This is a genomic window from Pseudoalteromonas sp. ATL1, from assembly GCF_058933015.1.
The window spans coordinates 115343-230000 of record NZ_JBZYXL010000001.1 but is presented as its reverse complement, the minus strand read 5'-3'; the positions used below and the strand labels follow the sequence as shown (position 1 = coordinate 230000).

The window sequence follows — 114658 nt, the reverse complement described above, 5'->3', positions numbered from 1 at the left end:
ATTTACTCCTTAAGCTGACGACAGCCGCAGTGACCAGGTGGCTGGGACTGTTTATTAAAAACACAGCACTGTGCAAAATCGTAAGATGACGTATACGGTGTGACACCTGCCCGGTGCCGGAAGGTTAATTGATGGGGTTAGACGTAAGTCGAAGCTCTTGATCGAAGCCCCGGTAAACGGCGGCCGTAACTATAACGGTCCTAAGGTAGCGAAATTCCTTGTCGGGTAAGTTCCGACCTGCACGAATGGTGTAACCATGGCCACGCTGTCTCCACCCGAGACTCAGTGAAATTGAAATCGCAGTGAAGATGCTGTGTACCCGCGGCTAGACGGAAAGACCCCGTGAACCTTTACTACAGCTTGGCACTGAACATTGAGCCTACATGTGTAGGATAGGTGGGAGGCTTTGAAGCGGTGACGCCAGTCATCGTGGAGCCGACCTTGAAATACCACCCTTGTATGTTTGATGTTCTAACTTAGGTCCCTTATCGGGATTGAGGACAGTGCCTGGTGGGTAGTTTGACTGGGGCGGTCTCCTCCCAAAGAGTAACGGAGGAGCACGAAGGTTGGCTAAGTACGGTCGGACATCGTACGGTTAGTGTAATGGTAGAAGCCAGCTTAACTGCGAGACAGACACGTCGAGCAGGTACGAAAGTAGGTCATAGTGATCCGGTGGTTCTGAATGGAAGGGCCATCGCTCAACGGATAAAAGGTACTCCGGGGATAACAGGCTGATACCGCCCAAGAGTTCATATCGACGGCGGTGTTTGGCACCTCGATGTCGGCTCATCACATCCTGGGGCTGAAGTCGGTCCCAAGGGTATGGCTGTTCGCCATTTAAAGTGGTACGCGAGCTGGGTTTAGAACGTCGTGAGACAGTTCGGTCCCTATCTGCCGTGGGCGTTTGAGAATTGAGAGGGGCTGCTCCTAGTACGAGAGGACCGGAGTGGACGAACCGCTGGTGTTCGGGTTGTGATGCCAATTGCATTGCCCGGTAGCTACGTTCGGGATCGATAACCGCTGAAAGCATCTAAGCGGGAAGCGAGCCTCGAGATGAGTTCTCACTTTAACTTTAAGTTAACTGAAGGGCCGTTGAAGACTATAACGTTGATAGGCTGGGTGTGGAAGCGTAGTGATACGTTAAGCTAACCAGTACTAATTACCCGTGAGGCTTAACCATACAACGCCAAAGTGGTTTAAGCGACAGAAGTTAGTATTAACTAAAGTAGATTTTTACGAATTATCAGAATTTTTCCAGATTTAAGCAAAGTGAAGGTCGCGACAGCAGTGTTGCTTGATATTCACCTTGCGCAAATGAAATGCTCAAGCAAAGCTTGAAGTCATTAACCATTTGCACTCCAGTTTTCCTGGTGACTATAGCGTTTTGGAACCACCTGACCCCATGCCGAACTCAGAAGTGAAACGAAACAGCGTCGATGATAGTGTGGCAGCTGCCATGTGAAAGTAGAACATCGCCAGGTCCTCATAAAAGAAAGCCCGATTCGAAAGAGTCGGGCTTTTTTGCGTTTGGTGCAAAAGTGCTAAATCGTCTCAGGGGAAGCTGAGATTATGTACTTTGATGAAGAGACGAATTAGCGCAAGGTGAAGTAATCAACCTTCGCTGTTGTTGAGGGGAGAGAGTACCTCAGCAGCAGCTAAACTGACTCACTTCACCTTGCGCAAAAGGAAACGCCCTCACTACATTCATTGTCGTAAATCCTTTGCACTTAACTCACATAAAAAAACCGACGATAAAGTCGGGTTTTAGAATTAAGAGGGCGTTCAGAATTCTGTGTCAGCTAATTTTGGCTAGATATCTAAGACATCATCCAAGCGCCCATCAAAATGAATCGCCAGTTGAGACAATGTCATATTCCAGTTTTGAATTGGCATTGTCCATTTCTTAGAAGCATTCAATATCCCAGCATACAGTAGCTTAAGCAAGCTGTTTTCGTTTGGGAAGCCGCCTTTAGTCTTGGTCGAGGGCGTTCAGAATTCTGTGTCAGCTAATTTTGGCTAGATATCTAAGACATCATCCAAGCGCCCATCAAAGTGAATCGCCAGTTGAGACAATGTCATATTCCAGTTCTGAATTGGCATTGTCCATTTCTTAGAAGCATTCAATATCCCAGCATACAGTAGCTTAAGCAAGCTGTTTTCGTTTGGGAAGCCGCCTTTAGTCTTGGTCAGCTTACGGAACTGGCGATGTACAGCCTCGATAGCGTTCGTGGTATAGATGGCCTTGCGAACGTACTCTGGATACTTAAAATAAACGGACAGGTTTGCCCATTTGTTTCGCCAAGAACGGAGCACTATCGGGTAATGTTGCCCCCATTTGGACTCTAAACGCTCAAGTTCTATCTCTGCTGCTTCTTTGCTCACAGCGCGGTAAACTGGTTTTAGATCAGCCATGAACTCCTTTTGATGCTTGGAAGCGACGTACTTCATAGAGTTGCGGATCTGGTGAATAACGCATTGCTGAACTTCTGTATTTGGGTAAATGGTTGCAATAGCTTCAGGGAAGCCTGTCAGCCCATCCACGCAGGCGATCAGGATATCTTCAACGCCACGGTTATGCAGATCCGTTAGTACAGATAGCCAGTAGTTCGCGCCTTCTGACTCAGATAGGTACAGGCCAAGCAGCTCCTTCTTACCTTCGACGTTTAAGCCTAAGATCGTGTACACTGCTTTGCTGACATAGCGGCCATCTTCCTTAATTTTGTAGTGGATAGCATCAAGCCAGACGAACGGATAGAGCGCATCTAATGGTCGTTGCTGCCATTCTTTCAATTCGGGTATCAAACAGTCGGTAACGCCTGTGATGGTAGCCTCAGAAACGTCAATGCCATACATATCTTCAACATGGCCGCGGATATCACGATAGCTCATGCCAAGCGAAAACATGGATAAGATCTTGCGGTCGATCTCATCAGTTAACTTAGTCTGGTTTTTCTTAACTAGCTTTGGCTCAAATGAGCCTGCACGGTCACGCGGGGTATCCAGTTCGAAAGTGCCCACTGAAGACTTAACGGTTTTCTTACTAGAACCATTTTTACGGTTAGGCTGCTCGTCATCTACAAGGTGCTGTTCCAGCTCTGCTTTTAAGGCAGCTTCGGTGATCTGTTTGATAAGAGGGGTTAAGAAGCCATCTTTGCCTGTCAGATCTTGCCCTGACTGAAGGGCTTTAATGGCTTGTTCTAAATCGAAGTCTTTGGTCATGTGTCATTCCTGTTTTCTTAATGATACTGAAATGACACAGATTTCTAAACACTACCTCTTGGTCAGCTTACGGAACTGGCGATGTACAGCCTCGATAGCGTTTGTGGTATAGATGGCCTTGCGAACGTACTCTGGATACTTAAAATAAACGGACAGGTTTGCCCATTTGTTTCGCCAAGAACGGAGCACTATCGGGTAATATTGCCCCCATTTTGACTCTAAACGCTCAAGTTCCATCTCAGCTGCTTCTTTGCTCACAGCGCGGTAAACTGGTTTTAGATCAGCCATGAACTCCTTTTGATGCTTGGAAGCGACGTACTTCATAGAGTTGCGGATCTGGTGAATAACGCATTGCTGAACTTCTGTATTTGGGTAAATGGTTGCAATAGCTTCAGGGAAGCCTGTCAGCCCATCCACGCAGGCGATCAGAATATCTTCAACGCCACGGTTATGCAGATCCGTTAGTACAGATAGCCAGTAGTTCGCGCCTTCTGACTCAGATAGGTACAGGCCAAGCAGCTCCTTCTTACCTTCGACGTTTAAGCCTAAGATCGTGTACACCGCTTTGCTGACATAGCGGCCATCTTCCTTAATTTTGTAGTGGATAGCATCAAGCCAGACGAACGGATAGAGCGCATCTAATGGTCGTTGCTGCCATTCTTTCAATTCGGGTATCAAACAGTCGGTAACGCCTGTGATGGTAGCCTCAGAAACGTCAATACCATACATATCTTCAACATGGCCGCGGATATCACGGTAGCTCATGCCGAGCGAAAACATGGATAAGATCTTACGGTCGATCTCATCAGTTAACTTAGTCTGGTTTTTCTTAACTAGCTTTGGCTCAAATGAGCCTGCACGGTCACGCGGGGTATCCAGTTCGAAAGTGCCCACTGAAGACTTAACGGTTTTCTTACTAGAACCATTTTTACGGTTAGGCTGCTCGTCATCTACAAGGTGCTGTTCCAGCTCTGCTTTTAAGGCAGCTTCGGTGATCTGTTTGATAAGAGGGGTTAAGAAGCCATCTTTGCCTGTCAGATCTTGCCCTGACTGAAGGGCTTTAATGGCTTGTTCTAAATCGAAGTCTTTGGTCATGTGTCATTCCTGTTTTCTTAATGATACTGAAATGACACAGATTTCTAAACACTACCAGAATTAAGCCTGATACGTGTTACTTACCAGCATTCATTTGTTCTATAAACTTATTCGAGTCTTCAATGGAGCGATTCATATCATTAATCAGTGATTGTATATCCGTTTGGAGATTCTTGAACTCGCCTCGGATTGCGGCAATCGCCTGTGCATTTAAATTGTGTTTCAAATACAGTACGTTATCTTTTAGAGAAGCAAGAACAGGTTGCATTTTACTCTCGCTGTTGCGCATAGAGCGCAATAACTTATCAAGTTGACGCTGAGTCTGCTTTAGTTTCTTTTCACTCTCTCGCTTGAGTTTATCGCTTGAATATTGCTCTAACTCATCTTGCCATTCGTCAAACAAGGCTTGTGCTACATCTTCTACTTTGTTGATGTTATTACTGACTTCCTCGGCAGCTGCTAAGCTAGATTCGTAATCATCATTGAGTTGTTCATAAGCGGATTGAAGCTCTCCACCATCAAAATTGATCAGCGTGCTTAATCGTTCCAGCGCAGATTGAAACTCTTGCTGAGACTCTTGTTGAGACTCCTTTGTTTCTTCTACTTTACTGACTAGTATATCTCTTTTATGGATCCCCACTTTCTCCATTGCTGAGTAATAAGCAGTTTGGCATCCTGTGAGCGCTGTCAGAAGTATTACGGCTAGTGTCAAACGTTTCATATTAGACCTATTTCCTGTGCATGTGCTGTAAATTATGTAGGTGATTGCTATGATGTGCAAAGTGTTTTTGAAATAACAGGCGTATATGAACGTTAATTTATCTGATCTTTTTGTCAAAGTTAAACAGCTTATCTTAGCGCAGCCTAAGTGGTGGCACTATTATCTCAAGCGTTGTAGTGAAGACCAAATCACGGTCAATGCTGGATATTTAGCCTATGTCACTTTGCTCTCATTGGTTCCCTTAATTGCGGTGGGTGTTGCAATATTCTCCGCATTTCCTGGCTTTGAGAGTACTCGTGTCGCAATTGAGAACTTTATTTTTAATAATTTTGTACCGACGTCTACCGATTCAATTAAATCTCATATTAGTGCCTTTACTGGTAATGCTAATCAAATGACTGCAGTGGGGATTGGATTTTTAGCGGCGATTGCTTTGTTACTGATCCGAAATGTGGATGCGGCGCTGAATCGCATCTGGCGAGTTGAAAAAAAGCGCCCCCTCATGATTTCGTTCGCTATTTACTGGATGGTGCTCACGCTAGGCCCTGTTTTATTGGGAGCCAGTATTGGTGTAACGTCGTACATTGTGTCACTGGTGGCCTTTGCTGACCAAGGGATCCCTGGTTTTAGTGGTTTTTTATTGAAGCTGCTGCCGTACGGTATTTCTATGGTGGGCTTTATTATGCTCTATACTTTAGTGCCTAACACGCGAGTTTCATTTCGCGCTGCGATACCCGGCGCTTTGTTTGCTGCGATGTTATTTGAGCTTTCAAAAAAGGGTTTTGCAGCATATATCAGTCATTTTCCTTCATATGAAGTGATCTATGGTGCGTTAGCGACGGTACCTATTTTATTTGTTTGGGTTTATCTCTCGTGGATTGTTGTTCTACTAGGTGCAGAATTTACGGTGTGCTTGGGTGAGCGCGATGCATGGTTTATCGAAGAGCCAGAGCCAGAACATGAGGATAGTCCTAGTCTAGATAATTGATAGAGGTGACAATGGCACAAGGGTATATCATTGGTGAGGCGCTTAGAAGCTATCATTTACCTGTTGGGGAGGGTCACCAAATTCACGTTGAAGAGTATGGCTGTGAGGATGGTATCCCTTTGGTTGTTAACCACGGTGGTCCAGGCTGTGGCCTCAATGTTGATACAGCGCATTACTTTAACCCAAAACGCTATCGCATCATTTTATTCAGCCAGCGTGGTTGCGGTGATTCTACCCCTTATGAAGTAAAAGATAATTCCCCTGACCACCTTGTCGGAGACATTTTAACATTACTTGACCACCTAGAGATTAAAAAAGCAGTGATGGCGGGCGGCTCTTGGGGAGCTACTTTGAGCCTACTGTTTGCACATCGTTACCCTGAACGGGTTAAAGGCCTCATTCTTTGGGCCAGTTTTTTGGCAACACAGCAAGATCTTAGTTGGATATACTCTGCAAACGGTGCCGGAGCACAGTTTTATCCAGAAAGTTATCAAATGTTTAGCCAAGGTTTGCAGCATGTTGATGATATTCTTGCCTACTACAGAAATGCACTGTTTAGTGATGATGAGTTACTACAGCATAAAACTGCGCAGCATTGGCATGATTGGGACAGACAAATTACGCTTGCGGCTGCCCTCAGCCGCTATCATTTAGAGCAAGTGAGTTGTGTGACACAACAAGCTAAACTCATGAATCACTATTTTACGCCAGAACTGTTTTTGCAACTGAGTGGTTTGGATCGACCCGTTGATGCGTTAAAACGTATTCCCACTTGGTTTATTCATGGTCGTCATGATCTCGTTTGCCGGTTTGCGCCTGTTCAACACTTGGCAGAAGAGTTGGGGGCACAACTTTACATCTTAGATGGCCTTGGCCACAGTGGTGCAAATGAGGCTTACTTTGAAGCTATCCGTAGAGCTGCAGACCTACTCGCTTGTAAGCTACGTATTTAAATAGTATGGCTTTTCCCTTATAGTGAGGCCTAATTTAAAGCAAGACATGAGGCGCACGTGCAAGGCTTAATACAAAGAGTTACACAGGCTAAGGTTGAAGTAGAAGGGGATGTAGTTGGAGAAATTCAACAAGGTATTTTGTTGCTGTTGGGAGTTGAAAAGCAAGATACGGATGACCATGTAGCAAAGCTACTTCATAAAGTGAGTAATTACCGTATCTTTACCGATCCTGATGGCAAAATGAATCTAAGCCTCAAAGATATTGGTGGCGAGCTGTTGGTGGTGTCCCAGTTTACGCTAGCCGCAGATACCAAAAAAGGCATGCGGCCTAGCTTTTCATCAGCCGCTACACCGGAACAGGCCAAAAGGCTTTATGAGTTATTTGTCTCTCAGGCGGAGCTTTTGGGAATAAAAGTAGCCACAGGACAGTTCGCGGCTGATATGCAGGTATCGCTTTGTAATGACGGGCCAGTTACCTTTAATTTAAGCATTTAGCGTTTTACTGCAATAATATGATTGGCGTAATCTGGGACTGCCTCAATTCGAGGCTTCTTACCGAAATTGGTAATAAGCAAATGTTCCAAGCGTTGTAGCTGCGATTCATGCTCAGACAAAAAGTTGATAAATAGCCATCCGTTGGGATTGAGCGCGGCCCTGAGTAGTCGATAGAAGGGATGCTGAAACAAAAAGAGCGGCGCATCAAACTCACTAAATAAATCCAAAATGATCCAATCGTATTTTTTTTCGGCGTTGAGTGCCGTATCCGCGTCCATACAGGCGACAGAACAGCCCTGTTCAGCGCTAAAATACTTCTTATAGCAATGCACAATGTCTGGGTTATTATCTACGGATAAAACGCGACAAGCGGGATAAACCGCTTGCAAGTAATCTCGGATCGCACCGCCACCCAAGCCCAATTCCAAAACCTGCTGTGGTGCATGGATATTCTGCCAAATTTTCGCAAGTACTTGCAAGTGGGGAAAAAGGAGGTGCTCTGGGTGGTTTCTTTCCACTACAGATTGTAAGGTGTCATTGATCAATAACCAGCGCAAGGTACTGTCTTGCCTAACTTGAATGCTGACGTTGCCATGTTTATGCCAGTAAAGTAAATGGCCTAACTGGTGGCTTTGTTGCACAAACTGGTTAGCGATCGTGCCGCTGGCAGTCACAAAATTATGCATAGTAACATCAGCATAGACCAACATTGATGTAATGCCATAATGTTTAGCATTTTTTACACTTTAAATGAGTCTTCTACTAATAGAGTATGTTCAGATCGAGAGATTTTTAGTAAGGTCCAACGTATATCATCAAGAATAATGAATAACAGGAGTGTATATGTTTAAGGTTAGCTCACCACAAAGTAGTGAAGATTGGCAGGCATACTATCAACTACGTTGGCAAGTATTGCGCGCTCCATGGGAGCAACCAAGAGGCTCTGAGCAGGATGATTTAGAGCAAGAGTCTGAACATTTATGCATTAAAAACAACGAAGGTGAGGTACTTGCGGTTGCACGCTTACATTTCAATACGCAGCAGCAAGCACAAGTACGCTATATGGCCGTCGCGGAAGCGAATCGAGGTAAACATTTGGGAAGTCGTTTGCTACACGAGTTGGAAAAGAGTGCGTGGCGTCAAAATGCTGAAGAACTGATGTTATTTGCCAGAGAACGCGCATTGGCTTTTTATGAGAGTCATGGTTATAAAGTTGTTAAGAAAGCACATTTGGCGTATGACGATATACAGCATTGGAAGATGATTAAGCAAAAACCGTCCGAGCCGGGTTGGTTCAGGCATCCTGACTGGACCCAAGTTCTTCAGGATACATGGCGAGAATCGATCCCGATTAGTGACGCAATGGGTATCAAGGTAGAGAGTTATACTGATTGGCAGTTTTCTACTAAGGCGGATCTTAAAGTCAACCTGAACTTACATAACTCAATGTTTGCAGGTTCAATTTACTCAATGGCGACACTGACCGGTTGGGGGGCTACTTACTTAGCACTTAAGGAGCAAAATTTAGAGGGCAACATCGTGCTTGCGGATGCCAACATTAAATACCTTAAGCCATTAACCACAGAGCCTAAAGCTACGGTGTGCATTGCTGAGTGTGAAGGCGATCTGATGCAGTTGAAAACCAATGGCAAAGCAAAATACCTTGTTCCAGTGAGTGTTTATGATCAGGAAACACTGGTGGCAAAATTTGACGGGACTTTTGTTGTTTTAAGGTAAGTGAAGACGGGCTTTGCCCGTCTTACATAACATACTTAGTTTATTCTAAGCTCGGCGAATAGGGCTTGCTTGTCTCTATCAATCAAGCCCATACTTTGCTAGTTGCTGTGCTAACAAAGTGTGGTGGCCCAGCAGTTCAGCACGCTGTTCAAAAGTATCAATCATCTTTTTCACATCACCATGCTTTTTGGCGGCTGGCGTAAATGCCATAAATATGTCTGTACTATTTACACATCCAGCCACTTTATATTCGTGCCAAACATTTTCTTTTTGCAAAGTATGCTTGGTTGAGTTTTTGGTAAACAGAAAAGCATCAATTCGCCCTTTGCTGAGCATTTTCGCACTTCTGTGAATGTAGTCTTTATTGTATGGCTGGAATACAAATTGATCTTCGTGATTTTCTACAAACCAACTCAGCTCTTCAATAGAGGTGTCGATTGCAATGCCTATTTGCATTTTATTGAGCGAGTCAACGCCACGATACTCCCATTGATTGTGTGCGTTTGTGATGAAACACATTTCTTGGCTGCCGACAGAATATTTTGGATAAAGTAGTTGTGGGGCTTCGGCCTTTGCTGGTGCTAACAATGCGTCATATTTACCGGATAGCACATATTTGATAGCCCGTGACCAAGGGAAATACTCAATTTTGAGTTGGTAGTCGCTGCCTTCATAGAGCGCTTTTACGAAATCAACGACATAGCCTTTTTCTGTGTCAGATGGGCAGATCTGTGGGCACCAATCGATCGCAGCTATCTTAATGGTTTTTGCACTACATGTTGTGCTTAGTATCACGGTGATGATAAAGAAAAATATTTTGGCCATAGCGGTCCTAATCAGCGCGCCAGTATACGTACTAGCTTAATTCTTTATTGTTTTATTTTAATCTAGCTTAATTGCTGTCAATCAGCTGAGCTTTAATCGCTTTTATCTTATTTTTTTAAGTACTGCCTAGGCGTACAATTGAAAACCTTTTTAAATGCCGTGTTAAATGCCGAACTCGATTCGAATCCCAGTTGTTCTGCAATGACTTGTTGGCTGTAACCGGCTTCCATCATTTCTACAGCCCTAAGCCCTCTGAGTTTTTGTTTCCATTGGCTAAAGTTCATATCAAAGCTTTTGTTAAATAGTCGATTGAGCGTGCGTGTCGATGCGCCGACTTCTTCACTCCATTGCTGTAGCGTTTTATTGCAACCTGGGTTGGCGTGCAGCTCTGAAATGATAGGGTTGAGTCTCGGATCTTGCGTTGAAGGGATAAAAAACGCACTCGTTGGTGCAGACTCGAGCCTATCAATAAATACTTGGATAAAACGACGTTTTCGTTCATCCAGTACATAATTTGGATCCCAATCGCAGATCTCAAGAATAATGGCTTTTAGTAGGTCATCCACATGCAATAACTTGGCTTCGGGTCCAAGCAGGTCAATATAATCTCCATCAATATACACACTACGAAAATAACCACCGTATCTGCAGAATGTTTCATGAGGTAAATTGGGCGGTAACCATAAAGCTTGATCAGGTGGGATCACAAAATTGCCAGCGGGCGTTTTTATCGTCATCACACCATTGCTGGTGTATGCCAGCTGCCCCCATGTATGTGCATGTGTATTAACGTGCTGCCAAGGTGGCATAGTTGAGGCGCGTGGATAAACGGGTTTTCCTAAGGTTTTTAGGTTAAAGCGGCTCTTAACGGTCACCCAGTTTGAATCTGTCTTATTAGATAAATTATCTGTCATATTGTTGCCTATTGGTCACTATGAGTTGAGCATACAATGTGTGTTCTATTTACTCAACGTGCTTTAAGGGAAGAAAATGGAGAAGATTGAATCGCAAGCAAAATGGAAAACACCGTTCGGTTTTCTGGTGCTGGCAACGGTCGTTATGGCGTTAACTTTTGCTGCTTGGACCGCCTTGCTAAACAACTTTGCCGTAGAAGCGGCTAGCTTTAATGGTGCAAATATGGGGATGTTGCAGTCTTTGCGCGAGATACCTGGATTTCTAGCATTTACTGTTGTCTTCGTATTGCTGGTATTGGCCGAGCAAACCTTTGCTTTGATCAGCCTGTGTATCCTTTCTATTGGCGTTGCTATTACGGGGTTTTTCCCGAGTGTGTATGGTTTGTACGCCACCACAGTGCTGATGTCGATTGGTTTTCATTATTTTGAAACACTTAATCAATCTTTGAGTTTACAGTGGTTTAGTAAAGACGAAGCGGCTGAAAAGTTAGGTCAATTGCTGTCTATAAAATCAATTGCCTCTTTATGCACTTTTGCATTTATTTGGCTGGCGGTGACATTTTTGAGTGCCAGCTATGAATGGGTATATGTTGTAGCGGGTGGATTGGGGTTCTTGATCACCTTCATTATGATCAGTGCATTTCCGCATTTTAAAGCGCACAGCACGCAACACAAAAAACTGATACTGAGAAAAGAATACAGTTTGTATTATGTTTTATTGTTTTTTGCTGGCGCAAGAAGGCAGATATTTATGGTTTTTGCTGGCTTTTTGATGGTTGAAAAGTTTGGCTTTGATGTCGCGCAAATCACCATGTTGTATATGCTAAACCACGTGGTCAATATCTTCGCAGCGCCGGCAATAGGTAAGATGATTGGTAGAATTGGTGAGCAAAAAGCGCTGACCATTGAATACGGTGGTTTGGCCTTAGTTTTTGTAGGCTACGCATTGGCAGAATCGGCGACCTTTGCTGCGGCACTCTATGTTATCGATCATTTATTTTTCGCCATGGCGATTGCGCTCAAAACTTATTTTCAAAAAATAGCGAGATCGGAAGACATCGCTTCAACAGCTGGAGTGAGCTTTACCATTAACCATATTGCAGCGGTTATCATTCCAGCCAGCTTTGGCATCGTGTGGCTATACGATAAAGCGCTGGTGTTTTATTTTGGCGCGGCATTGGCGGTGTGCTCTTTGGTGATGAGCCAATTCATTAATGTTCACTTACAACGTCATCAGGCTAAATTAGCAGCGTCTGCGTCTTAAGCATTTTCCAGTCCTGTTTGTGGCTTGCGTTTATCACAAGCTGCAAACATTTTAAATTTCCTTACTTTCTCTTTCCGATAACTCTTTCTTTAAATGATCGACGAACATCCGCGTTTTCAGCGGTACAAAGGTCGTTTTAGGGTAGTAAGCCCAAAGCTGTTTGGTCGCAGAATGTAATTGAGGCAGTACGTTCACAAGCGTACCGTTATTAAGCTGCTTTTGGATATAACTGGGAGAAATAAACATCAGCCCCATACCTTGTATCGCCGCTTCAAGTATCGAATCTAAATGGTCAGAGACAAAGTTATAGTGATTGAATTCAAACAATGAGCCATCTGACAAGACGATGTGGCCCTTTCTTTGATAGTAGTTACTGAGTAACATTTTGTGAGATTTCACATCATCAATATTGTTAATTGGCGTATGTGTACGTAAATAGCTTGGTGCCGCAAACAGACGCATTTGATAGTCCAGTAGGCGTGTGCCTTTGTGCGCGGCGGAATCAAATTCGTCATATTGTCGAGTAATAACAAGATCGTGATGTAGATCGGGTGGGGCGCCTGGCGCGAGCACATTGAGTTGAATTTTTATCTGCGGGTAGCGTGCCAGAAATGTTTGGATGCTGGGTAGTAAAATACTGCTGCCGACGGCTAAAGTAGCCGCTATTTTGAGCGTGCCTGCTGGGGCGTTATTAACGACTTGGCTGCATTCCATAACGCGTTCAAATTGCTCAATTAATGCTCGTGCGTCGGGTAAAAAACGGTGTCCTTCCTCGCTTAAATTAACTTGCCGAGTGGTACGCACCAATAGGCTCATACCGAGTTGCTTTTCAAGCCAATCAATTCGTTTGCTCATGGCAGAAGACGTGATATTTAAATTATCCGCAGCCTGCGTGAAGCTATTATAGTTTGCAATGGTTACAAAGCTTTTTACTGCCGTTAGCCAGTCCATTATATATTCCTATCGCGACGTAATGTTGTGCTGATTACAGTGTTTTTGTTCATTAAAGTAAAGTTTATATTAGTACTTCATTGAATAAATCGTGTGTTGAGTATGCTTTTCTTCGCCATGTTACTGTTGTCTTGCTCGCAATTAGCCAGTCAAATATTTTTGCCGGTTTTGCCTCAAATTGCCAAGGACTTGTCACTGTCACAAAGTTGGAGTCAGATGATGATTGCGGGTTACTTTGTGTGTTTAGGGTTATCTCAGCTCGTCGTGGGTCCTTTGCGAGATAAGTATGGTGATAGAGTGGTGTTTCTCGTTGGGCAATTCATATTTGTACTGGGTAGCGTGTGCTGCGCTATTGCTGATTCTGAACTGCTGTTTTCGCTAGGGCGAGTGCTTCAAGGGGTTGGCGCTGCTTCACCGCTGTTGGTCAGTCGCACATTACTGGTGCGAGTTTATTCGGGTGCTCAGTTGAAAAATGCGTTAGGCAGTATGTCGGTCGTTGCAAGTTGTGTGGCGATTATGTCACCTTGGTTTGGTGGGGTTTTAGCAACTTGGTTTAGTTGGCAATGGTTGGCTTGGGGTTTAGCGGGCTATTTTGCTGCTATCGCGATTTTGGGATTTTATATTTTGCCCCATAACACAAAAGTCGTTAAAGCGATTTCATTGCACCCTAAAAAACTGATTCAGCAGTATCAATCACTGATTGTTGCGCCTCAATTTATCGCAATTGCCACATTTAAATGGGTGCCTACTTTTATCTACCTAACGGCACAACTGTATTATCCTTTTGCGCTACAGCATTATTTTCAACTATCACCTGCTCAATTTGGCAGTGTGATGATGTTACCAATGAGTGGATTACTGGTCGGTTCAATTGTGAGTAAAAAGCTTTTCCAACATATGAGCGCTGCGTCGGTAACGGCGATTTTTTGGCCTTTACTTATTTTGAGTGGCGCGTGCTTCTTATTTTTGCCATTTACACTATTGAACGCGTTATTGGCTTATGGCTGTGTCATGATGTTATTTGGTGGCTATTTTGCGATTTATATGCAGTTGATCAATGTGCAATTCGAGGCATTTTCGGGTAGCGCGAATGCACTCGTTGGTGCCTGTGAGCTGTTGATTTTTACCCTGTTAGCGGTGGTTTGTAATGCTTACTTTATTGTAGAACCCGCCGATCTGGGGGGGATCATATGGGGTGTAGCGATTTGTCTCGCGATTGCGTGGTACCGTTTATTTATACCGTGCGACGTCATTCGATATTGGTTTAATTTTGTAAAACATAAAGTTGTAAGGAATAGCTGATGCAGTTTTCAACGCCACGTTTGGCAATGCGTTTAATGGCAATGACAGATCTTCAGGCGAGCTATGCGCATCGCAGTTGCCCACAAACATCACGTTATATTGGTCAACCAGTGACTTTAGAGCAAGCTCGTGCCCGTTTAGAAGAAGGTTGTAAGCCTTGGGGTGGTGAGGAGCATCAACGCCTCGCGCTGGCTATCACCCTACGCAGTGAGGATAAGTTAATAGGGGAGTTGATGTTCAAATATGTGAATAAAGAGAGTCTTGTCGGTGAGATAGGGTATCGATTACACAAAGACTACATTGGTCAGGGATTCGCATTTGAAGCCGTGAATGCGTTCGTGAAAACCCTTTTTAATACACAAGAGGTGATGAAAATAACCGCCTTATGTGCGACAGAGAACACTGCCTCTTGGAAGTTGATGGAAAAACTGGGTATGCAGCGTGAAGGAGTATTACGTTCCCATTTCTTACTTGGGCAGCAAAGAGTTGATGCTTATTGTTACGGGTTATGCCGTTAATATACTTAGCCTAAGTTTAGGACCATTTGAAGAGGAAAAGGGGAGTTATCTCCCCATCTGGTTGGTCATTATTTGAGTGCACTGATCTTTTAGCTATGAATTTTGTTTAGATCCTAGAACTTTCACGGCTTATGTGCCAACGAGCTCTATGTTAATAGCGCTTTCTTTCATCAAAAAGTGACTTTAATCCATCGGCAAATTGTTTCATTTTATCTAGCTTGGTTTTTTTCACGCGAATTTCAACACTGCCGCCAATCACTCGACCTTGTACTGTTATTTTTGGACGCTGTACGGTTGATGTATTGTAAGATAGCTGAGCGCGATTGGTACCCACGTAGCCCATAATATTGGTAGTGTTGGTAATAACATCAATATTTTCAGGTACAATAATTTCATCGCTACCCATAATGCATTTTACGTAAATAGTGACTTCTGGGTGAGTAAAAATCGCATTTCTAAAATCTAATTCGACGCTACCTAAGTAATTGGTCAGATGTATTTCTTTGGGGACAACCCACTCGCCGCTGCGATGATCAGAACTTAAGATAGACGTGATCTGTAAACTTTGAGCGTGATCGGATGAAGCGGTAAACTTGGGTTGCATACGCGCTTGTTTCTCACTGTGATAACGGGGATCTGATTGTAGCGGTAAGTCGGCAACCAAGGTTTGCAGTTGGTTTTGGTCATCTATGCTATAGGCTTTATCTAAACGGCGCTCAAAAGCATCGGCAGATAGTTCTCCATGGCTATAGTTCAAAATTAGTTGATCTATTACTTCTTCTCTTACTGTTTCTAGTGGTCTATCGCTCAAAGGCACTGTCATGGCTCAATTCCCTGTTGATTATTCTGTTTGCATAAATGATAGCAAGTACTGAACCACTTTTTTAGTTCTTTTAAATCAATAGGTTGAGTTGTTTGAAAATATTGGTATGAGCGTAATATGCTAATTGTTAGCAAAATAGCGTAAGTTTTGGGTAAATTTCTATTTAACAACGTACGAGAAAAAAATTGAACAGCGCGTCTGGCGCTGCTCAATTCACTTTTTAAAGCGCTTTAAAGCGAATCGCGGTACCACCGCTGGTGGCTAGATTCAGCGTTAAAGTGTCTTTTGCAGTTACAACACGTTTAACTATATCGAGATCATATGGGTTATTTTTCCATTCGGCCTTTTGACCATCTTGATAAATTTGTGCTTCAAAACGTTGGTCAGGCTCTAAAAAGTCGAGTTTTACGGTGATGCTGCGTGCTTGTTCATCACTGATCGCACCTAAGAACCAATCGTTACCAGAGTAATGTTTATGCTTTTTCTCTTTACGTGCAAAGACTACGTAGTCACCCACTTCACCCGCCAAGGCGATACTTTTTTCCCAATCCGTTGGTACGTCTTTGATAAATTGAAAAGCCCGCGGTTTAGCCATATAGTTTTCAGGCAAATCTGCTGCCATCTGGATTGGGCTGTATAACACCACATATAGCGCAAGTTGTTTCGCTAAGGTGGTTTGTGGGCGATTGGTTTTATCGCCTAAGCCGTTAAAGCTCATATCAAAAATGCCCGGTGTAAAATCCATTGGGCCGGACAGCATGCGAGTAAATGCGAGCATCGGCGTATGCTCTGGTGGATTAGGCGGTGTGCCCCATGCGTTAAACTCTTGGCCGCGTGCACCTTCTCGGCTTAGCCAATTGGGATACGTGCGACGCAGGCCGGTATCTTTGATGGGTTCATGGGTATTGATGCTGATCTTGTATTTTGCGGCGAGTTTGACGTTGTCTAAGTACTCGTTTGCCATAAACTGTCCATCGTGCCATTCGTAGCGTGCAAAGCCGCGTTCATCAATACGCTTGATGTTACCGCCATCCGCCACATAGCCCGTTTTGACTTGTCGTACATTGGCTTTTTCATAAAGCGCAAAAGCGTCTGCCATTTGTTTTCGGTAGTTACTGACATTACCAGAAGTTTCGTGGTGACCAATAAGCCGCGCACCGACTTTTTTGCCGTGTTCACTGATGGCGTTTATATCAAAGTCTGGATAGGCCTCGGTGAAGCTAAATACATCGCCATTAAAGAACCAATCGCCATCCCAGCCAATGTTCCAGCCTTCTACCAGCACACCATCAAAGCCATGCTCTGCAGCAAAGCTTAAATAGGTTTTTGTTTGCTCTGTGGTGGCACCATGTTTTTCACCGCTGCCCCAAGTATTTTTGCCGATGTGCATGCCCCACCAAATACCCAGATATTTGCCCGGTTCAACCCAAGATACATCGCCTAACTTGTTTGGCTCGTTAAGGTTTAAAATTAAATGGGAGTTAAGTAAATCGATGGCTTGATCGCCAATTTGTATGGTGCGCCAAGGTGTTTTAAAATTGGCCATTGGTTTTTACGCGAATGCCATCTGACCAAGGCGTTAAATCGGCGACAAACGTGCCAGGGCGGCGCTGGTTTAACGTCATGGCCGCATAATCAACTAATGCGGCTTCATGCACGCTGATGTGAACACCATCGGCATTTTTCATGGTAAAAGGAGTATGAACATGACTGGCTTGCTGAAGTGGCGTTGAATTGTAAGTATATTCATAACGATTCCAACCACGGGCAGGGATCCACCAAGCGGTGCTCTTGTGACTGTCTGCAAAGTTAAATTCGGTCAGTTCTTTGGTGATGAAAAGCGCGTTAGGCTGGTTTACTTCATAGCGAAAGCCTAACCCATCGTTAAATACTCTGACGCGTAAGGTATATGCCGCTTTGTGTGTTGTTTTATCGGAAAAAGTAACCGCAAGTTCATTATGATGATCGTCAATTAAACGGGCTTCACCCCAAGGTTGTTGCCATGTTTGCTGGTGGCTCGAAGTCGTATTTGCCGTGATCTGCAAATTATCGCGCATAGCGGGTGCACGTTTGAATTCAAAGCCTAGTTTTGAGTCTTTTAAAATCGCTTTGTTGTGAAAGCTCACCTGATACTTTGGTTGCGACTGGTCGTCGTCAATGGTGAACTTGATAGCGCCATCGGGTGATTGCACGGAGTAACTGGCGGCTTGCAGCGCATTGCAGCAAAACGCGCTACACAGAGTCAAGGTGCTTAATAAGCGCATGGTGATCCCTAAATAGTTGTCATAATAAGTGTTTCTTTAGCATACTTTGTGGGAGGGGAAAGTCTGAACTACTTGCATACGTATTCAGTTGAATGAAAAATTGGATGAGCAAGGTCTTATCCATTAACAAAGTAAGTCATTGCATGGCCTATACTTAACGCCAATATGGTATCTATGGAAAGCAGATGAAAAAAATAATGATGTTGCTCTGTTGTCTCAGTAGCTCTAGTCAGGCATTGGAAGTGCTGCTCACAGATCAGCAAAATCAACCAATTAAAGGTGCAGCCGTTTGGCTTGAGGGAGATAAATGGCCCATCAAACAAACTTTTGCGGAACAAGTATTTTCTATGGGACAAAAAGACCGAGCATTTGCCCCCCACCTGCTGGTTGTGCCGCAAGGTGCTCAGGTTGAGTTTCCAAATTATGATTCTATTTTGCATCACGTTTATTCATTTTCGCAGGCAAAACCATTTGAGCTAAAACTGTATCGTGATAAGCCACAAGCGCCGGTTGGCTTTACACACACTGGGGTTGTGGAGCTTGGCTGCAATATCCACGATTGGATGCTGGGCTATATCTTGGTCGTTAACTCGGGGATATTTGGCATTAGCGATGAGCAAGGTCGCGTAAAGTTAGACATGACAAGTACACAACTTGGTAACGGGCAATTACATGTTTGGCATGAGCGTTTTGAGAACCTGAATCAACCAGAGATGAGTGCGTTGACGGTCACCGGAATTGAGCAAGTGGTGCACTATCAAGTCAAGCAATCGTTACTCGAAAAACTAGATTTTCTAACGGACGAAACCGATGAATACGAATAAGCTACTCGTTGCGGGCATGATGACGCTTTTCGTTGCTCAAGCGACGCAAGCGCAATCCATGTCTACGCAAGTTAAAGGGGCCGTTGATATCGGTGTAACCAACACTGCGGATATGCCTGCTTGGTTGCAACAAGGCTGGGGGATTGCCAGGTTTGGTGAAAAAGCCGATGCGCTGAATATCACTCGGGGCGTGTTGTCACTGCGCACTGATGTAAGTTCTGCTTGGTCAATACACGCGGTTGGTCAATATGTGCCTGATCCCAATCATAAATTGGGTATCACTGAGGCCTATTTACATTATCAACCCCTGTCTCAAGGTTATCAATTCAGTACCAAGGTAGGCGGATTTTATCCTCGTCTATCACTAGAAAACCCGGCGATAGGTTGGTCGTCGCCGTACACTTATCATTATTCAGCATTAAACGCATGGTTAGGAGAAGAGGTTCGTACCTTTGGTGCTGAATTTGAATTAAAGCGCGCTGCCCGTCGTTTTCGCTCAAAGCATGATGCGAGCTTGATAGGCGCCGTGTTTAAGGGCAATGATCCAGCGGGCACCATCGTGGCGTGGCGAGGCTTTGTGCCACATGATAGGCAAAGTGTGTTGAATGAGCGTATTGCACTTGCGCCATTGAGTGCATTAAGAGCGCCGCAGTTGCGTCATCAAAGCCAGTATGTTGAACCATTCTCTGAGGTGGATGGCCGTTTTGGCTATTACTTTGGTGTCCATTGGAGTTACCTTAAACGCCATACCTTACGTGCCTATTGGTACGATAATAATGGCGATCCGGCAGTCGTGAACTACACAACGGGCCAATATGCTTGGGATACCAAGTTTTGGAGTTTAGCTTGGCGCAGTAAACTCAGTGCGCAAACGCAATTGATTGTGCAAGCCATGTTGGGGAATACGGCGATGGGGGCAATACGTGGCGTAGACAACGATTTTAACAGTTGGTTTGTGATGTTGAGTCATACCTTTGACGATTATCGCATGAGTGCACGGGTTGAGCAGTCCAAAGTATTGGATAAAGATCATTGGCAATTTGACGAGAATGAAAGTCTTACCCGTGGCGCGACGTTTAACGTACAAAAGTCATTGTCAGAGCATTGGACCTTAGGTGGCGAGTGGCAGTGGATAGCATCCGATGCCTATTCGCGCTTGGCGGTTGGCCGTCCGCTTTCACAGTATGAGCATATATGGCGCGTGACAGCTCAGTATCACTTTTAATAAAACGCCGCAGGATTAAACTGCGGCGTGTTTATTTTTCATGTTAAAAAGTGGCGGGTTAGTCACATAAACGGTTTAAACCATTCAGCGCTGCTACCCGATAGGCTTCAGCCATGGTTGGATAGTTAAAGGTCGTATTAACAAAATACTCGATGTTATTGCCAGGACCTTTTTGTTCCATAATTGCTTGACCGATATGCACAATTTCAGAAGCGCGTTCGCCAAAACAATGCACGCCTAATAGCTCTTTGGTTTCTGCATGAAATAGCAGTTTTAAGCTGCCCACTTCGGTCCCCGTGATCTGTGCTCTGGCAAGGTGCTTAAACTGCGCTCTGCCCACTTCATAAGGAATTTTTGCAGCAGTGAGCTGTTGTTCTGTTTTGCCCACTGAGCTCATTTCAGGAATGGTATAAATGCCCGCGGGAATATCAATGATGAGCTTATCCGCACATTCGCCATGAGCGATGGCATCGGCGGCAATACGACCTTGGTCAAATGCGGCACTGGCAAGGCTTGGGTAGCCTATTACATCACCTACCGCATACACGTTTGCAACGTCTGTTTGATAGTTCTCGTTCACTTTTAACTGGCCGCGGCCATCGGCTTTCAAACCAATTGCTTCAAGGTTGAGATCTTGGGTGTTGCCGGTACGGCCATTGGCAAACAGAATACAGTCGGCTTTTACACGTTTACCCGATTGTAAATGCAATACCACCCCGTCATCGCGCGGTTCTATTTTGGCAAACTCTTCATTGTGGCGAATAACAATACCGCTGTTCCAAAAGTGATAGCTTAATGCATCGGATATTTCAGCATCCATAAAAGCCAGTAGACGGTCTCGCGTGTTGACCAAATCAACCTTTGCGCCTAACCCTTTAAAAATAGAAGCATATTCACAGCCAATGACGCCCGCACCGTAAATTAAAACCCGCTGAGGATTGTGCTCAAGACTTAAAATCGTGTCGCTGTCGTACACGCGAGGGTGTGTGAAGTCGACTTCTGGTGGACGATAAGGTCTTGAACCTGTGGCAATCACGATGGTCTGTGCGGTGAGGATCTCTTGCGAGCCATCCACGTGCTCAACTTTGATGGTGTTGGGGTCAACAAAGCTGGCATTGCCTTGATAAAGATGAATGCGGTTACGCTCGTAAAAACTGCTGCGTAAATTGGACTGTTTAGAAATGACCGTGCTGGCATGATTCAAAATGTCTTGAAAGGTATGACGCTGTGGTCGTTCAGTAAAGCGATACAGTGGATTGGCTTTGTATTCAATCAAGCGGCTAACAGAATGGCGCAGTGCTTTTGATGGGATGGTACCCCAATGTACACAGCCCCCGCCTACGGCTTCTTGGCGCTCGATCACCGCGACCTTTTTATTACTTTTTGACAGGTTCATCGCGGCCCCTTCACCTCCGGGGCCAGTGCCGATAATGATAGCGTCGTATTGAAACGTCTCTTCGACGGGTGCTGATTTTTGCTTTGGCTTAGCCACGGCCTCTCCTCACTGTTTGTCGAGGCCGTCAAATTAACTAAAAGACGGTTTTAACAGCCTCGCATTTAATGCTAACCACGCTTGTTTTTGTGATTGCCAAGCCGCTTCTAGTTCCTGATATTGCTTCATCAGTGCCGACTTGTCGTAATGCTCAAGCATGGAGTCTTTTTTTGCTTCAATTAATTGCTTTTGCACGGTGCAAAATGTCTGTAATTTTTTTAGAAGCAATTCATACTCTTGTTGTAACAATGTAAGCTTATCTTGCGCTAAAGGCAATTTTGCTAGGCGTACTTTCGTCTTGAGTAGCAAGGTTTCTGCCTTGGCTTTTTCAATTCGCTCAACAGGTGTGCGTTTTAGTTTTTTCGCTAAGCCAACAGCGGCCATCGCGCGTATCATCCATTTGGTTGGATCGTAGTGGTACCAACGAATGCCATTGCGGTAGTCACTGGCAAAAATATGATGGAAGTTATGATAACCCTCACCATAAGTGAACAAGGCTAAAAAGCCATTGTCACGGGCGGTATTTTTCTCAGTGTAAGGACGTGAGCCCCAAATATGCGCTAACGAATTGATGAAAAAGGTGAAATGCTGGCTCAATACTAAGCGTAATACGCCTGCTAATAGCAACATGCCTAACACCTCAATCCAACCTGTGGTAAACAATAAGCCCAATGCCAGTGGAATACCAATATTGGTCAGCAGCACTAACTTAAGATAATGGCGATGCTGAAACATCACGATGTTATTACGTTGTAAGTCTCTTGCATTTGAGTAATCGCCATAGCTTTGGCCTTGATAGTCACGTAGCATCCAACCAATGTGGCTAAACCAAAAACCATTGGTTGCCGCATACGGGTCTTTAACGGGGTCGTCTACCTGACCATGATGAACGCGGTGGTCACTACTCCAATGCAGTGCACTATTTTGTAGTGCGAATGCACCACCTAGGGCAAATATCCACTGCATCACAGGGTGGGCGTCATACGCTTTATGCGCCCAAAGGCGGTGGTAACCAGCAGTAATTGATAAACCGGCATAAAACATACACACAACAAAAGCTACCCAATGAGTAGCAGTAAATCCATAGGTAAAGCCGTACCAAGGTACAAGCGTTACAGCTGCCAAAAATGACAAGCTAAAGAATAAAACATTGGTCCAAATGAGTGGTGGTTTTTTCATGATTAAGTCAAGTTAGTTGAATTTCAGCGTACACTTGTACGCTAAAATAATCTTTCATTCTTCCCCCGTCAAGTATTAGACTTGGGTTCGTTTTAAAAAAGTCGCCATTGGAGTGTCAAAATGTCGGGTGTTCGTGCACAACAAAAACAAAAAACTAGGCAAGCGTTAATTGAGGCTGCCTTTAATCAGCTTAGTGCAGAACATAGCTTTTCCAACTTAAGCTTGCGCGAAGTAGCTCGTGAAGCAGGCATTGCGCCTACTTCTTTTTATCGACATTTCAAAGATATGAACGAGCTAGGTTTAACTATGGTGGATGAAGCGGGACTCACTTTACGTCAGTTAATGCGTCAAGCACGTCGCAGAATTGCCAGTGGTGGTAGTGTGATCATCACTTCTGTTGAAACCTTTATGGAGTTTATTGATACCTCCAGCAACCAATTTAGATTGTTATTGCGAGAACGTTCAGGCACTTCAAAAGCGTTTCGTGCTGCCGTGGCACGAGAAATAAAGCATTTTATTTTAGAGCTTGCACACTACCTTGAAACCGAAACCCCGTGCAATCAAATGCATGCCTATATTCAAGCCGAAGCCATGGTGACCTTAGTATTTAATGCCGGTGCCGAAGCCCTCGATCAAGACACGCAGCAGCGTTTAGAACTGACTGAAAGATTGATTTGGCAACTGCGTTATATCGCCCGAGGTGCGAATCATTATGGGACTAATTCTTAACTCGTTGTAAAGCTCTAAGCGTAAGTTCGATCAATAATGAATTTAGTAAATTTAATGTAAATTTTGTTGATCAAAAAAATATTTATTCGTATGCTCCTAAGATATTGGCATGATGCCAAAGCAGTCTTTTACTGTATGTACTCAAAGGATACTGATATGAATAAGCCGCGATTTACACTCTCTCTATGGCTATTTGCTGTTACGACTTATGCCGCAGAACCCCTCTCATTTGCAGAGCAAGTAAACAACAATACAATTGCTGATAGCTACTTTATCTATAACCAAAAATCTGAGCAAATCCCCATTATTGCCTACGCGGATGGAGAAGGTATGGCCTCTCTACTTTTACTGGTATCCAAGGAGCAAGATCCCATAGATGCATTTTATGCTTGGGTTGTCGCAACGTTAGAAGGCAAAAGCTATCAGTATATTGAGGGGAAATCGGGTCTGAAAATCGTTAAGCTAGACAATAAAGCCAGTGAAATTCTCTCTACTTCGCTCAATTCATATGACCCCAGTAAAATATTTTATGAGATAAAGCAAAAGCTGACCAAAGAAAATAGCCTGTTTTACGTAATGCGCTTTGAAGATGAGGCATTACGACAGCCTATTGAACTGTGTTTTATTACCCGTGATGGTTGCACAAAGCAGGCTCGCTTATCTGCTCGCTTGGGGCATAACAGTGAAATCACGTTTACGTTGGTTGATGTAGGAAATTGGTCTTTGGAACCGATGACGCTAAAAATAGAAGGGGCTGTTAACCAATATCTTAAGATGTTGGCTAAAGATTGTTCTGTATCTTACACAGGCTCAGATAAAAGTGTTTCTAAAACAACAGTATGTGAATATAAATAATGGAAGGGATGAATGAAAATGCATGAAAAAGGAAAGTTACTGGCAGTGATATTTGGAATGTGCCTAAGCGCTGTTAGCCATGCGATGAGTGCAAATATGGACGACGCAGTAAGTCAGCGAGAAATGAATAACGAGCAGCCGAAAACGAGAGTACTTATTGGTACTGATAGTAATGAAAAACCCATATGGATGTGTCTAATGTATTCACATATTGCATGCGAAAATATTAGAGAAGTCACCATTAAACACGGGGCTAATGAGCAGCTAATATTTGATATCGCGCGCGTTGATGATATGGCATTTGATGAAACTAAAGCTGCCGTGATCCGTGAAATTCACAAATATACCGAGCAACATGGTTATCAATGCCATATAAACATTGTCAAAAAGCCGGATACAGTCGTTAGGCAGTATGTTTGTATCCGCGCTTAAAGCGACCGAAAGTAGCAGCTAAAGTATTGCGTCCTGTGAAGTTGGTAAGTAGCTGCTACGCCCATTCCCCTTTAAAACTCAATAAATAGCCTACTTCGTAGGCATTACACTCAACCATTTTTACCAATTCAGTACCTAATTTACATTACTTTTTAGTGTGGAATATTTTATTCATCGCAATATCACAATTCGACTGAGTAAAAACTCATGTTTATTTTTTAACCTCATCAAGCACTTACTCAAACGTTAACATTATACACACTTTTTTGTTATTCAATTGTTAAATTTGATGCATTACTCTATCTCCTAAGATAGTCACAACTGTGGCTGGGTTATTCTCCAAAAAGAATCAAAAAGGAGTTGCAATGAATAAGCTTTCGATTTTGGTGGCAGGTAGTTGTGTTGCTTTTGCAGGTCATGCAGCACAGATGCAGCCATTGCTAAATCAAGCACACCTTTGGAATAAGGTTGAGCAAGCGCTTGCGTTAGAAGCCGGTGATACCCAAAAAGATGGGTTTGCAATACATCACAAGTTGTTAAAAAGAACGGGTGCGCAAGGTGAATATGAGCACTATCAAACGTTTGTTGGCCAGTGGCCTGTGTTAGACAGCCGATTTGTGATGCATAAAGATAGTACGGGTAGCACGCAGCAAGCATTTGGACGTGCGCTGGTAAGTACGCATGAAAAAACGCTTTTACCGCCAAAGCGCTTCTTACAATCCAATACTTCGTTATTGAGTGACATTGCTAATCGTTTAGAGATTGCAACCGACAGGGCTGAGCTATCACGTGCTTATCAAGTCAACAAGAGTCAATTGCAAGCTGTGTTGGTCATGAAAATTGCCGATGGCGAACAGGTTTATCGTTATCTTCTGGATGCGAGAACTTTGGATGTGATCAGTCGTGAGCAAGATTTAGATAAGCTCAATGATGCATCCACCCTCGTGGCGGGGGGCGGTATTGGCGGTAATGAAAAGCTGGGGGCGATTTGTTATTCACCCGAGCCTAACAGTATGAACAACTGCATAAATTACCAGTTTGATTCTATGAGTCCAAAAGGAAAAGAGTTGCAGTTTCAGGTGCAGAATGCGGCAATTTTCTCTGCCTTCTCTGGTTATCCGTTCGTTGTGAGCAAAGCGGGTGACACCTGTACGTTGGAAAACCCTTATGTACAAACCATTGATTATTTAAACGATAAATCAGTGGCTGCGAGTTACACCTGTGGTGTGAATAACGAGCATTTCAATAAGCAAGCGATTGAAGATCAATATTACAATTACTTCAGTTATTTAGCGGTGAACGAAGCACATTTCAATGCGGGCGTGGTCATGCAGTTCTACCATAGTTTGTTGAGTGAAATGTACCCAGCGCAAGGGGTCTCGTGTTCGACGTCGGGCTATTGTTTGAAACAACTCAAGCAGAATGTGGGTAACAATACGTTTGGTAATACGCAAGCAAGTTGGGATGACACGCATGTTAACTATGGTACTGGGAACTATGGTGGCACACATTATTTCCATACAACGTTAGATGTTGTGGCGCATGAAGCGAGCCACGCGGTAACGTATTGGAATAGTCGTCTTGGTTCTTCAGGTCAAGACGGCGCGATTAACGAAGCATTCTCAGATATAGCCAGTGTGGCCGTGCTTGATTATTTACAAAGGCATGCGAGCGGTGCTTACACCCAGTCAACACAGTTTGCCGAGCAAACAAAAGATACGCAAGATAGTTATCAGCAAAACCGTAAATGGTGGTACGGCTGGGATGTGATGTATGAAGACAAAGGTGCCCGCTTTTTTGAAATGCCATCGTGGGATGGAGGTAGTATTGACCACTTCAAGGACTACCAGGCAGGTTTATCCATCTATCACACGGGTGGCGTGCTTAGAAAAGCATTTTACGAGCTAGTTAAAACGCAAGGCTGGACAATTGAACAAACATTTAAGTTGTTCTTACGTGCCAATGTTGAGTGTTTTTTCCCGGGTAACAGTATTGCCGATGCGGGACAATGTTTATTATCGCAAACGCGTAACTTTACCGAGTATGGCAGCGAGACGTTGTTGAAATCGCAGCTTGATCAAACCTTGCATTCGGTGGGGATTATTGCCAGTAACTCGCAGTTATCATCATTGGATGTGGACAGCTCAATCAATTACGACACGGTAAAATATCGTTTATCGTCAATCCCTTCATCACAAATAGATAAGTTGGAAGTGCTGTGGGGTGATGGTAACCAAGAAACGTGGCAATCGGGCACAGGCGTTGATATTTATCCGTTCCTTGAACGCGAGCGTAAGGTCAATGAATCTGAACTGATCCGTTTCAAACTGGCCGTGACGAAAAAAGATGGCCAACAAAAAGTAGGTTATCGTCATTATTACAGTCGCGCTGTGGGAGCCGCATGTGAACCTTATTTCAATCAAGGACGTGTTCACACCAACAGTTTGACGGTAAACAGCAATCAATTTTCTCTAGATGGCACACGTTATCAAAGTATTTTGTCCGAGACGGTGACGCTGAATCGTCACAACGAGCATGTTGTAAGTGTGCCAGCTGGCCTCAGTGAACAGCGCGCTACGGTACTCGTGGATAGTAATCGAGACGGCTTATTCACTGCGGATGAGCGTGTATTAGATGGCCAATTAATCGGCTCTACCGGTGAGGTTCGCTTTAAACTACCAGACAATATCAATGCGGGTGTAAGTATGCTACGTGTTGCCATTGGTAGCGAGTACAACTTCTATGATACCTGTGGTCACACCAAACTGGCGCAGGTTGTGGATATTAAAACTCAAATAGATGTGCCTGAACTGCCTATTAGCGCTGGGTTTGACTACCAAATTTTGGCAAACAACGCCGTTAAGTTTACTAATACCTCCGTTGTGAATGAGCTGCGTCAACCTAAATACGAATGGGACTTTGGTTTTGGTGAAACCAGTACGTTGAAAAACCCAGGCACCATCAGTTATCCACAAACGGCTGGCAACTATACCATTGAACTCAAAGTGAGTTATCAAGATGGCAGCAATGAATCGAACGTTGTTCGTAAGTCAATTTCGCTCACAAAGCCACAACAGTGCGTGGTTGGGATCAGCAACCCTGATAACGCCGATGCCCTATACATTGATGACATTAAAATGTGGACTTCCATTCTAGACAGAAAAACGGTGTCAGGCGCCTCAGGAACCAATAGCAGCGCATACAGTGAACTGAACACGGATCTGGAGTTTCTTCGTCGTCAAGAACTGACTGTGGATATTGTCACCAATGAGATCAGTGAAAGTACCGCTAAACGCCTCATCGAAAATCGTGAAACGGACCTGAGATTTACGATTTGGTTAGACCAAGATCGCGATGAAAAATTTGAAGCGGGTGAAGAAAACTTCAGTGATATGAATAGTAACTACACCAAGCATTGCGTGTCGGGGCGCTGCACCATTACGGCGAGTCAATCTCTGTTCTTACCGGACGTGTGGTGGTCATCGAAAGACTATGTGATACGAGCACGCCTTGAAGAGTTACCTCAGGCCAACAAAGGTCAAGATGGCTGTCATAACTTCCACTATGGCGAAGTCACAGACTTAAAATTCACGGTTACACGTTACTAATTATTTCTTTTTCAAGCAGTAAGGGTCCTTGCATCTATGGATGCAAGGCTCCTGAGCCTGTGCTCAAAAAAGTTCAATATGACTATTTACTAATAAAAAAGGGATTAATAAATGAAACTTATCAGCTTATCCGTCGCGTTGGCTCTGGGAGCCGCTTCATCACTGGTTCAAGCGCAACCAGTTGCGACTTCGGCGCAGGTTAACGCCCCAGTACTTAAGATCAATCAAGGTGCTGTCACTACGGACCTTTCGAAAAAGCAGAATATCCAAGCGCTTAAAGCTCGCTTACATAAATATGGTTTGAATGAGCAAAATAGACCTCACCTTTTCAACGTGATCGACAAGCAACATGCGCGCGGATTAAAGAACAAGCTATCGACAGCAGCGAGCATCTCGACTAACGACGGTAACTGTAATGTGCACACGGCTAGCTTATGTTCGTTTTTCAAACATATGGGGGTTGAAGTTGCGACTTTACCGGGTACTAATGAAGAGTATTTGATTGTTTCAGCACTAAACAGTGAGCGCATTAGCACTGACTACACGATGATTGATATCACTTTGGTTAACGAAAAAGGCCAGCCAATCACGTTACCACGCTACTCTGAGTACTTTGGTGATGACGTGGACAATAAAAAGCGTAAATCGATTTATTCAGCGGCACGTTTAAGCGATGCCTTGAACAAGTTACAAAGTGCCGAGCGCATTTATGCCGACGCCTGGGTGACTGTGGTGTACACCGACGCGTTGGGTAACGAAATTGTTGAAGACAAAAACTCAAAAGTAGAGTATTCGAAAGATACGCTATTAGCGCAGTTAGGCTTAGCGGTACCTGAGCTTGCACAAGACGATGCGATGATGAGTACGCAAGATGTGGGCACATTACAAACAGATTTCGGTCCGTCTATCAGTCATCCAAAAGACACAACATCGAAAACGGAAGGTACGCCAGATAACAAGATCATTGTTTGCTTAAATCGCGACTACGGTGACTGTGACTACGAAAATATGTACCCAACAAATACGCCAAATGATCAGTTAAAGTTAAAGATCCCATTTGTTGGTGAATACATGTTGATGGGTAAGGTGACACGTATTTATCGCCCAGATTGGAGCGTATTGGATGCAAAGGTCGAAGCTGATGGCAGTGTAAGCTTAGTGCCAGGTCCAAAAGTCACGAAACCTGAACTAATTGATTTTGGTACAAATATCTTCATTCAAACGAAAGAGGGTGGTGGGGCAACTTCCATTTCTGGTGATCAATACTCAGATATTCAGAACTTCTTTGCTGATAACATTAAATTAGAATACATCCCGTTTGGTCGCCGCACTAAAACTAAACTGTCATGGAATATTCCTCGCAACCAAGGTGTGTTTGGTGATGCCACGCTTTACGGCCGCTACCAAGATGCTAACTGGATCATGAATATTGCGGTAGACAGTGAACCGCGTCCAGGACAGGCCGCTCGTGAAGGCACTATAGTCATCGGTTCTGCTGGTTTAGGTTCTTGGGAAAATATTGATTATCCGCAGATGCAAATCGTGTATAGCTGTCTAGCTGAAGGTAGCATGATCACTGTGCCTAACGGTAAGCAAGTGCCTATCGAAACACTTAAAGTGGGCGATCATGTTTTAGGTGCCAGCCAATACAATACCGCAAATCACTTAGCGCTTGAAATTAAAGATATTTCAGTCGGTGTTGAAGTGCTGCCTATGATTGAGCTCAGAACGCGTTCAGGGAAGAAACTGTTATTGACCGAATCACACCCGGTGATCATGCAATCAGGCGAATCTATTTGGGCTAACGAAGTACAACTGGGTGATCGTATTCAAACCCAAGATGGCATTGAGTTTGTTAGCAAAATCAAAGAAGTTAAGTTCAAAGACAAGGTATACAACCTACGCTTAGGGCGCAGCAAGGATGACCCAAGATATCTGGAAGGCGAAACCTTCAGTATGTTCGCAAACGGTTTCCAAGTGGGCGATCTGGCAATGCAAAGCATCAATGAATTCAAGAATGAAACTGAAACTGAGCAGGATGTTCTGAATCGTTTACCTGAATCTTGGCACAAAGATTACTTAAACAGCATCAAGTAACGGGTATGGCCCGAAAGGGCCATCTCAAGGAGTGAACAATGAAAAAAATGAAATACATGAATTTGCTTATCGCGACCTTATGCGCGTCAACCGCTTTTGCTAACGAGTCGGTGTTAGACGAGCAACTAATGGGCGTTAAAAGTGACAATATCGATGCTGTGCCATTGGGCACTGCTTATTTAAGCAAAGGGCAAAGTTATTTAGGTTTACAGTCTGTTAAAGGTGCGCAAGCTGAACACCTTGGAAATAGCAAAATCGACTTTCGTGTCGGTGTAGATTTGGGTTATGAACAGGCGCTCAAACTCATTGATGGTAAAGTGGATGCGGGCTTTAAATTTCCGGCCGTACGTGTGGATGCGGGTGCCAATTACGCCAAAGATATTAGTGCTGACAAGTACACGGGCACTTACACCGTGTACTCGTCAATGAAACCCAAATCGCGCATGTTAGTGCCAAGTGGCAATATTGGTTTTGAACCAACGCAGGCGGCGACTGATCTTGCGGTTGCACAACCGGGAAACAAAGAAAACAACTTAGGTGATGGCTTTGTACACGGTTTTGCATATGGCTCTAATGTGGTGATCAACATGAAAATTGATTACCGCAACGAGGTAGATAAACGTTCAATTGGTGGTTACTTAAGCGTTGATTGGATCGGCAAGGTGAAGGTTGATGGACAGCTACAAAAATTGGATGACAGCAAACGTCAATCGGTGAAAATCACCATTAGCGGTTACCAAAGTGGTGGTGAGCCAAATCGTTTGTTGAATATCATTCCTAATGGCATTATGCGCTGTACCCTACTTAACCCAGAGCCTTGTTTCCAACTGTTTGAGTCTGCAATCAACTATTTGAAAAATGACTATATCAATCAGTTTGACTCGCTAGATGATTACAATGTCACCGAAGCTTATATCGCTAATTATCAAGATTCGGGTCCAGCACTACAAACATTGGTACCACAGCAAGGGTACGTAGCAGCCAACTATCTCACCAAGTTGGTAGTAAAAGAGTTGACTGCACGTTGGATTGATGAGCGCCTAACTTATCGCCGCGCGAAAAATCTACAACGTTATTACGCATCACAATTTACCAATGAGCAGTTGAATCAATTAAGTGATATCGAATCGGCTAGCCGTAACAATGCTAATTTGTTCGCCGATATGGTGGACTACTGTGAGCAAAACCCTGAGGGCAACTACTGTATCGAGTATGAAGCGGCTAACTTGGCTTATTACAATGATTACAGCAGTTACAGCGACGTATTGAAGTAAGGAAACAACCATGATCAAACGTGTATTAATGAGCACAGCGGTACTGTGCGCATCTGTTGGCGTGCAAGCGAACGATGAACTTGAACAAAACGCAAACTATAACGAAGTAGGCGATTTACTCACCGTATCACAAGCACAAGGGCGTTTTGCTTGGTTAGAAAAGTGCTATGACGGACTTTTGGTGGAAATTTGGGAGCAATCTCATGACACCACTCAGATTATCAGTAAAGAAGAAAAGCTGAAGCAGCTGCGCACTTTATGGTTGTCTAATGACAAGTTAGCAAAAGGACGCGCTCAGTACCTTACATTCGCGAACAGCGACTTTAGCAATCCTTATGACTGGCGAGCGGGTAACAGTGAACACGATGCCTGTAGCACGATGCCGCCAGAGTATGTGCCCGTTGCTTTGCAAACAACGCTACTTGCTAATCAGTATTGTGAAAACCAAAGCTATGACAATGAATGGGAGTGGATCTCTAAAGTCACAGTGGAAGAGTTTGGCCATGAATCAATGAGCCACAGTTACACCGCCGTAACGGGCAAAGTGATCACCTTACCTGCTGGACGCGCTGTAAAAATGTCAGTGACACCGGGTAACAAAGAGCCGCAATATCCTTCGTATGTAGCACTACGAGTATGGATTGATTGGAACCAAGATGGCCAGCTGAGTGAATCTGAAATGGTTTATAAATCAGCGTCAGATGGTGTTTTCCAATTTGCTTTTGAAGTACCCACCGATCTGCCTGAAGGCGTAACGCTGATGCGTGTGGCGACCGATGCTGGTGGCGGCTCCGATGATGCGTGTAAGCGTATTCAATACGGAGAGGTAGAAGATTACTTGGTGACAATTCGTTAAGGACAGAACTATGAAACCTATTTATTCAACGATGCTACTGCTAACACTGGGCAGTGGTACGGCTCTAGCGAAAGGGCCAGACATGACAGCAAAAGAAGGCATTAACTCAGGTTCTGCTATTTCAGGCCTAATTAATGATCATATTGCAATTGGCACAGCGTACGATAGCCAAACAAAACGCTTTTTAAACGTACAACCGGTATCAGGCCGTATTGATGAAACTTTTGGTAACACCGAAGTGACCTTCAAAACCGGCATTGATATGAGCTACGACGACTTGCTTAGCACCCTCAATGGTAGTGTTGATTTAGACGTTAACTTCCCTGTGGTACGCGTCTCTGCGGGGGCGTCACTTGCCAAAGAAATGGCGTCGAGCACTTATTCAAGCTCGTATACTTTCAGTGCCAACAGCACGCCTAAGAAACGTCTGTTTTTACCACAGGACTCGAATGTGGGTTACACCTTGTCTCAAGCTGGCGATGAAATTGCGAATAAGCACCAAGCTAAATTGCAGCAGTTAGCAGGCGATGAGTTTGTAACAGCTATCGAATATGGTGCCAACATCATGGTTAACCTGAAGATTGATTACGGTAGCAACAAAGATAAGTCTGAGATCGGTGGTTATTTAGATGTGGACCTATATGGTGGTGTTTTCAATGTGGGCGGCCAACTGAAATATTTACAAGATGATACGAAGTCATCGGTAAAGATCACGGTGCGTGCTATTCAAAATGGCGGTGATCCAAAGCAGCTGTTGAGTATCATTCCAAACAACATCATTACTTGTTCGCTGGATAACCCAACGCCATGTTTTGATATGTTCCAAGAAGCGGTGAAGTACGCCAAATCAGGCTTTGGGGCACAGCTTAACTCGTTGACTGATTATAATGTTGTGCGTTACTACACCACACGTTATGACAACTCATCACTGGCACTTCGTCCATTGGTCGCAGATTACCAAACTATTCGTAATGCGACTAAGTGGTTGATCAGCGAGCTGGAAGATGACTTTAAGCAAGCGGTTTTAGATGAGCAGCGCGCGACGAGCTTATTGACGAGCTACTATGCTTACTTGCCTGAATCGCAGCAAACGGCAGTTAAAACTATCCAAAACTTAGCCTACGACAATGCGTGGTTCTTGTATAACGCAGCGCAATTCTGTCGTGATAATCCATTTGGTACATCGTGTGAAGACGAAGTGCAAAAAATGAAAGACGACTGTACGCGCCGTGGCAAAACATGTCCTGCAAGCTATGACGTGACACAACTGCAATTACCACAATCAGACCGTTTGGACTGGAAACAGTGTGAATTAGCGCGTCAAGAAGCCGTTCGTGCAGGTGTGGTAAGTGAGGAAGAGAGCGTTAAATATCGCAACATGCGTTGGGCACCGACGTTCATCAACACCAGTGCACCAGCCGTTGGTATTGTGAACTGGCGTTTGTGTGAAGGGGCGTTAAGCACCTATGACACGCAGTTTTAACCTTGATTAAATGCATCCAAAAATAAAAGAAGTGAGTCATCGCTTCTTTTATTTTATTGCTAAGGAGAACCCATGAGATCAATGGTCTTGAATTTTCTGTTGATGTTGGCTGCGTTTAACGTGCAAGCACAGCGCTACTATAGCGATAAGTTTGATGAGCTGGATTTAGGGCGCGCTTTTAATACCGCACTGCATCAAGGTGCAGATAAATGCCTAACTGGTAAAGTGAAGTTTCATTCTAAAACATCTGGGCAATTGGACTATTTACAACGCTTGGATGAAACACAAATTAGACGAAGAACTTTTGGTGAGGTACATGGCGGCGTTAATTTGTTTATTGTGGCAGGCAGTGTATCTACGTCAATCACGCACAGAAACGCAACAGACAATCTCAGCCTGACCTCACAATTACACCTCAAACTATCGCAAGGTCATAGTACGCTAGAAGATAGACAAGTGGTGAAAGGTGCCACACAATGTGGTGATGACTTTATATATCAAGTGAACTACGGGCGCGATTTGTTCATCAATGCAAGATTGCATTTTAAATCGGAAGCGGATTATAAAAAGTTTGTCACCAAAATAAAAATTCGCGTGCTGTTTTTCAAAAAAACCAAAACCAAGGTGAAGGAAATAGAGCGATTTGCACAAAATGCGGTATTGAGTATCGATGCAAACTCTAATGGGCCTTTGACGCCAAAGTTGCAGCAGATCCTCAATAGTAACCCGCAGCATTGCCGCGGTGAAAATATCTCACCTTGTTTAAAAACGCTGCAAGCATTAGCTGACTACGCATTTGGTGGTGAGTTGAGCAATGAACTGAATTCGTTACCTAAACAACCACGCAGTATCATCACCAAAGAGTATGAAGAGTCGGGTCATTTTGATATTGCGCAAACAATTAATATTGAGGATGGCGCCCAGTATGAAGGTATTTGGCGTGGTGTTGAAGAGCGCTATGGTGCCGCAGTGAGAAGACTACAACGCGCAGAAGCATTTTTGGCTGTAGCAACAGAACAAGAGCAAGCTAGTGCGCAGGCAGAATATGATGCAGCACAAGTTAGTTTAAACGATGTGGCACAATTGCGTGATACCTGCTTAGCACAGCCTTGGCTTGGGCAGTGTGGTTAATACAATAAATATGTAAAACGTGCGCCCATAAATAATCATCTTGTAGCTACTTCGAATGCGTGGTACGACGAAAATCAAAGTTATACCTTGGTAGCTACAGTTTCTTAAAGCGTTTTCCTTCTTCTTTATTTCTACTTTCCCTACATTTATTTGAGCAAATTGAGTTGATTATTTTATTTGGAAGCCACTCTGTTTGTGTAGAAAATGACAATGTTGTTGAATTTTATTCACTATTATTTTTTCTGTTTCCATATTAGTTTAATTTTTTATGGCCATAAGGTGGTTATTTAATACTGTAAATAATAAATGTGTGGGACGGGGGATTATGCAAGGACAGAAAGTAAGAACGCCATTTCTAGAGAATCAAGGCCAAGTTCCATTAGAGCGTATTGAGTTTCAAGCAACATTAAAACATGGGCTTGTGTTATGTGGTGATAAATCTAAAAAAAAAGTCGCATTGACATTCGATGATGGTCCTTCTGAGTATACATCTGGATTATTAAAAATATTAAAGAAACATCGTGTTAAAGCCACATTCTTTATGCTTGCGAATCAAGTCATCAAGCGACAGTCGTTGGCAAGAGCCGTAGTACGACAAGGGCATCTTATTGGTAACCATACATTTTCTCATGCAAGAGCTTCATCACATCACAATTTCAGTTTTAAGTATCTACAAGTACTCAAAGCAAAAGAGACAATTCATAAGTTTGTTGGCGTTGATACAGACTTATTTAGACCTGCATTTGGCGACATTACCGATGCGCAGCTGAAATTACTTTCAACGCTTAACTATCAAAGTGTTGCTTGGTCAATTGATACGCAAGATTGGTTCTATCATGATGACCCGCAGCGAATTGCAAACAATGCGTTGGACTACTTGCATCCTGGCGCGGTGATTTTAATGCATGACGGTGGTGGAAATCGCAGCTCAACATTGCAAGCCGTAGATACACTGATTCGCAAAGCCAAATTATCAGGGTATGAATTTGTCACTCTAAAGCAACTAATTAGCTAGAGATGGGTATGGATAAAGAGCGACTAAAAATCGAATTTGGCTATGTGCCAACTTATGGGCTTTGGAAACAGGCCATGATTAAAGGTTGGGATATCTGCGAACAAAAGTATGAATCAATATTAGAGACTAAGCAGCTTCTTCGCGTCAGGCTTGATGGAGATATTATCGCTTATGCAAGTTATGCAATATTTGCTGATGAACTCAGTCTGTATCTGTTGGTCGTTATGCCGAATTATCGGCGTCAAGGAGTCGCTCAACTCTTGTTGTCGACGTTAGAAGAACAAGCAAAATCTCATGGAGTCAGGCAGCTGACTTTATGTAGTCATCAAAGCCAGCCGCTATGGCGTGCGTTACCTGATTCATTAAACGATGCAGTGGCATTCTTCGAAGCGAATGGTTGGCGAAATCATAAAGACTCGCTAGATCAATATCGCAATATCGAGCACTACCAAACGCCCACATTTTTGTTACGCAAACATGAGCCCGAAGCCATGTCTGTCGCGCTGATGAGCGAGGAACAAAAAAGTGCTGTTTTGGCATTTATTGCTCATTATTTTCCACATTGGTATCCGTTTTATGAGCAGCTGGTTTTAGAGGATAAATTTGAAAATGTACTGGTTGTTACTTTACACAATAAAGTTGTAGCAAGTTGTCTTCTGCACTACCCAGGAGAGTATTTTTGTGGTGCAAATTGGCTAAATATATTAGGTGAACATTGTGCTGCGCCTGCCGTGTTAGGTGTGGCAAATGAACATCGAGGGAAGAATATTGCTTATTACCTTTTTGATGAAGCGATAAAGCACTTAAAAAAGCGCGGTGCAAAGTCTGTTTTTATTAACCAGTCTGATGCTGCTGCGATATATGCTAAATATGGTTTTAATACCATTTGGCGTTATGGTGACTACGCGAAGTTAATATGATCGATTAAAGGAGGTGGTTGGTGCTTGATGGTGTTTCAATAATTATTCCTACTTATAATCGTAGTATTTTGCTTGATAAAACGCTGCATTCTTTATCTCATCAACTAACCCAAGGTTTATTTTCTTTTGAAGTGATCGTAGTTGATGATGGCTCAAAAGATAATACGCGAGAGGTGGTTTTTGCATATAAAAATAAGCTCAATATTAAATATATTTTTCAAGAAGATAATGGTTTTAGAGTTGCGCTCGCTCGGAATAAGGGCATTAAGTTGGCCGAATTTGGGCTTTGTTTATTTTTAGACTCTGGGGTTATCGCCCATCCCGAATTACTCATACGTCATTATCAGTATCATAATCGCGTGGAAAACTTAGTACTAATCGGCAGCGCGTATGGCATGCAAGAGTTTGAAGCATCCGATAGGGCGATGCCTCATGACTTTACCGATTTAGACTCACATTTTCGCTTGTTTGAAGCGCTATCATCTCGCTCGGAGTTTTATGATTCAAGAGACCGCTCTCTAAGCCAGCACAATTTATCCTTCAACAATGTAAAGTTACCATGGCTGTTGTGTTGGACTTGCCATTTATCTGTTCCCAAGGCTGCTTTAGAGGCATTACATGGTTTTGATGAGCAATTTATCTCTTGGGGTGGCGAAGATGTTGAATTGGGGATCCGTTTATTTAAATTAGGCTGTCAATTCGAATATTTGCAACCTGCTATGGCCATTCATGCGCCACATGATCGTTCAGCAACGGATAATCAACGCTCCTCTCGGCAAAATTGTCTTTATATTTTCAACAAGCACCCGAGCAAAGCGACTTATTTATTAAGCCATGGTCAGATGGGCTGGGAGTCGGTGTTGTTTCGTTGTCAAACAAGCCCACCACAGGAGCATAGCGAAGCATATGTTTAAGTACGATACCCATGTTGTGTTGTGTCCAGAACAGCACGGAACTCACAGTTGTGATGATATTCATACAACGATGTATACACAGCTGCAAATTGGAAGTGGCGCGGTCATATCGGGCTGCCCGCGTATTTATATCACAGCAATTGACGAGAGAGATGACGTAGCCTCTACGCCATTTACACATGAAGAGATCAAATCAGCAATTGCCATTGGTGATGATTGCTTTATGGATTCTTCTCACCGTGCTGCCTTTCCCAATACGCCGGTAAAACTAACGTGTAATCGATTGGCTGGCGGCGTCTTGGGGAGAATCGAAATTGGTCATAATTGTACGTTACAAGGCACCGCAATTTGCAGTTATGAGCGCATCACAATAGGTAACAATGTGATGTTTGGTCCCAATGTTGTCGTTATGGATTCAAGCGGGCACGCATTGACGGCGCGAGGTCAAGTGGGTGAAGCGCAGCGTATCTCTGTGAAACCCGTACACATCGCAGATGATGTATGGGTGGGGTATGGCTGCATTATCTTGCCCGGCGTGCGGATTGGCCAAGGTGCAGTGATAGGTGCGGGTAGCGTGGTGACCAAAGATATTCCACCTATGGTGATGGCGGCTGGCAACCCGTGTCGAGTGATAAAGCCATTGTAATGTGTTGTCATGATTTAAATAAGGAATGATTTTTGATGTCAGATCTAAACATAGATGTTAATTCACTGGGCGAGTGCAACGAACAGAGTACCTCGTCTTTATCATGTGTCATTCGTGTATTTGAGCAACATGTACAACAAACCCCAGACGCCATTGCGTTAGTAAATGAGCATGAAGCTATCTCCTATGCGCAGTTAGCACAGCGAACCAATCAGCTAGCAGAGCATCTACAAGCGCATCATGTTAAGGCGGACGACAGAGTTGGCGTGTACTTACAGCCATCTAGCGAGCTGATTGTTTCTATTTTAGCGATATTAAAGGTGGGGGCGGCTTATGTCCCTCTTGACTTGTCTTACCCTGAGCAACGTTTAAGTTATATCTTAAATGACAGCAATGTCTTTTTGCTCATATGTGAGCAAAATAATCACGCAAAATTGATGTCGTTACAATTGTCTGCACAGAGGCAAGTGCTCACGCTGGATGCGATAGCAAAGCCAATGATGAAGGTTTCACGGCGTAACGGATCGCAGCAAAAAGGCGCTAAATTTAGCAATAAACTGGCTTACATCGTATATACCTCTGGCTCAACGGGGCGACCGAAAGGGGTAATGGTGACGCACCAGTCGCTAACACATCATATTAAGGCCATCAGTCAGCGCTTAGACGTGAAAACGCATGATCGGATCTTACAGTTTGCCAATATTGGTTTCGACACTGCGACGGAGCAGATCTTCTTAGCCTTACTAAATGGGGCCTGTTTGTGTATTGGCGAGCGAGCACTGCTTGATATCGCTAAACTAAAGCAATGTTTGTTAGTCAACAAAATCACCATTGCCGATCTACCAACTAGCTTTGCTAGCGAGTTATTCACTGACTTGGCAAAAGAGAGTGACTTTGTGCGCAATACGGCTTTACGCGCACTGTTAGTGGGGGGAGAAACATGTCCAAGTTCATTGGTTGAGCGCTTCCAAAAAAGCGAGTTAAGTTCACAATGTACCTTGTATAACGCCTATGGCCCAACGGAAGCGACCATCACATCGAGTTTGTATGCGGTGCCAAAAGATTTCTCCGGCTTGAGCGTGCCGATCGGTAAAACATTACCAGAGACAACATTTTATGTTGTTGATACAGATATGAATTTGCTGCCTACAGGGCAGGTCGGTGAATTACTCATAGGTGGGCGTCGCGTGGCGCTTGGTTATTGGCAGCAAGAACAACTAACCGCTCAGCAATTCATTGATAATCCTTTTGACAATACAAGCCACATGCAGCGTTTGTATAAAACAGGCGATTTGGTTCGCCAAATCGATGATGAAAACTACGAGTTTATAGGCCGTATTGATGAACAAGTGAAAATACGAGGTTTTCGTATCGAACTTGGAGAAATTGAAGCCCAGCTTGTGACCCACCCTGTGGTTTGCCAAGCTGTGGTCATCGTTGATAAAACTCATACTCAGGCTCGACTGATTGCTTATTTGAGCTTACAAAACACCCAGCCTAGTGTGTCGTTGCAAGCTCAACTCAGGGCTTATTTACAAACCAAATTACCCGATTATATGCTGCCGAACGCTTGGGTGTTTATGGACAAACTGCCATTGACCGAAAATGGCAAACTGGCGCGAAAAGGTCTGCCAGTCCCTGAGCAGGCTGATGATAAATCTTTTAGCCCACCCGAAAATCACATGCAACACCAGCTACAAACAATGTGGGCTAAGTTGCTAGAACGAGACGCAGATAAAATCGGTATCGATGATAATTTTTTGTCTTTGGGTGGCAACTCACTACTGGCTTCGCGTTTACTAACGCAACTGCGCGAGCAGTGGCGAGTGGAATTGTCGCTTAAAGATGTATTGGAACAGCTCACTATCCGCACTCAAGCAGACCGTATCAAGCAAGCTGAATCCGCTATCGCACCACAGATTATTGCAAAGCCAGAGACTAGGCAGGCGCCCTTATCGTATGCGCAGCAGGGGCTTTGGCTGATAGATCAGATTTCACCTAATCATACTCAGTACCATATTTGTGAAACCTTGCGGCTGTCAGGGAATGTGAATGAATCGGCGCTAGTACAAGCGCTCACAACGGTCGTATCACGTCATCAAATACTGCGTACTGTGTACATAAGCCAAGGTGGTGCGCCTTATCAAACGTGTTTAGATGTAAAAGAATTTACGGTATCAATATTGGATTTACAGCATCTTGTTGAGGCTGACGCAGAGCTGGAAATACAACATCTACAACAGCAGCAAGCACAACGACCTTTTTCGCTTGAGCGAGAGGTACTATTTCGAGCGCAGTTGGTGCGCTTGGCGGCGCAGCATTATGTGTTGTTGCTCAGTTGCCACCATATCTGTGCTGATGGTTGGTCAATTAATATTTTGATCAAAGAGTTGAATACCTTGTATCAAGATTTTGCCAGTAACCAAGCTGCTTCGTTAGCGCCGCTGCCGGTCCAATACCAAGACTATGCAATGTGGCAGCATCTACATGTTACAGAGCAGGTGTTGGCACCACAGATAGCATACTGGCAAAAAGCACTTTCAGGGATACCTTTGCTACATAGCTTGCCACTCGATTATGTCAGGCCGGATCAGCAAAGTTATCGAGGTGATGTGCTGATTGGTCAAGTGGATAAAGAAACAACACAGGCCTTGAATGAGTATGCCAATGTTCATAATGCAACCCTGTTTATGGTGTTGCACAGTGCATTGAGTGTTTTATTGAGTCGCTACTCGGGTGAATCAGATATCGTGATTGGGACTCCTGTTGCTAATCGTACACAGCCACAGTTAGATGACTTAATTGGCTTTTTTGCTAATACCGTGGTACTTCGCAGTGACTTATCAAATGCCCCGACCTTTGAACAACTTTTGATGCAAAACAAGGCGTCGACACTTGCAGCGTTTGAACACCAGCAACTGCCATTTAATAAGTTAGTTGAAGCGTTAAAAGTCGAGCGCAGTCTGGCTTATTCTCCCGTGTTTCAAGTTTTATTGGTATTACAAAATAACGTCGAAGAGACGTTTGATATGCCAGACATGGATGTGCGAATGGAGAACCCCGTCAGCCCAACCGCCAAATTCGACCTGTCACTGCAGATCACGCCAACCTCAGAGGGGTTAGCGTTGTGCTGGGAATATGCGAGTGATTTATTCAGCCAAGCGCGCATAGCGCGTATGCACGAAAGTATGTTGCGCTTGCTCGATGCCATTTTGAGTTCACCGCAAGTGCCAGTTGGTGCGCTGCCGATCCTAGCTGCTGTTGATGAGCAGCGACTTAATCGCTGGCAAGGGGACGATAAAGAGGTGTCTTACGCGCCGCGCCTTGATGATTTATTTGAGGTGCAAGCGCAGGCCTATCCAAATCGTATCGCTGTGAGTATGGGAGACTTGCAATGGAGCTATCAAGCGCTGAACGAGCAAGCAAACCAATTGGCGAATTTGCTGCTGCTCGACGGTATTTCAGAGGGAGACTTAGTTGGCGTTAGCATGGCACGTTCGCTGAATTTGGCGCTCAGCATACTGGCGATTTTAAAGGCCGGTGGCGTGTATGTGCCTCTTGATGTGGATTATCCAGAAGAGCGATTACGTTATGTGATCCGGGATGCGAATTTGCACATGGTACTGTGTGATGATACGCAATTACAACGGCTTAGCATGTTGTGTGAGGAGACGAATGCGCAAGTTGTCAGCTTAGAGTCTCAGTCGCTACGTGCTCGGTTAAGCATGCAAAACCCACATCGCGTCATGCTGGATAGGCGTAACTTCGATACGCAAGCCATGGCGTATGTTATTTATACTTCAGGCTCCACGGGAAAACCCAAAGGCGTGATGCAAACACATCGGACAATCGGTCATTTGGTCCTTGCTCAGCAGCAACAGCAAGTGCTGAAATTGGCGATGAAAACTTTGCAGTTGGCGTCAATTTCTTTTGATGTGTCGTTACAAGAGCTGTTCACTACTTGGGCAACAGGCGGTAGTCTAGTGGTGCTTGATCAAGCACTACGTTTGGAAGTGGACACCATCGTGCAGATCATGTTTGAACAAGGGATTGAGCGGGTGTTCATGTCGCCCGCGTTGTTAGAGCTTATTGCGCAAAGTGCCTTGCGGCAAAAGCTGAGCATGCCGCAATTAAAGGAAGTGATTGTGGCTGGAGAGGCGCTGCGTATTTCTAAATCAGTACGGTCTTTTTGGAAAACATCACCGTTCCAATTGGTTAACCATTATGGTCCGACAGAATCACATGTGATCACCAGCCACGTGGTGCATGATTTTGACCATGACTCAGCGCCACCGATTGGCCAGCCTGTGGGGGCTCACCTGCTTAGTGTGTTGAATACATCAGGCCATGCAGTGCCGGTTGGTAGCATTGGTGAGTTATGGGTTACAGGTGCCGGTTTGGCACTTGGCTACTTGGCACAACCGGTATTAACGGCCGAAAAGTTTGTTACTCGTGCGTCCGACCAAGGCGTACGTCAGCGTTGGTATCGGACTGGCGACCTAGTACGTTGGTCTGAAAGTGGCTTGCTAGAGTTTATCGGCCGTATCGATCAGCAAGTGCAGATCCGAGGCTATCGGGTGGAGCTTAGCGAGATCAGTTCGGTATTGAAAAATCACCCAATGGTGGCTGATGCGTTTACCCTGCAAGGCGGCCCTCAATCACAGCATTTATGCACTTTTGTGGTACTCACATCGCAAGCGGTTCCCGATGATGAGCAGCTTATGTTGTCATTAAAGCAGTGGCTAGCAGAGTATTTGCCAACCTATATGATCCCCAATCAGTTGCTTCGGCTTGACGCGATGTTGCTCACCCATAATGGTAAAGTGGATAGAGCCGCGTTACTAGAGCGGATGGTTGTGGATGTTGAACATGAACTCGAGACGCCAAAAAATGAGACTGAGAAACGACTGTTAGAGATATGGCAAGCGTTGTTGCAGCTATCTCATATCAGCGTGACGGATGATTTCTTTGTACTCGGAGGCAGTTCTTTAACGGCAATCACGCTGACCACTCAAATTAATATTGGTTTCAACACGCAATTGTCGGTACGAGACATTTTCACCTTGAAAACGATTAGGGCATTGGCCAATGCCATATCGCACTCAACAACCGCGTTTAAATTTGCAGATTATCAAATTACGCCAGCGAACAAAGAACAGCAGGCGACCTGGTTTCCTCTTACCAATATTCAACAAGCCTATTTATACGGGCGACTGGGCAACTTTGAAATGGGCAATGTGGCGACACATTGCTATGACGAAATTCATTTTCGACACTTAGACGTTGAAAAGTTTGAGTGGGCACTCAATCAAATCATCGCCGCGCAACCGACTTTGCGCACGGTTTTTGATCAGCAAGCACAAAAAGTGTTAGCGCACATACCGCCATACCGGGTAATCGCGCATGGAGAGTTATCCGATACTGCGTTCACACAAGTGCGTTTTGAGCTTGCCAATAAAGTATACGACGTTTCTAAGTTTCCACTGTTTGACTTTGCTGTTAGCCAATATCAAGGAGAAACGATATTACACGTCAGCATTGATGCACTGATCATGGACGCGACGAGCCTGAATTTTATGTTTAGTGCGCTGGCAGAGCTGTATAATCAAGCGCCTGATAGTCAAGCACTTCCTCAGCCACCAGCACTACAATTTAGCGATTATATGTTTCAATATGAGCGGCTCAGAAACAGTGAGTTATATACCCAAGCACAAGCGTATTGGCAGTCGCGTCTAGCGGATTATAACTTTGCTGTTCAGTTACCTATGAACACTGAGCCGAGCCGTGTTACGGCCCCCACATTTGCTCGCCGAGTACAAATGATTGAGCCGAAGATTTGGCAACAACTGGAAGAAAAAGCGCGCCAATATCAAATGTCTCCTACCAGTGTCATGCTGTACTTGTATGGTGTGGTGCTGTGTCAGTGGAGTGGTCAATCTTCATTTTGTATCAACCTCACCCTGTTTAACCGACTGCCCCTGCATCCGCACGTTGATGAGTTGTGGGGTGATTTTACCGTGCTGGAACTCTTTAATTTTCAACACAAGCCACACTTATCGGCCCTGCAGGCCATGTCAGATACGCATCAGCAGCTTTGGCAGGATATAGAGCATAACTTGTTTGACGGCATTGATTTTCAACGCTTGATCAGAAAGACCCTAAAGCTAGACCAAAACAGAGCCATCTCACCCGTCGTTTTGACCAGTTTACTGGGCCAAGCGGCGGTACCAGAAAAGAATATGCATGGTTATTTATCTCATGGCTATTCGATTACGCAAACATCGCAAGTGTATCTCGACAACAAGGTCTTTGAGAGTGAACAAGGGGTTGTTATCGAGTGGGATTATGTTGAGCAACTGTTTAGCGCTGAATTAATAGAGCAGATGCAAAATGATTACTGTCATTTAATCAAACAAGTTGCACAACTTGATTGGCAACAGGCGTTACCCACTCTGAAATTACCCATGGCACATCAGCGGCTTATTCAAGCAGCAAATAAAGAGCCTGCCCCTACGTGCGATGACACCTTGGTTTCTTTGTGCCACAAAGGGGCGGCAATCAATCCGCATGGCACAGCGGTGGTTGATGCACAGGGTAAGCATAGTTACCAGAGTATTTTATCGCGCAGTGAGCAGCTTGCCCATTACTTGCACCAAACGCGAGATCCCCAATGTGCATTAATCGCTATTTTAAGTGATAAGGGCGCGGCACAAGTGATTGCCAGCATAGCGATTATGCAAACTGGTGCGGCTTATTTACCCCTGAATGTGGACTGGCCACTTGGGCGTATTCGGCAAGTCTTATCTGAAGGACAGGTTCAACAAGTTCTGGTGACCAACACACAGTTTGAAAACACCATTAAAGGGTGCGCGTGGGAACATGAGTATCAGTGGTTGAACATCGACACTTTGAGCGCGGAGCCGCAGGGCGTTGAGCCCAGAGCCGCATTGCCAAATGTTACTCCTGAGCAGCTTGCGTATGTCATTTTTACGTCTGGCAGTACGGGCAAACCTAAAGGCGTGATGATCTCGCATCAAGGTGCGCTTAACACTTTGGTTGCGGTGAACCAACACATCAGACTCACGCAAGACGATGCGGTGCTTGCTTTGTCTGAGCTGAGTTTTGATTTGTCGGTATTTGATATTTTTTCAGTATTGGCAGTCGGTGGCACCATTGTTTTTCCCGCACAGGCGAGAAGTAAAGAGCCTGGGCATTGGTATGAATTAGTATCTCAATATCAGGTGAGTATTTGGAATACGGTGCCTCAACTGACGCAATTGCTAGTCGATTACGCCACAGATTTTGACTTACCTCTTACCTCATTGCGTGTGGTGATGATGAGTGGTGATTGGATCCCAGTTAGCTTGCCAAGCCAATTGTGGCGATTAAATCCCAACATTCAAGCCATTAGTTTAGGAGGAGCAACCGAAGGAAGTATCTGGTCAATTTGGCACGATATTAACGAAGTACCTAGTCAGTGGCGCGCCATTCCGTATGGTGTCGCAATGCCAGGACAAGCGATGTATGTACTTAACCAAGCAGGTGAACATTGTCCTATTGGCGTATTAGGAGAGATATACATAGGTGGAAAGGGCGTCGCACTGGGTTATTGGCAAGATACAGAAAAAACGCGCGCGCAATTTATTGAGCATGTACAACTTGGCCGTTTGTATAAAACTGGAGATATGGGACGCTGGCACCCTGATGGATACATGTGTTTTGAAGGTCGTAAAGACAACCAAGTTAAGATCAATGGTTATCGAATTGAGCTAGAAGAAATAGCCGCCAAATTGACAGACCTAGCTGGCATTGAACAAGCGCTAGTACGTGTCAAAAACAGTCAGTTAATTGCATATCTGATTGCCAACAATGCAGGTGATGTAAGTCACCTTGAGTTAGACGACGCGCAAACCACCGCATTCAAGCTCAAACAACTTGGTCTGAAAAAACACAATTCGGTGGAAGTGAATTTGCCAGAGCGACAGTTGGACGAGGCGCTGTACTGTAGTCGAAAAAGCTATAGAACCTTTACCGATGCACCCATTTCACTTTCGCAAGAAGCGCTGCAAGCCTTGCTCAAAGCGACATCCGAAGCAGAGGATATGCGCGCATTTATTGAGCCAAATAACAGTTCTGTGTCTCTATTGCAGCGATTGAGCGCAGTGTTAGCGTCAATCAGCGCGATGTCATTTAGCGATAGAGCGCTACCAAAATATCGTTATCCTTCAGCGGGTAGCAGTTATGCGGTGCAAACAACGGTATGTATTGCCACAGCGCAATTCGGGCTTAAAACCGGTTACTACTATTATCACCCAGTGAATCATCAGCTTAGTTATCTTGAGCCGTTGCAAGAACAGGACGTTGTCCGCTCAGCCGTGAGTTTATCATTCGCATTATATATACCCGCAATCAAACCGTTATATCATGAGCAAAGTATCCGATTTGGCTATCTAGAGCTGGGTCATATGCTGTACTTATTATTTGGTGAGGTGCAAAAACACCATTTAAGTGCACGTTTTGAATGTGATGCGCAAGGCTTTGCTTGTGATGGTGTTGAATCGGTGTCATTGGGTCATTTGCATTTAGACTTTGCAACAAGTGCGCAAAATAATGCGCTGTTCCCCGTCGTTTCATTTGATTACTTGTCCCGTACCGCGAATGGCTATCATACGCAAGCGCGTGGGGTTGATTTTGAACACTTGAGCATTTTTGAGCGAGTCGCGACGCAGCAGCAATTACTTGAGTCAGGCAGTGCCTTGATCACCTTCAGTGGAGAGACCTCACAGCCTCAGGCATTGCTGAGTTCAGGCTATTATGCGCAACAACTGAGTGAAAAACTCTATGAACAAAATGTAGGGAGCTGTTGTTTAGGTTTTATTCCTTATCAAGGCGTTAATTATACCATGCTGGTTGGCGGAATTGAGGAGAGAGATAAGCTCGCGAGCGATAGCGACGTATCTGCAACTTCACTAACACAGCACCTCAATGCCCAATTGAGTCAGCATTTGCCTGCCTATATGTTGCCTCAACATTATCAGGTGCTGACGAGTTTACCTTTAAGTGCAAATGGTAAAGTGGATGAAGGCGCGCTGCCTGAGGTTGAGTTAGCACCACAGACATTTATTGCTCCTCGAAATGAACTCGAAAAAAGCTTAGCCAAAGGTGTTGAGCAAACGCTAGGGCTTACGAAGGTTAGTGTTACCGACAACTTTTTCAGCCTTGGTGTCGACTCTATTGTTGCGATTAAGTTGGTTGCGCAATTCAAACAACACGCGTTGAACTGTACGATTGCGGACATTTTTACCTATCCAAGCATTGCGCAGTTAGCGCCACAAGTGAGCGCCTTGGTTGAGCGTGACGTGTATCAGCCGTTTTCCCTGTTGGACAAAGCGGATTTACCTGCGTTATCCGTTTGGCAAGATGCTTACCCGGTAAGCCAATTACAGTTAGCAATGCTTATTGCATCGGCAAGGCATGACTCGCTGTATCACGAGATGACCCTATTTAGCGTCGCACAACCTTTTGAATATGAGATTTTTGAACAAGTATTATACGAGTTGTCGCAGCAGCACGAACTATTGCGTACGGCTTTTCAACCACATCCGCTACATGGCTTTATTGGTTGCGTGTCATCAGAGCCACAGGTTCACTTGACGGTTTACGATCGAGCAATTCACCCGATCCAAAATGAGTTAAATCGTCAGGGTTTTATGCTCGAGCAGCCTGGCTTATACCACGTGGTTGTTGGCGTACTGCAGAGCGGTTCATTTGAAGTGGCGGTGTTATTCCATCACGCATTGATGGATGGTTGGAGTTTGGCAACCTTGACGACACAGCTATTTGAAACCTACCAAGCAAAGTTGCAACACCGAGTTGTTGCACATCGACATGCGTTACCTGTGTATGGGGAGTATGTGGCCAATCAGCGTCGCGCCATAAACGATGCGACGTTACGCGATTTTTGGCAAACGTATTTGGCCGATTATGAACAACCTGAGCTGCCGCTGATCGGCGCAGATAGGGGCGAACCGCTGACGCATAGACGACTTACTCATACCCTCAATAGTGACAGTGCTGATCGATTGGTGAAACTGAGTGAACAATTAGGTTTACCAATTGATGTGATATTTTTAGCGCTATTTGGGCAAGTGTTGTGTACTTTCCAGAATGTATCTGAATTTACGGTTGGGGTGGTCGCAAACAACCGCCTGACACAGCAAGGTGGTGATACTCAAATAGGGCTGTTTTTAAACACCTTACCGATACGTCTGGTCAAGCGTAAAAAAGCGCAGCCCATCGGTGAGTGGTTAAATATCATTGCATCGCAAAAGCATCATGTATTACAAGGTGCTGCCATGCCTTATCAGCAAATTATTGAAGTATGTTCACAAGGTGCGAGTTATCTCGATTGTGTATTCAATTACAGTCACTTTGCGCATCATGCTGCCGATGTGCAATCTATTGCCAGTGCCACGGATATTGCCAAAACTGACTTCCCGCTGGCGTTGGATGTGACCCAGCATGATGGTCAATTTACTTTGTCGTTAGTGGTTCATAATCAGCGTGTTGAACGAGTTGTGGCGGAGCAGCTCATGACTTACTTACAGCATCATTTGATGGGGGTTGTGGCATGTGCACAACAAAATGATGAGATTGACTTTGCTTTAAGCGCAGCGGATAGCCAATTGCTGAGCGTCCAGCAGCAACCGGTTTTTGCCAGTGAAGATAGCATCGTATCTTTGTTTTGCGCTCAAGTTGCGCGTACGCCTGAGCAGCTTGCATTGGTGTATGCCGACACGCAACTGACCTACCGACAATTGGATGACAAGGCCACGTTACTTGCGCATGTGATACAACAACATTATTTATCGTCAGGTCAATTCGATGCTGCGCGAGAAGGTGCTGATACGCCGCTCATTGCGCTCTATTTTGAGCGAAGTGTAGAAATGGTAGTGGCAATGTTAGCGGTACTAAAAGCGGGATGTGCTTATGTGCCTATTGCGATAGACTATCCTGCACAGCGTATTAACTATGTACTCGATAATAGTCGCCCTGTACTGGTATTCACACAGCGCAATCAGCAAGCACAGCTCACATCATTACGACAAGATACACCGACGTTGTGTATTGAAGATGCCCTTGCAATGGAGAGTGTGAACACCCAAGCACTACCGGCGGTATCTCCTCGAGCGTTGGCCTATGTTATTTACACCTCAGGCACCACAGGCGCGCCTAAGGGAGTGATGGTTTCTCAGTACAATGTATGTAGTTTGGTTGCGGCGATTAACGTTAAGTTTGAGATAAATCAGCCGATGAGAGCGCTGCAATTTGCCAGCTATGTGTTTGATGCCAGTGTGTTTGAAATCTTTTCGGCATTGCTAGGTGGGCATTCGCTGTTTATCTGTTCTGATGAGGAGCGTAAAGATCCGCAAGCGTTAAGGTCGTTACTCGTCAAAGAAAAAATTGAATGGGCGACCATAGCACCCGTGGTGCTAGAACAAATCGATAGCCCGGAAGATCTCGCTTTAAAATGTCTGATCACGGCGGGCGAAAGCCCTTCATTAACAATACTGAAAAAGTTTGCTCAAAACTGCACCGTGTATAACGCTTATGGCCCTACGGAAGCGACGGTCTGTGCCAGCGCAAATCGCTTTAGCATGATGGATGATGCGAACAATATTGGCACTCGCATGCACAACTGCCAATTATTTGTGCTTGATGATGAATTAAGTCCTGTGCCAGTTGGTGCCGTTGGTGAGCTGTATATTGGCGGTGCAGGTGTCGCGCTGGGTTATCTTAATCAAGCGCAATTGACGCAGCAGTGTTTTATTGACAATCCATTTGCAAAAGAAAAAGTGGAGTCATCGGAGCGACTCTACAAAACCGGTGACTTAGTGAAGGTTAACCCCCAGGGTGAGTTGCTGTTTTTAGGGCGCAGTGACAGTCAGGTTAAAGTCCGTGGACATCGTATCGAACTCAGTGAAATTGAATTCGCTTTGAGTCAAGTAGAGGCGGTTTCTCAAGCTGTGGTTATCGGAACGAAACCCTCATCAGGTGCAGCACAATTAACTCAGTTACATGCCTATGTTGTGGCTGAGCAACATGCTATTACCACTGAGCAAGTACTGGCGCAGTTACGCACCCAGTTACCTCCTTTTATGTTGCCAAATACCATCACGTTTATCAGTGAAATTCCGCTGACAATCAATGGCAAAGTCGATAAGCAGGCGTTACCTGAACCTGTTGTGGTGTCTCAATATGTCGCACCTGTTGAGCCGCTTGCTTGTCAATTATGTGCCTTGTGGCAGCAGGTATTGCAAGTTGAAAGGGTAGGGGTGAGCGATAACTTTTTCGCTTTGGGTGGCGATTCGATTCGTGCTCTGACTTTGACGAATCAAATGCAAGCATTGTTAGCACCACTTTTCCAATTGGAAGACTTATATCGATTGGAGTCAGTCGCTCGTATCGTCAGTGAATTTTCGGCTCGCTCAGAGAGTTCGGCTCCAGAGCAAATTATCACGATTTAGGAGACAGGATGTACTCGTTAATACATGCATTAAAACAGAGTGAAATCAGTATTTGGCTAGAGCGTGATGAATTGAAATTAGCCTGTGATCCCAACACGGTGGATCAGCAGCTCATTGAGCAGGTTAGAAGCAATAAGCCGCAGTTAGTCGCGTTGTTGGCAGATAATCAGGTATTCTCCAAACAAGCTTTTTGCGAACGCCAGCTGTTTCGCCTGCCCTGCAATCGCAAACAAGCCACCTCTTGTTTGTCCTACGCGCAGCAAAGTATGCTGTTTGTTGAGCGCTTAGTAGAGCAAAATGACGCGTATCATATTCCCTTTCTTGCTCAATTGGGTGCGCAAGTGGATAGTGACCGCTTGCTCGCTGCGATTAACGATTTAGCACAGCGGCATCGCATCTTAAAAACCTGTTATCCGATGGATGAACAGGGCGTTTTTCAACCCCAGTATGTAGCGCAGCCGATAGATTTTGAATATGTCGATGTAGATACCCACACCCAGCTTGAGCAAGCAATCGATGCATGTTCGAAGGCGTCATTCTCACTGGCGAGTGAGCCGCCTATGCGCTGTGTTTTGTTAACGATGCAATCACATCGCTATGTGCTGTTTGTTTGGCATCACATCGCTTTTGATGGTTGGTCACACGGTGTTTTTGTGTCTCAGCTAGTGAACCTTTACGCACAAAATTATGCTCTTAAAGAAGGGGAACAAGCGGGCCATGGTTTACAGTATGAAGACTACGCTGTGTGGCAGCGTCAGAGTATTCAATCTGGCTTACTGGCAAAGCAGTTAGCCTATTGGCAAGCAGAGCTTAGCGGGTATACGCCCTTGGCTTTGCCGTTAGACAGAGTACGTCCAAAACAGCTTGATTATCGGGGTGATAAAGTTGTTTTTGAGTGTGACGCAGCGACGACAGCCCAGTTACGAAATTTGGCCAAAGCGCTAAATACCACCGTGAATGTGGTGATGTTGAGCGCTTTTTATATTCTGCTCTATCGCATCACTGGACAGCAAGACTTGATCCTTGGCACAACATCAGATAACCGTGAACTTGCACAAACGCAAGATCTAATCGGCTGCTTTGTTAACTCAGTTGCTTTGCGCGTGCAATTGCCAGATGGGCACACTATTGGAGATTTGGTTGAGCATGTACATCAGCAGCTAGGGACGGCGCGAGCCAACCAAGCTCTGCCATTTGACGCGTTAGTGGACGCACTAAAAGTGCCAAGAAATGTGGCATTACATCCACTTTTTCAAGTGATGTATAACTTTGAAAATTTAGCCAATGAGTACAATCCCAATGACGCACTATTTGTGGCTGATACTGAGGCTCAACCATCACTCCATTATTGTCCTGCCAAGTTTGATTTAAGTTTGAATATACAGTCACATACAGAGGTCATAAGTGGCGATTTCGTTTTTGCTTGTGCGCTATTTGAGCGCAACTCTGTGGCGCGTTTTAGTGACATGTACCAAATCATTTTGCATGCGATGTTGCAGGGTAGACAAACTGCGGTGCAAGCATTGCCGTTTTTGAGTGATGCACATCGCGCTACCCTGATGTCATGGTCTCAAGTGCATGCTCATTATGATGAGCATATGCCATTGCACAAACGGTTTGAACAGCAGGCGGAGCGTTTTGCTGAGCGCCAAGCGGTTGTCTATGACGATGGTAATGGGCAACAGCAGGCAATGAGTTATCGGTGCTTAAACCAAAGTGCAAATGCTGTTGCACATTACTTGCTAGCACAGCATGGTTCGCTACTTGCAACACACAGCGAGACGAAGCCTGTGTCTATTGCACTGATGTTTGAGCCTTGCAGCGATATGCTGGTGGCACTGTTAGCTATTTTGAAAACTGGCGTGGCGTATGTGCCCATTAACCCCAGTCTACCTGACGAACGTATATGTTTTATGCTAGAAGACAGTGGGGCGTGCATGGTTTTAACAACCAAGGCGCTGGCGTCACGTATCACGCCTCTGGCCAGTACCGCGTTGGTGCTGGCGATGGATGAGCTAAGAGCGGAACAGTGCATTGAGCCCTCATCAGATCACACTCCAAATATTGCTTCATCTAGTGATGATCCCGCTTATATTATTTATACCTCCGGTAGTACTGGGCAGCCAAAAGGCGTGATCCAGCCGCACAAAAATGTATCGAGACTGTTTAGCGCAACGGCAGAGCAGTTTGCTTTTACTGAGCATGATGTGTGGACCTTGTTTCATGCTGTGAGTTTTGACTTTAGTGTCTGGGAAATATGGGGTGCCTTGCTCCACGGCGGCAAACTGGTAGTGCCCGATAAAGCCTGTTTGACCCATACAGCAAAATTTATTGGCCTATGCAAGCGACATAAAGTCACGGTACTCAATCAAACACCGGCGGCATTTTATGTGTTGATGGAGCAGGCTGTTACCCGAGTTGCTGATGTAGCGTCACTTCGCTGGGTGATTTTTGGTGGCGATAAATTGAATATGGCCCAGTTAACGCGTTGGTGGCAGGCTTTCGCCGTTGATGCCCCAAGTTTGGTCAATATGTATGGCATCACTGAAACCACGGTGCATGTGACCGTAAAGCAATTAACACCGCAAATAGAGGGCGACATATCGCCGATTGGCCGAGCTATCGGCGACATGAGCACCCATGTTTTAACCAGTGATAAGCAACTTGCGCCAATAGGCACATTTGGTGAGTTATATGTGGGCGGCGCTGGATTAGCACTCGGTTATTTAAATCGCCCCACATTAACAGCTGAGCGGTTTATAGACTCCTTAGAGATGATGCCAGAAGTTGGCCGTGTGTATCGCACGGGCGATATCGTTCGTTGGCGTGATAATGGCGAACTCGAGTACTTGGGCCGCAATGACGCGCAAGTAAAGATACGAGGTTATCGCATTGAGCTGGGTGAAATAGAACAAGCATTGTGTTCACATCCACATGTCGAGCAGGCCATTGTTCGAGTAGAAAGTCATGCAGGCATGGATGCTTTATTGGCTTATTACGTTTGCAACAACCAGCACATGTGCCAAAGAGATGAACTACAGGACTTTCTTAGCGCTCGGTTACCTGACTATATGGTGCCCAATTATTATCAGATGTTGCATCACATTCCACTCACGGTAAATGGCAAGGTCGATAATGCTGCATTACCGCTAGTGCAATGGCAAGATGAACTCGATTATGTCGCACCGGCCAGTGCGATAGAAAAGAGTTTGTGTCAGATCTGGCAATTACTGCTTGGGTTAGAGCGGGTTGGCGTAGCGGACAATTTCTTTGCTTTGGGCGGCAATTCGATTTTGGCGATTCGCTTGAGTGCCTTGTGTCGAGAACAGCTGAATCGAGAGGTTGCGTTAGCCGATTTATTTGCTTGTCAAACCATCGAAAAACTCGCTAAGCGCCTAGAAAAATCACAACTTTTGCACATTCCAATGAGTGGTCAAGGCAAAGCGCCATTGTCGTTTGCACAACAGCGAATGTGGTTTATTGAACAGCTGGAAGAGGGAAGCAGCCTATATCACATGCCCTACGTTTTGCGCATCGCCGCCGATGTTGATGTGAACAAATTAAAGCAGTCCTTAGAGCACGTCGTAGCCAGTCATGACGCACTAAGCCGAGTACTTTGCCTTGAACCGCTTGGCGAGGTGTACAGTGAGATGAGTGCCCTAACATTGGATGTTAGCGAGCAACAGGTAGCCACCCTGACACAGTTACAGAGCAAGATCGCTCAAGATGTACAAAGGCCATTTGACTTGTTTGCCCAGCTGCCTATTCGAGGGCATTGCTACACACTTCAAAATGATAATTATTTATTGTTGGTGATGCACCATATCGCTTTTGATGGTTGGTCAGAACATTTGTTTTTCAGTGACCTTTCACGGGTTTATCAGGCCATTATGAATGGTAGTGATATGCTCAAGCATACGCCGCGTTTAAGTTATGGCGATTATGCGCGGTGGCAGCACGATTATTTGCAAGCTCAGATATTACTGCAACAGCAAACTTATTGGCTCAAACAATTGGATGGCTATCAAACTTTGCAGATACCCACCGATTTTGTTCGCCCAGAAAAGCCAGATTATCAAGGCGATGATGTGGTATTTACGCTCAGTCAAGGCGACTCTCAAGCGCTGCGCAAGTTAGCCAAAGCACAAAAGACGACTTTGCATAACGTGTTGCTCAGTGGTTTTTACTTGCTCTTGGCCCGTTTAAGCGGGCAAACAGATCTTATTGTGGGCAGTCCAACGGACAACCGTCATCATGCGCAAACACACGATACCATCGGCTTTTTTGGCAATACGTTGGCCTTACGGCAGCGCATAGATTGGTCGTTATCGGTTGGTGATTTTATTGTTCAAGTGAGTCGGACTGTGACGCAGGCACAAACTCAACAAGAGCTGCCTTTTGAACAGCTGGTGGAGTTACTTCAAGTGGAGAGAGACTTATCTCGCCACCCACTCTTTCAAGTGTTGTTTACCTGTATGCCGGCAAAAGCGCCGTGGCCGAGTGATTGGCCAGTCGCACTTTGTCAGCCAAATGAGCAAGGGCTACTTAATCATGCAAAGTTTGATTTGAGCTTGTTTATTCAGGATGACCAAGCAGCCATTCGTGGCACTTTGAATTTTGCGGTGAGTTTGTTTAACCGCCAAAGTGTGACGCGTTTTGCCAACTACTATCAGTGTATCTTGACGGATATGGCAAACGCATCGTCGCAACCAATTAGCTCGGTGCAATATCTGCCAGAACACACCTATCGTACTTTAACGCAGCAGTGGAGTTATCACGCCGGAAGCATACCTACTGGCAATTCATTTCAGTCCAGCTTTGAACAGCAAGTGGCTAAAACCCCTCATGCGATAGCTGTGCGCTTTGGGGATGACTCTGTGAGTTATTGTCAACTCAATGAACGTGTGAATCGACTCGCACACTATATCCGTCGTCAGTACCAAGCTGGTGAGGGATTGATGATAAAGCCCGATACCTTGATTACTTTGTACTTTGATCGTGGCATTGAGATGATCGTTGCCATGCTTGGTGTGCTCAAAAGTGGTGCTGCATACGTGCCGATGGCGTTGGACACCCCAGCCCAACGGGCACAGTTTATTTTGCAAGATACCCAAGCCGTGATGGTGTTATGCGAGCAACAGTATCAGACGCAATTGTCGACGTGGATAAAAGAAGCGGGCAGCACAGCGCAGTTGGTGGTCACAGATGCCATCGACATCGATATTGAAGGCGCTTCGCAAAACCCTGAGCCCATTGCCTGCCAGCAGAGCCTAGCTTATGTTATCTATACCTCGGGTACTACAGGTCAGCCGAAGGGGGTTATGATCCAGCAAGGAACGTTGACGCGATTTAGCCAGATCATGACACGAGTATATCAAAATGACGATAACCCACTGAATATATTAAGTATGACGAGTTATGCGTTTGATATGTTCTGTTCTGAATATCCGCTTGCGTTACTCAGTGGGGGTCAGTTAATTCTCACAACCGCAACCCAGATCATGGCGGATCTCACTCGTTGGAAGGCACACATTCGCCTGATCCAGCAAACGCCGTCACTGTGGAAATTGCTTATGGCACAAATTGGTACCAGTCAGGCGTTTCGCCATATTGATGTGTCAATTGGCGGGGAAAGTGCCAGTGGTGAATTACTCGATGCTATGCAGCGTTGTTTTGCAAGAGTCTTCCAAGCTTATGGCCCAACTGAAACATGCGTGTGGAGTAGCGTTGCACAATATCGAGGTGGCCAAGAACGCAATATTGGTAAACCGTTATTGGGGGAGGCAATCTATATTCTTGACGATCAGCAACAGCCTGTGCCACAAGGTGTCGATGGTGAAATTTATATTTCTGGCATAGGTTTGGCCAAAGGCTATCTCAATCGAGTATCGTTGAATGAGGCACGCTTTGTCACGAATCCATTTTGCTCAACTTCACAACAGACGCATTTACAGCGTATGTATCGAACGGGTGATATAGGGCGCTGGAACTGTGACGGTACAATTGAATATGTCGGACGCAATGACTTTCAGGTCAAAGTGAAGGGATATCGTATTGAGCTTGGCGAAATTGAACAAGTGGTGCAGCGTTTAAGTGGCTGTAAACAAGTGGCTGTGTTGGTTGAATCCAGTTCGCATCAACCACAGCACCATTTCATCGTTGCCTATTTAGTGATGACAGATAAACAGTTAAATGAGGCGCAGCTCAAAGTCGCACTTCAGCAATATTTACCCAGTTATATGATCCCAGAGTACTTTAAAGTCCTTGAACAGTTACCTCTTAACAGCAATGGTAAACTGGACAGGCGTGCTTTGCCACGCATTGAGCCATTAATATCAACGCCCAAGGCAGAGCCACAGAACGCAGTGCAAAATCGGTTGCTCAAAGTTTGGCAGCAGGTATTGGGGAAAATTCAGATAGGCATCCATGACGACTTTTTCAAAGTGGGTGGTCACTCTTTGAACATTGTGCAATTAGTGGCAGAAGCGCAAAAGCACGGCTTTATTTTTCGTTTAAAGGATGTGTACCAACACCGCAGTATTGCCAGTCAAGCATCGCTTCTCAATGAAAAGCGCGGCATACCTGTGTTTGAGGGGCCAAAAGCAGTGTCTGAGTCAGAGTATCTGGTTAAAGCCAGTCCGTTACTGCAAAGTTGGTGGCAGACCACCGACAAAGGGATCGCGAAATCCTGTATTACGAGCGGAGCGGATATTGTGATCGCAGGTGAATGCTCGCACTCGGTATTAAATCGGTGTTTTGATGCTCTATATCAGCAGCATCCAATTTTGCGTACACGATTTGTCGATAGACATGATGAGCTTTGGTTAGCGCTTCATGCGCAGCAACGACCAGTGGTGACACATTTTGATACGCGTGAATTCGAGCATGAAGAGCAAGCGCTGGCCGAACTATTAGCCAAACTTTATGATCCGGGGTTTTTATGGCAAGGCGTCGCACTTCATTTGCGCGATGAACCTGCCAGCAAAATAGCAGTGATCCAACGTCCAAATGAAACACAAATACATGTTTTGGTTGACCATATTTTGTGTGATGGAATTTCCGCTGGGGTGTTACGCAGAGATTTAGAGCAGCTGTATGCATTAGCTTCTGAGCAGCAAACCTTGAGTTTGCAACAGTATGATTATCATTATTTAGATTACATACGTTGGTTACAGGAGGACTACCCGAAAACGGATGACGCGACGCATGCGCAACAGTTTTGGCAGGGATTAGTGCCAAGCTATCAAACGAGTCGATTAGCACATGATAGTAGCTATTTAGGCACCGATTTTGGGACCCCAATTACAAGCCAGTTTGTGTTAGCGCGTTCGACCAGTTTGTCTATCAAGCAATATTGTGCTCAGACCGGACTCACTAAATCTAATGTCCTGTTTACTTTGTTTAATCATGTGATTGCGCACATATTACAACAAAATCGACCTTCCACTGCCATTGTGCTCAGTGGTCGAAATTTGCCAGGCACAGAGCATTTGACTGGCAACTTTGCAGATATTGCATTTTTGCCAATTCCAATTGAACTCGGGCAATTTCAAGCAACCGATTTTGAAAAGGTCACAGAGCTGGTTGAAAGCGCAAGCATTTATCTCAGTACTGATCATCGCCAGTATTTACCACTTGGTGTATCGGCGGCAGACCCTAGAGAGCTGTCGCGACAGCCCAGTACGCCTTTTGTATTCAGTTTTGATGCCTTTAATGAGTTGGATGAACATGACTTAGCGCATATCCAACAAGGAGAAGTACTCACAAGAACCAACACTGGGGCCATGAATTTCAATTGGCTGAGAGTATCGCAATGTGGTGATGACTTGTTAATTACTCTCGATATGGAAGGCCAGTATTACCATCAAGATACATTACGTCACATCATGAAAGTCACAGACCAAGTTTTCGCTGAGGCAATGAATGCCGTGCTTGAAATACCAAAGCTCAATCAGGATGTATCGAAAAATAACGCAGAGTTCATCGGAGTCTAAAATGAAAAATAATGCAGAAAAATTAGTATCCACGTTTTACAAAGAATTTGGCTGGAATACCCACTCTGATGTGACGGAAGATGCTAAAAAGTTTGAAGACTTACGTGAATACGCCGCCCCCTATGTGAGTCGTTGTCGCCAACGCGTCAAAATGCATATCCCGGAATCCGGTGAATGTATTATCGATATGGCATCTGGGCCAGTGCAATACCCTGAGTATTTAGAATATTCAACGGGATATCGTAAACGTTATTGCGTCGACTATTCAGAGCAAGCACTGGCTGGTGCGAAGGAAAAACTGGCGGAACATGGCGAATATTTATGTGGTAACTTTTTGAATATGGATCTGGAGCGCAATTTTTTTGATTGTGCCATTAGCTTGCATACGATTTATCACATTGATAGAGATGAACAAGAATTAGCGGTGCGCAAGCTCGTGGATATTACTAAGCCCGGCAAACCGGTCATTATTGTGTATTCAAACCCTATGCCTTTGATCCGTTATTTTATAAGTCCGTTTGAAAAACTTAAACAGAAGTTATTAGCGTCTCGACAAAAACACACTGATGAGTTGGAACTTTATGTTCATAGACATCCAATAGACTGGTGGTCGCGTTTCGCGGATGTGGGTGAAGTCACCATTTTACCTTGGCGTTCATTTGCCGCGGAGCATCAAAAAGTGCTGTTTCCAAATAACCGACTCGGGCGCTGGATGTTTGCCAAGCTTTTTCAACTAGAGGATTTATTTCCACAGTTTTTTGCGAAATGGTTCCAGTATCCAATGATCATCATTACTAAAAATCATAACTCGGATGGGAAGCTTGTATGAGCGGCCAGTCATTGCAAAGTGCGATGCATAGTTTGTTTGAGTACTTAGAGCAGCAACCTGATACTGCACCAAGCCAAATTGAACGCAAAGTTGCGGTATTGTCAACACCGCGCTCTGGCTCAAATCTGTTTTGTAGTGTGTTACAACAAACAAATAAGTTTGGTCAGCCTCTAGAGTGGATTTGTCCGGGTGTGATGGCGTGTTACCAAGCCTATTTTAAACTCGATGAAATAGACATTCCGCGTTATTTGGATTTTGTGATGCGCAAATCATCAAGCTGTAATCGGGTATTTTCGATTCACTTTCACATAGAGCAATACCAAACGTTATTAGCAGCAGGTTTTGATATATTCTCGCTTAATTTCGATAAGGTCTATTACATCAATAGGGCAGAAAAGTTAGCTCAAGCCTATTCATATGCCAAAGCACAAATTACCCAGCAATGGGCCTCACACTTCGAAGCGGTTGAAAATGTAGAACATGGTATCGCTAAGAGTGAGGTCGTTGACGCTTTATTACGTATCGTTAAGTCGCAGGAGTATTACCAGACACATCTTTCTCCTCGTGTGGATAGGCAATTTGACTACGAAGACTTCTCTGAACTTGCCAAGACTCAAGTATATCAACGGGTGTTGAGTGACCTTGATCTGCAATCCGGCTTACCGTTGACGACTTATATGAAAAAGCAGAGGACGTATAAAGACCTTGCTGAGATAGAAAAGTTGAAACATTACTTAATACCATTTGGATGATTTTCATCCATAAAGTAAAAATTGGTTAAAAAATAATTCTAATCACATATTTCGTTGGTACCTGTGGTTTCATTTATAAAACAGCAGTTGGTTGGATTTTAAATTCCAATTTTTGGCTTTGGTGGGTTTTTATTTTCTTTTTGTGGCGCTTTATCATGGGTTTGTTGGTTTTTTTATGCTTGATCTGGTTTTGTTTCCCATGTTAAAACATAACTAATCCATCAACAGGACTATTGGCTCAATGAAAAACATCACGCTTTTGTCACTACTGCTTAACCTCTTACTGATTAATTTTGTCAGCGGGGCGTAGTGCGTGTAATTGAGCAACTACTTTATAACCCCGCACATAGCGGGGTTTTTTTATTTTTGGGGTGAGGAATAAACAATGCAGGATAAAGTTTGGATTTTTGATACTACGTTGCGTGATGGCGAGCAAGCGTTAAAAGCAAGCCTAACCGAAGATGATAAAGTACAGTTAGCACATGCGATTAGCCGTTTGAATGTCGACGTAATGGAGGTTGGATTTCCAGTTTCTAGCCCTGCTGACTTCAGAGCAGTACAGCGTATTGCAACGGAAGTACGTAACCCCGTGATTTGCGGTTTGGCTCGAGCGGTGAATAAAGACATTGAAGCCTGTGGTGAAGCGTTAAAACCCGCAGAGCGAGGTCGTATTCATACTTTTATCGCAACCAGTCCGTTGCACTTAGAACACAAATTACGCATGAGTTTAGATGATGCCACTGCGATGGCGGTGAAGTCTATCAAACTTGCGCGTAACTATACCGATGATGTTGAATTCTCGTGCGAAGATGCCGGACGCACCCCGCACAGCGATTTATGCCGTATTGTTGAGTCGGCTATTAATGCAGGTGCTTCAACCATCAATTTGCCTGATACCGTTGGCTATGTAACACCTGATGAATACGCGGCGATGATCCATCATTTAATGAACAATGTGCCAAACATCGATAAAGCACGCTTGAGTGTGCATTGTCACAACGATTTGGGTTTGGCGGTTGCCAACTCTATTGCTGCAGTGCAAGCCGGGGCGCGACAAATAGAATGTACGGTAAATGGCATCGGTGAGCGTGCAGGCAACTGTTCGTTGGAAGAAGTGGCGATGATCATGAAAATGCGCCAAGACCACTTAAAGGTGTACACCGATATTCACAGTGAAGAAATTTACCGTGCTTCTCGTCAAGTGGCAAAAATATGCAATATGGCCGTGCAGCCGAACAAAGCCATTGTGGGTGAAAACGCTTTTGCCCACAGTTCAGGTATCCACCAAGATGGCGTGTTAAAAGCACAAAACACCTACGAGATCATGTCGCCAGAAAGCGTGGGCGTGCCCAACAATCAATTAAATATGACCTCTCGTTCTGGTCGTCATGTTATTGAGCATCGTTTGACTGAATTGGGTTATCAAAAGTCAGATTATGACATGGATAGCCTGTATGAGAGCTTCTTAGCTTTGGCTGACCAAAAAGGCACAGTCTACGACTACGACTTAGAAGCCATGATTTACTTCAATCAAATGACTGATGCAGACGACCATTACAAACTTGAGTTTGTTAATTCCACTTCTAACTCGCAATCAGTGGCCAGTTCAACCATTGGCATGACGGTTGGTGGCGAGTCAAAACAAGAAGCCGCAACGGGTAATGGTCCCGTAGAAGCGTCATTCTTAGCGATTGAACGTATTACGGGCATGACAGTTGAAGTAATCGAATACAACCTAGATGCAACCGGGCAAGGCGCAAGTTCGCTTGGTCAGGTCGACATCATAGCCAAATATAATGGCCGACAGTATCACGGTGCGGGTTTAGCCGCAGATATTGTAGAAGCCTCGGTGCGGGCCATGATCCGCGTTTACAACTTGATTGATAGAGCGCAAAAAGTCTCTAGTTTAAAACAACAAAGGAAAGCAGGATGAGCCAAACCAGTTACCAAGTTGCTGTTCTCGCAGGAGACGGCATTGGCCCAGAAGTGATGTCAGCAGCGCTAAGCGTGTTAGATGCGGTCAGTGAAAAGTTTCAGTTCACATTACAATTTGAGCACCATGCCATTGGCGGTGCTGCTATTGACCAGTTTGGTCAAGCGTTACCAAGCATAACGCTGCAAGCTTGTGAGCAATCCGACGCGATTTTGTTCGGTTCTGTGGGTGGGCCAAAATGGGAAAATTTGCCCCCTGATCAGCAGCCTGAACGCGCTTCATTGTTACCGCTGCGCAAGCACTTTGGCTTGTTCTGTAATCTACGCCCGGCACAGTTATTACCGGCATTAAGTTCGGCTTCACCACTACGTGCTGATATTAGTGAGCAAGGCTTCGATATTTTATGTGTTCGCGAACTAACCGGTGGTATCTACTTTGGCGAAAAGGGCCGTGAAGGCAGCGGTGCTGAAGAGTCGGCCTTTGACACCCAGCGTTACTCGCGCTTAGAAATTGAGCGTATCGCTCGCTTTGCGTTTGAGGCCGCAAGGTTGCGTAGCAACCACGTTACATCGGTTGATAAAGCCAATGTGTTAGCGTCGAGTGTACTTTGGCGTGAAGTGGTGACAGAAGTCAGCAAAGATTACCCAGAAGTGACTCTTGATTATATTTATGTCGATAACGCGGCCATGCAGTTAGTGAAGCAACCAGGGCAGTTTGATGTACTGCTATGCGATAACTTATTTGGCGATATTTTATCGGATGAGTGCGCAATGATCACAGGTTCCATGGGCTTACTTCCTTCAGCTAGCTTAAATCAATCGGGCTTTGGTTTATATGAGCCAGCAGGTGGCTCTGCGCCTGATATTGCCGGTAAAGGCATTGCTAACCCAATTGCACAAATTTTGAGTGCAGCACTGATGTTACGTTACTCGCTTGGTCAAGATGAAGCCGCGCGCAGCATTGAAAAAGCGGTTGCAGAGGCGGTTGCGGCGGGTGTGGGTACGCCAGATATTTTTCCGAATTCAGGTTACACCACACAAGACGTTGCACAGGCAATCGTAAGCCGAATATAACTAATTTACAGTGGCAACTTTCGTCGGGTTGCCAGTGATTGATGAGGAAGTAGCAAGTGGCACAAACCTTATATGACAAGATTTGGCAATCTCATGTGGTTGCAAAAATAAATGAGCAAACAGATTTACTATATATCGATCGGCATTTAGTGCACGAGGTAACGTCACCGCAAGCGTTTTCAGGCTTACGTGAGCAAAATCGAACCGTGCGCTGTCCTGAAAAAACCTTTGCCACCATGGATCACAACGTGTCGACCAAAAGTCGCTCTTTGGATGCCGCCAGCGAAGTGTCGAAAAACCAGCTGATGGCGTTAGCTAAAAACTGTGAAGAGTTTGGGATCGTACTTTACGATTTAAATTCTATTAATCAAGGCATCGTGCATGTGATGGGCCCCGAACAAGGGATCACCCTGCCGGGCACAACCATTGTGTGCGGCGATAGCCATACCTCTACCCATGGTGCATTTGGTGCCTTGGCGCATGGTATTGGTACATCGGAAGTGGAACATGTATTAGCAACGCAAACGTTGCAACAGAAAAAAGCCAAGTCGCTAAAAATTCAAGTAAACGGTGTGTTGCGTCCAACCGTGACCGCAAAAGATTTGATCATGGCCGTGATTGGCAAGCTAGGCACAGCAGGTGGCACGGGCTATGTCGCAGAGTTTTGTGGGTCGGCTATTGAAGCATTGTCGATGGAAGCACGCATGACGCTGTGTAATATGAGTATTGAAATGGGCGCGAAAGCTGGGCTTATCGCCCCTGACGAAACCACGTATGACTATTTGAAGGGCCGTCCATTTGCGCCGCAAGGCGCTGACTTTGAAGCCGCTGTTGCTTATTGGCAAACACTTCGTACTGACGAAGGTGCGCAGTTTGACTCTGTGGTAGAGATCAACGCAGCAGATATTCAGCCGCAGGTGACTTGGGGCACCAGCCCTGAGCAAGTGATTGGCATTGATGAAGTGGTGCCTAACCCTGACTTAGAACCAGACTTGATCAAAGCCGATGCGATTCGCAGTGCGCTCAAATACATGGGCTTAGAAGCGGGTCAAAAGCTATCGGATGCGAAAGTAGATACTGTGTTTATTGGTTCATGTACCAATAGCCGCATTGAAGATTTACGCGCCGCAGCACAAATTGTGCAAGGTAAGAAAGTGGCGCAAGGGGTGGAAGCGCTTATTGTGCCGGGCTCAGGTTTAGTGAAACAGCAAGCCGAACAAGAAGGGCTGGCTGATATCTTCAAAGCAGCAGGTTTTGAATGGCGTGAACCGGGCTGCTCAATGTGCTTAGCGATGAACGATGACCGTTTAGATGCGGGTAAACGCTGCGCCTCAACATCCAACCGAAACTTTGAAGGGCGTCAGGGGCGCGGTGGTCGAACGCACCTTGTCAGCCCAGCGATGGCGGCCGCTGCGGCAATTGCGGGCCACTTCACGGATATTAGAGGAGAAGCCCAATGAGTTGTTATCACCAAGGGTTACTAGCACCATTAGATAAAAATAACGTCGATACCGACCAAATTATTCCAAAGCAGTTTTTAACCTCAACTAGTCGTGATGGATTCGACAAAGCGCTATTTTATGATTGGCGTTACTTGGATGATGGCGCACCGAATCCAGATTTTGTATTGAATAAGCCATGCTACCAAGGTGCGTCCATTTTATTGACGCGTGATAACTTTGGTTGCGGTTCATCCCGTGAACACGCGCCTTGGGCGCTGAAGCAGTATGGTTTCACGGTGATTTTGGCCGAAAGCTTTGCCGATATTTTCTTCAATAACTGCGGTAACAATCAGATGTTGTGTGTGGCATTGCCAGCGGCAGTACTTGAGCAACTGTTTGTGCTAACGCAGCAACATGAAGACATTCAAGTTGAAGTTGATTTGGCCAATCAGCAATTAAAGAGCCCATATTTTGACGCGATTAATTTTGAGGTGCGAGAAGACATCAAGGCGCGTTTATTGAGCGGCTTAGATTTTATTGGTGAAACAGAGCAGTTGAACGAACAAATCACCGCCTATGAGCAGCAGTTAAACGCTGAGCGACCTTGGCAATAGAGCAGATAACGCATTTAATTGCTTAAAGCCAAAGAGGCCATTACTCTTTGGCTTTTTTATTTGTGTAATTTCGGGTGAAGTATGAAGAATTGGATTATGGGATCGCTCGCACTAGCGAGTTTTACAGCGTTATCACGTCCCGCGCCCTTGGTGTCTATTCCAACGCATGATGCCTTTTTTAATCACATTGCTCAGCATTGTGGCAAAGCCTATGAAGGTAAAGTAAGCGTTGATAACGCCTCGGGCAGCAGTTCGTTCGCTAGTAAAAAGCTAGTGATGCATGTGCGTCGCTGCGACGAGCAGCAATTACAAATACCATTTCATGTCGGTGATGATGCGTCACGCACTTGGATTATTGCTAAAACGGGCAGTGGCTTAAGTCTGAAGCACGACCATCGCCATAAAGATGGTAGCGATGATGCCTCAACCATGTATGGTGGCCACACTCTGGATGCGGGTTTTGATAATGTGCAGTCATTTCCTGCCGATCAATATTCAAAAGAGTTGTTTGTGCGCCAAGGTATCCCGCAATCGATGAGCAATACTTGGCAAATGTTTATCTATGAAGATACGTTTACCTATCGTATGGTCAGAGAAGGGCGAGAGTTTCGCGTAGATTTTGACTTAACCAAACCTATTCCAGCCCCCGCTGCACCGTGGGGCTATAAAGACTAAAAAGAAATTCGCAACAATATGTTTTAGTGACTATTTTATAGATAGTCACTAAAACGCCGACCCTTTCGGCGTATCGTAAAAGGATACGTTATGCCAATCTCTGAGCGACAAAAACAACTCGTACAACAAAGCTTTGCTAAGGTTGAACCAATCGCAGAGCAAGCGGCTGAGATCTTCTACGCCACCTTATTTGAATATGATCCTTCACTAAAACCGCTATTTAAAAATAGTATGAAAGCACAAGGTCAAAAGCTGATGGCGACCTTGAAGGTGGCAGTGGCGGGTTTGGATGACTTAGATCGTTTGATCCCGGTTCTTCATAAATTAGCAGAGCGCCATGTTGATTATGGTGTGCAGGCCAAAGACTTTACACCTGTTGGTAATGCATTGTTGCATACACTAAAAGTAGGTTTGGGTGATGATTGGAACCCAGAGCTTCGCCAGGCTTGGGTGGATGTGTTTAGAGTCATTGCCAAGGTGATGAAAGCCCATTCGTTTACCGAGCATTAAAGATGGATTAATGCGGGCTCTTTGACAACAAAGCGCCCTGCGTCTGTTTCCTTGCTATTTAGTTTCCACACACTTTATTTCCACGGTTAAATCGTTTTGATAAGGTCGCGGTTGTGTCGGCAACTTTTCAAATGTTTGTACGCCTTGAAGTAATGTGAGTTGTGGAGTTGAACCCTGACATAGTCTTTTCGCATGGCGCAGCAAAAACACACTTTGTTGCAAAAAAAACTGATAGCTATCTGGTTTTATCTTCAATAAATAGTGGTCATCATTATACTTTGTTTGTTCGTAGTGAACTTGGTGGTCAAAATCGTAGTGCTTTTCTGGCGTCCCCATTGGTACTGGCGTATGCTGACAGGCCATTAATAACGTTGATGCTATTAGGGTCACAAGATAAGGTTTACAGCGTACCTGCTGTTTGTATCTATTCAATGAGCGCATATGCGGCTACTCCTTTCATTTACGATATTTTGAGTTTAACACACAGAAGGTGATCTCTTGTTAAAACACTTAAAAAAGCTATTGCTAAGTAGTCAGTTAGAAGCTGCTCGTGGCTCGACGCTAGATTTCAATACCGCATTGGCGGCGCTGTTGGTAGAAGTCATGAGAGCGGATGGAAAAATGCTTGAAAGTGAGTTGGATAAAACCCGTCAGATACTCATTCAACGTTGCCAATTGAGCGAACCTCAGGCCGCAACCTTGATTGAACATGCACAAAAGTTGGTGTCGCAAGCCATTGATTTGTTTGCGTTCGTTAAACAAATCAATCAGCACACTTCGGATGTAGAGCGCATTGAGATCATCGAACTATTGTGGCATGTGGCGTTTGCCGATGGTCATCTCGATAGCCATGAAGACCATATGATCCGCAAAATAGCAGGGCTACTATATGTGGCTCACCCTGATTTTATTAGTGCGAAAATCGCAGCTCAAGAACAAAGCCCCCAGTAGAGGGCTTATTGCGTATTTAAATGACACGTGAAAATCGTGATGTTTTAAGTTGCTGTTGTAAGTAAGCATCAAAACACATACAAATGATACGAATAAACAAGTTGCCTTTACTGGTAACCACAATTTTAGTGTCGCTGATATTGACCAAGCCGTCGTCTGCCAAAGGTTGTAGCGCCGCTAATGCATCTGAAAAATGCTCTGCGAAATCGATGTGATAGCTGCCTTCAAATTGTTTTATATCCAGCTCAAAATGACAAATGAGTTGCTTAATCAGCGCCGCTCTCATTGTGTCTTCTGCTGTGAGTTTCATACCTTTGGTGATGGCAAAACCATCTAGGTTTACGGCGTCATAGTAGGCTCTGAGTTCTTTTTGATTTTGTAATATGGCATCACCAATTTGCGAGATAGAAGAAACGCCTAAACCCAGTAAGTCGCAATTACCGTGTGTGGTGTAACCCTGAAAATTACGATGCAGCTCGCCATTTTGTTGCGCAATTGCTAGCTCGTCTTGTTTCTTAGCAAAGTGATCCATGCCAATAAATTGATAACCCGCCTGCGTCATTTGCGCCAAGGTGTTTTTAAACATAGTGAGCTTTTGTTGTGCGCTTGGCATGTCTTGCTCTTTGAGTTTGCGCTGCGCTGCAAACTTGTCTGGCAGGTGTGCGTAATTAAACACAGAGACTCTATCAGGACTTAGCGCTATTAGCTTGTTGATGCTTTGTGCAAAGCTTTGTGGCGTTTGGTGTGGTAGGCCATAAATCATATCGGCATTAATCGACTTAAAACCTAAATGACGGGCTCGCTCTAGCAGGCCAATCACATCATCCATATGCTGAGGGCGGTTCACCGCTTCTTGTACTTGGTCGTTAAAATCCTGCACACCAAAAGACACGCGATTAAAACCAAGTGATTGCAAGTGTTCCAGCATATTATCGGCAAGCGAGCGAGGGTCAATTTCAATGCCTCGCTGTGCATCGCTCGCAAAAGTAAAATGTTGCTCCAGTAACGTGATCAAGCGCGTCATTTGCTCTTTGGTTAAAAATGTGGGGGTGCCACCACCTAGATGTAACTGCTCTACTCGGTAACGTTTAAAAAGCGGTGCCTGTGCTTTGATCTCCAGCTCCAAATTATCCAGATACACGTCAGCTTTGTGCTGGTGACGAGTCACAATTTTATTGCAGCCACAGTAATAACAAAGCTGATGGCAGAACGGGATATGAACGTACAGCGACAGAGACTGACTAGCTGATGCGCAAATAGCAGAGCGTAATGCATTGGCATCATAGCCGTCAGTTAGTGATAGCGCCGTAGGGTAAGAAGTATACCTTGGCCCAGACACATTGTATTTTTTGATTAGGGAGTCATCCCAAGTAGGTAAATTAATCACGATCGCACTCAATGGTTACTTTGAGTGTGCAGTGTAAAAGGTCTTGGGATAAACGGTATTGATCTGAAGCAAGATTGGTGCGAGCAGACGCCCGCACCACCGAGAATGGCTAAAGCTTAAATTGGTTTACCGTGCTGTTTAGTGCTTTTGCTAAGTCATTTAAGTCTCTTGCTTCACTTGCCAGCGTTTGCGCATGATTCGCCGTACTATTAACCAGATCATTAATGGTATTGAGGCTGTTATTGATGTCTTCTGCGACTACCGTTTGCTCCTCAGTAGAGGTGGCAATTTGATGACTTTGATCTTGCACGGTCACAACTGAGTCGGCAATTTCGCGCAGTGAATCAAGCACCCCTTGCGTTTGCTCTACCGTGCTTTGCGCTTGATCTTGGCCTTGCTGCATCATGGTGGAAGCTTGCTGAGCGATTTGCTGTAGACGAGAGATCATGTTGCGAATGTCATCGGTAGATTCTTGCGTACGACTAGCAAGCGAGCGAACTTCATCCGCAACAACAGCAAAGCCACGACCCTGCTCACCAGCACGCGCCGCTTCAATGGCTGCATTGAGCGCTAGTAAGTTGGTTTGTTCGGCAATGCCGTTGATCACGTCGATCACCGCGCCAATGTTGCTAGTTTCTTGTTCTAGGCCAGCAACCACTTTAGCGGCCTCTCCAATATGCGTTGAAAGCTCAATCATCACCTGCTGTGCTTGGTTAGAACGTTGTGCGCCATCTTGCGTCATGCGTTGTACCGTTTCAGCAGCAGCATTGGTTTCTTGTGCGTTGCGAGAAATTTCAGTGACCGTTGCGGCCATTTCTGTCACTGCGGCACTAACGCTATCTACTTGTTCTTTTTCTTGCTGAATTTCATGATTGGTATTGGATGATACTTCGCTAAGCTGCGCCGACGCATTACCTAGCTGCGAAGCCTGCGCTGCCGTATCTATCATCATGGCACGTAGTTTATCGATAAAGGTATTCATATGATGTGCCAGCTGGCCCACTTCGTCTTTGCTCTTAATATCGATACGCTGCGTTAAATCGCCATCACCAGATGCGATATCACGCATAATTTGGGTAAGCGTTGTAATAGGCTGTGCGATCATGTGTGTTGCCCACCAGATCATGGCAACCACAATGGCAAGAATAATGGCCACCGCTGTCATGGTAGATACCACGGCTTGGTCGACTGGTGCTTCAATAAAACTGACGGGAATTAAAATGCCCACACGCCAATCAAGAATGGGTGTGTCTAACTTCACGCTATTGAAGACCACGTAGTACTCTTCACCTTTAAGCGTGACTTTGCTCGTGCCAGACGTATTGCTTTTGATCAGTGAGTTTAGCGCTGTGAATCCAGAGGTATTGTTAAAGCGGGTTTCAAGTGCTTCAAGGCCTTCTTTCCCGTTCGGACCTTCATCGGTGATAGACAGGTCATGACCTAAGCGCTTTGATAAATGCACCACCTTTGAGTTGTGGTCGAGTAAGAAACCAAAACCTTGGCCTTGAAAACGAATATCTTCCACCAAGGCGCTGATGCGATTGATTTGTAAATCAACCCCACCCACACCAACAAGTTTACCACTGGCGTTACGCACAGGCTGTTGCACCACGGCAGACACGGCACCGGTGTTGATATCCACTGACACGGCACCGACATACAAGCCATTATTATTTAAAGCATCTTGCCACCAACCGCGTTTATAGGCGAAATAAGGCTGACCATCGGCAAATTTAGAGGTGCGCTCATTTTCTTTGAAATATTCACCGGTATTCGCAGAGCCGAAAAAAGCGGATAACACGTTTTCGTCATTGCTACTGATGCGGATAAAATCTTGGTTGATTTTATCATATCCGTCTAGCGTATTGAGGTTAGCTTCACGTTGCGTATAACCTTCAAAAAAGCCCACCATGTGCGGACTGGTGACGAATGAATTCACTAACTTACCGTATTGTGCAAAGAATGATTCCATCGACAGCTTTTCGCCATACAAATAGCTTTGCGCCTCACGCTCTACACCCTGTCGTGACAGAGTGGCAATGTGATTCACAAAATAACTTGAGGCAATGATCAATAAGACCGAGATGGTACCGCCAATAAGTAAGAGGATTTTTTTCCTCATTGATAAGTTTTCTAGCATGATCTGTTCTTTTTCTTGGTAATGCGTAATAGGTAATCAAATCATATCTGCACTTAATTGGCTACCGTTTACGCCAAACGAAATATGTTTAAGTGCGATAATTCAATTCAGTATAGTGTATAAAACCATCAATTTTACCCTCCAGATATTCACTTTATCTTTGAAAAAGAACAATATCCAAAAAGAATAAGTTCCCATTATAGGTTGATAGTGCATATTGCATACAATATGCTTTATTTTCTGCGATTGCGAATATAACTCAAGGAATGGAGTGACATTCAAGGAGTTCGCGGCCATTTACGATATGGTTATCAACAGAAAGGATTGATTATAAATCAATGAAAAATATAAAATTAAATGGAATGTACAAGCTCTCTTTTGCGTCGATGTTGTGTTTGGCTTCAACCTGTAGTTATGCGGAAATGCACTGTATCCCGGGTAATGGTGGGGTCATTGGTGAACGTTGCACCTCAACACAGGATAAACCAGGGAAGGAGCCTACGGGCCCGATCATTGGCGGCGGCGGAGGTGGCGGTGGAAACAACTCAGGTGGTGACGGTGGTGGAGGCGGAGAAGATGCCCCTCACAATAATCGAAATGAGCCTAAGCCAGAGCAAGAGAAAGAGGATAAAGAGACGTGTATCCAGAAATCTAAAATTTCTTTTTTTTCATGTAGAGGTAGAGCTTATGATAGAGAAGATGAATCTATTAGGAATAACTGTGGGTTAATGCCAAGCTCAGTTACAATTGGTGCACAAATAGGTCCTGGTAATGGAAGTATTACAATGGAGGCTTGGTCTATGTGTGCTAAACCAATATACCGAAATACTACGATGGACATAAATGATTGTGAGCATAAACAGGCTATTGACGATCTAATGTGTATGCAATAGGAAAGATGGACTCACGGGGTAGCTATGTTTTCTGCCCCTTTACTAATTTAATATAGAGCTTAAATATGAAACGAAGCATGTTGCTAGTCTGTTTTGGCTTGTTGTCTTTTGTGTATTTCAGCCAAGACTTCGACTCGAATAAGGTTTATAGAAGCCAAATCAAAGAACATCCAGCTCAAGTTGATAAAAGCTTGAGTAAAGAGAACAACAGTGAGAGCGCTATAAAATCGCGTCTTGAACGATTAAAGCAGCAAGAACAAACTGTGATCATTTCGGCTTTAAAAGAGGGTGGCCTGAGTGAGCCTAAGTTGTTTGACTATGAAGGCGATTGGTGCATTGCTAGCCAAGACCTTTCAGTCGAAGATCAACACTATGCACATAGTCAGAAAAAAGATTGGGCAAAAAAAGACTTTGTGAGCCCAAGGGTGCTTGAAAGTAACAAGGTAATTGATGCTGAAATGGTGAATTATCTTGGTATGGATGTAAAGACTTTAAAAGATTACGCTGCTCAGGATGACCTAACCGCACTTAAAATGCTGGCTGAAAGGAGCAATCGAAATATCAGCCGAGAGGAAGCTGTTAAAGCAGCCAACCGTTTATTGGTGCTTGGTGAGAGAGATTCAGGTCTTCGTATGATGGTAACTCGTACCCTCTTTGAAGCAAGCCTTGCTTTGGAGTCAGACCAAGAGTTAGCGAAAGAAAAAGTAATTTCAGCATTGGGTTATACTGAGTTTGGCTTACAGCAAGCCAATATAGTCGGGTTGACTTCTACGCTATTGTTACTTGAGGAAGATGACAAATTGCAGGCGCTAGTAAGCTCCCTTGATGAACAGTTAATTTCTAAATATGCTCAGAAATTGACAGAAAGCTTCAATCAAGCGCGCTTATCTGAAAACTTGCCACCTCTAGATGAAATAAAAACCCCAAGAATTGCTCAGAGTGCTTTTCAAGAGCAGGTTGTATTAATGCGCGATAGATACGAGCATAAATTAGCACTGTTCCAAATAGATGGTTTACTACCAAATCATTGGAAAACTCAATATTTAAATACACCATGCATTAAACGCCATATTGCAACCCGTGAAGCCGAGTTTCATCAACTCCCAGCGATCAGAGCTGAAATTGCACAGTTACAAAGCCAGCTTGACACGCAAAACAATAGCCAATAACGCTTTGGTGTTAATGCATAAAGACATGTTGTTGGGAAGCCAAAAAAACGATGGGTAAGAAGAAATTCTTTGCCGCGATTGCGCTGATGGGAAGTGGGGCGGTGTATCTAAACTATTTATTATCAGGCACAGCTACTACCGTGATTGAAGCACGAAGTATTGTAACGAATGATAAATTAGTTGAAGTGCAAAGCGGTGACTCAGAACAAAGCGAAAATCAGGCTATTCAAACTCAGGTAGCACAGTTATATAAACAGATCGAGGAGATAAACCGTCAGGTTCTACTCAAAGGTGGCTTATCTAAGCCAAAAACCTATGGTTATGATGATGATTGGTGTATCGCTCATTTGGATCTGTCTATAGAAGATCAACACTATGAGTACAGTCAACGTCAAAGTTGGTTAAAAGGGCAAAGTGGAGCTCAAATAGTTATAGAAAATGGCGAGGTGGTGCGTGAAGATACGTTCAGTTACCTATCCCTGAGTGTTGAAACGTTAAAACAATATGCACAGAACGATGACGAAGTTGCATTACGAGTTTTAAGCCGAAAAAAGGTCAGTGGCGTAGATGGTGAAACAGCTCGCCAAGCAGCTAACAGGTTGTTGGTTCTAGGCAATTGGCTTGAGGGGTTAACCCCACAAATAATTTCAGAGTTTGTTCATGCAAACGCGGTTGTAGATTCAGAGCCAGATGTGGCTTTACAACACGTTATCCGAGCAATGAGTTATGTTGAATTGGGTTTTCGTTATAGAAGCGTATACGGCCTAGACGCTCTTTTGGAAATGTTAAAAGGTAATCCAAAATTGCAAGCTGTTGTTAGTAAAGCGAATGATGTATCTATCGCAAATTATGCAGGCAAATTGGCAGATGGGATTAATCAAGAGCGATTGTCAGACGGATTGGCTCCATTCGATGATATAGCTCAACAGCGAGCAGCACTTAGTTTCTTCCAAACGAGAATTGTACAACTACATGAAAGTGATAAGGAGGGGTACGCATTGTTGCAAGATAAAACCCTACTGCCAACTCACTGGAACGATGTTTATTTAAACACACCATGCATTAAACGCCATATTGCAACCCGTGAAGCCGAGTTTCATCAACTCCCAGCGATCAGAGCTGAAATTGCACAGTTACAAAGCCAGCTAGAGGAGCAAAACAATAGCCAATAATGCATTATTGTTAATGCATAGAGACGTAGTGTCGGGAAGTTAAAAAACAGATGGATAAGAAGAAATTCTTTGCCGCGATAGCGCTTATGGGAAGTGGGGCGGTGTATCTAAACTATTTATTATCAGGCACTGCTACTACCGTAATTGAAGCACGAAGTATTGTAACGAATGATAAATTAGTTGAAGCGCAAAGCGACGATTCAGAACGAGTGGATACTCAGGCTATTCAAACTCAGATAACACAACTACAGCAGCAAATAGAGGAGATAAACAGGCAGGTTTTGCTGCAAGGAGGTTTATCTGAGCCTACTATTTTTGATTATGAAGGTGATTGGTGTGTTGCAGGTGAAGACCTCTCAAAGGAAGATCAAACATATGCAAATAGTCAGAAGCAGGAGTGGATTAATAGTCAAAGCCTTGGCGAGATCTATGTTGAAGGTAATCAAGCTGTGCATGATGATATGGTTCAGTACCTTGCTATGGACTTAGAGGTTTTAAAACAGTTTGCACAGAACGATGATAGGGCGGCGTTAAGAGTTTTAAGTGGAGAAAGAGTTGCAGGAGTGGATTCTAAAACGGCATATCACGCAGCTAAAAGGTTACTTGTCTTAGGGGAGTGGCAATCGGGAATTGATACCTTGATATTTAAAGAATTGCTGGATGCCGAGTTTTTAGCTGAAACCCCTGAACAGGCTCAGCATGGGGTTATACGTGCTTTAGGTTATGCAGAATTAGGGTTTCAGCATAACTATGTATACGGGTTGCAAGCAATACTAAACGTGATAAAAAATAAACCTAAGTTAAGGGAAGTCATTAGAAACACGGATGCCAATTTAGTTTCTCATTTTACAAAGAAAGTAAGGAATGAAATCAATACAATGCGAATAGCCGAAGGCATAGTACCCCTAGGACAAGAAAAAATACCAAGAATTGCGTTATATGAATTTCAAACTTCCATAGCGATGATGTATGACAGAGACGAAGATAAACAAGCGCTAAATTTGCTACAAGATGAAACTCTTCTTCCCCATCATTGGAAAACCCAATATTTAAATACACCATGCATTAAACGTCAGATAGCAACTCGTGAGGCGAAGTTTCATCAACTCCCAGCGATCAGGGCTGAAATTGCACAGTTGCAAAGCCAGCTTGATGCACTGAATAACAGTCAGTAATGCTTTATTGTTAATTCTTCGAGGCATGATGTCGGGAAGCCAAAAAAAGATGGATAAGGGAAACTACTTGCCGTGGTGGCAGCAACCATGATCAAGATGACGGTGGGGGCGGAGAAGATGCCCCTCACAATAATAGAAATGAGCCTAAGCCAGCTGAAACTAAAGAGGAGAAAGAGCGTAAGTGCTTTAAAGACGCTGAGATAACTTATGGGTTATGTATCGATGATGTAATGGAAGAGGTTGATCAGTCAATGATTAACAATTGTGGTTCAGCGCCAAATTCTTCGACAGTGGGTGGTCAAATAGGAATAGGCAACAATAATGTAAATGGTAGTGTGACCTGGAACAACTATGAAAGATGCACGCAACCCATATTACGTCAAGAAATAAAGCTAAAAAACCTTTGCTCGACTACGCGGGCTATAAATGAGCGAGTTTGCATGGGCTAAGTGATTCTTTAATAATGTAACTAATAAAGCAGCCCATTAGGAGCAACATTTCTTATGGGCTTGTTCTTGAGCGAATAAAATGAATAAAAAAGTACAGTTAGGTGTAATCGGGGTATCTATCTTCGGGGTTGTTCTCTACCTTAATGGCTTTATACCACATATGAGTACGAATGTTGACGTACAAAAGAAACTTCCAAGTGAAGAAGCGATTTCAAAAAGTGTGAATAGGAGGATTGAGAGCGATAATCACGCTATAGCAATCCGTATTAAAACACTACAGCAACAAATCGAAGATATTAGTAATAAAGCTTTAAACGTTGGTGGGCTATCAGAACCCAGAATATTCAATTATGAGGGGGAGTGGTGTATTGCGAGTCAAGACCTATCCGAGAAAGACCAGATATATTTACAAAGTCAACGTAAAGAGTGGCTAGACAAAAATACGGCGAATGAGTTAGTAGTTGAAAACAACAAGCTCTTGAAAGCTGACATGTTGAATTATCTTGATATGGATGCAGATACTTTAAAGAGTTATGCCCAAAGAGACGATGTCACAGCATTGCGCATGCTAGCAAAACAGATTAACGTAAAAACGGATGAAGAAACTATTTATCAAGCATCCAGGCGATTACTGGTACTTGGTGAATGGAAAGATAGTATTCAAGTACTTGTTGGAAGGCATCTTTTTGAGGCTAAGTTAGAAATTGAAGCAAATTCAAATGAAGCTCGAACTCAAGCCCTGCTTGCATTAAGTTATGTCGAATTGGGTTTCCAACACGCAAGTTTATCAGCACTTTATACTCTGCAAAGAATGCTGGATAGTAACCTTAAGCTCAAAGCATTGATTGCCAATATCGAAGAGGAAGCGGTATTAGAAAAAGTACAGCAGCTGAAGAGTAATATTGATGAAAAACGTCTAACCATTGGACTTGAACGACTGAATGAAATTGAAATTCCAAGAATTGCTTTTAGTCAATTTCAAGATACTCTGATCTTGATGCGACAGAGGCATGAAGGGATAAGAATTTTGTTTGATGATGCTGAATTACTTCCAAAATATTGGAAAACACAATATTTAGATACCCCCTGCATTAAACGTCAGATAGCAACTCGTGAGGCGAAGTTTCATCAACTCCCAGCGATCAGGGCTGAAATTGCACAGTTGCAAAGCCAGCTAGAGGAGCTAAACAATAGCCAATAATGCTTTATTGTTAATGCATAGAGCATGGTGTCGGGAAGTTAAAAACTGATGGGTAAGAAGAAATTCTTTGCCGCGATTGCGCTTATGGGAAGTGGGGCGGTGTATCTAAACTATTTATTATCAGGCACTGCTACTACCGTAATTGAAGCACGAAGTATTGTAACGAATGATAAATTAGTTGAAGCGCAAAGCGACGATTCAGAACTAGTGGATACTCAGGCTATTCAAACTCAGATAACACAACTACAGCAGAAAATAGAGGAGATAAACCGTCAGGTTCTACTGAAAGGGGGCTTATCGGCCCCTAAAATTTTTGGCTATGATGATGACTGGTGCATTGCTAGCCAAGATTTATCTAAAGAAGATCAAATCATTGAGTACAATCAACGACAGGCGTTTTATAAAGAGCATGCCAGAGGTGAGCGCGTTATTGTTGGACATCGGGTAGTTGATGAAAATATGGTTAACTATTTAAACATGGATAGTGACACACTAATAAGCTTAGCGCAGAGTGATGACCTTATTGCGTTGCGCGTTATTGCTGAGGAAAGCCATGATGCAGTAACCACCGAGATGGCATATCAAGCGGCTGAACGCCTTTTAATATTAGGGGATTGGAAAAGGGGCATTAGCACATTAGTGATACGAGGCTTGTTCGATGCTAAATATATCGCGAAGAAGAAACCAGACCAAGCCAAAGCGTTAGTTGCCAAAGCACTAGCCTATGCTGAGTTGGGTTTACAGCGAGGGACGGGTATAATGGCTGTTTTTGTAGTGCTCAGTGACAACCAAGAGATTAAACAGCTGGTGTACAGTGCCGATGAGCATGAGGTTTTAGGGCAAGTCGAAAAATTATCGGCGTCAATAAACCACAAAAGGTTGGCAGAAAGTTTAGCGCCTTTAGATAAAGAAGAGGTGCCAAAAGAAGCGTTATCGGGTTTGCGTTCAACGATTGCTCGGTTATATGACCGACGCGCCAGAGAGCAGTTTTTAGCATTACTCAAAGATAAAGCGTTGTTACCAAGTCATTGGTACACTCAATATCTAGATACGCCTTGTATTCAGCGTATTATTGCTCATCGCAAAGCGCATTTTCACCAAATTCCTGCCATTCAACAAAAAATTGCCCAATTACAAAAGCAGCTTCACTGATTGTTTTTAAGCCTCAAAAATAGTGGTGTAAGTTTTTTTTGTTAGTGTCGTACAAACAAAAAAACGCCCAACGAGGGGCGCTTTTGATAAAGGAATCTTTATATTAGCCGCGAGGACCCGCTTGCTTAATTGCGTCTGAGACGTCGTACTTCGCAAAGTTCTCTTGGAAGTCTGCCGCTAGCTTCGCTGCGTATTCTGCATATTTACCTTTGTCTTCCCAAGTGTTGATTGGGTTCAATAATGCACTGTCAACGCCTGGTACCGCTACTGGTACATTTAGGTTAAGTGATTCAATGTGCGTCGTTTCAACATCCGCCAATTTGCCTGAAACAATCGCGTCAACGACTGCACGAGTTGTTGGAATGTCAAAACGCTTACCGATACCGTAAGGGCCGCCAGTCCAACCTGTGTTTACTAGGAATACTTTTGCACCGAACTCACGTACGCGCTTCATTAGAAGCTCTGCGTAAACGCCTGCAGGACGTGGGAAGAAAGGCGCACCGAAACAGGTTGAGAACGTTGACTCGATATCAGCAGTAGAGCCAATCTCTGTTGAACCTACTTTTGCAGTGTAACCACTTAGGAAGTGATAAGCCGCTGCTTCTTCTGACAAGATAGAAACCGGTGGTAATACACCGCTTACGTCACACGTTAAGAATACTACCGCTTTTGGCTCACCAGCACGGTTTTCAACTTTACGCTTTTCAACGTGCTCTAATGGGTAAGCTGCACGGGTGTTCTGCGTTAAGCTCGTATCTTTGAAATCAGGGATGCGATTTTCATCAAGTACTACGTTCTCTAAGATGGTACCGAACTTAATTGCGTTCCAGATCACTGGCTCGTTCTTTTGTGATAGGTCGATACATTTTGCGTAACAACCGCCTTCGATATTAAATACGCTACCCGGTGCCCAACCATGCTCGTCATCACCAATAAGGAAACGAGTCGGATCAGCTGACAGGGTTGTTTTACCTGTGCCAGATAGACCGAAGAATAGTGCGGTATCCCCGGCTTCACCCACGTTGGCACTACAGTGCATTGGTAATACACCTTTGGCTGGCAACAAGAAGTTCTGTACAGAGAACATTGATTTTTTCATCTCACCAGCGTAGTGCATGCCAGCAAGGAGTACTTTGCGCTCTGCAAAGTTAATGATCACTGTACCGTCGCTGTTTGTGCCGTCGCGCTCTGGGTCACAAACAAATGAAGGCACGTTTAAGATTTTCCATTGAGGTAGGTCTGACGCATTGTAGCGTGCAGGCTCGATAAACATGTTCTTAGCGAAGATATGGTGCCACGCAGTTTCAGTAGTCACCACTACCGGTAGGTAGTGCTCTGGATCTGCACCCACTTCAAGGTGAGAGACGAAGTGGTCTTTGGCTTGCACGTGTGCTTCAACACGTTCCCATAAAGAAGCAAATTTTTCAGCATTGAATGGGCGGTTAACATTGCCCCATTGAATGTCGCTTTCAGTGCTTGGCTCTTTTACGATGAAACGATCACTTGGTGAACGACCAGTACGACGGCCTGTTTTAGCAACGAAGGCTCCGTTTGCGGCTAAAGTGCCTTCGCCACGTGCAATGGCGTGTTCGACAAGTTCGGCTGCAGTTAAATCGACAAAACGAGTAGCGCTTGAAGTCATGTTTTTACCTAAATGTGAGAATTGAACGGGATAGCTCTAGAGTTCTTACTAACCTTAAGCTGAATTTATAGTACCAGATGGTTTTGAGATATTCGAGCTTTTGGAACCGTTAAAAAGGCATAAAAACGTCAAAAAACTTAAATATTTTCAATGATACCGGTGTCATGAAAATCTCTAATTTTGTGATACCGGTGTCATTTTTTACGCACAAAAAAGCCGTCCTTTTGACGGCTTGATATTCATTTTATCTGCAAAGACGAGTTTAGTTAAAAATGGCCTTAATATCGGCTTCGTTAAACACGTAGTTTTTTAGACAATAATGACAACTGATGTTGATCTCACCTTGCTTTTCTAAATCTGCAAGCAACGCTTCTTCGCCAACATTGACTAATGCATTAATAGTTTTTTCGCGGCTACAACCACACACAAAGTTGATCGCTTGTGGTTCAAACAGCTGAGGGTTATCTTCATGATATAAACGTGTCAGCACGGTTTGCGCATCTAAATCCAGCAACTCTTCATCTTTAATGGTATTACTTAATGCTTCTAAATGAACAAAGTCTTCTTCTGACTTTTCTTTATTTACCGGTAATACCTGCAAAAATAAGCCTGCTGCTTTTACACGCTCGCCGCCAGTGCTAGTTGCAAACCAAAGACGGGTTTTTAACTGTTCAGACTGAGTAAAGTAATCTTCTAAGCAAGCCGCTAATGACTCAGATGTTAACGGTACAATCCCTTGGTAGCGCTCGCCCTTAATTGGCGTGATGGTGATCACCATATAACCTTTACCCATCAACTCAGGTACGGTTGTGCCTGTTACTTCGCCTTGCAATCTGGCAACACCACGCATGTTTTGTTGGTGGTCTCCATTGATAACGGCGTATTTCACTGGACCGTCGCCTTGCAGTTGAACGGCAATGTCGCCTTCAAACTTTAATGTTGCAGTGAGTAGACTGGTTGCGACAAGTAATTCACCCAACAGGGTTTGAACGGCTTGTGGGTAGTTGTGACCAGCAATGATGTCATTGAAGGTTTGGTCTATTTGCACTAATTCGCCGCGTACATCCAGTTTTTCAAAAATATAGCGGTGTAGTAAATCAGATTGCATTTATATAAATCCTAGCTTGATTTCAATTTCAGTAATTCGCGCCTTTGCTTCTTATCCGGTTTGTTAACAGGATGTGGTGCAAAAAAGCTATTGTTTTTTCGCGCTATTGCGTTTTGTTCACGTTTTTCCAGACTCTGTTCGGATTCTTGGTACGCTTGCTGTGCAATAGGGGCTGCTTGACGCTTATCTAGCAGCGTCAAAACGGTCACCTCTTTTTCGTCAAACCCTTGTGCAAGCTTAACCTTTGCACCTAATTCAACTAACTTACTGGGTTTACAGCGTTGACCGTTATAGTGTACTTTACCCCCTTGAATCATTTCTCGAGCTATCGCTCGGGTCTTGTAAAATCGGACCGCCCATAGCCATTTATCTAGCCTTACAGCGTCGTTTTGGTTAGGTTGTTCGAGGGATTTTTTAGTCACAATTTATTAACCATGCAGAACGTGGGTATAATGCAGAGAATTTAGCATATTTCAACGTTCAAAAAAAGTACGCGGAACTCTCGTACTATGTAGTGTTCAAAGGGATACCAGCTGTTAACATAGTGAAGACAAACTGTCATATTTGTGCGCTTGTTGAAATTACACTGAAAAGGTACACTGGATCGCTCAACAGATAAGAAAAGACGGATATGGAATTACAAATACAACAGTTACAAAAAGCATTGCTTGGCTTGCCCCATGCAAAATTAAGTCGCTTAGTAGTTTATTTGGCTGTTGTTTACATCGCTTACTTAATGTCTCAGTTGTTTTGGTTATTGTGGCCGCAGCCGGTTACACAACCACTTCCTTCAATGTCTTCGGTGTATGCATCAACCAGCGCAAAGGTCAGCAGTCAGGCCATTATAAAACAGAACTTATTTGGTGATGCGGGTTCTAAACCGATTGAACAGCCCAAGACGATTGTTTCTGACGCACCGCAAACAACCTTAAATGTGCGTTTAACGGGGATCATAGCGGTGAGCTTAGATGATAAAGCTGGGCTTGCAATTATTGAGTCACAAGGACGCCAAACAACTTATGAAGTGGCAGAAGCCATTCAAGGTACTCGCGCAAAATTAGCACAAGTGTTACCGGATCGCGTTATTTTAGATGTCAGTGGTCGTTTTGAAACCCTCATGCTAGATGGCTTGGAATACTCTAAAAATGTAGCTATGCCTATCGCCCCAAAGGGCTTAATTGCAAGCCCAGAGAACAGCGCGGGTTTAGTCAGAGCGGATGTGCCCGATGAGCTTGCTGAGAAAAAAGAAGAATTGTTACAAGACCCAGGCAAGTTACTCGATTACATTCGCATTACCCCATACAGAAGCTCAGGGCAGCTTTTGGGTTATCGTTTAAGTCCAGGTAAAGATCCCGCCTTGTTCGACAAAATGGGACTGAAAAATAATGATTTAGCTGTTGCGATTAACGGCTATCAACTCACGGATATGAAACAGGCTATGTCCGCCATGAATGAGCTAAGAAACAGCACTGATGCCACCATCACGCTTGAAAGAGATGGTGAGCTCATGAGCGTTCAATTTAGCCTGTAAGTCACTAGATTTGGAGTTTAAGAATAATGGGTAGACAGCTACACCTCACAAAAATCAGAAAAGGGTTAGCTAAATATGCGACTGTGTTGTTAGCAGCCGGATTATCGCTTTCAGTATCTGCAGCAGAGTATGCTGCCAACTTTAAAGGTACCGACATCAATGAGTTTATCGCTGCGGTTGGGAAAAATTTAGAGAGAACCATCATTATCGATCCAAATGTACGTGGCAATATCAATGTGCGTAGCTATGAGTTGATGGACGAAAAACTGTACTATCAGTTCTTTTTAAATGTGCTAGAAGTGTACGGGTATGCGGTAACTGAGATGGAAACTGGCGTACTTAAAGTGGTGCGCAGCTCTGATGCGAAAAAGGGCAATGTCCCATTAATTGAACGCGACAATGAAATGTCTGGTGATGTGATGATCACCCGTGTTGTCCGAGTGAAAAACGTGAGCGTGCAAGAGTTAGGCCCGTTAATTCGTCAGTTTAGTGACCAAAAAGATGGTGGTCACGTTACTAACTTAAACTCAGCAAACGTGATGATGCTGACAGGTCAAGCTGCATCGGTGAATCGACTGGTTGATATTATTCGGTCTGTAGACCAAGCGGGTGATAAACGTGTTGATATCGTAAAGCTAAACTACGCCACGGCAGATGATGTGGTATCGGTAGTAGAAAGTATTTATAAAGACTCGGGCAAAGGCGCCATCCCTGATTTTCTTATCCCGAAAGTGGTCGCCGATAGCCGAACGAACAGTGTGATTGTCAGTGGTGAATCACAAGCACGTACCCGTGCTACCGATTTGATTAAGCGTCTAGATAACGAGTTAGAAAATCAAGGTAATACTCAGGTTTTCTATCTCAACTATGCCAAAGCAGAAGACTTAGTCAAAGTACTACAAGGGGTGAGCAAAACCTTACAAGAAGAAGCACAGGGTGGAACAACCAAAACTCGAACCCGTAGCAACAATAATGAAACCAGCATTGAAGCACACCCAGACTCAAACTCGTTGGTGATCACCGCGCAGCCGGATACCATGCGCTCGCTTGCTAAAGTAATTGAAAAGCTAGATATTCGTCGTGCGCAAGTATTGGTTGAAGCGATAGTTGTGGAAGTACTAGAAGGTGACGGCATTAACTTTGGCTTGCAGTGGATCTCTGAAAAAGGCGGTATGCTGCAATTTAATAACGGCAGTACGGTTCCTGTTGGTTCGTTGGCGGTCGCTGCTGAACAAGCACGTGATAAAACAGTTACCAAAACTATCACGGGTGATAATACGGAGTTAAAGGAATATGACGAAACTCAGCGAGGTGATTTAGGCCCACTTGGTAAATTATTAGGTGGCGTAAATGGCTTGGCGATGGGTATCGTTAAAAATGACTGGGGTGCAATCATACAAGCGATTTCAACCGATACTAAGTCAAACATTCTTGCAACGCCATCGGTGACCACCATGGACAATGAAGAAGCGTCGATGATTGTGGGTCAAGAAGTACCGATTATTACAGGGTCAACGGCCAGCGAGAACAACTCAAATCCATTCCAGACGGTTGATCGCCAGGAAGTGGGTATCAAGTTAAAAGTTACACCACAGATCAATGATGGTAGCGCAGTGCAATTAACCATTGAGCAAGAAGTATCAAGCGTCAGTGGTGCAACTGCGGTCGATATCTCGGTAAACAAGCGTGCCATTAATACCACGGTGATTGCCGACGATGGTGGCATGGTTATCCTTGGTGGCTTGATTGATGAAGACGTGCAAGAAAGCGTTTCTAAAGTGCCACTCTTAGGTGATATTCCGGTGTTAGGTCATTTATTTAAGTCCACCTCAACCACCAAGCGTAAACGTAACTTATTGGTATTTATTCGCCCGACGATTATTCGCGACAGCCGCAGCATGAATAAGTTAAGTCACTCGAAGTATAATTTTATTCGTGGCGAGCAAAAACTACAGCGCGATGACGGCATTGAGCTGATGCCGTTTGAGGATTCGCCAATCTTACCTGAATGGAACGATGCACTGGTATTGCCACCCACGTATGAAGAGTTTTTGAAAGAACAAAATACGAAAGAGCAGAGCAATGATGACTGAGAGTAAGGTAGACGTGGTAGCCGAATTGCCAGTCAGTGATTTAAATACAAGCGAGATGCCTGCTGATGTACTAGAGCAAGTAGAAGGGGCGGTGAATTCGCCGCTTCGCCTGCCGTTTGCTTATGCACGCCGAGTGGGCATGTTGCTAGGTAAAGAGGCGCAAGGTTTAGTCGTTTATTATCGAGGTGAGTTGAGCGTAACATCGCTGTTGGAAGTTCGCCGTATTGCGGGGGCTGCGTTTCGCTTGGAACAACTCGAAGATGATAAATTTGAATTGATGCTTGAGGCATCTTATCAGCGCGATAGTTCTGAAACGCAACAAATGATGGAAGACATTGGTAACGAAGTCGATTTGTTCTCGCTGGCGGAAGAGTTACCACAGACTGAAGACTTATTAGCTGCCGATGACGATGCACCAATCATTAAACTGATCAACGCAATGCTCAGTGAAGCCATCAAAGAAGGTGCTTCGGATATTCACATTGAAACGTTTGAGCAAGATTTGGTGATCCGCTTCCGTGTTGATGGCGTGCTTAAAGAAGTACTGAAGCCGAATCGTAAGCTATCTTCATTGCTTGTTTCTCGTATCAAGGTTATGGCGAAACTCGATATTGCTGAAAAACGTATTCCGCAAGATGGTCGTATTAGTTTACGTATTGCTGGGCGTGCGGTCGACGTGCGTGTATCTACCATGCCATCGAGTTTTGGTGAGCGTGTAGTGCTGCGTCTGCTTGATAAAAATAATGCGCGTCTCAACCTTGAAGACTTAGGTATGACCGAGCGTAACCGAGACTTATTTGCGGATATCATCAGTAAACCGCACGGTATTATTCTTGTCACCGGTCCAACTGGTTCTGGTAAAAGTACCACCTTGTATGCGGGCATGAGTCAGATTAACTCAAAAGACCGTAACATTCTGACGGTTGAAGACCCCATTGAATATGAGATCCCTGGTATTGGCCAAACGCAAGTTAACACAAAGGTAGATATGACTTTTGCCCGTGGCTTGAGAGCGATCTTACGTCAAGACCCGGATGTGGTAATGGTCGGTGAGATCCGAGACTTAGAAACCGGACAAATCGCAGTACAGGCCTCATTAACTGGTCACTTGGTGATGTCAACGCTACACACCAATACGGCTGCAGGTGCCATTACCCGTATGGAAGATATGGGGGTTGAGCCTTTCTTACTTTCTTCATCGTTACTTGGCGTGTTGTCACAGCGATTAGTTCGAACTTTATGTTCTAATTGTAAAGAAGCGCATCATGCAGACGAGAGAGAATGCGAGCTGTTAGGTGTGCCTTTTGAGCAACCACCAACAATTTATCGTGCAGTTGGCTGTGAAGAATGTAATTACAACGGCTATAAAGGTCGTACCGGTATTCACGAATTACTCGTGGTTGACGAAACAATTCGAGAGCTTATTCACAATGGTAAAGGTGAACAGGCGGTTGAAAAGTATATTCGTAAAACCAGCCCAAGTATTCGCCAAGATGGCTTAGCTCGGGTGCTAAATGGCCAAACTACGCTAGAAGAAGTATTACGTGTAACGCGTGAGGAAGGTTAATCATGGCGGCGTTTGAGTATCGTGCTTTAGATGCGAAAGGCAAAGAAAAATCAGGGATTTTAGAAGCGGATACGGCCAAACAAGTTAGGCAAATGCTGCGTGAAAAAGCCATGATGCCGATTGAAGTCTCACCCGCTGCTGAAAAAGACAAAAAGCAAAGCGGAGGTGGCTTCAAACTATTTCAAGGTTATAAGCCATCTGTCGCCGATCTTGCCTTGGTTACCCGTCAGCTAGCGACGTTGATCCAATCGTCTTTACCTGTTGAGGCTGCGGTAATGGCCGTGGCTGAGCAATGTGAAAAGCCACGTTTGAAGCGCATGTTGATGTCAGTGCGTTCTAAGGTTGTGGAAGGGTACACTTTGGCTGATGGCATGTCTGAGTTCCCACATGTGTTTGATAACCTATATCGCTCCATGGTGGCCGCCGGTGAAAAGTCGGGGCATTTGGATGCCGTATTAAACCGACTGGCTGATTACACTGAGCAGCGACAGCACATGCGCAGTCAAATTACGCAAGCGATGGTGTATCCAACTATTTTGGTGATTTTTGCAATCGCAATTGTGTCCGTATTGCTCGGTACCGTGGTACCAAAAATCTTAAAAACCTTTGAGAAATCAAACCAAGTACTTCCTTGGACAACGGAGTGGGTCATGGCCGCCAGTAACTTTGTACAAGATTACTGGTTAGTGAGCTTGGTCGTGTTAACGGCCAGTGTGGTGATGGCGAAACGCGCCTTACAGCAGCCCAAAATTCGTTTTTGGTTTGACAGCAAAATGCTGGTTATTCCGGGTATTGGTAAAGTGAGTCGAGGCATTAATACGGCGCGTTTTGCGCGTACTTTAAGTATTTTATCTTCAAGCTCGGTGCCGTTACTTGAAGGCATGAAAATATCGGGCCAGGTACTGGAAAACCAAAAGATTAAAGCTGCGGTTGCAGAAGCCGCAACGCGGGTCAGTGAAGGCGCAAGTCTGCGCGCTGCCTTACATCAAACTAAGTTATTTCCACCTATGATGTTGCACATGATAGCCAGTGGTGAAAAGTCGGGTGAGTTGGAACAAATGCTTGAACGGGCTGCCAATAACCAAGACCGAGAATTTGAAAGTATGGTCAGTGTGTCGCTTAAGCTACTTGAGCCAGCCATGATCGCCAGTATGGCGGTTATTGTGCTGTTTATCGTCATGGCCATATTGCAACCTATTATGGCGATGAACAAAGCGGTCGGGCTGTAGTCAAACACAGCGAAGACGTGCAATAAACAATTAAAATTAAGAAACATTGAAGGAAAATATTGTGAATAGACAATCAGGTTTTTCATTATTAGAAATCATGGTAGTACTGGTGATCATTGGTATGATCATGTCTATCGTGGCACCAAACATCATGGGTCAGCAAGAAGAAGCCGCGATTGATAAGGCGAAGATAGATATTCAACAGCTAGAAGATGCGATGAATATGTACAAGCTGAAAAACAAAGCTTACCCAACCACGGAACAAGGTTTAGAGGCGCTTGTAACGCAAACAACCATTGATCCTGTGCCAAAGCGTTTTCCTGATGGTGGTTTTATTTCAAAATTACCGGAAGATCCATGGGGTAATCCATATCAGCTAGTGAGCCCTGGCGAAATGGGTAAGGTTGATATTTTCTCTATGGGTCCTGACGGTGAAGTGGGCACAGAAGATGATATCGGCAACTGGGATGACGAAGAGCAACGTTAATTTATATGGCACACCGCAGATCCTTCCACGCTTTTTCTAAATCATCACGAGGTTTCAGCTTAATTGAAATTCTCGTGGTGATCGTGATCATTGCTTTTGCGACCAAGTTGGTTGCCTACGGTTTTGGTGGCGACATGGAAGAAGAACTTGAAAAACAAGCATTGAAAGTACATAGCGTGATCAATCTTGCTTCCGAATTTGCGGTGTTGAATCAGGTCGAACTAGGCTTGCGCCTAGAAAAAAACACACTGGAAATGCTGGTATTTGACGGTGAAACCTGGACTGAATTTGAAGCTGAAGAACTCTACAAACCGATAGAGTTTACAGAGCAATTCCGTGCGCAGTTGATCACCGAAGATTTAGCTTGGTCACAGGATAACTTATTAGAGCAATCCAACTGGCAAGAGCTGATGGGCGCGAATGACGACGAGAGTCTATTGGAGCTGAGAAAGGTGAAAGTGCCACAAGTGCTTATTCTTTCTTCAGGTGAGGTCAGTGCATTTCAAATCAGTTTAGAGTTGGCGGAGCAAAGAGAGCCTGTGTTTTATATCGAAGGTGAATTTATCGCTCCGGTAAAATTGCGTAAGGAACCGCAATCATGAAACGTGCGGTTGGCTTTACACTACTAGAAGTCATGGTTGCCATGAGTATTTGCGCGATGGCGGGGATTGCAGCCATGCAAGCAACCGGAGAACACATTACCCATATTTCTAGCTTAGAAGAACAAACCTATGCGTCTTGGGTTGCTGAAAATCGACTTGTAGAAATGCGTGCAAGTGCAGAAAAATGGGCGGGAACAAATGGCAAGAAAGGCGAAGAAGAGCTTGCCGGACAGATGTGGTATTGGCAACAGAAAGTGGTGCCAACAGCGGATCCCAGTTTCGTTAAAGTTGTTGTAGAAGTTTATACAGACGAAGCACTGAAGCACTCGGTTTACGACCTCACGACCTTTATGCTTAAAGGTAAGTCATAATGCGCCAACGTGGTTTTACTCTTTTAGAGGTCATGGTTGCATTAGGGATCTTAGCGGTTGTGGTGATGGTGACCCATCAGATACTAGACTCAACAATTAAGGCCAAAGAAGCGTCTGAAGAAACCATTGCCGAAATTGAAGCGCTACAAACGACGTTTCGTTTGATGGATCAAGATTTTAGCCAAATGACTAAGCGAGAAGTACGCAATGAATCGGGTGATATCAATCCGAGTTACATTTTACATGGCCGTTATGTGTTGGAAAGCCAGTTTGATGGTATTGCCTTTGTACGCGATGGTTGGACCAATCCTATCAGCTTGCTTCCTCGCTCTGAGTTACAAGCGGTTGGTTATCGAGTCATCGATGACAAACTAGAGCGTATTTATCGAATTTACGTTGATGAGTTAGACGGTGCAGAGCCGCGTTCACAGGTCGTCATTGAAAATATTGAAGAACTCAAATTCGAATTTTTAGACGACCAACAAAAGTGGCAAAGCGATTGGAAAAAGAAGGCGTTGCCTCTAGCCGTTGCGGTCACACTGAAATTGAAAGATGCACCTGAAATTAAGCGTTTATTTTTAACGCCAGGCAATGGTAAAGAGCAACAGGCAGTCTCTAGTGGTTCTGGACAAAACCAGGGTTCTGGACAGAACCAAGGCGATGAACAAAATGGTGGACAGCGCGATTCGGGTGGTTCTCAAGGAGGTCGCTCATGAATAAGCAAAATGGCGCGGCTTTAATCATCGTTTTATTTATTGTCGCACTGGCGGCAACCATTGCCGCAGAAATGGCTGCAAACCTGATGGTACAAGTGCAGCGAGCCCAGAATATTCAAGCGCACCAGCAGGCAAAATGGTATAGCTATGGTGCAGAAGAGCTGGTCAAAAAGGTGATTTTAGAAAGTAAAAAAGATGACCCCGATAAGGTGCACTTAGGTCAGCCATGGGCACTCAGCGAAACGCCGTACCCCGTTGACCATGGTACTTTAAGTGGCCAAGTTACGGATTTACAGGCATGCTTAAATCTCAATGCGCTGCGTGAGCCCAAAAAAACAGGGGCATCGGTTAATGCGACAAATCCGGCACATGAAGCTTTGTTGTCTTTGCTGAAAAACATTGAAGACTTACCCATAGAAGAAAGTGAAGAAGCGCTGGCAGACAGTGTTTATGATTGGCTTGACGAAGACAGTATAACCTTTCGTTCAGGTGCTGAAGAAGACGAATATATGTCTAAACAAATGCCTTATTTAGCCGCGAATAATATGTTGGCATCTGCCTCGGAGCTGCGCATCATCAAAGGGTTTAACCCTTTAGTGATGCAAAAAATAGCGCCTTATGTGTGTGTGATCCCAGGCAGTACCGAACTCAAAGTGAATGTAAACACGGTTAAACCAGAACAAGCATTATTACTCAGTGCCTTGTTGGATGGGTTAAGTGAATCAGGTGCACAAGCGGTGATATCAGCTAGGCCAGAAAAAGGTTTTGATAATATTGATGAATTCTTTACTGAAGCTCGTAATCAAGGAGCAAAAGTTGATAAACAAAGTGAAGAGTTATTTACCATTAACAGCAATTATTTTAAGTTACGCGCAAAAGCCCTATTTGATGATAGACGCTTTGCAATGACCTCAATTATTCAAATAAATCAAGGTCAAGCAACCATACTGGCGCGAAAATTTGGAGGCGTACAGTGACAGAAAAATTGGTGATCCGCTCGGATCAGTCACCTAATAACCCGATTCATTGGTTGGTGTTTTCATCAGCGGATGAGCAAATCATCGCCAGTGGCGAACTAGACAATGCTGAGCAATTGTCACAATTAGCAGAAAAAGCGCAAAGTAGAGAAGTTATCTTGCTATTGAGCGCAGCGCAAGTACAACTTAAGACGGTCAATTTGCCGACGAAGTGGAATCGCAAACTGGAGCAGGCGTTGCCGTTTATGCTCGAAGAGCAAATTGCCTGTGATGTGGACGAGTTGTTTATTGCCATTTCTGGCCCGAGTATGGACGGTGAAAAGCACACCGTGCAAGTGGCTATTTGTGACAAAACGTGGTTACAAGATTGGTTTGATATTTTTGCACAGCATGACATTGAATTGACGCGTGTATTACCTGATGCATTGCTATTGCCGTATATTGATGATGATACGCTGACGATGATCGAGCTGGGCGAACAATGGTTATGCCGCCATGGTCAGTGGCATATTAGTGCGATTGAAAAAAGTTGGGGCGCGGATTATTTATATGCGCTACAACCGCAAAAGATAGTCCATTACAGCCCCGCAGAGAGCATACCTGATATTGCGCCAAAAGAGGCAAAAGAAGCAGAATATGACTTGCCTTTGGCTTTGTTTACCAAGCACTTAAGCAGTACATCGTTTAATTTGCGTCAAGGTCAATTTGCGGCGAAAAAGAAACAACCGCAGTGGTGGCGAGATTGGAAGAGCGGCGTGTTGGCTGCAAGTATTGCCGTAGGTTGTTTTGTGGTGGTGAAAGGCACCCAACTCATGATGCTGCAAAAACAAGCCGACGAGCTTAAGTCGCAAGCGGTGGCGAGTTATCAAAAAGCTTTCCCCGGCAAGACTGTACGTCCGCACCTGCTGAAAAAGCAAATTCAAGGGGAATTAGCGGGATTAAGTGGTACACAGCAAGGCGGTTTTTTAGAGTTAACCAACCATTTAGTGGCCGTTTACGGTGAAGTAGAGAACTTTACACCGGAAACGCTGCGCTATGACAGTCGCCGTAATGAATTGAGAATTCGTGCGCGCGCCAACGGTTTCCAAACATTTGGTCAGGTGAAAGCCATTTTGGAGCAGCGCGGCTTGACGGTCCAGCAAGGGTCTTTGAACAATGATGGTGACGTAGTAATCGGTGAGATCCGCTTAAGAGGTGAGGTATGAAGCAGCAAGCATTAAAATATTGGCACTCCTTAAAGGAGCAAGAACAAAAGCTGTTGATCGTTGCTGCCATCGTTTTCACCATTTTTGTACTGATCATGGGGGTGTTTAAACCACTCAATAGCGCAGTCGAAAAAGCACAACAAGATAAACTGCGTCAGCAGGAGTTAGTGGCATGGGTCAATAACAGTATCGGCAAACTTAAACACAGTGCGTCTGCCAATACTACTGGCCGTTCTGGTAACTTATCTGCATTGGTGAATCGCACGCGTGGCCAATATCAAATTAACATCAGCAAAATGCAACCGAGTAACGAAGCATTGCGCCTCACTATAGACTCTGTTGAGTTTAATAAGCTCGTTGCCTGGTTAGACGAATTAACCAATCAGCATGGCGTGAGAGTGGATAGTTTGGATCTGGCACTAGATAGTGCACCGGGCTTTGTACGTGTTAGTCGTTTGCTGTTAGAGAATTAAAATGAAAAAGACCATTAGCCTAGTCGTTACGTTTATATTCGCGTTTGCCTTGTTCACTCTGTACAACATGCCAGCATCATTGGCATTGCAGTTAGCGGGTAAACAGTTACCACCCAGCTTGCAGATTGGGGCTGTGACGGGCACTGTTTGGCAAGGCCAAGTGAGCGAACTGAGAGTCAGCAATGTACAGCTTGATGATGTTCGCTGGCGTATTGATGCACCTGCCTTGTTAATTGGCAATGTGCAAGGTGATCTGCGCTTTGGTAATGCGCGAGATAAATCACAGCTATCGGGCCGAACCGATTTCAATGTGGGTTTGTTTGATCAAACAATTTCATTGTCTGATGCAATGGCACGCTTTAATGTGGAACAAGCCATGTCACAAGTGACTTTGCCGTTACCCGTTAATGCAAAAGGGCGCGTGCTGCTCGATATTGACCAATACGATAGTGGGGCACCCTATTGCGAAGCACTAAAGGGTGAGATCCGTAGCCCAGGTATTTCTGTTGAAGGTTTAACAGGCTGGTTTGAGATTGGTCCTTTGGCTGGCAGCCTAAGTTGTAAATCTGGCGATATTGCAGTGCTTGTTGATCCAGAAAATCGCTTAGGATTACAAGCTGATGCGACTTTGGCTGATAACTTCCAATTTCGTGTAGCGGGTAATATCAAACCCGACCCTTCATTACCAAAAGAAGTACACGACGCGGTGAAATTTTTGGGTCGTCCTGATAGCGAAGGCCGCTATCCCGTTAATTTATAAAATAGTGTGATGTTAGAGTTTAACTATACCGAGCAGCATCAAGCGCTGTTGAGAGCATATTTGGTGAATAGACCTTCTGCAATGACCTTGTCACAGGTAGAAGGTTATTTGTTTGCGTTGATCTGTAGTCCATCGGCGATAGAAGTTGAACAATGGCTCAATGAAATAACAGCCAATGATGCGCAATTGTCTGAAGAAGTTGTGTTTGCTTTGATGGCATTGCATCACCAAATCAGTGAGCAGGTTTTCTCACAGCAGTACGCATTGCCGTGGTCAGAAATGACGGCATATCAAAGTAAACAAGAATGGAGCATTGGCTTTTTACAAGGCGCTCAACCTTACTTTGAATATCTTATACAGGCGCATGAATTGTCGGAAGATTTAAAACAAGCGCTGCAAATGGCCACTGAACAATTAGCCTTTTTTTCATTGTCACCAGAACAAGTGCGCAGTTATTGCGAACAACTTAATTGCGATGAGCAAATTTTTGTCTCTGAGCAAACTGCTCTTGCCAAAGATTTCGCGCCAAGCTACGCGCAGTTGATAGAAAATGTGGCGGTTGCGAGCGGGTTATTCGATGAGGATGAAGAGAGCTTTTAGGCAATCTCCAGCTCAATATGAGTACAGCCTTTTGCGCAACAGACGTGCCCTTTTTGTGATGCGTCTACCGCTAAATTGAGCTTTAACGGCGCGCTACACGTTTCACACAAGATTGTTTGTCCAGCACTGAGCTTTTTAAGCAACTGCTTTTGTTTGTTAAAAGAGGCTGCACGCTGTTTATTCAGTTGAGTAAAATCTATCATAAAGTCCCTGTTTTACTTGCTGCTCGTTCGATAAGATCGCATATGGTCTCAAGTTTATCGGTAAAAAAGTAAAGGCTCATTTCTCTTTCCTTACAATATTGCTGATAAAACTGACGCAATGCAAGGTCGTTTGCAAGCTCAGTGTTCAAGTGCGCTTGTTGTTCAGGTGTTAGCTCGACCTGCTGTTCTATGCTGAGCAAAGCAACTCGTGCTAAGGAGGGTCTTTGCACTTTTGTCGATTCGCCCAATACCGCGATGACGTCGTTAATAAGCTTATCTCTTGGTTGTTTTACCATCTCCAAATCGGTGGTAAACAACGCGACAACCACAGCTAATAATAATAAAAACTTTTTCATAATACGCTTTTCAAGAATTCTTTGATCTCAGTAGCATTGATAAACTCTGCAGTGTAATAAAATAGCTGACTTAAAAGCAAGCAATGAAGCTAATCGTAAACTCTGACCATACGCTAAGGTTAAGCCATCTAAAAATTTGCAGTTTACAGTTTTATTTAAGCGTTATAGCTGTTTGCAGGTATCAATCAGCTGCTAAGCTTGCTTATAATACCCCTATTCACATTAAGGTCACTGTAGCAAGTACCTGTCGATCATGGCGGCTTAAGGAGCTTAGATGGACAAGCAGATCAAAGTCAAAAATATTCCCACCGATGTAAAAATTCAAAAGCCGGATAATCTCCAGCCTGATAGGTTTAACCCAAGAAACCGTATTTATGTGCGCGCTGTACAAGGGTTACATCAGATATTACGCAGGCGTATCGGCTTTGTTGGCATGCTCGCATTTATGGTGCTGCCTTGGCTGAGCTTTCACGGTCATCAGGCGGTGTTATTCGACATTTTTGAGCAAAAATTTAATATTTTTGGGCTCACCTTGTTGCCTCAAGATCTCACCATTTTGGCATTCATCTTGATGATAGCCGCCTTTGCATTATTTTTGGTTACTACTTTTTATGGGCGTGTATGGTGTGGTTATACCTGTCCACAAACGGTATGGACTTTTATATTCATATGGTTTGAAGAAAAGTTTGAAGGCACTGCCAATCAAAGGAAAAAGCTAGACCAACGACCGATGGATTTTGACAAGCTTTGGCGCAAGTCGGCCAAGCATGGCAGTTGGATTTTATTTTCACTGTACACTGCGATAACGTTTGTAGGCTACTTTACACCAATTCGAGCGCTAGTCCTCGATCTACTCACATTGTCAGTGAGCGGTTATGCGTTACTGAGCATTGCGGTGTTTACCGTGTGTACCTATGGTAATGCGGGATGGATGCGTGAAATCATGTGCTTGCATATCTGTCCTTACTCGCGCTTTCAATCTGCAATGTTCGATAAAGATACGTTTACCGTAAGTTATGATGCGAAACGGGGGGAGTCGCGCGGTCCTCGCTCAAGAAAACAAGATCCAAAAGAGTTGGAATTAGGTGACTGTATCGACTGTAACCTTTGCGTGCAGGTGTGCCCGACAGGCATAGATATCCGTAATGGCCTGCAGTACGAGTGTATTAACTGTGGTGCATGTATTGATGCTTGTGATGGTGTGATGGATAAGATGAACTATCCAAAAGGCCTAATTTCATATACGACGGAGCGCAACTTAGAAACATCATCAGAAAAAACCAAACCTATTCGCGGTAAATTGGTCGGCTATCTTTGTATTTTATTAGTCCTGTCTGGTGCTTTGGTCGTCAATATCGCTATGCGTAAGCCAATGGAGTTGGATATTATTCGCGATAGAAATCAGTTGTACCGAGTTAACTTTGAAGGTTTAGTCGAAAATACTTATACCCTAAAAGTGATCAACAAGGCGCAACAAACACAAACTTTTGCTATTGAAGTGTTAGGCTTAGAGCATTTTAAATTGCTAGGCAAGCAGCAGGTGACGGTTGAAGCAGGGCGTTCTATGGATGTGCCTTTATCGGTGATCATCGACCCATATGATTTGAAAAAGCCTGTGACTGAGTTTGAGTTTTCAATTCATCCAACAGATGCCCCTGAAGATAAGTTGATACAGCAAACGAACTTTTTTAAAGGCAAATAGTCCAGTACACTAGGGCATAACAATGAAAGCGGGTTTTTCCCGCTTTTTTTATAACAGAGACAACTATGAGTGAATTTTGCTTTGCCGGTCTAACGCCCGATTTTATGCTTGATGCCATCGAAAGTGTTGGTATCTACCCTGAGTCAGGTTTGTTAGCACTAAACAGCTATGAAAACCGAGTTTACCAATTCAAAGCAGACGATAACCGCCGATATGTGGTGAAGTTTTATCGCCCCGAGCGTTGGCGTGACGAGCAAATATTAGAAGAGCATCAATTCGCGTTTGATCTCGAAGCCTCAGAAGTACCGGTTGTGGCACCCATAAAACGGGATGGGGTTAGCCTTTTTCACTATCAAGGTTATCGCTTTGCGCTGTTCCCAAGTGTTGGGGGTCGCCAGTTTGAGATGGACAATCTAGATCAGTTAGAAGTTTTGGGGCGTTATATCGGCCGAATGCATGGCGTTGCTGGGAACCATCAATTTAAGTATCGCCCAAGTATTAATTGCCAAGACTATCTTCATCGCGCTAGAACCGCGCTTATAGATAGCCAGTTGATCCCGATGCAACTAGAAACGCCATTGTTGACGATTCTAGAACAACTGATTGTTAAGACTGAGAATGAGTACCAACAAGTTGAGCAGATCCGTTTGCATGGTGACTGTCATGCTGGCAATATTCTGTGGTCAGGTGATAACTTGATGTTGGTTGATTTAGACGATTGTCGACAAGGACCTATGATCCAAGACTTATGGATGATGCTCAATGGCGACAAACAAGAACAGATAATACAACTTGATACCTTGCTATCAGGTTATGAAGAGTTTAATTCGTTTGATCAACAACAATTGAATTTGATTGAACCGTTGCGAGCTATGCGAATGGTACATTACATGGGCTGGTTGGCGACGAGGTGGCAGGACCCCGCTTTTCCACGGAACTTTTCGTGGTTTGCGACAGACAAATATTGGGAACAACAAATTTTGGCTTTAAAAGAACAATACGCCATTTTGCATGAACCTGCTTTGAGCTTATTTCCTTAAAAAATTAAAGAGATTTTTATGTTTAAAATAATAAAACAATCATTATTGATTCTATGTATTCCTCTTATGGCCTTTGCTGCGAGTGCGGCTGAATTTGTTGATGGTACACATTTCAAAACACTTGATAATCCAAAGAGTACAAACGCGAAAGTGACCGAGTTTTTCTCGTTCTATTGCCCGCATTGTTATCAATTTGAACCGATTGCAATTGCCTTAGAGCAGGGGTTACCTAAAGGAGCGAGTTTCGAAAAGAGCCACGTGAACTTTTTAGGTGGTATTCCAGCACAAGTGCAAAGTAACTTGAGCTATGCCTATATTATTGCCAATCAGATGGGCAAAGGTAAGGAAGTAGCAGCAGACTTATTTGATACCATTCACAAAAAAGGTAACAGATTGACGGATATTAAAGAAGTTAAAAAGCTACTTGCCGGTCATGGTATTAGTGAAGCGCAATTTGACCAACAACTGAGTAGCATGTTGGTGATTGCGCAAGAGAAAAAAATGCAAGACCTACAAGAACATTTTGGTAAAATTGGCGCTTTAACAGGTGTTCCTACCTTTATCGTCAATGATAAATATCAAGTGAACATGCGCTCGCTGAAAAGTCAGCAAGAGTTAAACGAATTAGTAAAACACTTACTAGAAAAATAAGAATTGGAGATCTCAATGTTGAAATTAATCAAAGCGACAGTCATTGCAATGATGCTGCCTATGCTGGCCAACGCTGCCGTGCAATATGAAGAGGGCGTACATTACGAAGTAGTGTCTGAGCGCGGAACTAAAAAACCAGAAGTAACAGAATACTTCTCTTTTTATTGTCCTGCGTGTAATGCCTTTGAGCCATTGATTGCTGAATTTAAGCCTAAGCTTGCAGAGGGCGTTAAGTTTAAGAAAAGCCACGTCGATTTTGTTGGTTCACGTGATCCTGAAATTCAAAAAATGATGGCAAATGCGTTGGCGACGGCTGCTGTTTTACCACAGAAAGATGCCATTGTTTCTGCGTTGTTTACACACATTCATACAAAGCGTGGAAAAATTAACGAGCTTGCTGACATCAAAGATATTTTTGTATCACAAGGTGTTGATGGCGAGAAATTTGATAAGTTATACAAAAGCTTCTCGGTTCGTACCAAAGCGTCTCGCATGGCACGTAATCAAGAGCAGTTACAAGAAAAAGGCGCATTAAGTGGCGTGCCGACATTTATCGTAAACGGTAAATACAAGTTGCTATTACGCGAGTCAAAAACGACAACGCCTGAGCAGATCAGTGCTTTGATCAATTACTTGGCAACGAAATAACCCACTTTTAAATACAAAAAAGCCTCGTTATCACGAGGCTTTTTTATACTCTTTAGTTTGTCACTTACGCTGTAAAAATACGCCCGATTCTACATGATGTGTGTATGGGAACTGATCGAAAATCGCGATGCGGGAGATTGTATGTGTCTCACATAGCAACTCAAGATCACGCTCTAATGTGTCAGGGTTACATGAAATATAGATAATATTGTCGTAGTTTGAGACTAATCGGCAGGTTAGTTCATCCATCCCTGCTCGCGGAGGGTCCACCAGAATAGTTTGACAGTTGTAATCATTTAAGTCGATACCGTTGAGCCTTGAAAAGTTACGTTCGCCCTTCATTGCTTGAGTGAATTCTTCACTCGACATACGGATGATATCTAAGTTCTCAACTTTGTTGGCAGCGATATTGTATTGGGCTGAGTGAACGGATGATTTAGAAATTTCTGTCGCTAGCACCTTATTAAAGCTGCCAGCCAGCGCGATGGAAAAGTTACCGTTGCCACAATAGAGTTCGAGTAAATCATTGTTCAGAGGTGCGCACACTGATTGTGCCCAAGCCAGCATCTTTTCATTCACTTTGGCGTTTGGCTGCGTAAAGCTGTTCTCAACTTGCTGATAAATGAATTCTTGGCCGTTCACGTTGAGTTTTTCTGTGACAAAATCATCACCAAAGATCACTTTTTGCTTGCGAGCACGACCGATGAAATCAATTTTATACGTTTGTTGTAATTCAGCACGCAGTGATTGCATCGCTTCTTGCCATTGTTCATTAAGTGCTTTGTGATAAAGCAGGCTGACTAATATTTCCCCGCTAAGCGTTGAAAGGTAATCGATTTGAAAGAGCTTACGACGCAAGACTTCGTTATTACGGAGTTTATCCATCATGACTTGCATGATTTCACTGATCAGCGGCGCGGCTGGATCAAATTGATCAACGCGGATTTTCTGCTTTGTTGCCTGATCAAACATAATATGGAATAGAGCGTCGCCTTCATGCCAAACACGGAATTCGGCACGTTGCCTATATTGTGTTTTTGGCGAGTCATACACTTCCAACTCTGGCGCATTAAACTTAGCGAATTGTGCGCTGATGCGTTGTTGTTTTTCACCGAGCTGCTGCTCGTATTCGGAAGTATCTATTAAAATGACAGCCATATAAGAAGTACCTTGCAAAATTCAGACGCGCTATTTTAGGGGCCGTTGTCGATTTGTCCAGTTTATCGCACAAAAATTGTTTCTTTTTTATACTAAAAGTGCTTAAGCTAAGTTTATTTTGGTCGATAACAAGGAACGGATGGTTGTGTTGAACACACGATGACCACGATATTTGGAGCCATGTTATGAAAATAGGACAATTACATCAGCTGCTTAACCCAGCACTGACTAATAAGGCGAATAGGCCTAATGGGTTTATGCCCAGTGTAAAATTAAATTCAGATAGTTATTTCGGTGATAAAAATAAACTGGCTGCTATGGTGCTAGACGATAAATTAGCACAGGCACTCGGTATAGAAAAAAAAGCTGAGAAAGAAAAGCCATTGTTTGATTTTGAAGCCATTACTAAAAATGTATTGGATTTCGTAACTGCGGCGGTTAAACGGGCAAAAGTTGACGGCAAAAATGACGATGAGTTAAAAGAGATGCTAGGCGCAGCGCGTAAGGGTGTGCAAATGGGGATTGATGAAGCCACTGAAGAGTTAAAAGGGGCGAATTCCTATAATGATGAAATAGAACAGGGAATTGAAAAAGCGCGTGATGGTATTTTTAAAGGACTTGATGAGTTTGAAGAGTCATTATTTAGTCCTAAATCACAGTCGATGCAAGTGAGTGAAGCCCAATATGCGAGCTTATCGAATCAAGCCGAATACAGTTTTACGACGGCAGAAGGTGATGAAGTTAAAATTACCTTCAGTGATGCGCGTTCTGAGTCAAAGGCTGCGGCTTATAGTCAAAAGGGCAATGAACATGGTCTTGCGGTTGGCCAGCAAACGCAGCATGAAGTTAGCTTTTCGATTGTCGTCAATGGCGAGCTTAGTCAAGAAGAGCAAAATGCAATTAATGAGATGATGAAAGACGTACGCAATGTCAGTGACTTATTTTTCTCAGGTGAGTATGACGATGCGTTTGATAAAGCAAAATCATTAAATATAGATAGTGATCAGATTGCGAACTTCACCATGGATCTCCGTCAATCTAAAACGACCGCTGCAATCAGCCAATATCAGCAGTCTAATCCGATCAAAGAGATAGAGAAAGGGCTACAGCCCTTAGACAAGCAATTGGAAAATATTCACGATCAAGGCAAAAAGCTGGGAATTGAAAAGCAGTTGCCAGATATACTTGCTTGGTTGAATGAAGGGCAAGCTCGATTAAAAGAGTTTTTTGATTACGCACAAGGCTTTTTTAGTCAGTTAGATAAGAAAGACGCTGAGTAGTCATTTATTTTTAATGTGTTGCATGGCACACTGCCGCGCAAGTGTTATTTTCTAGTGGTTGTGCTTTGCCTCACATATTGGTGTTTGATTCAGGTATCGGAGGTACGAGTGTGCTGGAGCATATTCGTGCCAAACTCCCATTTGCTGAATATAGCTATGTGATGGACAATGCGCTGCTGCCTTATGGACTGCAGTCCGAAGAAACAATCCAGAAACGGTTAAGGTGTTTGGTCCAGCGCCTTGATGGCTTTCATCGAAAAGTCGACCTTATTGTTATAGCGTGTAACACCGCGTCAACCTATGCACTTGCGGCCACTCGCCAGTGTACAGATATTCCCATCGTAGGTGTTGTGCCTGCGATTAAACCGGCTGCTGCGCTAAGCCAAACGAAACGTATCGCACTTCTGGCGACACCGGCCACATCAAGCAACCAATATACGCGTGATTTAATTGCCTGCCATGCGATGCACTGTCAGGTAGATTTACATCAATCGACAAAACTTGTGCGGTTAGCTGAGCAGTATTATTGGCAACAGTGTTTAGATGAACAGGCCATTGCCAAGGAATTATCACACATCGGTATTCACCCTGATGTAGATTGTATTGTTTTAGGTTGTACGCACTTTCCTATCTTGGAACAGTCTTTGGCTGCGTTTTATGGAGATAAGGTAGCGCTTGTTGATTCAGGTAGTGCTATTGCGAATAGAGTACGGTTTTTATTGGCGGATAAACTTGAAAATAACCGTCTTAAAAATGAGATGCCGTTACGTTTCTATGCAACGGCACCAAGTGTGTTTGAATACAATAAGGAAGTAAAACTGCTACCTATTGAGCTGGGCTGTTAGAAAGCGTTTGATTCATCTCCTTCAAACTGCTTTTGTTTTGCAGCACGAACTTTTAACGTTCTTTGTTGAAATTCTTTATCGTTTAATTGGGCAATTGCTTTGTCGGCATCTTGTTCTGCCATTTCCACAAACCCGAAACCACGACGTTTACCTGTGTTCTTATCCTTTAATAGTCGAACACTGAATACTTGTCCTTGCTGTGCGAATAAGTCACGCACTACTCCTTCGTTTGCTTTATAAGGTAGGTTGCCGACATAGAGTGTTTTAGTTGCTACATCTTGTGCAGGATCCGATGCTGGCGTGTTAGAAGTTGCAATAACTGCCAAGCCACCGATTAAGATCCCGACAGCTAAGGTGATCGGTGCGCTAATTTCAACATTAGAAAATAAAAATTGTGCCGCAATAAACCCCACAACTGCTAGTGCTAGCGTAATAATAAAAGACTTTTGAGACGATGATTTCATAATAGAGTTACCAATAAACAGAGGATAAACATTAAATTAACAAATAAGGAAGCTATATTAACGAGATAAATAAACTTCGCAATAATAAAAATAGGCATAGCTCAGGAAATTGCATCAAAAGTAGTCAAAAAACTGCATTTGAAGCGTTTTTGTTCGCTTAATGTGCAAACAAACAAAAAGAATAAAAAAACGCTTGATCAAAAAAAGGATCGCCCTATAATGCGACCCCACTGACACGGAGCGCTACGCTGAATAAGCAAAGCAGCAACGAGTCAGCGTCAAGTAAAACTTAAACTTGAAACTTCTAAAAAAGAAACTTCAATTAAGTGTTGACAAAAAATCGGGAATGCTTAGAATGCACATCCCTCGAGACGCGAAAGCAGCTCGAAACGTTCTTTAAAAATATGAAGCAATCATCTGTGTGGGCACTCGTACAAATTGAGTTCTAACAGCAAAATCTAGCCTCGCTAGAGGATGCAAACAAATTTAGAGTCTCAATTGAACTGAGTGACCAACGGAAACAAGTTTACTTGTTTCAGCACAGTCAATTCGATTTTTCTTTTATAAAGGGAAATCAAAATCAGAATTCAATGAGCACGAAGCTTCGGTTTCAAAAAACTTTTAATTGAAGAGTTTGATCATGGCTCAGATTGAACGCTGGCGGCAGGCCTAACACATGCAAGTCGAGCGGTAACATTTCTAGCTTGCTAGAAGATGACGAGCGGCGGACGGGTGAGTAATGCTTGGGAACATGCCTTTAGGTGGGGGACAACAGTTGGAAACGACTGCTAATACCGCATGATGTCTACGGACCAAAGTGGGGGACCTTCGGGCCTCACGCCTAAAGATTGGCCCAAGTGGGATTAGCTAGTTGGTGAGGTAATGGCTCACCAAGGCGACGATCCCTAGCTGGTTTGAGAGGATGATCAGCCACACTGGGACTGAGACACGGCCCAGACTCCTACGGGAGGCAGCAGTGGGGAATATTGCACAATGGGCGCAAGCCTGATGCAGCCATGCCGCGTGTGTGAAGAAGGCCTTCGGGTTGTAAAGCACTTTCAGTAAGGAGGAAAGGTTGGATGTTAATAGCATTCAGCTGTGACGTTACTTACAGAAGAAGCACCGGCTAACTCCGTGCCAGCAGCCGCGGTAATACGGAGGGTGCGAGCGTTAATCGGAATTACTGGGCGTAAAGCGTACGCAGGCGGTTTGTTAAGCGAGATGTGAAAGCCCCGGGCTTAACCTGGGAACTGCATTTCGAACTGGCAAACTAGAGTGTGATAGAGGGTGGTAGAATTTCAGGTGTAGCGGTGAAATGCGTAGAGATCTGAAGGAATACCGATGGCGAAGGCAGCCACCTGGGTCAACACTGACGCTCATGTACGAAAGCGTGGGGAGCAAACAGGATTAGATACCCTGGTAGTCCACGCCGTAAACGATGTCTACTAGAAGCTGGACTCTTCGGAGGACTTTTTCAAAGCTAACGCATTAAGTAGACCGCCTGGGGAGTACGGCCGCAAGGTTAAAACTCAAATGAATTGACGGGGGCCCGCACAAGCGGTGGAGCATGTGGTTTAATTCGATGCAACGCGAAGAACCTTACCTACACTTGACATACAGAGAATTTTCTAGAGATAGATTAGTGCCTTCGGGAACTCTGATACAGGTGCTGCATGGCTGTCGTCAGCTCGTGTTGTGAGATGTTGGGTTAAGTCCCGCAACGAGCGCAACCCCTATCCTTAGTTGCCAGCGATTCGGTCGGGAACTCTAAGGAGACTGCCGGTGATAAACCGGAGGAAGGTGGGGACGACGTCAAGTCATCATGGCCCTTACGTGTAGGGCTACACACGTGCTACAATGGCGCATACAGAGTGCTGCGAGCTCGCGAGAGTCAGCGAATCACTTAAAGTGCGTCGTAGTCCGGATTGGAGTCTGCAACTCGACTCCATGAAGTCGGAATCGCTAGTAATCGCGGATCAGAATGCCGCGGTGAATACGTTCCCGGGCCTTGTACACACCGCCCGTCACACCATGGGAGTGGGTTGCTCCAGAAGTGGTTAGCCTAACCTTCGGGAGGGCGATCACCACGGAGTGATTCATGACTGGGGTGAAGTCGTAACAAGGTAGCCCTAGGGGAACCTGGGGCTGGATCACCTCCTTATACGATTTAGAACTTATTTGTTCGTAGTGTCCACACAGATGATTGTTGCTTGGTCTTATGACTGAGTGATATTGCTCTTTAAAAATTTGGAAAAGCTGATAATTAATTCTTGTAGATATTTATATCTATAAAGAGTTTTCAAAAGTAAAACATGCCGATAAATCTTAAGATTTATTAGCGTCTACTTTAGTATTCAATATTAACTTCTGGCGAAGTTAAACTGTCTTTGACGATACAAACCATTTTGGGTTGTATGGTTAAGTGACTAAGCGTACACGGTGGATGCCTTGGCAGTTGGAGGCGATGAAGGACGTACTAACTTGCGATAAGCCTAGTTGAGCCAGTAAGAGGCGCTTGAGACTAGGATTTCCGAATGGGGAAACCCGGCCCTTTGGGTCATCATGCAGTGAATACATAGCTGTATGAAGCGAACGCGGAGAACTGAAACATCTAAGTACCCGTAGGAAAAGAAATCAACCGAGATTCCGAAAGTAGCGGCGAGCGAAATCGGACTAGCCCTTAAGCTTTAGTGTAGTTAGTGGAACATTCTGGAAAGTATGACGACACAGGGTGATAGTCCCGTACACAAAAACTTATCTAAAGTGAAATCGAGTAGGTCGGAGCACGTGAAACTTTGACTGAATATGGGGGGACCATCCTCCAAGGCTAAATACTCCCAACTGACCGATAGTGAACCAGTACCGTGAGGGAAAGGCGAAAAGAACCCCTGTGAGGGGAGTGAAATAGAACCTGAAACCGTGTACGTACAAGCAGTAGGAGCACCTTCGTGGTGTGACTGCGTACCTTTTGTATAATGGGTCAGCGACTTATATTTTGTAGCGAGGTTAACCGAATAGGGTAGCCGTAGCGAAAGCGAGTCTTAACTGGGCGCTTAGTTGCAAGGTATAGACCCGAAACCCGGTGATCTAGCCATGGGCAGGTTGAAGGTTGAGTAACATCAACTGGAGGACCGAACCCACTAACGTTGAAAAGTTAGGGGATGACCTGTGGCTAGGAGTGAAAGGCTAATCAAACCGGGAGATAGCTGGTTCTCCCCGAAATCTATTTAGGTAGAGCCTCGGACGAATACTTACGGGGGTAGAGCACTGTTAAGGCTAGGGGGTCATCCCGACTTACCAACCCTTTGCAAACTCCGAATACCGTAAAGTACTATCCGGGAGACACACGGCGGGTGCTAACGTCCGTCGTGAAGAGGGAAACAACCCAGACCGCCAGCTAAGGTCCCAAAGTGTATGTTAAGTGGGAAACGATGTGGGAAGGCTAAAACAGCTAGGAGGTTGGCTTAGAAGCAGCCACCCTTTAAAGAAAGCGTAATAGCTCACTAGTCGAGTCGGCCTGCGCGGAAGATGTAACGGGGCTAAACATACCACCGAAGCTGCGGCTGCGAATATACCACCCAAACTATTTTAAGATTAACGTTGACGCACGAAGTGCCCAACGGTCAAGCGACCAACACGTTGAGTTGGTAAGAGATAGTTTCGGGGTATATTCGCGGGGTAGGGGAGCGTTCTGTAAGCCGTTGAAGGTGTACCGGGAGGTATGCTGGAGGTATCAGAAGTGCGAATGCTGACATGAGTAACGACAATGCGGGTGAAAAACCCGCACGCCGGAAGACCAAGGGTTCCTATCCCATGTTAATCAGGGTAGGGTAAGTCGACCCCTAAGGCGAGGCTGAAGAGCGTAGTCGATGGGAAACGGGTTAATATTCCCGTACTTGGAATAATTGCGATGGGGGGACGGAGCAGGCTAAGTAAGCATGGCGTTGGTTGTCCATGTGAAAGTGCGTAGGCTGAGAACTTAGGAAAATCCGGGTTCTTAAGGCTGAGACACGAGACGAGCACCTACGGGTGTGAAGTTACTGATGCCCTACTTCCAGGAAAAGCCTCTAAGCTTCAGATTATTTCGAATCGTACCCCAAACCGACACAGGTGGTCAGGTAGAGAATACTAAGGCGCTTGAGAGAACTCGGGTGAAGGAACTAGGCAAAATTGTACCGTAACTTCGGGAGAAGGTACGCTGTTGTTGGTGATGGGATTTACTCCTTAAGCTGACGACAGCCGCAGTGACCAGGTGGCTGGGACTGTTTATTAAAAACACAGCACTGTGCAAAATCGTAAGATGACGTATACGGTGTGACACCTGCCCGGTGCCGGAAGGTTAATTGATGGGGTTAGACGTAAGTCGAAGCTCTTGATCGAAGCCCCGGTAAACGGCGGCCGTAACTATAACGGTCCTAAGGTAGCGAAATTCCTTGTCGGGTAAGTTCCGACCTGCACGAATGGTGTAACCATGGCCACGCTGTCTCCACCCGAGACTCAGTGAAATTGAAATCGCAGTGAAGATGCTGTGTACCCGCGGCTAGACGGAAAGACCCCGTGAACCTTTACTACAGCTTGGCACTGAACATTGAGCCTACATGTGTAGGATAGGTGGGAGGCTTTGAAGCGGTGACGCCAGTCATCGTGGAGCCGACCTTGAAATACCACCCTTGTATGTTTGATGTTCTAACTTAGGTCCCTTATCGGGATTGAGGACAGTGCCTGGTGGGTAGTTTGACTGGGGCGGTCTCCTCCCAAAGAGTAACGGAGGAGCACGAAGGTTGGCTAAGTACGGTCGGACATCGTACGGTTAGTGTAATGGTAGAAGCCAGCTTAACTGCGAGACAGACACGTCGAGCAGGTACGAAAGTAGGTCATAGTGATCCGGTGGTTCTGAATGGAAGGGCCATCGCTCAACGGATAAAAGGTACTCCGGGGATAACAGGCTGATACCGCCCAAGAGTTCATATCGACGGCGGTGTTTGGCACCTCGATGTCGGCTCATCACATCCTGGGGCTGAAGTCGGTCCCAAGGGTATGGCTGTTCGCCATTTAAAGTGGTACGCGAGCTGGGTTTAGAACGTCGTGAGACAGTTCGGTCCCTATCTGCCGTGGGCGTTTGAGAATTGAGAGGGGCTGCTCCTAGTACGAGAGGACCGGAGTGGACGAACCGCTGGTGTTCGGGTTGTGATGCCAATTGCATTGCCCGGTAGCTACGTTCGGGATCGATAACCGCTGAAAGCATCTAAGCGGGAAGCGAGCCTCGAGATGAGTTCTCACTTTAACTTTAAGTTAACTGAAGGGCCGTTGGAGACTACAACGTTGATAGGCTGGGTGTGGAAGCGTAGTGATACGTTAAGCTAACCAGTACTAATTACCCGTGAGGCTTAACCATACAACGCCAAAGTGGTTTAAGCGACAGAAGTTAGTATTAACTAAAGTAGATTTTTACGAATTATCAGAATTTTTCCAGATTTAAGCAAAGTGAAGGTCGCGACAGCAGTGTTGCTTGATATTCACCTTGCGCAAATGAAATGCTCAAGCAAAGCTTGAAGTCATTAACCATTTGCACTCCAGTTTTCCTGGTGACTATAGCGTTTTGGAACCACCTGACCCCATGCCGAACTCAGAAGTGAAACGAAACAGCGTCGATGATAGTGTGGCAGCTGCCATGTGAAAGTAGAACATCGCCAGGTCCTAATTTAAAAATAAATAATAAAAACTAAAGTAAAGAATTTGCTTGATGATAATAGCGTTTTGGACCCACCTGACCCCATGCCGAACTCAGAAGTGAAACGAAACAGCGTCGATGATAGTGTGGCAGCTGCCATGTGAAAGTAGAACATCGTCAGGCACCTAATTAAGAAAAAGCCCGATTCGAAAGAATCGGGCTTTTTTCGTTGTAGCCAACTATGCTGCTAATGACTTCACTCTTCAAGAAACTAATATTTTTACGATTGGAATAAGACAAATGACAGAGCTTATACATTGGTTTGATTTGCTTGGTGTTATGGTGTTCGCTATTTCTGGCACACTCATAGCACACAGTAAGCACATGGATGGTTTTGGTGTGATTGTGCTCGCAACGGCAACAGGGATAGGTGGCGGTACTTTACGAGATATTATTTTAGACGTCCCCGTATTCTGGTTGCACGATACGAGCTATTTTATGGCAATTTTCAGCGCCATTTTTATTTGTATTCTATTTTTAAATAAGCAAAAGCCGATCCCTAAGCAAGTCCTTCATGTTGCAGATGCTTTTGGACTGGCATTTTTTGCGGTTATGGGGGTTCAAAAAGCGTTGAATATCGGGATGCCAGATACAACGGCTATCATAATGGGGGTTTTAACCGGGTGTTTTGGCGGCGTGATCCGAGATGTTTTAGCTGGGGAAATACCGTTATTACTAAAAGGGCAGTTGTATGCAATAACCTGTATTTTGGGCGGGATTGTTTATACTCAGATGCTACATTGGTCATTTGCAATTGAGTTAGCAATGATTTGCGCGATGAGCGCGACATTGCTCTTGCGATTATTGGCAATGCGCTTTAATTTGGTTTTACATGTGTTTAAATACCCAGAATAATTTAATTATAGAGAGACAAGGATATGTCGCTTGCCAAAATATATACCCGCGCACAAGTCGGGATCATTGCACCTCAAGTTACAGTGGAAGTGCACTTAAGTAATGGTTTACCAGCTTTTCATATTGTCGGTCTGCCCGAAGCTTCAGTTAAAGAAGCAAAGGAGCGAGTGCGCTCTGCGGTTACCAATTCTAACTTTTTATTTCCAGAGCAGCGTATTACCGTCAATTTGGCGCCTGCCGATCTACCAAAAGAAGGTGGGCGTTTTGATTTGGCAATTGCGGTGGGGATCTTAGCCGCGTCAGGACAGATAGAAAACTCAGCTTTACAACACTTTGAGTTTTTTGGGGAACTGGCATTAAGTGGAGAAGTGCAGCCGGTTCATGCTATTTTGCCTGCCATATTAGCGGCGCATTCGGCTAATCGGTGTGTTTACTTACCACTGAAGAATGATCAGATCGCGAGCTTGGCATCAGGTGCACAAAGAAAGGCAATTACGTCATTAACCGAGCTTTGGTTAGATATACACGGCCAACAGTCATTACCGCTAAGTGTGAGTTACCCAAAAACAATCGCTCACTCCATTCACCCACTTGATATGAGTGAGGTAAAGGGACAAGCTGCAGGCAAAAGGGTATTGGAAATCGCTGCGGCGGGTGGGCATAACTTATTATTTGTTGGGCCACCGGGTACGGGCAAGTCTATGCTGGCTCAGCGAATGCCGGGCATTATGCCAACCATGCAGGATCCAGAAGCGCTAGAAACAGCTTCCATTTATTCCCTCATTGGTCAAGATATAGATCTACAAAATTGGCGTCAACGTCCGTTCAGAAGCCCTCACCATACATGCTCTGCGGTTGCCTTAGTGGGTGGTTCTTCTAAACCTAGACCAGGTGAAATCTCACTCTCTCACAATGGTGTGCTTTTTTTGGACGAGTTACCCGAGTATGAAAGGAAAGTGCTCGACTCTTTGCGAGAACCCATGGAAACAGGTGTTGTAACAATATCAAGAGCTGCGATACAAGTTGATTTTCCAGCTCGCTTTCAGTTAATTGCAGCGCTAAACCCTAGCCCAACAGGTCATCATGAGGATAAACGAGCAACGCCCGATCAAGTGTTAAGGTATCTGGCAAAGATATCAGGGCCTTTCATTGATCGAATTGACTTACAGGTAGAACTACCAAGATTAAGTATCGAAGAGCTGCAAAGTGAACGAGAAGAAGAGAGTACGGCTTCTATTAAAGCTCGAGTTGAGCGGGCTCATCATTTTGCTATCACGCGTCAGGGGAAGAATAACGCGCGCTTGAGTAACCAAGAGTTGAGCCAGTATTGTGCATTAGGTACTGTTCAGAAACAGTTTCTTGCCAATGCCGTTGATAAGTTGAAGTTGTCACCTCGTAGCTATCATCGAGTGATAAAAGTGGCGCGCACTATTTCAGATCTAAATCAAGAACCCGATATTACGCTGGCTGCTATCAAGGAAGCCTTAAGTTATCGGGCTTTTGAGCGGCTACTCAATCAGCTAACCAAATGTTAAGTAGAAAGCATGTAGCCTTTACCACGTACAGTGACAATACGTTTTTGGTCTTTTTCGTCGCCTAGTTTTTTACGTAAACGACCAACTAAAACGTCTACCGTTCTGTCATTTGGGCTCCAATCGGGTTGGCCAATGTCTTCTGATATTTTTTCTCGAGACGTGGCTTTTCCTGCGTTGGAAATAAGGCAAATAAGTACTTTATGTTCTGCTTCGGTCAGCCGAGATTCCTCTCCAGCTGGGTTAATCAAAGTACGATTGTCTGGGTGTAGTTTGAAATCGGCATATTCAATGAATTCTTCAGATTCATCGTCATCAGCATTTTGCGAAATACGCTTGTACAGAGCGCGCATGCGCAGTTCTAGTTCTAGCAAATCAACCGGTTTACAAACATAGTCGTCGGCGCCTTGGGCTAGCCCTGCGATACGGTCAGCTTGGGAATCTCGGCTTGAAAGCATGATCACGCCAATATCTGTTAATGTATTGAGCTCTTTAGCGAGCTCTAAGCCATCCGTTGCAGGTAGTACTATATCCACAATAGCGATAGAAATCGACGAGTCCGTATTGCTTGCTTGCTGAACATAGTTGAGGGCTTCAGCACCGGTATTGTCTACCTTGATCACAAATTCAGTATCTGCGAAATGGCTTAGAATACGCTTGGCTAAAAGTTCATCATCTTCTACCAGTAATACGTGAATACTCATAATATCGTTATCTATTCAATAATTACGTATATATTAGCACTGTAAAATCACAGGTGAGAAGCTTAAGGTGATATTTTTGCAATAAAATGAGTTAAAAACATGCAATTGGAAAGGCGTATTTATAGATGACTAAGCTGAAATGGTCGGATAAGTAGAATAAGTATGCGATATTTCTCTATTTCATGAATAAATATAAATTTAAGGAGTAGCCAATGTCTACTCCTTAAATGAACAGTTTATTTGTTATAAATGGAATTCCACCACTGAGGTTGGTCTTTTAGATGCATATCAAAGTAAGCCAATATAGTATTCCACCAATGGAAGCGACGATCTCGTGCAAAGATTTGATGGTCGGCATTTTTATACTCGATTAATTCTACGTCTTTTCCTAAAAGCTTCAGCGCTGTGTACATATTGTGACTCTCACCAACAGGCACATTAGTATCGGCATCCCCGTGGAGTAGAAGTAATGGCGTTGTGACTTTATCTGCGTGAAACACCGGACTGTGTTGCGAGTAAAGTGTTGGATTATTCCAAGGGAAGCTATTTTTTGAAGCTTCACCAGAATAACTATAACCCCACCAACCTTGTCCCCAGTATGAGGTGATGTTTGAGATCCCTGCATGGGAGATAGATGCACTAAACATGTCAGTTTTAGTCGCGAGTAACATTGTCATGAAACCGCCGTAAGATGCACCTAAATTACCCAAGCGGTTTTTATCAACAAATGGATATGCCTGTGTAAATGCGGTTGTGCCATCAATAATATCTTGAGCGGTATGATCTCCCCAAGCGTTCACATGTTTGGCTGAAAATGCTTGACCAAAACCGGTTGCACCTGTTGGTTGTAATACATAAACAACATAGCCGTTTGCTGCCCATAAATTGAATGGGTAACGGCCTGTAAATGCACGAGAAACTGGTGACGTACCGCCATAGTAATAGATTAACGCGGGGTGTTTCTTAGTTTTGTCCAAGCCATGTGGAATGTAAACTCGACCTTTAATTTCAACGCCTTCTTTGTTTTTAAAGTTGAACTCTTCGAGTGTTGCTATATTCGTATTTGTATAAGCTTCATCTTTAGAGTCCCAAATAGTCTCTGCACGATTACTTTTAAGAGAGACGCGTTTTAGTTGTTGAGGAGCGGAGGCTTGAGTGCCAGTCAATAAAACATCCGTGCTGCGATTACTTGCTACTTGATATGTGTCTACTACATCAAGACCTGTTTTGACTCGCTTGAACTGCGATTTACTTTCATCAAATAAAAACAGAGGCTGTTTGTCTTCATCTTTTGCTTTGAGTAATACATCGCCATTATTTAATACTTGGATAGAAGTAATTGCTGGATCAAAGGTTTTGCTCAAGGCTTTTGGCTTTTGGCCATGTTCGTCTAGTAGGTATAGTTGGCCATCATAGTTGTTTGCTAAAGTATCTTTAGGTAAAGCTCTGCCTACCCCCCCTAAAAAGTCGGGACCAGCCACGATGTAGAGGCCTTTTTTGCTATATTTTGCAAGGTTGAAAGTACGATAGCGGCCAAGCACCGTTTGTTCGCCAGTGGTAACATTTAATTCTACGAGTTCAGTCATAGAATGAGGCGGTGCTTTGTAATCCTGTAGGCTGCGGCTTAATAGTAAAGTGCCTCGTTTTTCATCATGATCTTCTAGATGATGGCTTAGAGTACCTTCCGTGAGGCCGTTGATCAGGCCTGACTGTGTATCTAAAAAGTAAATTTGGCTGTTGTTTCTTCCATATGACCAGCGATCATCAAGTCCTTGGTAGTGTTTAACTAGCTCTTGAGTTTTGCCACTTTGAGACCAAGAAAATACCAGCGTATTTTTGTCAAAATACTCAAAGCCACTCGCACTTTCTAGCGAGCTTGTTATTTGTTGTGTGCTTAGATCATTTAGATTTAGTAAAGTCACTTTGCCATCTTGGCTATAAGCAACTTGTTTGGAGTCAGGACGCCAAGCTATTGCATTTGCAGAGGTATTTGCAAATTGATAGAGAACTTTGTCATTCTTGTCTTTTAGGAGGGTTTGTGTTTGAGCTTTATTGGCAGTGTCATCTGCATATTGGCGCGTGCTAATAACGTAGTACTGACCATCTGGCGATTGTGAGATAGCACTGATTGTAGGCGCATCGAACAATTGTTTTGCAGACAATGCATGTTGTTTTTCTCGGTGTATCGAAATGATGTCATGTTCTGATTTTGGCGCGTAGTCAACGCTTACTTCATGCCAATTATTGACCTGCTCAGCGATCACGATTAGTTGGTGATCACCTGTCACGGCTTCTATATCAAAGCTATCTTTTGTGCTTAATAGCACGCCATCCAAAAACACATGAGCTTTCTCGATACCTTTTAGTGATAACTTACCCTGCACAAATCGTGTCGTAGTAAAGTTGAACTTGAGTGCTTGTAGGCCGGGCATTGTCAAAGCATCGACGTTTTGCAAGTTTTGCCAATCGAGTTTTTTGCCAAATACCTGCAGTGAATCTGCTTGTTTTTGTAAACTCGGTAATAAAGATTGTATGATTTGGGCCTGATAAGCCGTATTATTTGGCTTAATATTTGTATGTGTTTTTATTGGGCCAATGAATTGTATTTGTCCTTTATCCAACGGTGCTGCATTAAGTTGCATAGCCATGGATGAAATGAGTAAAGTAACCGCAGTGCGTAAAATCATGTTTGCGCCTATTGTAGGTAATAATTTTGACCCAATATAGCATATATCAAGGTCAGGACTGCAAACTTGCGGTCAGTGCCGTTTAACACTAAATGAGGAGTTTCGGTTGTTTTTATTGGTGACTTACATGGCGTTGGCCATTGGTATTTCATTCCTGTGTTCAGTCATGGAGGCTGTATTGCTCAGCATTACGCCAAGCTATATTGCCGTGCTTAAAAAAGACAAACCCAAGCTAGCGCAAAGAGTACAGCTATTAAAAGATAGTATAGATAAGCCCTTGGCTGCCATTTTGACGTTGAATACAGTCGCCCATACCGCCGGTGCTGCTGGGGTAGGCGCACAAGCAGCCGTCGTATTCTCTGATGCTGCGGTCGGTATTGCGTCTGCGGTAATGACCTTATTGGTACTGGTACTCTCTGAAATTATTCCTAAAACACTGGGGGCGACCTACTGGCGTGCTCTGACTCCGATTGTTACCAGCTCATTAATGTGGCTTGTACGCATACTTAAGCCATTTGTGTGGATGTCAGATATGTTAACACGCTTAATTGGCACAAAAGAGAGTGAAGCGCATTATATTCGCCAAGAAATCGAGGCGATGGCTGAAATAGGCTCTGAAGCAGGTGCGTTGCACCAAGAAGAGTCTGAAACAAT

The 114658-nt window shown here is 44.3% G+C and carries 82 protein-coding genes, 6 rRNA genes and 3 pseudogenes (2 of these 91 cut by a window edge); 67 read left to right on the top strand and 24 right to left on the bottom strand.

Annotated elements, in window-relative coordinates:
- A 23S ribosomal RNA gene (locus tag AC5FX4_RS00975) occupies positions 1–1180 on the top strand (it extends 1703 nt beyond the left edge of the window).
- Between the two features lie 186 nt (positions 1181–1366).
- Positions 1367–1481, top strand: a 5S ribosomal RNA gene (gene rrf / locus AC5FX4_RS00970).
- 328 nt (positions 1482–1809) lie between these two features.
- Here rrf (AC5FX4_RS00970) and AC5FX4_RS00965 read toward each other — a convergent pair.
- The 4 genes and pseudogenes from AC5FX4_RS00965 to AC5FX4_RS00950 all read right to left on the bottom strand — a co-directional run.
- Positions 1810–1980: pseudogene (locus AC5FX4_RS00965) on the bottom strand (IS256 family transposase); the annotation flags it as partial.
- Positions 1981–2016: 36 nt separating this feature from the next.
- Entirely contained in the window at positions 2017–3219 is a 1203-nt protein-coding gene (locus AC5FX4_RS00960; RefSeq protein WP_493604693.1) for an IS256 family transposase, read from the bottom strand.
- Positions 3220–3276: 57 nt separating this feature from the next.
- Positions 3277–4314: pseudogene (locus AC5FX4_RS00955) on the bottom strand (IS256 family transposase); the annotation flags it as partial.
- 76 nt (positions 4315–4390) lie between these two features.
- Entirely contained in the window at positions 4391–5035 is a 645-nt protein-coding gene (locus tag AC5FX4_RS00950) for a DUF2959 domain-containing protein (RefSeq protein ID WP_493604692.1), read from the bottom strand.
- A gap of 85 nt (positions 5036–5120) precedes the next feature.
- Between AC5FX4_RS00950 and AC5FX4_RS00945 the strand changes: the two genes are divergently transcribed.
- The 3 genes from AC5FX4_RS00945 to dtd are packed head-to-tail and all read left to right on the top strand — an operon-like array spanning position 5121 to position 7471.
- On the top strand, positions 5121–6023 hold the full coding sequence (locus AC5FX4_RS00945; protein WP_493604691.1) for a virulence factor BrkB family protein: 903 nt from the start codon (positions 5121–5123) through the stop codon (positions 6021–6023).
- Between the two features lie 11 nt (positions 6024–6034).
- The gene (locus tag AC5FX4_RS00940; protein ID WP_493604690.1) at positions 6035–6976 is read left to right on the top strand and encodes an alpha/beta fold hydrolase; all 942 of its coding nucleotides are present in this window, start codon (positions 6035–6037) and stop codon (positions 6974–6976) included.
- Between the two features lie 57 nt (positions 6977–7033).
- Positions 7034–7471 (top strand): D-aminoacyl-tRNA deacylase, encoded by a 438-nt coding sequence (dtd, locus tag AC5FX4_RS00935; protein WP_493604689.1) that lies wholly within the window; start codon positions 7034–7036, stop codon positions 7469–7471.
- Here dtd and AC5FX4_RS00930 read toward each other — a convergent pair.
- Entirely contained in the window at positions 7468–8157 is a 690-nt protein-coding gene (locus tag AC5FX4_RS00930; RefSeq protein WP_493607748.1) for a spermidine synthase, read from the bottom strand. The genes dtd and AC5FX4_RS00930 overlap by 4 nt on opposite strands.
- Before the next feature lie 157 nt (positions 8158–8314).
- Between AC5FX4_RS00930 and AC5FX4_RS00925 the strand changes: the two genes are divergently transcribed.
- Positions 8315–9208: a bifunctional GNAT family N-acetyltransferase/hotdog fold thioesterase gene (locus AC5FX4_RS00925; protein WP_493604688.1), complete on the top strand. Its 894-nt coding sequence runs from the start codon at positions 8315–8317 to the stop codon at positions 9206–9208.
- Between the two features lie 78 nt (positions 9209–9286).
- On the opposite strand, the gene AC5FX4_RS00920 is transcribed toward AC5FX4_RS00925, so the two are convergent.
- Both AC5FX4_RS00920 and AC5FX4_RS00915 read right to left on the bottom strand, forming a co-directional pair.
- Positions 9287–10033: a substrate-binding periplasmic protein gene (locus AC5FX4_RS00920; protein WP_493604687.1), complete on the bottom strand. Its 747-nt coding sequence runs from the start codon at positions 10031–10033 to the stop codon at positions 9287–9289.
- Positions 10034–10140: 107 nt separating this feature from the next.
- Complete coding sequence (locus AC5FX4_RS00915; RefSeq protein WP_493604686.1) at positions 10141–10947, bottom strand: AraC family transcriptional regulator; 807 nt, start codon at positions 10945–10947, stop codon at positions 10141–10143.
- Between the two features lie 76 nt (positions 10948–11023).
- Here AC5FX4_RS00915 and AC5FX4_RS00910 point away from each other — a divergent pair, with 76 nt between their 5' ends.
- Complete coding sequence (locus AC5FX4_RS00910) at positions 11024–12211, top strand: MFS transporter (RefSeq protein ID WP_493604685.1); 1188 nt, start codon at positions 11024–11026, stop codon at positions 12209–12211.
- Between the two features lie 51 nt (positions 12212–12262).
- Here AC5FX4_RS00910 and AC5FX4_RS00905 read toward each other — a convergent pair whose 3' ends face one another.
- On the bottom strand, positions 12263–13162 hold the full coding sequence (locus AC5FX4_RS00905; RefSeq protein WP_493604684.1) for a LysR family transcriptional regulator: 900 nt from the start codon (positions 13160–13162) through the stop codon (positions 12263–12265).
- 102 nt (positions 13163–13264) lie between these two features.
- Here AC5FX4_RS00905 and AC5FX4_RS00900 point away from each other — a divergent pair, with 102 nt between their 5' ends.
- On the top strand, positions 13265–14464 hold the full coding sequence (locus AC5FX4_RS00900) for an MFS transporter (protein WP_493607747.1): 1200 nt from the start codon (positions 13265–13267) through the stop codon (positions 14462–14464).
- Positions 14464–14982: a GNAT family N-acetyltransferase gene (locus tag AC5FX4_RS00895; RefSeq protein ID WP_493604683.1), complete on the top strand. Its 519-nt coding sequence runs from the start codon at positions 14464–14466 to the stop codon at positions 14980–14982. Before AC5FX4_RS00900 ends, AC5FX4_RS00895 begins: the two co-directional genes overlap by 1 nt.
- Before the next feature lie 151 nt (positions 14983–15133).
- On the opposite strand, the gene AC5FX4_RS00890 is transcribed toward AC5FX4_RS00895, so the two are convergent.
- Both AC5FX4_RS00890 and AC5FX4_RS00885 read right to left on the bottom strand, forming a co-directional pair.
- Positions 15134–15805 carry a DUF1707 SHOCT-like domain-containing protein gene (locus tag AC5FX4_RS00890; protein ID WP_493604682.1) on the bottom strand — a complete coding sequence of 224 codons (672 nt, stop codon included), beginning with the start codon at positions 15803–15805 and terminating at the stop codon, positions 15134–15136.
- Positions 15806–16025: 220 nt separating this feature from the next.
- Positions 16026–18069: pseudogene (locus AC5FX4_RS00885) on the bottom strand (glycoside hydrolase family 97 protein).
- 185 nt (positions 18070–18254) lie between these two features.
- Between AC5FX4_RS00885 and AC5FX4_RS00880 the strand changes: the two are divergent.
- Positions 18255–18893, top strand: coding sequence for a methylamine utilization protein (locus AC5FX4_RS00880; protein ID WP_493604681.1), 639 nt, complete (start codon positions 18255–18257; stop codon positions 18891–18893).
- The gene (locus AC5FX4_RS00875) at positions 18880–20118 is read left to right on the top strand and encodes a hypothetical protein (protein ID WP_493604680.1); all 1239 of its coding nucleotides are present in this window, start codon (positions 18880–18882) and stop codon (positions 20116–20118) included. Before AC5FX4_RS00880 ends, AC5FX4_RS00875 begins: the two co-directional genes overlap by 14 nt.
- A gap of 58 nt (positions 20119–20176) precedes the next feature.
- Here AC5FX4_RS00875 and sthA read toward each other — a convergent pair whose 3' ends face one another.
- Together sthA and AC5FX4_RS00865 are read right to left on the bottom strand one after the other, a co-directional pair.
- The gene (sthA, locus tag AC5FX4_RS00870; RefSeq protein WP_493604679.1) at positions 20177–21610 is read right to left on the bottom strand and encodes a Si-specific NAD(P)(+) transhydrogenase; all 1434 of its coding nucleotides are present in this window, start codon (positions 21608–21610) and stop codon (positions 20177–20179) included.
- Between the two features lie 33 nt (positions 21611–21643).
- A complete protein-coding gene (locus AC5FX4_RS00865; protein ID WP_493604678.1) occupies positions 21644–22789 on the bottom strand; it encodes an acyl-CoA desaturase in 1146 nt (381 codons plus the stop codon).
- A 120-nt stretch (positions 22790–22909) separates the two neighbouring features.
- Here AC5FX4_RS00865 and fabR point away from each other — a divergent pair, with 120 nt between their 5' ends.
- The 23 genes from fabR (at position 22910) to AC5FX4_RS00750 (ending at position 67098) form a co-directional block, all read left to right on the top strand.
- Positions 22910–23518: an HTH-type transcriptional repressor FabR gene (fabR, locus tag AC5FX4_RS00860; protein WP_493604677.1), complete on the top strand. Its 609-nt coding sequence runs from the start codon at positions 22910–22912 to the stop codon at positions 23516–23518.
- A gap of 156 nt (positions 23519–23674) precedes the next feature.
- Entirely contained in the window at positions 23675–24373 is a 699-nt protein-coding gene (locus tag AC5FX4_RS00855) for a hypothetical protein (RefSeq protein ID WP_493604676.1), read from the top strand.
- 12 nt (positions 24374–24385) lie between these two features.
- On the top strand, positions 24386–24805 hold the full coding sequence (locus AC5FX4_RS00850) for a hypothetical protein (RefSeq protein WP_493604675.1): 420 nt from the start codon (positions 24386–24388) through the stop codon (positions 24803–24805).
- 365 nt (positions 24806–25170) lie between these two features.
- Positions 25171–28413 carry a M4 family metallopeptidase gene (locus AC5FX4_RS00845; RefSeq protein WP_493604674.1) on the top strand — a complete coding sequence of 1081 codons (3243 nt, stop codon included), beginning with the start codon at positions 25171–25173 and terminating at the stop codon, positions 28411–28413.
- A 111-nt stretch (positions 28414–28524) separates the two neighbouring features.
- A complete protein-coding gene (locus AC5FX4_RS00840) occupies positions 28525–30510 on the top strand; it encodes a Hint domain-containing protein (protein WP_493604673.1) in 1986 nt (661 codons plus the stop codon).
- A gap of 38 nt (positions 30511–30548) precedes the next feature.
- The gene (locus AC5FX4_RS00835) at positions 30549–31784 is read left to right on the top strand and encodes a hypothetical protein (protein ID WP_493604672.1); all 1236 of its coding nucleotides are present in this window, start codon (positions 30549–30551) and stop codon (positions 31782–31784) included.
- Positions 31785–31794: 10 nt separating this feature from the next.
- Positions 31795–32640, top strand: coding sequence for a GEVED domain-containing protein (locus tag AC5FX4_RS00830; protein WP_493604671.1), 846 nt, complete (start codon positions 31795–31797; stop codon positions 32638–32640).
- Between the two features lie 10 nt (positions 32641–32650).
- On the top strand, positions 32651–34123 hold the full coding sequence (locus AC5FX4_RS00825; protein WP_493604670.1) for an internalin: 1473 nt from the start codon (positions 32651–32653) through the stop codon (positions 34121–34123).
- 72 nt (positions 34124–34195) lie between these two features.
- Positions 34196–35254 carry a hypothetical protein gene (locus tag AC5FX4_RS00820; RefSeq protein WP_493604669.1) on the top strand — a complete coding sequence of 353 codons (1059 nt, stop codon included), beginning with the start codon at positions 34196–34198 and terminating at the stop codon, positions 35252–35254.
- Between the two features lie 325 nt (positions 35255–35579).
- A complete protein-coding gene (locus tag AC5FX4_RS00815; protein WP_493604668.1) occupies positions 35580–36269 on the top strand; it encodes a polysaccharide deacetylase family protein in 690 nt (229 codons plus the stop codon).
- An 8-nt stretch (positions 36270–36277) separates the two neighbouring features.
- A complete protein-coding gene (locus AC5FX4_RS00810) occupies positions 36278–37189 on the top strand; it encodes a GNAT family N-acetyltransferase (RefSeq protein WP_493604667.1) in 912 nt (303 codons plus the stop codon).
- 20 nt (positions 37190–37209) lie between these two features.
- A complete protein-coding gene (locus tag AC5FX4_RS00805; RefSeq protein WP_493604666.1) occupies positions 37210–38103 on the top strand; it encodes a glycosyltransferase in 894 nt (297 codons plus the stop codon).
- The gene (locus tag AC5FX4_RS00800) at positions 38096–38749 is read left to right on the top strand and encodes a DapH/DapD/GlmU-related protein (protein WP_493604665.1); all 654 of its coding nucleotides are present in this window, start codon (positions 38096–38098) and stop codon (positions 38747–38749) included. Before AC5FX4_RS00805 ends, AC5FX4_RS00800 begins: the two co-directional genes overlap by 8 nt.
- Before the next feature lie 35 nt (positions 38750–38784).
- The gene (locus AC5FX4_RS00795; protein WP_493604664.1) at positions 38785–51276 is read left to right on the top strand and encodes an amino acid adenylation domain-containing protein; all 12492 of its coding nucleotides are present in this window, start codon (positions 38785–38787) and stop codon (positions 51274–51276) included.
- Between the two features lie 8 nt (positions 51277–51284).
- A complete protein-coding gene (locus AC5FX4_RS00790) occupies positions 51285–59270 on the top strand; it encodes an amino acid adenylation domain-containing protein (RefSeq protein ID WP_493604663.1) in 7986 nt (2661 codons plus the stop codon).
- A gap of 1 nt (position 59271) precedes the next feature.
- A complete protein-coding gene (locus AC5FX4_RS00785; RefSeq protein WP_493604662.1) occupies positions 59272–60099 on the top strand; it encodes a class I SAM-dependent methyltransferase in 828 nt (275 codons plus the stop codon).
- Positions 60096–60851, top strand: coding sequence for a Stf0 family sulfotransferase (locus AC5FX4_RS00780; protein ID WP_493604661.1), 756 nt, complete (start codon positions 60096–60098; stop codon positions 60849–60851). The genes AC5FX4_RS00785 and AC5FX4_RS00780 overlap by 4 nt, the downstream gene beginning before the upstream one ends.
- A gap of 385 nt (positions 60852–61236) precedes the next feature.
- Complete coding sequence (leuA, locus tag AC5FX4_RS00775) at positions 61237–62784, top strand: 2-isopropylmalate synthase (protein ID WP_493604660.1); 1548 nt, start codon at positions 61237–61239, stop codon at positions 62782–62784.
- The gene (gene leuB / locus AC5FX4_RS00770) at positions 62781–63857 is read left to right on the top strand and encodes a 3-isopropylmalate dehydrogenase (RefSeq protein WP_493604659.1); all 1077 of its coding nucleotides are present in this window, start codon (positions 62781–62783) and stop codon (positions 63855–63857) included. Before leuA ends, leuB begins: the two co-directional genes overlap by 4 nt.
- A gap of 56 nt (positions 63858–63913) precedes the next feature.
- Positions 63914–65317 (top strand): 3-isopropylmalate dehydratase large subunit, encoded by a 1404-nt coding sequence (gene leuC, locus AC5FX4_RS00765; RefSeq protein ID WP_493604658.1) that lies wholly within the window; start codon positions 63914–63916, stop codon positions 65315–65317.
- Positions 65314–65913, top strand: coding sequence for a 3-isopropylmalate dehydratase small subunit (leuD, locus tag AC5FX4_RS00760; RefSeq protein ID WP_493604657.1), 600 nt, complete (start codon positions 65314–65316; stop codon positions 65911–65913). Before leuC ends, leuD begins: the two co-directional genes overlap by 4 nt.
- Before the next feature lie 81 nt (positions 65914–65994).
- Complete coding sequence (locus AC5FX4_RS00755) at positions 65995–66588, top strand: hypothetical protein (protein ID WP_493604656.1); 594 nt, start codon at positions 65995–65997, stop codon at positions 66586–66588.
- Positions 66589–66678: 90 nt separating this feature from the next.
- A complete protein-coding gene (locus tag AC5FX4_RS00750; protein ID WP_493604655.1) occupies positions 66679–67098 on the top strand; it encodes a globin family protein in 420 nt (139 codons plus the stop codon).
- 54 nt (positions 67099–67152) lie between these two features.
- On the opposite strand, the gene AC5FX4_RS00745 is transcribed toward AC5FX4_RS00750, so the two are convergent.
- Complete coding sequence (locus tag AC5FX4_RS00745; protein ID WP_493604654.1) at positions 67153–67539, bottom strand: hypothetical protein; 387 nt, start codon at positions 67537–67539, stop codon at positions 67153–67155.
- 57 nt (positions 67540–67596) lie between these two features.
- On the opposite strand from AC5FX4_RS00745, the gene AC5FX4_RS00740 reads away from it, so the two are divergent.
- Positions 67597–68049 carry a tellurite resistance TerB family protein gene (locus AC5FX4_RS00740; protein ID WP_493604653.1) on the top strand — a complete coding sequence of 151 codons (453 nt, stop codon included), beginning with the start codon at positions 67597–67599 and terminating at the stop codon, positions 68047–68049.
- Positions 68050–68065: 16 nt separating this feature from the next.
- Here the strand turns inward: AC5FX4_RS00740 and hemN are convergent, their stop codons facing one another.
- Together hemN and AC5FX4_RS00730 are read right to left on the bottom strand one after the other, a co-directional pair.
- Positions 68066–69436, bottom strand: coding sequence for an oxygen-independent coproporphyrinogen III oxidase (gene hemN, locus AC5FX4_RS00735; protein ID WP_493604652.1), 1371 nt, complete (start codon positions 69434–69436; stop codon positions 68066–68068).
- Between the two features lie 109 nt (positions 69437–69545).
- Complete coding sequence (locus tag AC5FX4_RS00730) at positions 69546–71576, bottom strand: methyl-accepting chemotaxis protein (protein WP_493604651.1); 2031 nt, start codon at positions 71574–71576, stop codon at positions 69546–69548.
- Between the two features lie 362 nt (positions 71577–71938).
- Between AC5FX4_RS00730 and AC5FX4_RS00725 the strand changes: the two genes are divergently transcribed.
- The 6 genes from AC5FX4_RS00725 to AC5FX4_RS00700 all read left to right on the top strand — a co-directional run bounded on the left by AC5FX4_RS00725 (position 71939) and on the right by AC5FX4_RS00700 (position 78787).
- Positions 71939–72469, top strand: coding sequence for a hypothetical protein (locus tag AC5FX4_RS00725; protein ID WP_493604650.1), 531 nt, complete (start codon positions 71939–71941; stop codon positions 72467–72469).
- 65 nt (positions 72470–72534) lie between these two features.
- Positions 72535–73638, top strand: coding sequence for a hypothetical protein (locus AC5FX4_RS00720; protein WP_493604649.1), 1104 nt, complete (start codon positions 72535–72537; stop codon positions 73636–73638).
- A 50-nt stretch (positions 73639–73688) separates the two neighbouring features.
- Positions 73689–74810, top strand: coding sequence for a hypothetical protein (locus tag AC5FX4_RS00715; RefSeq protein WP_493604648.1), 1122 nt, complete (start codon positions 73689–73691; stop codon positions 74808–74810).
- A gap of 50 nt (positions 74811–74860) precedes the next feature.
- A complete protein-coding gene (locus tag AC5FX4_RS00710) occupies positions 74861–75985 on the top strand; it encodes a hypothetical protein (protein WP_493604647.1) in 1125 nt (374 codons plus the stop codon).
- 528 nt (positions 75986–76513) lie between these two features.
- Entirely contained in the window at positions 76514–77635 is a 1122-nt protein-coding gene (locus AC5FX4_RS00705; protein ID WP_493604646.1) for a hypothetical protein, read from the top strand.
- A 48-nt stretch (positions 77636–77683) separates the two neighbouring features.
- Positions 77684–78787, top strand: a complete 1104-nt coding sequence (locus AC5FX4_RS00700) for a hypothetical protein (protein WP_493604645.1) — start codon at positions 77684–77686, stop codon at positions 78785–78787.
- A gap of 103 nt (positions 78788–78890) precedes the next feature.
- On the opposite strand, the gene AC5FX4_RS00695 is transcribed toward AC5FX4_RS00700, so the two are convergent.
- The 3 genes from AC5FX4_RS00695 to hslR form a co-directional block, all read right to left on the bottom strand.
- Complete coding sequence (locus AC5FX4_RS00695; RefSeq protein ID WP_493604644.1) at positions 78891–80429, bottom strand: phosphoenolpyruvate carboxykinase; 1539 nt, start codon at positions 80427–80429, stop codon at positions 78891–78893.
- 262 nt (positions 80430–80691) lie between these two features.
- On the bottom strand, positions 80692–81537 hold the full coding sequence (gene hslO, locus AC5FX4_RS00690; RefSeq protein ID WP_493604643.1) for an Hsp33 family molecular chaperone HslO: 846 nt from the start codon (positions 81535–81537) through the stop codon (positions 80692–80694).
- An 11-nt stretch (positions 81538–81548) separates the two neighbouring features.
- Positions 81549–81959: a ribosome-associated heat shock protein Hsp15 gene (gene hslR / locus AC5FX4_RS00685; protein ID WP_493604642.1), complete on the bottom strand. Its 411-nt coding sequence runs from the start codon at positions 81957–81959 to the stop codon at positions 81549–81551.
- A 209-nt stretch (positions 81960–82168) separates the two neighbouring features.
- On the opposite strand from hslR, the gene gspC reads away from it, so the two are divergent.
- The 13 genes from gspC to AC5FX4_RS00620 all read left to right on the top strand — a co-directional run bounded on the left by gspC (position 82169) and on the right by AC5FX4_RS00620 (position 94148).
- Complete coding sequence (gene gspC / locus AC5FX4_RS00680) at positions 82169–83068, top strand: type II secretion system protein GspC (RefSeq protein WP_493604641.1); 900 nt, start codon at positions 82169–82171, stop codon at positions 83066–83068.
- Between the two features lie 26 nt (positions 83069–83094).
- Positions 83095–85161 (top strand): type II secretion system secretin GspD, encoded by a 2067-nt coding sequence (gspD, locus tag AC5FX4_RS00675; RefSeq protein WP_493604640.1) that lies wholly within the window; start codon positions 83095–83097, stop codon positions 85159–85161.
- A 55-nt stretch (positions 85162–85216) separates the two neighbouring features.
- Complete coding sequence (gspE, locus tag AC5FX4_RS00670) at positions 85217–86728, top strand: type II secretion system ATPase GspE (protein WP_493607746.1); 1512 nt, start codon at positions 85217–85219, stop codon at positions 86726–86728.
- Between the two features lie 2 nt (positions 86729–86730).
- The gene (gene gspF / locus AC5FX4_RS00665; RefSeq protein ID WP_493604639.1) at positions 86731–87957 is read left to right on the top strand and encodes a type II secretion system inner membrane protein GspF; all 1227 of its coding nucleotides are present in this window, start codon (positions 86731–86733) and stop codon (positions 87955–87957) included.
- Positions 87958–88018: 61 nt separating this feature from the next.
- Positions 88019–88444, top strand: coding sequence for a type II secretion system major pseudopilin GspG (gene gspG / locus AC5FX4_RS00660; protein WP_493604638.1), 426 nt, complete (start codon positions 88019–88021; stop codon positions 88442–88444).
- 5 nt (positions 88445–88449) lie between these two features.
- Positions 88450–89046: a prepilin-type N-terminal cleavage/methylation domain-containing protein gene (locus AC5FX4_RS00655; RefSeq protein WP_493604637.1), complete on the top strand. Its 597-nt coding sequence runs from the start codon at positions 88450–88452 to the stop codon at positions 89044–89046.
- Entirely contained in the window at positions 89043–89417 is a 375-nt protein-coding gene (gene gspI / locus AC5FX4_RS00650; RefSeq protein WP_493604636.1) for a type II secretion system minor pseudopilin GspI, read from the top strand. Before AC5FX4_RS00655 ends, gspI begins: the two co-directional genes overlap by 4 nt.
- Entirely contained in the window at positions 89417–90133 is a 717-nt protein-coding gene (gspJ, locus tag AC5FX4_RS00645) for a type II secretion system minor pseudopilin GspJ (protein ID WP_493604635.1), read from the top strand. The genes gspI and gspJ overlap by 1 nt, the downstream gene beginning before the upstream one ends.
- The gene (gspK, locus tag AC5FX4_RS00640; RefSeq protein WP_493604634.1) at positions 90130–91110 is read left to right on the top strand and encodes a type II secretion system minor pseudopilin GspK; all 981 of its coding nucleotides are present in this window, start codon (positions 90130–90132) and stop codon (positions 91108–91110) included. The genes gspJ and gspK overlap by 4 nt, the downstream gene beginning before the upstream one ends.
- Entirely contained in the window at positions 91107–92315 is a 1209-nt protein-coding gene (gspL, locus tag AC5FX4_RS00635; RefSeq protein WP_493604633.1) for a type II secretion system protein GspL, read from the top strand. Before gspK ends, gspL begins: the two co-directional genes overlap by 4 nt.
- Positions 92312–92788 (top strand): type II secretion system protein M, encoded by a 477-nt coding sequence (locus AC5FX4_RS00630; protein ID WP_493604632.1) that lies wholly within the window; start codon positions 92312–92314, stop codon positions 92786–92788. The genes gspL and AC5FX4_RS00630 overlap by 4 nt, the downstream gene beginning before the upstream one ends.
- Before the next feature lies 1 nt (position 92789).
- Positions 92790–93548 carry a type II secretion system protein N gene (locus AC5FX4_RS00625; protein WP_493604631.1) on the top strand — a complete coding sequence of 253 codons (759 nt, stop codon included), beginning with the start codon at positions 92790–92792 and terminating at the stop codon, positions 93546–93548.
- A 9-nt stretch (positions 93549–93557) separates the two neighbouring features.
- Positions 93558–94148, top strand: coding sequence for a UPF0149 family protein (locus tag AC5FX4_RS00620; protein ID WP_493604630.1), 591 nt, complete (start codon positions 93558–93560; stop codon positions 94146–94148).
- Here AC5FX4_RS00620 and AC5FX4_RS00615 read toward each other — a convergent pair.
- Both AC5FX4_RS00615 and AC5FX4_RS00610 read right to left on the bottom strand, forming a co-directional pair.
- The gene (locus AC5FX4_RS00615) at positions 94145–94351 is read right to left on the bottom strand and encodes a hypothetical protein (protein ID WP_493604629.1); all 207 of its coding nucleotides are present in this window, start codon (positions 94349–94351) and stop codon (positions 94145–94147) included. The genes AC5FX4_RS00620 and AC5FX4_RS00615 overlap by 4 nt on opposite strands.
- Positions 94348–94707: a hypothetical protein gene (locus AC5FX4_RS00610; RefSeq protein ID WP_493604628.1), complete on the bottom strand. Its 360-nt coding sequence runs from the start codon at positions 94705–94707 to the stop codon at positions 94348–94350. The genes AC5FX4_RS00615 and AC5FX4_RS00610 overlap by 4 nt, the downstream gene beginning before the upstream one ends.
- 274 nt (positions 94708–94981) lie before the next feature.
- On the opposite strand from AC5FX4_RS00610, the gene ccoG reads away from it, so the two are divergent.
- The 4 genes from ccoG to AC5FX4_RS00590 all read left to right on the top strand — a co-directional run bounded on the left by ccoG (position 94982) and on the right by AC5FX4_RS00590 (position 98748).
- The gene (gene ccoG, locus AC5FX4_RS00605; RefSeq protein WP_493604627.1) at positions 94982–96409 is read left to right on the top strand and encodes a cytochrome c oxidase accessory protein CcoG; all 1428 of its coding nucleotides are present in this window, start codon (positions 94982–94984) and stop codon (positions 96407–96409) included.
- Positions 96410–96474: 65 nt separating this feature from the next.
- On the top strand, positions 96475–97449 hold the full coding sequence (locus AC5FX4_RS00600) for a serine/threonine protein kinase (protein WP_493604626.1): 975 nt from the start codon (positions 96475–96477) through the stop codon (positions 97447–97449).
- Positions 97450–97467: 18 nt separating this feature from the next.
- A complete protein-coding gene (locus tag AC5FX4_RS00595; protein WP_493604625.1) occupies positions 97468–98100 on the top strand; it encodes a thiol:disulfide interchange protein DsbA/DsbL in 633 nt (210 codons plus the stop codon).
- A 15-nt stretch (positions 98101–98115) separates the two neighbouring features.
- Positions 98116–98748: a thiol:disulfide interchange protein DsbA/DsbL gene (locus AC5FX4_RS00590; protein WP_493604624.1), complete on the top strand. Its 633-nt coding sequence runs from the start codon at positions 98116–98118 to the stop codon at positions 98746–98748.
- Between the two features lie 60 nt (positions 98749–98808).
- Here the strand turns inward: AC5FX4_RS00590 and trmA are convergent, their stop codons facing one another.
- Entirely contained in the window at positions 98809–99906 is a 1098-nt protein-coding gene (trmA, locus tag AC5FX4_RS00585) for a tRNA (uridine(54)-C5)-methyltransferase TrmA (RefSeq protein WP_493604623.1), read from the bottom strand.
- Positions 99907–100091: 185 nt separating this feature from the next.
- Between trmA and AC5FX4_RS00580 the strand changes: the two genes are divergently transcribed.
- Together AC5FX4_RS00580 and murI are read left to right on the top strand one after the other, a co-directional pair.
- Complete coding sequence (locus AC5FX4_RS00580) at positions 100092–101186, top strand: DUF5610 domain-containing protein (protein ID WP_493604622.1); 1095 nt, start codon at positions 100092–100094, stop codon at positions 101184–101186.
- Positions 101187–101227: 41 nt separating this feature from the next.
- The gene (gene murI, locus AC5FX4_RS00575; protein WP_493604621.1) at positions 101228–102031 is read left to right on the top strand and encodes a glutamate racemase; all 804 of its coding nucleotides are present in this window, start codon (positions 101228–101230) and stop codon (positions 102029–102031) included.
- Here murI and AC5FX4_RS00570 read toward each other — a convergent pair.
- Positions 102028–102495 (bottom strand): RNA recognition motif domain-containing protein, encoded by a 468-nt coding sequence (locus AC5FX4_RS00570; RefSeq protein WP_493604620.1) that lies wholly within the window; start codon positions 102493–102495, stop codon positions 102028–102030. The genes murI and AC5FX4_RS00570 overlap by 4 nt on opposite strands.
- 622 nt (positions 102496–103117) lie before the next feature.
- Between AC5FX4_RS00570 and AC5FX4_RS00565 the strand changes: the two genes are divergently transcribed.
- From AC5FX4_RS00565 to AC5FX4_RS00540, 6 genes are all read left to right on the top strand, one after another.
- Positions 103118–104656 (top strand): 16S ribosomal RNA (locus tag AC5FX4_RS00565).
- 255 nt (positions 104657–104911) lie between these two features.
- A 23S ribosomal RNA gene (locus AC5FX4_RS00560) occupies positions 104912–107890 on the top strand.
- 186 nt (positions 107891–108076) lie between these two features.
- Positions 108077–108191: ribosomal RNA gene (gene rrf / locus AC5FX4_RS00555) — 5S ribosomal RNA — on the top strand.
- A gap of 43 nt (positions 108192–108234) precedes the next feature.
- Positions 108235–108349 (top strand): 5S ribosomal RNA (rrf, locus tag AC5FX4_RS00550).
- The 16S, 23S and 5S rRNA genes sit together here, the layout of an rRNA operon.
- Before the next feature lie 117 nt (positions 108350–108466).
- Complete coding sequence (locus tag AC5FX4_RS00545) at positions 108467–109081, top strand: trimeric intracellular cation channel family protein (protein ID WP_493604619.1); 615 nt, start codon at positions 108467–108469, stop codon at positions 109079–109081.
- Between the two features lie 23 nt (positions 109082–109104).
- Complete coding sequence (locus AC5FX4_RS00540; RefSeq protein WP_493604618.1) at positions 109105–110616, top strand: YifB family Mg chelatase-like AAA ATPase; 1512 nt, start codon at positions 109105–109107, stop codon at positions 110614–110616.
- Here AC5FX4_RS00540 and AC5FX4_RS00535 read toward each other — a convergent pair.
- Together AC5FX4_RS00535 and AC5FX4_RS00530 are read right to left on the bottom strand one after the other, a co-directional pair.
- Entirely contained in the window at positions 110613–111317 is a 705-nt protein-coding gene (locus AC5FX4_RS00535; RefSeq protein WP_493604617.1) for a response regulator transcription factor, read from the bottom strand. The genes AC5FX4_RS00540 and AC5FX4_RS00535 overlap by 4 nt on opposite strands.
- A 236-nt stretch (positions 111318–111553) precedes the next feature.
- Positions 111554–114004, bottom strand: coding sequence for an alpha/beta hydrolase family protein (locus AC5FX4_RS00530; protein ID WP_493604616.1), 2451 nt, complete (start codon positions 114002–114004; stop codon positions 111554–111556).
- A gap of 106 nt (positions 114005–114110) precedes the next feature.
- On the opposite strand from AC5FX4_RS00530, the gene AC5FX4_RS00525 reads away from it, so the two are divergent.
- A protein-coding gene (locus AC5FX4_RS00525) for a CNNM domain-containing protein (RefSeq protein WP_493604615.1) crosses the window boundary here: on the top strand, positions 114111–114658 show its 5' portion. It continues 517 nt past the right edge of the window; only the first 548 of its 1065 coding nucleotides appear in the window; the start codon lies at positions 114111–114113; its stop codon lies off the right edge, out of view.

Bases quoted from the DNA above. Each gene is read 5' to 3' on its own strand.
- AC5FX4_RS00710 (WP_493604647.1), top strand. From the start codon at position 74,861: ATGGATAAGAAGAAATTCTTTGCCGCGATAGCGCTTATGGGAAGTGGG.
- AC5FX4_RS00945 (WP_493604691.1), top strand. From the start codon at position 5,121: ATGAACGTTAATTTATCTGATCTTTTTGTCAAAGTTAAACAGCTTATC.
- AC5FX4_RS00850 (WP_493604675.1), top strand. From the start codon at position 24,386: ATGAAAATGCATGAAAAAGGAAAGTTACTGGCAGTGATATTTGGAATG.
- AC5FX4_RS00730 (WP_493604651.1), bottom strand. From the start codon at position 71,576: ATGCTAGAAAACTTATCAATGAGGAAAAAAATCCTCTTACTTATTGGC.
- AC5FX4_RS00595 (WP_493604625.1), top strand. From the start codon at position 97,468: ATGTTTAAAATAATAAAACAATCATTATTGATTCTATGTATTCCTCTT.
- gspJ (WP_493604635.1), top strand. From the start codon at position 89,417: ATGCGCCAACGTGGTTTTACTCTTTTAGAGGTCATGGTTGCATTAGGG.
- AC5FX4_RS00905 (WP_493604684.1), bottom strand. From the start codon at position 13,162: ATGGACTGGCTAACGGCAGTAAAAAGCTTTGTAACCATTGCAAACTAT.
- AC5FX4_RS00855 (WP_493604676.1), top strand. From the start codon at position 23,675: ATGAATAAGCCGCGATTTACACTCTCTCTATGGCTATTTGCTGTTACG.
- AC5FX4_RS00625 (WP_493604631.1), top strand. From the start codon at position 92,790: ATGAAAAAGACCATTAGCCTAGTCGTTACGTTTATATTCGCGTTTGCC.
- AC5FX4_RS00720 (WP_493604649.1), top strand. From the start codon at position 72,535: ATGAAACGAAGCATGTTGCTAGTCTGTTTTGGCTTGTTGTCTTTTGTG.
- leuB (WP_493604659.1), top strand. From the start codon at position 62,781: ATGAGCCAAACCAGTTACCAAGTTGCTGTTCTCGCAGGAGACGGCATT.
- AC5FX4_RS00705 (WP_493604646.1), top strand. From the start codon at position 76,514: ATGAATAAAAAAGTACAGTTAGGTGTAATCGGGGTATCTATCTTCGGG.
- AC5FX4_RS00820 (WP_493604669.1), top strand. From the start codon at position 34,196: ATGAGATCAATGGTCTTGAATTTTCTGTTGATGTTGGCTGCGTTTAAC.
- AC5FX4_RS00920 (WP_493604687.1), bottom strand. From the start codon at position 10,033: ATGGCCAAAATATTTTTCTTTATCATCACCGTGATACTAAGCACAACA.
- ccoG (WP_493604627.1), top strand. From the start codon at position 94,982: ATGGACAAGCAGATCAAAGTCAAAAATATTCCCACCGATGTAAAAATT.
- AC5FX4_RS00810 (WP_493604667.1), top strand. From the start codon at position 36,278: ATGGATAAAGAGCGACTAAAAATCGAATTTGGCTATGTGCCAACTTAT.
- AC5FX4_RS00845 (WP_493604674.1), top strand. From the start codon at position 25,171: ATGAATAAGCTTTCGATTTTGGTGGCAGGTAGTTGTGTTGCTTTTGCA.
- AC5FX4_RS00530 (WP_493604616.1), bottom strand. From the start codon at position 114,004: ATGATTTTACGCACTGCGGTTACTTTACTCATTTCATCCATGGCTATG.
- AC5FX4_RS00535 (WP_493604617.1), bottom strand. From the start codon at position 111,317: ATGAGTATTCACGTATTACTGGTAGAAGATGATGAACTTTTAGCCAAG.
- AC5FX4_RS00900 (WP_493607747.1), top strand. From the start codon at position 13,265: ATGCTTTTCTTCGCCATGTTACTGTTGTCTTGCTCGCAATTAGCCAGT.
- gspI (WP_493604636.1), top strand. From the start codon at position 89,043: ATGAAACGTGCGGTTGGCTTTACACTACTAGAAGTCATGGTTGCCATG.
- AC5FX4_RS00880 (WP_493604681.1), top strand. From the start codon at position 18,255: ATGAAAAAAATAATGATGTTGCTCTGTTGTCTCAGTAGCTCTAGTCAG.
- gspD (WP_493604640.1), top strand. From the start codon at position 83,095: ATGGGTAGACAGCTACACCTCACAAAAATCAGAAAAGGGTTAGCTAAA.
- AC5FX4_RS00570 (WP_493604620.1), bottom strand. From the start codon at position 102,495: ATGAAATCATCGTCTCAAAAGTCTTTTATTATTACGCTAGCACTAGCA.
- gspF (WP_493604639.1), top strand. From the start codon at position 86,731: ATGGCGGCGTTTGAGTATCGTGCTTTAGATGCGAAAGGCAAAGAAAAA.
- AC5FX4_RS00725 (WP_493604650.1), top strand. From the start codon at position 71,939: ATGTACAAGCTCTCTTTTGCGTCGATGTTGTGTTTGGCTTCAACCTGT.
- AC5FX4_RS00780 (WP_493604661.1), top strand. From the start codon at position 60,096: ATGAGCGGCCAGTCATTGCAAAGTGCGATGCATAGTTTGTTTGAGTAC.
- AC5FX4_RS00795 (WP_493604664.1), top strand. From the start codon at position 38,785: ATGTCAGATCTAAACATAGATGTTAATTCACTGGGCGAGTGCAACGAA.
- AC5FX4_RS00800 (WP_493604665.1), top strand. From the start codon at position 38,096: ATGTTTAAGTACGATACCCATGTTGTGTTGTGTCCAGAACAGCACGGA.
- AC5FX4_RS00790 (WP_493604663.1), top strand. From the start codon at position 51,285: ATGTACTCGTTAATACATGCATTAAAACAGAGTGAAATCAGTATTTGG.
- AC5FX4_RS00580 (WP_493604622.1), top strand. From the start codon at position 100,092: ATGAAAATAGGACAATTACATCAGCTGCTTAACCCAGCACTGACTAAT.
- AC5FX4_RS00950 (WP_493604692.1), bottom strand. From the start codon at position 5,035: ATGAAACGTTTGACACTAGCCGTAATACTTCTGACAGCGCTCACAGGA.
- AC5FX4_RS00590 (WP_493604624.1), top strand. From the start codon at position 98,116: ATGTTGAAATTAATCAAAGCGACAGTCATTGCAATGATGCTGCCTATG.
- hslO (WP_493604643.1), bottom strand. From the start codon at position 81,537: ATGCAATCTGATTTACTACACCGCTATATTTTTGAAAAACTGGATGTA.
- AC5FX4_RS00700 (WP_493604645.1), top strand. From the start codon at position 77,684: ATGGGTAAGAAGAAATTCTTTGCCGCGATTGCGCTTATGGGAAGTGGG.
- AC5FX4_RS00620 (WP_493604630.1), top strand. From the start codon at position 93,558: ATGTTAGAGTTTAACTATACCGAGCAGCATCAAGCGCTGTTGAGAGCA.
- AC5FX4_RS00925 (WP_493604688.1), top strand. From the start codon at position 8,315: ATGTTTAAGGTTAGCTCACCACAAAGTAGTGAAGATTGGCAGGCATAC.
- AC5FX4_RS00865 (WP_493604678.1), bottom strand. From the start codon at position 22,789: ATGAAAAAACCACCACTCATTTGGACCAATGTTTTATTCTTTAGCTTG.
- AC5FX4_RS00695 (WP_493604644.1), bottom strand. From the start codon at position 80,429: ATGACTTCAAGCGCTACTCGTTTTGTCGATTTAACTGCAGCCGAACTT.
- AC5FX4_RS00835 (WP_493604672.1), top strand. From the start codon at position 30,549: ATGAAAAAAATGAAATACATGAATTTGCTTATCGCGACCTTATGCGCG.
- AC5FX4_RS00815 (WP_493604668.1), top strand. From the start codon at position 35,580: ATGCAAGGACAGAAAGTAAGAACGCCATTTCTAGAGAATCAAGGCCAA.
- gspC (WP_493604641.1), top strand. From the start codon at position 82,169: ATGGAATTACAAATACAACAGTTACAAAAAGCATTGCTTGGCTTGCCC.
- AC5FX4_RS00830 (WP_493604671.1), top strand. From the start codon at position 31,795: ATGATCAAACGTGTATTAATGAGCACAGCGGTACTGTGCGCATCTGTT.
- AC5FX4_RS00750 (WP_493604655.1), top strand. From the start codon at position 66,679: ATGCCAATCTCTGAGCGACAAAAACAACTCGTACAACAAAGCTTTGCT.
- fabR (WP_493604677.1), top strand. From the start codon at position 22,910: ATGTCGGGTGTTCGTGCACAACAAAAACAAAAAACTAGGCAAGCGTTA.
- AC5FX4_RS00890 (WP_493604682.1), bottom strand. From the start codon at position 15,805: ATGACAGTGCCTTTGAGCGATAGACCACTAGAAACAGTAAGAGAAGAA.
- AC5FX4_RS00825 (WP_493604670.1), top strand. From the start codon at position 32,651: ATGAAACCTATTTATTCAACGATGCTACTGCTAACACTGGGCAGTGGT.
- AC5FX4_RS00895 (WP_493604683.1), top strand. From the start codon at position 14,464: ATGCAGTTTTCAACGCCACGTTTGGCAATGCGTTTAATGGCAATGACA.
- AC5FX4_RS00745 (WP_493604654.1), bottom strand. From the start codon at position 67,539: ATGCGCTCATTGAATAGATACAAACAGCAGGTACGCTGTAAACCTTAT.
- AC5FX4_RS00610 (WP_493604628.1), bottom strand. From the start codon at position 94,707: ATGAAAAAGTTTTTATTATTATTAGCTGTGGTTGTCGCGTTGTTTACC.
- gspE (WP_493607746.1), top strand. From the start codon at position 85,217: ATGCCTGCTGATGTACTAGAGCAAGTAGAAGGGGCGGTGAATTCGCCG.
- AC5FX4_RS00545 (WP_493604619.1), top strand. From the start codon at position 108,467: ATGACAGAGCTTATACATTGGTTTGATTTGCTTGGTGTTATGGTGTTC.
- AC5FX4_RS00715 (WP_493604648.1), top strand. From the start codon at position 73,689: ATGGGTAAGAAGAAATTCTTTGCCGCGATTGCGCTGATGGGAAGTGGG.
- AC5FX4_RS00615 (WP_493604629.1), bottom strand. From the start codon at position 94,351: ATGATAGATTTTACTCAACTGAATAAACAGCGTGCAGCCTCTTTTAAC.
- AC5FX4_RS00785 (WP_493604662.1), top strand. From the start codon at position 59,272: ATGAAAAATAATGCAGAAAAATTAGTATCCACGTTTTACAAAGAATTT.
- AC5FX4_RS00930 (WP_493607748.1), bottom strand. From the start codon at position 8,157: ATGCATAATTTTGTGACTGCCAGCGGCACGATCGCTAACCAGTTTGTG.
- AC5FX4_RS00630 (WP_493604632.1), top strand. From the start codon at position 92,312: ATGAAGCAGCAAGCATTAAAATATTGGCACTCCTTAAAGGAGCAAGAA.
- AC5FX4_RS00875 (WP_493604680.1), top strand. From the start codon at position 18,880: ATGAATACGAATAAGCTACTCGTTGCGGGCATGATGACGCTTTTCGTT.
- AC5FX4_RS00840 (WP_493604673.1), top strand. From the start codon at position 28,525: ATGAAACTTATCAGCTTATCCGTCGCGTTGGCTCTGGGAGCCGCTTCA.
- AC5FX4_RS00655 (WP_493604637.1), top strand. From the start codon at position 88,450: ATGGCACACCGCAGATCCTTCCACGCTTTTTCTAAATCATCACGAGGT.
- leuD (WP_493604657.1), top strand. From the start codon at position 65,314: ATGAGTTGTTATCACCAAGGGTTACTAGCACCATTAGATAAAAATAAC.
- AC5FX4_RS00910 (WP_493604685.1), top strand. From the start codon at position 11,024: ATGGAGAAGATTGAATCGCAAGCAAAATGGAAAACACCGTTCGGTTTT.
- AC5FX4_RS00915 (WP_493604686.1), bottom strand. From the start codon at position 10,947: ATGACAGATAATTTATCTAATAAGACAGATTCAAACTGGGTGACCGTT.
- trmA (WP_493604623.1), bottom strand. From the start codon at position 99,906: ATGGCTGTCATTTTAATAGATACTTCCGAATACGAGCAGCAGCTCGGT.
- gspK (WP_493604634.1), top strand. From the start codon at position 90,130: ATGAATAAGCAAAATGGCGCGGCTTTAATCATCGTTTTATTTATTGTC.
- AC5FX4_RS00960 (WP_493604693.1), bottom strand. From the start codon at position 3,219: ATGACCAAAGACTTCGATTTAGAACAAGCCATTAAAGCCCTTCAGTCA.
- AC5FX4_RS00755 (WP_493604656.1), top strand. From the start codon at position 65,995: ATGAAGAATTGGATTATGGGATCGCTCGCACTAGCGAGTTTTACAGCG.
- AC5FX4_RS00940 (WP_493604690.1), top strand. From the start codon at position 6,035: ATGGCACAAGGGTATATCATTGGTGAGGCGCTTAGAAGCTATCATTTA.
- AC5FX4_RS00540 (WP_493604618.1), top strand. From the start codon at position 109,105: ATGTCGCTTGCCAAAATATATACCCGCGCACAAGTCGGGATCATTGCA.
- AC5FX4_RS00600 (WP_493604626.1), top strand. From the start codon at position 96,475: ATGAGTGAATTTTGCTTTGCCGGTCTAACGCCCGATTTTATGCTTGAT.
- leuA (WP_493604660.1), top strand. From the start codon at position 61,237: ATGCAGGATAAAGTTTGGATTTTTGATACTACGTTGCGTGATGGCGAG.